88 protein-coding genes, 1 tRNA gene and 1 pseudogene are annotated in these 89,854 nt (G+C 65.5%); 55 read left to right on the forward strand and 35 right to left on the reverse strand.

What is annotated here, in order from left to right:
* Window positions 1-81 precede the first annotated feature (81 nt).
* Window positions 82-1,662: an MFS transporter gene (locus AB4118_RS14720; RefSeq protein WP_441490416.1), complete on the forward strand. Its 1,581-nt coding sequence runs from the start codon at window positions 82-84 to the stop codon at window positions 1,660-1,662.
* A 349-nt stretch (window positions 1,663-2,011) separates the two neighbouring features.
* On the opposite strand, the gene AB4118_RS14725 is transcribed toward AB4118_RS14720, so the two are convergent.
* Window positions 2,012-2,101: transfer RNA gene (locus AB4118_RS14725), tRNA-Ser, on the reverse strand.
* A gap of 150 nt (window positions 2,102-2,251) precedes the next feature.
* Here AB4118_RS14725 and AB4118_RS14730 point away from each other — a divergent pair.
* The 8 genes from AB4118_RS14730 (at window position 2,252) to olsB (ending at window position 12,339) form a co-directional block, all read left to right on the forward strand.
* A complete protein-coding gene (locus AB4118_RS14730; protein WP_441490417.1) occupies window positions 2,252-2,575 on the forward strand; it encodes a hypothetical protein in 324 nt (107 codons plus the stop codon).
* Window positions 2,576-2,656: 81 nt separating this feature from the next.
* On the forward strand, window positions 2,657-3,313 hold the full coding sequence (gene msrA / locus AB4118_RS14735) for a peptide-methionine (S)-S-oxide reductase MsrA (protein ID WP_441490418.1): 657 nt from the start codon (window positions 2,657-2,659) through the stop codon (window positions 3,311-3,313).
* A gap of 103 nt (window positions 3,314-3,416) precedes the next feature.
* The gene (locus AB4118_RS14740; protein ID WP_441490419.1) at window positions 3,417-3,992 is read left to right on the forward strand and encodes a TIGR00645 family protein; all 576 of its coding nucleotides are present in this window, start codon (window positions 3,417-3,419) and stop codon (window positions 3,990-3,992) included.
* Between the two features lie 165 nt (window positions 3,993-4,157).
* Window positions 4,158-5,135, forward strand: a complete 978-nt coding sequence (locus AB4118_RS14745) for a TAXI family TRAP transporter solute-binding subunit (RefSeq protein WP_441490502.1) — start codon at window positions 4,158-4,160, stop codon at window positions 5,133-5,135.
* 162 nt (window positions 5,136-5,297) lie between these two features.
* Window positions 5,298-7,463, forward strand: coding sequence for a TRAP transporter permease (locus AB4118_RS14750; protein WP_441490420.1), 2,166 nt, complete (start codon window positions 5,298-5,300; stop codon window positions 7,461-7,463).
* Between the two features lie 69 nt (window positions 7,464-7,532).
* Window positions 7,533-9,071, forward strand: coding sequence for a YifB family Mg chelatase-like AAA ATPase (locus AB4118_RS14755; RefSeq protein WP_441490421.1), 1,539 nt, complete (start codon window positions 7,533-7,535; stop codon window positions 9,069-9,071).
* A gap of 113 nt (window positions 9,072-9,184) precedes the next feature.
* Window positions 9,185-11,287 (forward strand): ATP-binding protein, encoded by a 2,103-nt coding sequence (locus AB4118_RS14760; RefSeq protein WP_441490422.1) that lies wholly within the window; start codon window positions 9,185-9,187, stop codon window positions 11,285-11,287.
* 188 nt (window positions 11,288-11,475) lie between these two features.
* Complete coding sequence (olsB, locus tag AB4118_RS14765; protein ID WP_441490503.1) at window positions 11,476-12,339, forward strand: l-ornithine N(alpha)-acyltransferase; 864 nt, start codon at window positions 11,476-11,478, stop codon at window positions 12,337-12,339.
* Between the two features lie 7 nt (window positions 12,340-12,346).
* On the opposite strand, the gene AB4118_RS14770 is transcribed toward olsB, so the two are convergent.
* Genes AB4118_RS14770 through AB4118_RS14780 form a run of 3 tightly spaced genes read right to left on the reverse strand, consistent with a single transcriptional unit; the run spans window position 12,347 to window position 15,038 of the window.
* Window positions 12,347-13,213, reverse strand: coding sequence for an SDR family oxidoreductase (locus AB4118_RS14770; protein WP_441490423.1), 867 nt, complete (start codon window positions 13,211-13,213; stop codon window positions 12,347-12,349).
* Entirely contained in the window at window positions 13,210-14,322 is a 1,113-nt protein-coding gene (gene queG / locus AB4118_RS14775; protein WP_441490424.1) for a tRNA epoxyqueuosine(34) reductase QueG, read from the reverse strand. Before queG ends, AB4118_RS14770 begins: the two co-directional genes overlap by 4 nt.
* A gap of 23 nt (window positions 14,323-14,345) precedes the next feature.
* Window positions 14,346-15,038 carry a glutathione S-transferase family protein gene (locus AB4118_RS14780; protein WP_441490425.1) on the reverse strand — a complete coding sequence of 231 codons (693 nt, stop codon included), beginning with the start codon at window positions 15,036-15,038 and terminating at the stop codon, window positions 14,346-14,348.
* Window positions 15,039-15,283: 245 nt separating this feature from the next.
* On the opposite strand from AB4118_RS14780, the gene AB4118_RS14785 reads away from it, so the two are divergent.
* Together AB4118_RS14785 and corA are read left to right on the forward strand one after the other, a co-directional pair.
* Complete coding sequence (locus tag AB4118_RS14785) at window positions 15,284-16,081, forward strand: undecaprenyl-diphosphate phosphatase (protein ID WP_113518344.1); 798 nt, start codon at window positions 15,284-15,286, stop codon at window positions 16,079-16,081.
* A 175-nt stretch (window positions 16,082-16,256) separates the two neighbouring features.
* Window positions 16,257-17,225 (forward strand): magnesium/cobalt transporter CorA, encoded by a 969-nt coding sequence (gene corA, locus AB4118_RS14790; protein ID WP_441490426.1) that lies wholly within the window; start codon window positions 16,257-16,259, stop codon window positions 17,223-17,225.
* A gap of 78 nt (window positions 17,226-17,303) precedes the next feature.
* Here corA and AB4118_RS14795 read toward each other — a convergent pair whose 3' ends face one another.
* Complete coding sequence (locus AB4118_RS14795; protein WP_441490427.1) at window positions 17,304-19,034, reverse strand: MFS transporter; 1,731 nt, start codon at window positions 19,032-19,034, stop codon at window positions 17,304-17,306.
* Window positions 19,035-19,093: 59 nt separating this feature from the next.
* Complete coding sequence (locus tag AB4118_RS14800) at window positions 19,094-19,990, reverse strand: protein-methionine-sulfoxide reductase heme-binding subunit MsrQ (RefSeq protein WP_441490428.1); 897 nt, start codon at window positions 19,988-19,990, stop codon at window positions 19,094-19,096.
* A gap of 117 nt (window positions 19,991-20,107) precedes the next feature.
* Here AB4118_RS14800 and AB4118_RS14805 point away from each other — a divergent pair, with 117 nt between their 5' ends.
* Together AB4118_RS14805 and AB4118_RS14810 are read left to right on the forward strand one after the other, a co-directional pair.
* A complete protein-coding gene (locus AB4118_RS14805; protein WP_441490429.1) occupies window positions 20,108-20,722 on the forward strand; it encodes an HAD family hydrolase in 615 nt (204 codons plus the stop codon).
* Window positions 20,723-20,800: 78 nt separating this feature from the next.
* Window positions 20,801-22,111, forward strand: a complete 1,311-nt coding sequence (locus AB4118_RS14810) for an MFS transporter (RefSeq protein ID WP_441490430.1) — start codon at window positions 20,801-20,803, stop codon at window positions 22,109-22,111.
* A gap of 87 nt (window positions 22,112-22,198) precedes the next feature.
* Here the strand turns inward: AB4118_RS14810 and lepA are convergent, their stop codons facing one another.
* On the reverse strand, window positions 22,199-24,004 hold the full coding sequence (lepA, locus tag AB4118_RS14815) for a translation elongation factor 4 (protein ID WP_441490431.1): 1,806 nt from the start codon (window positions 24,002-24,004) through the stop codon (window positions 22,199-22,201).
* A gap of 114 nt (window positions 24,005-24,118) precedes the next feature.
* Between lepA and AB4118_RS14820 the strand changes: the two genes are divergently transcribed.
* Complete coding sequence (locus AB4118_RS14820; protein ID WP_441490432.1) at window positions 24,119-24,718, forward strand: helix-turn-helix domain-containing protein; 600 nt, start codon at window positions 24,119-24,121, stop codon at window positions 24,716-24,718.
* Window positions 24,715-25,254: a GNAT family N-acetyltransferase gene (locus AB4118_RS14825; protein WP_441490433.1), complete on the forward strand. Its 540-nt coding sequence runs from the start codon at window positions 24,715-24,717 to the stop codon at window positions 25,252-25,254. Before AB4118_RS14820 ends, AB4118_RS14825 begins: the two co-directional genes overlap by 4 nt.
* Here the strand turns inward: AB4118_RS14825 and AB4118_RS14830 are convergent.
* Window positions 25,251-25,724 (reverse strand): MarR family winged helix-turn-helix transcriptional regulator, encoded by a 474-nt coding sequence (locus AB4118_RS14830; RefSeq protein WP_441490434.1) that lies wholly within the window; start codon window positions 25,722-25,724, stop codon window positions 25,251-25,253. The genes AB4118_RS14825 and AB4118_RS14830 overlap by 4 nt on opposite strands.
* Before the next feature lie 89 nt (window positions 25,725-25,813).
* Between AB4118_RS14830 and AB4118_RS14835 the strand changes: the two genes are divergently transcribed.
* Complete coding sequence (locus AB4118_RS14835; protein ID WP_441490435.1) at window positions 25,814-26,293, forward strand: anthrone oxygenase family protein; 480 nt, start codon at window positions 25,814-25,816, stop codon at window positions 26,291-26,293.
* Between the two features lie 11 nt (window positions 26,294-26,304).
* Here the strand turns inward: AB4118_RS14835 and AB4118_RS14840 are convergent, their stop codons facing one another.
* From AB4118_RS14840 to hrcA, 3 genes are all read right to left on the reverse strand, one after another.
* Complete coding sequence (locus AB4118_RS14840; protein ID WP_069877953.1) at window positions 26,305-26,547, reverse strand: DUF3297 family protein; 243 nt, start codon at window positions 26,545-26,547, stop codon at window positions 26,305-26,307.
* Window positions 26,548-26,796: 249 nt separating this feature from the next.
* Window positions 26,797-27,459 (reverse strand): ankyrin repeat domain-containing protein, encoded by a 663-nt coding sequence (locus AB4118_RS14845; RefSeq protein ID WP_441490436.1) that lies wholly within the window; start codon window positions 27,457-27,459, stop codon window positions 26,797-26,799.
* Entirely contained in the window at window positions 27,456-28,538 is a 1,083-nt protein-coding gene (gene hrcA, locus AB4118_RS14850) for a heat-inducible transcriptional repressor HrcA (RefSeq protein WP_441490437.1), read from the reverse strand. Before hrcA ends, AB4118_RS14845 begins: the two co-directional genes overlap by 4 nt.
* A 142-nt stretch (window positions 28,539-28,680) precedes the next feature.
* Here hrcA and rph point away from each other — a divergent pair, with 142 nt between their 5' ends.
* Genes rph through hemW form a run of 3 tightly spaced genes read left to right on the forward strand, consistent with a single transcriptional unit; the run spans window position 28,681 to window position 31,246 of the window.
* The gene (gene rph, locus AB4118_RS14855; RefSeq protein ID WP_069877955.1) at window positions 28,681-29,397 is read left to right on the forward strand and encodes a ribonuclease PH; all 717 of its coding nucleotides are present in this window, start codon (window positions 28,681-28,683) and stop codon (window positions 29,395-29,397) included.
* A gap of 2 nt (window positions 29,398-29,399) precedes the next feature.
* Entirely contained in the window at window positions 29,400-30,047 is a 648-nt protein-coding gene (rdgB, locus tag AB4118_RS14860) for an RdgB/HAM1 family non-canonical purine NTP pyrophosphatase (RefSeq protein WP_441490438.1), read from the forward strand.
* Window positions 30,044-31,246, forward strand: coding sequence for a radical SAM family heme chaperone HemW (hemW, locus tag AB4118_RS14865; protein WP_441490439.1), 1,203 nt, complete (start codon window positions 30,044-30,046; stop codon window positions 31,244-31,246). Before rdgB ends, hemW begins: the two co-directional genes overlap by 4 nt.
* Window positions 31,247-31,347: 101 nt before the next feature.
* Here hemW and AB4118_RS14870 read toward each other — a convergent pair whose 3' ends face one another.
* Window positions 31,348-32,559 carry a penicillin-binding protein activator gene (locus AB4118_RS14870; protein ID WP_441490440.1) on the reverse strand — a complete coding sequence of 404 codons (1,212 nt, stop codon included), beginning with the start codon at window positions 32,557-32,559 and terminating at the stop codon, window positions 31,348-31,350.
* Between the two features lie 194 nt (window positions 32,560-32,753).
* Between AB4118_RS14870 and rsmI the strand changes: the two genes are divergently transcribed.
* From rsmI to gshB, 3 genes are all read left to right on the forward strand, one after another.
* Entirely contained in the window at window positions 32,754-33,689 is a 936-nt protein-coding gene (gene rsmI / locus AB4118_RS14875) for a 16S rRNA (cytidine(1402)-2'-O)-methyltransferase (protein ID WP_441490441.1), read from the forward strand.
* Complete coding sequence (locus AB4118_RS14880; protein WP_069877958.1) at window positions 33,686-34,066, forward strand: YraN family protein; 381 nt, start codon at window positions 33,686-33,688, stop codon at window positions 34,064-34,066. The genes rsmI and AB4118_RS14880 overlap by 4 nt, the downstream gene beginning before the upstream one ends.
* A 70-nt stretch (window positions 34,067-34,136) precedes the next feature.
* Window positions 34,137-35,087, forward strand: coding sequence for a glutathione synthase (gshB, locus tag AB4118_RS14885; RefSeq protein WP_441490442.1), 951 nt, complete (start codon window positions 34,137-34,139; stop codon window positions 35,085-35,087).
* Between the two features lie 65 nt (window positions 35,088-35,152).
* Here gshB and AB4118_RS14890 read toward each other — a convergent pair whose 3' ends face one another.
* A complete protein-coding gene (locus tag AB4118_RS14890; RefSeq protein WP_441490443.1) occupies window positions 35,153-35,941 on the reverse strand; it encodes a HesA/MoeB/ThiF family protein in 789 nt (262 codons plus the stop codon).
* 160 nt (window positions 35,942-36,101) lie between these two features.
* Between AB4118_RS14890 and AB4118_RS14895 the strand changes: the two genes are divergently transcribed.
* The 12 genes from AB4118_RS14895 to AB4118_RS14950 all read left to right on the forward strand — a co-directional run bounded on the left by AB4118_RS14895 (window position 36,102) and on the right by AB4118_RS14950 (window position 47,853).
* Window positions 36,102-37,103 (forward strand): BMP family lipoprotein, encoded by a 1,002-nt coding sequence (locus AB4118_RS14895; protein WP_113518360.1) that lies wholly within the window; start codon window positions 36,102-36,104, stop codon window positions 37,101-37,103.
* A 61-nt stretch (window positions 37,104-37,164) separates the two neighbouring features.
* Window positions 37,165-37,902, forward strand: a complete 738-nt coding sequence (locus AB4118_RS14900; protein ID WP_441490444.1) for an MBL fold metallo-hydrolase — start codon at window positions 37,165-37,167, stop codon at window positions 37,900-37,902.
* Window positions 37,899-39,425: an ABC transporter ATP-binding protein gene (locus AB4118_RS14905; RefSeq protein ID WP_441490445.1), complete on the forward strand. Its 1,527-nt coding sequence runs from the start codon at window positions 37,899-37,901 to the stop codon at window positions 39,423-39,425. Before AB4118_RS14900 ends, AB4118_RS14905 begins: the two co-directional genes overlap by 4 nt.
* Window positions 39,422-40,522 carry an ABC transporter permease gene (locus AB4118_RS14910; RefSeq protein ID WP_441490446.1) on the forward strand — a complete coding sequence of 367 codons (1,101 nt, stop codon included), beginning with the start codon at window positions 39,422-39,424 and terminating at the stop codon, window positions 40,520-40,522. The genes AB4118_RS14905 and AB4118_RS14910 overlap by 4 nt, the downstream gene beginning before the upstream one ends.
* Window positions 40,523-40,524: 2 nt before the next feature.
* Complete coding sequence (locus tag AB4118_RS14915) at window positions 40,525-41,499, forward strand: ABC transporter permease (protein WP_441480867.1); 975 nt, start codon at window positions 40,525-40,527, stop codon at window positions 41,497-41,499.
* Window positions 41,499-41,912, forward strand: a complete 414-nt coding sequence (locus tag AB4118_RS14920; RefSeq protein ID WP_441490447.1) for a cytidine deaminase — start codon at window positions 41,499-41,501, stop codon at window positions 41,910-41,912. The genes AB4118_RS14915 and AB4118_RS14920 overlap by 1 nt, the downstream gene beginning before the upstream one ends.
* Window positions 41,913-41,969: 57 nt before the next feature.
* Window positions 41,970-42,782: a purine-nucleoside phosphorylase gene (locus AB4118_RS14925; RefSeq protein ID WP_441490448.1), complete on the forward strand. Its 813-nt coding sequence runs from the start codon at window positions 41,970-41,972 to the stop codon at window positions 42,780-42,782.
* A 2-nt stretch (window positions 42,783-42,784) separates the two neighbouring features.
* Entirely contained in the window at window positions 42,785-43,546 is a 762-nt protein-coding gene (gene deoC, locus AB4118_RS14930; RefSeq protein WP_441490449.1) for a deoxyribose-phosphate aldolase, read from the forward strand.
* Entirely contained in the window at window positions 43,546-44,874 is a 1,329-nt protein-coding gene (gene deoA / locus AB4118_RS14935) for a thymidine phosphorylase (RefSeq protein ID WP_441490450.1), read from the forward strand. Before deoC ends, deoA begins: the two co-directional genes overlap by 1 nt.
* Window positions 44,871-45,815: a 2-hydroxyacid dehydrogenase gene (locus tag AB4118_RS14940; RefSeq protein WP_441490451.1), complete on the forward strand. Its 945-nt coding sequence runs from the start codon at window positions 44,871-44,873 to the stop codon at window positions 45,813-45,815. The genes deoA and AB4118_RS14940 overlap by 4 nt, the downstream gene beginning before the upstream one ends.
* Before the next feature lie 102 nt (window positions 45,816-45,917).
* Window positions 45,918-47,276, forward strand: coding sequence for an esterase-like activity of phytase family protein (locus AB4118_RS14945; RefSeq protein WP_441490452.1), 1,359 nt, complete (start codon window positions 45,918-45,920; stop codon window positions 47,274-47,276).
* Between the two features lie 214 nt (window positions 47,277-47,490).
* A complete protein-coding gene (locus AB4118_RS14950; RefSeq protein WP_441490453.1) occupies window positions 47,491-47,853 on the forward strand; it encodes an SPW repeat protein in 363 nt (120 codons plus the stop codon).
* A gap of 74 nt (window positions 47,854-47,927) precedes the next feature.
* Here AB4118_RS14950 and AB4118_RS14955 read toward each other — a convergent pair whose 3' ends face one another.
* The 4 genes from AB4118_RS14955 to nth all read right to left on the reverse strand — a co-directional run bounded on the left by AB4118_RS14955 (window position 47,928) and on the right by nth (window position 51,911).
* On the reverse strand, window positions 47,928-48,734 hold the full coding sequence (locus tag AB4118_RS14955) for an ATP-binding cassette domain-containing protein (RefSeq protein ID WP_441490454.1): 807 nt from the start codon (window positions 48,732-48,734) through the stop codon (window positions 47,928-47,930).
* Between the two features lie 15 nt (window positions 48,735-48,749).
* Complete coding sequence (locus AB4118_RS14960; RefSeq protein ID WP_441490504.1) at window positions 48,750-49,991, reverse strand: sugar ABC transporter permease; 1,242 nt, start codon at window positions 49,989-49,991, stop codon at window positions 48,750-48,752.
* Window positions 49,992-50,055: 64 nt separating this feature from the next.
* Window positions 50,056-51,105, reverse strand: a complete 1,050-nt coding sequence (gene xylF / locus AB4118_RS14965; RefSeq protein ID WP_441490455.1) for a D-xylose ABC transporter substrate-binding protein — start codon at window positions 51,103-51,105, stop codon at window positions 50,056-50,058.
* A 104-nt stretch (window positions 51,106-51,209) separates the two neighbouring features.
* The gene (gene nth, locus AB4118_RS14970) at window positions 51,210-51,911 is read right to left on the reverse strand and encodes an endonuclease III (protein WP_441490456.1); all 702 of its coding nucleotides are present in this window, start codon (window positions 51,909-51,911) and stop codon (window positions 51,210-51,212) included.
* A 20-nt stretch (window positions 51,912-51,931) separates the two neighbouring features.
* Between nth and AB4118_RS14975 the strand changes: the two genes are divergently transcribed.
* Entirely contained in the window at window positions 51,932-52,474 is a 543-nt protein-coding gene (locus AB4118_RS14975) for a DUF2244 domain-containing protein (protein WP_441490457.1), read from the forward strand.
* A gap of 69 nt (window positions 52,475-52,543) precedes the next feature.
* On the forward strand, window positions 52,544-52,930 hold the full coding sequence (locus AB4118_RS14980) for a YybH family protein (RefSeq protein ID WP_441490458.1): 387 nt from the start codon (window positions 52,544-52,546) through the stop codon (window positions 52,928-52,930).
* A 90-nt stretch (window positions 52,931-53,020) separates the two neighbouring features.
* Here the strand turns inward: AB4118_RS14980 and AB4118_RS14985 are convergent, their stop codons facing one another.
* Together AB4118_RS14985 and AB4118_RS14990 are read right to left on the reverse strand one after the other, a co-directional pair.
* Window positions 53,021-54,232, reverse strand: a complete 1,212-nt coding sequence (locus tag AB4118_RS14985; protein ID WP_441490459.1) for an HD-GYP domain-containing protein — start codon at window positions 54,230-54,232, stop codon at window positions 53,021-53,023.
* 160 nt (window positions 54,233-54,392) lie between these two features.
* Complete coding sequence (locus AB4118_RS14990) at window positions 54,393-54,995, reverse strand: class I SAM-dependent DNA methyltransferase (protein ID WP_441490460.1); 603 nt, start codon at window positions 54,993-54,995, stop codon at window positions 54,393-54,395.
* A gap of 199 nt (window positions 54,996-55,194) precedes the next feature.
* Here AB4118_RS14990 and AB4118_RS14995 point away from each other — a divergent pair, with 199 nt between their 5' ends.
* Entirely contained in the window at window positions 55,195-56,097 is a 903-nt protein-coding gene (locus AB4118_RS14995; protein WP_441490505.1) for a methylated-DNA--[protein]-cysteine S-methyltransferase, read from the forward strand.
* Between the two features lie 12 nt (window positions 56,098-56,109).
* On the opposite strand, the gene AB4118_RS15000 is transcribed toward AB4118_RS14995, so the two are convergent.
* From AB4118_RS15000 to AB4118_RS15015, 4 genes are all read right to left on the reverse strand, one after another.
* Window positions 56,110-57,735 carry a hypothetical protein gene (locus AB4118_RS15000; protein WP_441490461.1) on the reverse strand — a complete coding sequence of 542 codons (1,626 nt, stop codon included), beginning with the start codon at window positions 57,733-57,735 and terminating at the stop codon, window positions 56,110-56,112.
* A gap of 295 nt (window positions 57,736-58,030) precedes the next feature.
* The gene (locus AB4118_RS15005; protein WP_441490462.1) at window positions 58,031-59,059 is read right to left on the reverse strand and encodes a proline racemase family protein; all 1,029 of its coding nucleotides are present in this window, start codon (window positions 59,057-59,059) and stop codon (window positions 58,031-58,033) included.
* 13 nt (window positions 59,060-59,072) lie between these two features.
* Window positions 59,073-60,008 (reverse strand): PfkB family carbohydrate kinase, encoded by a 936-nt coding sequence (locus AB4118_RS15010; protein ID WP_441490463.1) that lies wholly within the window; start codon window positions 60,006-60,008, stop codon window positions 59,073-59,075.
* On the reverse strand, window positions 60,005-61,183 hold the full coding sequence (locus AB4118_RS15015; RefSeq protein ID WP_441490464.1) for a fumarylacetoacetate hydrolase family protein: 1,179 nt from the start codon (window positions 61,181-61,183) through the stop codon (window positions 60,005-60,007). Before AB4118_RS15015 ends, AB4118_RS15010 begins: the two co-directional genes overlap by 4 nt.
* 228 nt (window positions 61,184-61,411) lie before the next feature.
* On the opposite strand from AB4118_RS15015, the gene ugpB reads away from it, so the two are divergent.
* The 5 genes from ugpB to AB4118_RS15040 all read left to right on the forward strand — a co-directional run bounded on the left by ugpB (window position 61,412) and on the right by AB4118_RS15040 (window position 66,413).
* Entirely contained in the window at window positions 61,412-62,713 is a 1,302-nt protein-coding gene (gene ugpB, locus AB4118_RS15020; protein ID WP_441490506.1) for a sn-glycerol-3-phosphate ABC transporter substrate-binding protein UgpB, read from the forward strand.
* Between the two features lie 61 nt (window positions 62,714-62,774).
* Entirely contained in the window at window positions 62,775-63,656 is an 882-nt protein-coding gene (ugpA, locus tag AB4118_RS15025; RefSeq protein WP_441490465.1) for a sn-glycerol-3-phosphate ABC transporter permease UgpA, read from the forward strand.
* On the forward strand, window positions 63,656-64,414 hold the full coding sequence (locus AB4118_RS15030) for a creatininase family protein (protein WP_069877983.1): 759 nt from the start codon (window positions 63,656-63,658) through the stop codon (window positions 64,412-64,414). The genes ugpA and AB4118_RS15030 overlap by 1 nt, the downstream gene beginning before the upstream one ends.
* The gene (ugpE, locus tag AB4118_RS15035) at window positions 64,414-65,262 is read left to right on the forward strand and encodes a sn-glycerol-3-phosphate ABC transporter permease UgpE (protein WP_441490466.1); all 849 of its coding nucleotides are present in this window, start codon (window positions 64,414-64,416) and stop codon (window positions 65,260-65,262) included. The genes AB4118_RS15030 and ugpE overlap by 1 nt, the downstream gene beginning before the upstream one ends.
* 71 nt (window positions 65,263-65,333) lie before the next feature.
* Window positions 65,334-66,413: a sn-glycerol-3-phosphate import ATP-binding protein UgpC gene (locus tag AB4118_RS15040; protein ID WP_441490467.1), complete on the forward strand. Its 1,080-nt coding sequence runs from the start codon at window positions 65,334-65,336 to the stop codon at window positions 66,411-66,413.
* Between the two features lie 56 nt (window positions 66,414-66,469).
* Here the strand turns inward: AB4118_RS15040 and AB4118_RS15045 are convergent, their stop codons facing one another.
* Together AB4118_RS15045 and AB4118_RS15050 are read right to left on the reverse strand one after the other, a co-directional pair.
* Entirely contained in the window at window positions 66,470-67,735 is a 1,266-nt protein-coding gene (locus AB4118_RS15045) for an alkyl sulfatase dimerization domain-containing protein (protein WP_441490468.1), read from the reverse strand.
* 146 nt (window positions 67,736-67,881) lie between these two features.
* Complete coding sequence (locus AB4118_RS15050) at window positions 67,882-68,268, reverse strand: SpoIIAA family protein (protein ID WP_441490469.1); 387 nt, start codon at window positions 68,266-68,268, stop codon at window positions 67,882-67,884.
* Between the two features lie 112 nt (window positions 68,269-68,380).
* Between AB4118_RS15050 and AB4118_RS15055 the strand changes: the two genes are divergently transcribed.
* Together AB4118_RS15055 and AB4118_RS15060 are read left to right on the forward strand one after the other, a co-directional pair.
* A complete protein-coding gene (locus AB4118_RS15055) occupies window positions 68,381-69,019 on the forward strand; it encodes a glutathione S-transferase family protein (RefSeq protein ID WP_441490470.1) in 639 nt (212 codons plus the stop codon).
* Window positions 69,020-69,176: 157 nt separating this feature from the next.
* A complete protein-coding gene (locus tag AB4118_RS15060) occupies window positions 69,177-70,415 on the forward strand; it encodes a multidrug effflux MFS transporter (protein WP_441490471.1) in 1,239 nt (412 codons plus the stop codon).
* A gap of 68 nt (window positions 70,416-70,483) precedes the next feature.
* Here AB4118_RS15060 and AB4118_RS15065 read toward each other — a convergent pair whose 3' ends face one another.
* From AB4118_RS15065 to aspT, 4 genes are all read right to left on the reverse strand, one after another.
* Complete coding sequence (locus AB4118_RS15065) at window positions 70,484-70,738, reverse strand: hypothetical protein (protein WP_052513594.1); 255 nt, start codon at window positions 70,736-70,738, stop codon at window positions 70,484-70,486.
* Between the two features lie 134 nt (window positions 70,739-70,872).
* Window positions 70,873-71,139: a 30S ribosomal protein S21 gene (gene rpsU, locus AB4118_RS15070; RefSeq protein WP_441490472.1), complete on the reverse strand. Its 267-nt coding sequence runs from the start codon at window positions 71,137-71,139 to the stop codon at window positions 70,873-70,875.
* A 145-nt stretch (window positions 71,140-71,284) separates the two neighbouring features.
* Complete coding sequence (locus tag AB4118_RS15075) at window positions 71,285-71,494, reverse strand: cold-shock protein (RefSeq protein ID WP_043234255.1); 210 nt, start codon at window positions 71,492-71,494, stop codon at window positions 71,285-71,287.
* Window positions 71,495-71,795: 301 nt separating this feature from the next.
* On the reverse strand, window positions 71,796-73,463 hold the full coding sequence (gene aspT / locus AB4118_RS15080) for an aspartate-alanine antiporter (RefSeq protein WP_441490473.1): 1,668 nt from the start codon (window positions 73,461-73,463) through the stop codon (window positions 71,796-71,798).
* A gap of 223 nt (window positions 73,464-73,686) precedes the next feature.
* On the opposite strand from aspT, the gene AB4118_RS15085 reads away from it, so the two are divergent.
* From AB4118_RS15085 to AB4118_RS15105, 5 genes are read left to right on the forward strand one after another with little or no spacing between them, the layout of a single operon-like run.
* Window positions 73,687-74,346 carry a GntR family transcriptional regulator gene (locus tag AB4118_RS15085; RefSeq protein ID WP_441490474.1) on the forward strand — a complete coding sequence of 220 codons (660 nt, stop codon included), beginning with the start codon at window positions 73,687-73,689 and terminating at the stop codon, window positions 74,344-74,346.
* A gap of 54 nt (window positions 74,347-74,400) precedes the next feature.
* Entirely contained in the window at window positions 74,401-75,399 is a 999-nt protein-coding gene (locus tag AB4118_RS15090; protein ID WP_441490475.1) for a TRAP transporter substrate-binding protein, read from the forward strand.
* A 5-nt stretch (window positions 75,400-75,404) separates the two neighbouring features.
* Window positions 75,405-75,917: a TRAP transporter small permease gene (locus AB4118_RS15095; protein WP_441490476.1), complete on the forward strand. Its 513-nt coding sequence runs from the start codon at window positions 75,405-75,407 to the stop codon at window positions 75,915-75,917.
* Between the two features lie 4 nt (window positions 75,918-75,921).
* Window positions 75,922-77,196: a TRAP transporter large permease gene (locus AB4118_RS15100; protein ID WP_441490477.1), complete on the forward strand. Its 1,275-nt coding sequence runs from the start codon at window positions 75,922-75,924 to the stop codon at window positions 77,194-77,196.
* A gap of 10 nt (window positions 77,197-77,206) precedes the next feature.
* A complete protein-coding gene (locus tag AB4118_RS15105) occupies window positions 77,207-78,388 on the forward strand; it encodes an enolase C-terminal domain-like protein (RefSeq protein WP_441490478.1) in 1,182 nt (393 codons plus the stop codon).
* Between the two features lie 167 nt (window positions 78,389-78,555).
* Here AB4118_RS15105 and AB4118_RS15110 read toward each other — a convergent pair whose 3' ends face one another.
* The 6 genes from AB4118_RS15110 to AB4118_RS15135 form a co-directional block, all read right to left on the reverse strand.
* Window positions 78,556-78,765, reverse strand: coding sequence for a cold-shock protein (locus AB4118_RS15110; protein ID WP_043234173.1), 210 nt, complete (start codon window positions 78,763-78,765; stop codon window positions 78,556-78,558).
* 127 nt (window positions 78,766-78,892) lie between these two features.
* Complete coding sequence (locus AB4118_RS15115; protein WP_441490479.1) at window positions 78,893-79,648, reverse strand: SDR family NAD(P)-dependent oxidoreductase; 756 nt, start codon at window positions 79,646-79,648, stop codon at window positions 78,893-78,895.
* A complete protein-coding gene (locus AB4118_RS15120; RefSeq protein ID WP_441490480.1) occupies window positions 79,621-80,664 on the reverse strand; it encodes a ketopantoate reductase family protein in 1,044 nt (347 codons plus the stop codon). Before AB4118_RS15120 ends, AB4118_RS15115 begins: the two co-directional genes overlap by 28 nt.
* Window positions 80,661-81,623, reverse strand: a complete 963-nt coding sequence (locus tag AB4118_RS15125; protein ID WP_441490507.1) for an isoaspartyl peptidase/L-asparaginase family protein — start codon at window positions 81,621-81,623, stop codon at window positions 80,661-80,663. The genes AB4118_RS15120 and AB4118_RS15125 overlap by 4 nt, the downstream gene beginning before the upstream one ends.
* Window positions 81,624-81,832: 209 nt before the next feature.
* Entirely contained in the window at window positions 81,833-83,425 is a 1,593-nt protein-coding gene (locus tag AB4118_RS15130) for an ABC transporter substrate-binding protein (protein ID WP_441490481.1), read from the reverse strand.
* A 222-nt stretch (window positions 83,426-83,647) separates the two neighbouring features.
* Window positions 83,648-84,190, reverse strand: a complete 543-nt coding sequence (locus AB4118_RS15135; RefSeq protein WP_441490482.1) for a MarR family winged helix-turn-helix transcriptional regulator — start codon at window positions 84,188-84,190, stop codon at window positions 83,648-83,650.
* Between the two features lie 93 nt (window positions 84,191-84,283).
* On the opposite strand from AB4118_RS15135, the gene AB4118_RS15140 reads away from it, so the two are divergent.
* The 6 genes and pseudogenes from AB4118_RS15140 to AB4118_RS15165 all read left to right on the forward strand — a co-directional run.
* Entirely contained in the window at window positions 84,284-84,985 is a 702-nt protein-coding gene (locus AB4118_RS15140; RefSeq protein ID WP_441490483.1) for a creatininase family protein, read from the forward strand.
* 25 nt (window positions 84,986-85,010) lie between these two features.
* A complete protein-coding gene (locus AB4118_RS15145; protein WP_069878004.1) occupies window positions 85,011-85,982 on the forward strand; it encodes an ABC transporter permease in 972 nt (323 codons plus the stop codon).
* The gene (locus AB4118_RS15150) at window positions 85,982-86,860 is read left to right on the forward strand and encodes an ABC transporter permease (RefSeq protein WP_441490484.1); all 879 of its coding nucleotides are present in this window, start codon (window positions 85,982-85,984) and stop codon (window positions 86,858-86,860) included. Before AB4118_RS15145 ends, AB4118_RS15150 begins: the two co-directional genes overlap by 1 nt.
* A complete protein-coding gene (locus AB4118_RS15155) occupies window positions 86,857-88,584 on the forward strand; it encodes a dipeptide ABC transporter ATP-binding protein (RefSeq protein WP_441490485.1) in 1,728 nt (575 codons plus the stop codon). Before AB4118_RS15150 ends, AB4118_RS15155 begins: the two co-directional genes overlap by 4 nt.
* Window positions 88,585-88,596: 12 nt before the next feature.
* Window positions 88,597-89,496 (forward strand): polysaccharide deacetylase family protein, encoded by a 900-nt coding sequence (locus tag AB4118_RS15160; RefSeq protein WP_441490486.1) that lies wholly within the window; start codon window positions 88,597-88,599, stop codon window positions 89,494-89,496.
* Between the two features lie 120 nt (window positions 89,497-89,616).
* A pseudogene (locus AB4118_RS15165) lies at window positions 89,617-89,854 on the forward strand (hypothetical protein); the annotation flags it as partial.

Here is an 89,854-nt window from a genome sequence, read left to right on the forward strand (position 1 = left end):
TTACCTCTAGTAACAGGATAATTTCTTATATTGTAACAGGATGACCGTGCCTCGAAAGTCCCGCCGCGACAAGGAGGCAGCATGACTTCTCAGGACGAACCCGATCTTCCCCTTTCCAGAACGACGACAGAAGGCACCGCCTCACCGCCTGGAACAGCTGGGGCACGCGAATGGCTCGGGCTGGCGCTGTTGGCCTTGCCGACGATCCTGCCCGGTCTGGACCTGACGCTGCTTCACCTGGCGCTTCCGGCGCTTGCCGCCGATCTGCAACCGAGCAGCGTGCAAGCGCTCTGGATCATGGATGCCTACGGCTTCATGATCGCGGGTTTCCTGATCACCATGGGGACGCTCGGCGATCGTATCGGCCGCCGCAAGCTTCTGATGATGGGGGCGGCTGCCTTCGCCGTCGCCTCGGCGCTCGCCGCCTTCTCCACAAGTGCCGTGATGCTGATCGCGGCCCGGGCGGTGCTCGGAGTAGCCGCCGCAACGCTGATGCCGTCGACGCTGGCGCTCATCACGAACATGTTCGCCGATCCAAGGCAGCGCGCTCTTGGCTTTGGAATTTGGGCGACCATGTTCGCGCTCGGCATGGCGCTTGGACCGGTCGTGGGCGGCGTACTGCTGGAGCATTTCTGGTGGGGTGCAGCCTTTCTCATAGCCGTGCCCGTTGTCGGCCTGCTGCTTTTGCTGGCGCCTGTCCTTCTGCCCGAGTATCGCGCATCACATGTCGGCAGGCTGGACCTTGCGAGCGTCGGCCTTTCGCTCGCCGCCATGCTGCCTTCGGTCTATGGCATCAAGCAGGTCGCCAAGGATGGCTTCGGACTTCATCCGGTCGGCGCCATTGCGATGGGACTTGCCTTCGCCACGCTGTTCGTGCGCCGGCAGCAGCGCCTCGCCGACCCGCTGCTCGACATGTCGCTGTTTGCCAACAGAGCTTTCAGCGTGGCGTTGATCGTGCTCCTCTTTGGCCTCGTCGCGGTCGGCGGCACGATGCTGCTGGTCACGCAATATCTGCAGCTCGTGGCCGGATTTTCTCCACTGGTCGCGGGTCTCTGGATGGGGCCGCCCGCGCTTGCCATGGTCGCGGCCGGCGTCACGGCACCGCTGATTGCCCGGCGCGTTCGCCCCGGCTTCGTGGTGGCCGGAGCGCTGGGGTTGTCGGTTGCGGGCTATCTGCTGCTGACCCAACTGGATAACAGCGCGTCCGGCGTGGCCATTGTCGTCGCCGGCTTCTCGTTGGCCTATCTCGGGCTTGGCACGATCGCTGCGCTGGGTACGGACCTCGTGGTTGGATCGGCCCCCGCCGACAAGGCAGGCTCGGCATCGGCGATGTCCGAGACGGTGCAGGACCTCGGCGTATCGCTCGGCATTGCGGTGCTTGGCAGCCTCGCCACCGCCATCTATCGCCGAGTCATGCTCGACCGCATGCCTGATCATCTCGGTCATGAAGCGCAAGAGGCCGTTGGAGACAGCTTGTGGGCGGCATCCTCGGTTGCGTCGCAGCTGCCTGTCGGCCTGATGGAAGAGGCGCAGGCTGCGTTCACAGCAGGGTTCAGCACCGCGGCCATGTTCAGTGCCGTGAGCGTTTCACTCCTCGCCATCCTCGCTGCCGTTTCGCTGCGGCATATTGGCGTCATTCACGGTAGCGAGCCGCCCCGGTGAAGCGGGTGGAGCTTTTCGGGACTGGCCGGTGCTGAAAGAGCCCCATCACCGGCCCGAGGTGATCCTGGATCAGGTGAGAGCCGCCGACTGCGTGCGGACCCCGCTGGAACGCTCAGGGCAGAAGGCCATCACGCCTCGCTGGTTCGCATATTCGCAAAAACCGGCCAGAGCGCGAATACAGCCCGCAGCGGCGATTATCCCGCGGTCACCTCGGGGCGCCGAGCCAACGCGTCCAGGTCAGGGGAAGCCAGATGCGTATCACGGCATCGAAGGGAGCCTGCTCAGCCCCCTTGCCGTAGGATCCGGCGCAAAATCGACCACGCTCGACGTGGCCGGTTCTGTTTTGAAATGGCGGACAGGGCGGGATTCGAACCCGCGATACGGTTTCCCGTATACACACTTTCCAGGCGTGCGCCTTCAACCACTCGGCCACCTGTCCGGCGGGCTGCTTATGACCGCCGAGCCGGCTTCTTTCAAGGCCTGAAACGCGCTTTTCGTATTCTTGCGTGGAGAGCGCCGGACAAGGTTGCAAAGCCGTGCCCGAATGGGCACATCGGATGCGAAGGGCGCGTGCGGGGAATGGGGCGGGATGCTGCGTTTTTTCATCCGTTTGCTGGGCTATCTTGCTGTCGCCAGCGGATTCGTGGCGCTGGTCATCGACGGCGCGCGTTCGATCGCCAATTCCTCGCTTCAGTTCACGTCGCTCGGCGAAATCCTCCTCATTCTGCTGCCGACGCGCTATCCGCTGCTGCAGCCAGCCATCGAGCGCAATCTCCATCCGCTGCTCTGGGACCCGATGCTGCTCTCGCTGATGCGGTCGCCCGTCGCGCTGGTCGCGCTGGTGCTCGGTTTCCTCCTGCTCTGGCTCGGCGCGAGGCCCGAGCCGCAGGTCGGTATCGTCACGCGACGGTGAAGGGCCATGCAGGGCGAGCGCCTGTCGGAACGGCGGCGCCATGCTTATCTCGGGAGCAACTGTTGGAGGATGGAGCCGATCATGTTCTCCCTGCGCAAGAAGACGACCCTGCCCAGCCCGGCCGAGGCCCTGCCCGGCCGGTCCGAACCGATCCCGACAGCCGAGCGCCATTTCCTGAACGACCGCCCGCTGCAGGGCTCGTATCCCGCCGAGACGCAGAAGGCCCTGTTCGGCCTCGGTTGTTTCTGGGGGGCTGAACGCAAGTTCTGGCAGATCGAGCACGGCATCTGGGTCACCGCGGTCGGCTATGCCGGAGGCATCACACCCAATCCGAGCTATGAGGAGGTGTGCAGCGGGCTGACCGGGCATAACGAAGTCGTGCTCGTGGTCTTCGACCCGGCCAGGCTCTCCTACGAGGCCCTGCTCAAGACCTTCTGGGAGAATCACGACCCGACGCAGGGCATGCGGCAGGGCAATGATGTCGGCACCCAGTACCGCTCCGGCATCTATGTCTTCGACGAGGCACAGAAGCTGGCTGCCGAACGCAGCAAGGCAGATTACCAGAGCGCCCTCGCCTCGCGCGGCTACGGACCGATCAGCACGGAAATCCTCGACGCGCCCGCCWTCTATTTCGCCGAGGACTACCACCAGCAATATCTCGCCAAGAATCCGGCAGGCTATTGCGGCCTCGGCGGCACCGGCGTCGCCTGCCAGATCGGCGTCGGCGTCGACGCCTGATCACGCCCAGCCCCAAACCGATAAGGAGGCCCCGCAGGCTCGCTTGCGGGGCTTCTTCGCATCATGGCAAGAAGCGTCGAGACGATCACGCAGGGGCAGGACGATGGGCGAGCGCGAGATGGAAGCCGGGAACGGGCCCGTTCACCGGCCCTCCGCAGCGACCCGAATTCTGGAATCCATCCTCTTCGCCAGCCGCTGGCTGCTCGCCCCGTTCTACATCCTGCTCGTGCTGGCCCTCGCCGGGCTGCTGATCAAGGCGTTGCAGGAGGCGTTCCACGTCCTGAGCCATGTCTTCACCGCCAGCGAAGCGGACGTGATCCTCGGCGTGCTGGCGCTGGTCGACCTGACCTTCACCGGCTCCCTGATCGTGATCGTGATCTTTTCGGGTTACGAGAATTTCGTCTCGAAGATCGATACCAATGCGCATCGCGACTGGCCGGACTGGATGTCGAAGATCGATTTCTCCGGGCTGAAGCTGAAGCTGATCTCCTCGATCGTCGCCATCTCCGCCATCCAGGTGCTGAAGGCCTTCATGAACGTGAAGGGCACCAGCGACCGCGACCTGATGTGGTATGTCGCGATCCATCTCGTCTTCGTCAGCTCGGGCCTGTTGATGGCCCTCAGCGACCGGATTTCCGGCGATGCACAGGGCAAGGCCGGCGGCGCAAACGGACACTGAGACGGGCCGCGGTGCACCGGGGGCCGCGACCCGCTCTGCCCCGAATTAGCCACACTGTTGCGCGCCCTGCGTGCAAAACGCGCCGGCCTTGCCAGTCGCGCACTTGATCAGCCGGCAAAAGCTGCGAACACTCCCGGGTTCATAGGGAGCTTCCGTGACATGACCATGACTTTCAGATCGAAACTTGCGGCCGCAGGTCTCGCGCTCGGCGGCGTTGCGCTTGCAGCGGGCCTCGCCTTCGCCCAGGCGCCAGCCTTCTTCCGCATCGGAACGGGCGGCACGGCCGGCACCTACTACCCGATCGGTGGCCTGATCGCGAATGCGATCTCGGCGCCGCCGCAGCTCGTCGCAACCGCCGCCGTCGCCAGCAACGGCTCAGTCGCCAATGTCAATGCGATCGTCGGCGGCGCAGCCGAATCCGGCTTCGTCCAGGCTGATGTCGCCTATTGGGCTTATTCCGGCACCGGCGTCTATGAGGGCAAGCCGAAGGTCGCTGATCTGCGCTCGATCGCCAACCTCTATCCCGAGTCGGTCCATCTCGTCGTCCGCAAGGCCTCGAATGTGAAGAGCGTCGCCGATCTCAAGGGCAAGAAGGTCTCGCTGGACGAGCCGGGCTCCGGCACGCTGCTCAACGCCAAGGCGATCCTCAACGCCTATGGCATTACCGAGAAGGACATCTCGGCCGAATTCCTCAAGCCGAACCAGGCAGCCGAGAAGATGAAGGACGGCTCGGTCGACGCCTTCTTCTTCACCGGCGGCTTTCCCGCGGCCGCGATTTCGGAGCTGGCCTCGACCGGCTCGGGCATCGACATCCTGCCGATCTCCGGACCGCAGGCCGAGAAGCTCTCCAAGGAGTTCCCCTTCTTCGCCGCCGACGAAATCCCGGCCGGCACGTACAAGGATGTCGGCGCGATCAAGACCGTCGCCGTCGGCGCGCATTGGGTGACCTCCGCCAAGGTTTCGGCCGACACCGTCTATGCCGTGACCAAGGCCCTGTGGAGCGACAAGACCCGCGCCGCGCTCGATGCCGGCCATGCCAAAGGCAAGGCGATCCGCAAGGAGACCGCGCTGTCGGGCCTGCAGGGCGTGCCGCTGCATCCCGGCGCCGAGAAGTTCTACAAGGAAGCCGGGCTACTGAAGTAAGCCGCCGCGACCTCCCCTTTCCCGCATGGGAAAGGGGCCAAGGGAGACGGCGCGAGGCCTCACGCAAGAGGCCTCCGGCAAATCCTCCCCGTTCAGACCTCGCTTTCCCTCACCCCTGCCCCTCTCCCCATCCGGGAGAGGGGTTTGCCGTTGAGTTTTGACATGACAACCCAGCCCTCCGCCGCCGAACTCGCCAAGCTCGAGGAAGAACTCGATCCGGAAATGCAGTTCCGCAAGGTGCCGCATGGCACCTCACTGATCATCGGCGGATTGCTGCTCGCGCTCTCGGCTTTCCACTACTACACGGCCGGCTTCGGGCTGCTGCGCGAGACGACGCATCGCGGCATCCATCTCGCCTTCGTGCTCAGCCTGATCTTCCTGGTGTTCTCGGCCCGCAAGAGCGATGCCCAGACGGTGCACGCCTCGACACTGCTGCGGCCGGGGGGCGTGCCGCTCTACGATTGGATCTGCGCCGTCGCGGTGGCGATCTCGAGCCTTTACGTGCCCTGGATCTTCGAGGACATGGTCTTCCGCGTCGGCAATCCCTCTACGCTCGACGTCGTCATGGGCACGATCACCATCGTGCTGATGATCGAGGCGACGCGGCGCGCGATCGGCTGGGGGCTGCCGATGATCGCGCTCTTCGCCATTGTCTACGCGATCTTCGGCAACTGGTTTCCCGGCATCTTCCTGCACCCGGGCGCGACCTGGTCGACCCTCGTCAACCATCTCTATCTGACCAGCCAGGGCGTCTATGGCGTCGCGCTTGGCGTGGTCGCAACCTATGTCTTCCATTTCGTGCTTTTTGGCGTGCTCGCCACGCGGATCGGGCTCGGCCGGCTCTTCCTCGGCGTAGCGGCTGCGCTCGCCGGACGCTTCGCCGGCGGACCGGCAAAGATCTCGATCTTCGGCTCGGCCCTGTTCGGCATGATCTCGGGCTCCTCCGTCGCCAATACCGTGACGGTCGGCTCGCTGACGATCCCGATGATGATCCGGCTCGGCTACCAGCGCCATTTTGCAGCAGCCGTCGAATCGACGGCCGCGACCGGGGGGCAGATCACCCCGCCGATCATGGGCGCCGCCGCTTTCCTAATGGTCGAATTCCTGAACCTGCCCTACGCGACGATCGTCATCGCCGCGATCATCCCCGCCTTCATGCATTTCTTCGGCGTGCTGATGCAGGTGCATTTCGAGGCGAAGCGCTCCGGCATGCGCGGCCTGACCGATGCCGAGATTCCGAATCTCCGTGAAGTCTTTGCCCGCGACTGGCCGACGATCGCGCCCCTCTTTGCGCTGATCCTGGTGCTGTTCACCGGCTATACGCCCTATCTCGCTGCGTTCTGGGGCATCACCGGCTGCATGCTGGTTGGCCTCGCGCAGTATCGCGCCGCCTCCGCCCTCGCCTTCGCGCTCGCCATCGGCCTTGCCGCGCCAACCGAGTTCCTGCGCGTGCCCGGCGTCAACGCGACCTTCACGCTGGCCTGTTTCGCGGTGATGGCGCATGGCGTGCTGATGCGCTCGGACAAGGGGCGCCGGCGCATGAACGACATGGTCGATGCCTTCATCCTCGGCGCCAAATACGCCATTGGCGTCGGCGCGGCGGCGGCGACCGTCGGCATCATCGTCGGCGTGGTGACGCTGACCGGCGTCGGCTTCAAGATCTCCTGGATCGTGACCTCGCTCGCCGATCAATGGGCCAAGGGCGTGCTCGATCTCGTGCCGTTCCTGCCCTTCGACATCAAGTCGGCGACGCTGTTCTTCACGCTGCTGCTCACCGGCATCGTCTGCATCCTGCTCGGCTGCGGCGTGCCCACCACGGCGAACTACATCATCATGGTGACGGTGGCCGCGCCGGCGCTCGGCCTGCTCGGCGTCAACCCGCTGGTGGCGCATTTCTTCGTGTTCTATTACGGGGTCCTCGCCGATGTGACCCCACCAGTCGCGATCGCAGCCTATGCCGGAGCGAGCATGGCCGGCGCCGATCCGTTCAAGACCGGCAACACCGCCTTCCGGCTGGCGCTCGGCAAGGTGCTGGTACCCTTCGTCTTCGTGTTTTCTCCCTCGATGCTGATCATGGCGCCGGGCTTCACCTGGACCGAGCTGATCGGCTCGACCGCGGCCTGCATCGCCAGCATCACCTTCCTCTCTGCCGCTTTCGCCGGCTGGTTCCTGGCCCCGCTGGCAATGTGGGAACGCTTTGTCGTCGGCATCGCCGCCCTGCCGATGATCCTGGCGACCCCGGCCAGTGTCCTGGCGGGGCTCGTCATCGCAGCCCCCGTCCTGCTGCGTCAGGTGGGGGCGCGGCGGGCCAGCGTGGCGCCGGCCTGAGTTCCCGATATGTTCTTGCCAGTGAGCTGAGCATTCGCTAGCCTCCCCCAAGGGAACAGGGAGGCGCGGATGGTCACGCGGGTCGCGACGGTTGCGTTCGAGGGCATCGAGGCGCGCGCCGTCGACGTGCAGGTCCAGGTCACAGCGGGCGGCGTCGCCTTCCTTCTGGTCGGCTTGCCGGACAAGGCGGTGGCGGAAAGCCGCGAGCGAGTGCGTGCCGCGCTGATCGCATCGGGACTGGCGCTGCCGGCCAAGCGCATCACGGTCAATCTGGCGCCGGCCGATCTGCCAAAGGAGGGCAGCCATTACGATCTCCCGATCGCACTAGCGGTCATGGCCGCCATCGGCGCGATCCCTGCCGATGCGCTCGCCGGCTATACAGTCCTCGGCGAACTTGCGCTCGACGGCTCCATCACCTCCGTCGCGGGCGTCCTGCCAGCAGCGATGGCCGCCTATGCCCGCGGACAAGGGCTTATCTGCCCCGCCGCCTGCGGCCCGGAGGCCGCCTGGGCTGCCGCCGATGTCGATATCCTCAATCCGCGCTCGCTGATCCAGCTCGCGAACCATTTCAAGGGTACGCAGGTGATGGCCCGGCCAGTGCCGTCCGTGGCCCGGCAATCCGGGCCCCTGCCCGATCTCGCCGATATTCGCGGCCAGGAAAGCGCGCGCCGCGTGCTGGAGATCGCCGCCGCCGGCGGCCATAATCTCCTGATGAACGGGCCTCCCGGTGCCGGCAAATCGATGCTGGCGAGCCGCCTGCCCTCGATCCTGCCGCCGCTTTCGCCGCGCGAACTGCTCGAGGTCTCGATGGTGCATTCCGTCGCCGGGCATCTCGCCGAGGGAGCGCTGACCGATCGCCGCCCCTTTCGCGCGCCGCATCACTCGGCCTCGATGGCGGCACTCGTCGGTGGCGGCCTGCAGGCCAAGCCCGGCGAGGTTTCGCTCGCCCATCACGGCGTGCTTTTCCTCGATGAATTGCCGGAGTTCCAGGCTCAGGCCCTCGACGCGCTGCGCCAGCCGATGGAGACCGGCGAGGTGCTGATCTCGCGGGCCAACCACCGCGCCATCTACCCCGCGCGATTCCAGCTTGTCGCCGCAATGAACCCGTGCCGATGCGGCAAGGCAACCGAACCGGGCTATGCCTGCCGGCGGCAGCCGAACGAGCGTTGCATGGCCCAGTATCAGACCCGGATCTCAGGTCCGATGCTCGACCGCATCGACATCGTCATCGATGTGCCGGCCGTAACCGCAACCGACCTGTTTCTGCCGGCCAACAGCGAAGGCTCGGCGGAGGTCGCGGCCCGGGTCGCCGTGGCGCGCCAGGTGCAGACGACGCGCTTCGAGGCGCTCGGCCTCTCCGAGATCGCGACCAACGCCGCCTGCCCCGCGCCCGTGCTCGACCAGATCGCCCGGCCGGACAATGCCGGCATTTCGCTCCTGCGCGACGCCGCCGAGGCCCTGAAGCTGACAGCGCGCGGCTACCATCGTGTTCTGAAAGTCGCGCGCACACTTGCCGATCTCGACGGCGAGATGAAGATCGGCCGGGTCCATCTCGCGGAGGCGCTATCCTACCGTTCACGCATCGATCAGGTGGCGCAGGCCGCATGACGTCGGAGAGTGCCGCATCCGTGCCGCCAGGTTAACGAACTCATTCAAACGATCGCGAAAGCAGCGTTCGCGCGCGAACGCTTTCTCAAGGGGACGAATACTAGACTGGCATCATGGAACTTCCATCTTTCCCAGTGGTCTGGGCTGTTCTCGCCAGCCTGCTGACCGTTCTGGCCGGCGTCGCCGCCGTGATGCAGCTACGCGCACGCAACCGCGTCGTGGAGCAAGCGCTGGACATGACCCAGGATCTGGAGAAGCTGACCGATCGTCTCTGGGCGTTGGCAGACAGCGAAGAGCGCTATCGCAGCCTGATCGAGGCCCAGGGCGATCTGATCGTCCGCCGGAACGAAAGCAGCATCGTCTACGCCAATGCGGCCTATGCCGCCCTTCTCGGAGCGAACGAGGCCGAGATCATCGGCAGCCGCACGGCACCACGCGTCATCGAGAGCCGACCTGCGCAGGCGCTGACCGACGGCACGCGGATCTTCGACGAATGCATTGCTTCGCCCGAGGGAGGCGAGCGCTGGATCTCCTGGGTCGAGACCATTGTGCCGGTCGCACTCGGCAAGACCGTGCTGCAGCGTGTCGGCCGCGATATCTCCGCCCGGATCGCCGGCGAGCAGGCGCTGGAGGAGGCGCGCAGCCGCGCCGAGAGCGCCAACGAGGCAAAGTCGCGGTTCCTTGCAACCGTCAGTCACGAGTTCCGGACGCCGCTCAACGGAATTCTCGGCATGGCCGACCTCCTGAACGACACCAGGCTCGACCCTGAGCAGACCACCTATGTCCGGGCACTCAGGACGTCGGGCGAAGCCCTGCTCGGCCTCGTCGACGACATCCTCGACTTCGCCAAGGTCGAAGCGGGCAGGCTGGAACTCGCCGAGGAGCGCTTCGATCTCGGCCAATTGGTCGAGACGGTCAGCGAATTGATGGCGCCACGAGCCCAAGCCAAGGGGCTCGAGATTGCGACCTTCCTCGCACCGGATCTCGCCTCGCACTGGATCGGAGACCGCGACCGGCTGCGCCAGATCCTGCTCAACCTCGTCGGCAACGCGATCAAGTTCACCGAAAGCGGCGGTGTCGGCATTCGCGTCGCCCGCGCGGGCGACGCCATCGCCATCAGCGTCTCCGATACCGGTCCTGGCGTTCCGCCAGGGCGATTGCAGGCGATCTTCGAGGAATTCGAACAGGCCGACAGCTCTGCGGCCCGTCGTCATGACGGCACCGGTCTCGGGCTCGCGATCGTGCGCCGGCTCGTGACCCTGATGGGTGGCTCGGTCACGGCTGAAAATGCGCCGGGATCGGGCGCGATCTTCCGCGTTACATTGCCGCTTCCGGAGGGCGGTGCAGGGGTGCGGGTTACAGTACTGCCGGAGTGGCGCGGCAAGCTGATCATGATCGCATCCGCCGCGCCGTTCGGCCCGGACTATCTCGCTGAAACCATGGAGATCGCCGGCGCATCGATCATGCGCGCCCGGAATGTGACAGAAGCGCTCGCGCTGCTCGCGGGCGCACGGCGCTTCGATGCCGCCCTGATCGACCAGGCCATCGGGGTCGATGAAGCGCGCGCCGTCGCTGCTGCCGCCCGGCAGGCCGGTGTCGGCGAGTGCCTGATCCTGATGTCTCCCTTTGAGCGCCGCCAATTCGGTTCACCGCTCGCTGGCGGGTTCACCGGCTTTCTCGTCAAGCCGGTCCGCGCCCGCTCGCTCTATGAGCGGCTTGCACCGCCCGCTCGGCCACGGCAGGAGACTCTGCCGCCCCGGGGGGTGACCCCGATCCAGACCAAGGACCCCGGTCCGCCTCAACTGACGGTGTTGATCGCCGAGGATAACGATATCAACGGTCTGCTCGTGACACGGACCCTTGAACGCCTCGGCTGCACGGCCGTCTGGGCTCGGGACGGGCGTGAAGCGGTCGCTCTCATCGAGGCCGGGCTCACGGGCAAGCGCGCGCCCTTCGATCTCATTCTGCTCGACATCCGGATGCCGGAGCTTGACGGATTGGAAGCCGCTCGTCGGATTCGCGCCCTGGAGGCCTCGCTCGGGCGGCCAAATTTGCTACCCATTGTCGCGGTCACCGCCAATGTCGCCGAGGAGGATCGGCAAGCCGCGCTGGCCGCCGGAATGAATGATTGCCTGGCTAAACCACTGGCCCGAGAGGCGCTTCGCGCCTGGATCGCGCGTGTCACCGGGGCGAGGCGCGTCACACTCCGCGCTTGACGGACAGTCACAGCTCTGACGCAGTTCTGTCGCGATCCCGTAGGAACATCGGTACTAGCCTAGCGAACTGCAGATTCGACGGCACAGGGACGAGACGGACAATGGCCTTCGACATGTTGCGCGGCCTACGACAGCCGGCAAATCAGCTGCCAGCGGGCCACCCTCTCTTGTCGCGCTTCTCCCCACTCATGCTGATCACCGGCGACACCGTACGCCGCCTCAGTCGGAAGCAGGATTACCTGGGCGAAACGCTCGGCCGCTCCGGCTCGCTGGAAGTGCGGCTGGCGCGCGGCCCGCGCGAGATCTGGCGCGCGCAGCGACTGCGCTATCGGGTGTTCTACCAGGAGATGTCCGCAAAGCCGGATGTCGTCGCCCGCATGTTCCGCCGCGATGCGGATCGCTATGACGCGGCGTGCGACCATCTCCTCGTCATCGACCATTCGGCGCGCGGCCGGTTCGGCGGTCTGAAACCGAAGGTCGTCGGCACCTATCGCTTGATGCGCGAAGGGTCGGCTCTGCGGCTTGGCGGCTTCTACTCCCAATCGGAATTCGATCTTTCTGGAATGATCGAACGCCACCGCGGCCTGCGCTTCCTCGAACTCGGCCGCTCCTGCGTGCTCAAGCCCTATCGCACCAAGAAGACGGTGGAACTGCTCTGGCACGGCATCTGGGCCTATGTCCGGCACCATCGCATCGATGCGATGTTCGGCTGCGCGAGTTTTGACGGCACCGACCCGGATGCGCTGGCGCTGCCATTGAGCTTCCTGCATCACCACGCCCGCGCCGAGGGCGAGTGGTCCGCCACGGCGCGCCCGGAGCGTCATATTGCGATGGACCGGCTGCCGATCGAAGAGGTCGATGCCAAGGCGGCGCTGAAGCTGCTGCCGCCGCTGATCAAGGGCTACCTCCGGCTCGGCGCCCGCTTCGGCTCCGGTGCGGTCGTCGACAAGCAGTTCGGCACCACCGATGTGCTGGTCATCGTGCCGGTCTCGGCGATCGACCGGCGCTATCTCGACTATCTCGGCGACGAAGGGCAGCGCTACGCGGCTTGAGCAACGCTCACTCGCCTGCTGACGCCAGCGCCCGCAGCGCCTCCCTGTAAGTGGGGTAGCGCAGCTCATAGCGCAGTTCGCGCGTCACCAGGGCGTTCGAGACCCGCTTGTTCTCCCCGTAGAAGCTCGCAGCCATGGGCGAGAGCTTTGCCGGATCGAACGGCACTTCGGGGGGCGGAGTCAGACCCGTCAGTTCGGCGGCAAGCGTGATCACGTCCTGTGGCGGGGCCGGCTCGTTGTCGGTGACGTTGTAGACCGCGCCCGCTCGCGGCCTGGCCAGCGAAGCCAGCAGGATGCCGGCGATATCGTCGACATGGATGCGATTGAAGACCTGGCCAGGCTTGATCAGGCGGTTGGCGGTGCCGGCGCGGAGCTTGGTGATGGCATTGCGCCCGGGACCGTAAATGCCGGAGAGCCGGAATACCTGCACCGGCTTGCCACTGCGCTCGCCCAGGGCAAGCCAGGCTTCGTCGATTTCGAGGCGCTGCTTCGAGCGTCGGCTCGTCGGCCGGCATTCGGCGCCTTCATCGATCCAGGCACCGCCGTGGTCGCCGTAGACTCCAATGGTGGAGAGATAGCCGATCCAGCGCAGGTTCGGCGCAGCAGCCAGCGCCTCGCCGAGTCCGTTCAGAACCGGATCGCCCTCGTCATCGGGCTGGACCGAGACGAGGACCGCGTCAGCCTCGGCGACGGCCTGGGCCAAGGGGCGGGATACCGCAAAACCGTCATAGACCAGCGTATGCAAGCCCTCGCGACTAAGACGCCCCGCCTTCTCGGCCGATCGGACCGTACCGGTGACCTCCCAGCCCTCGGCTTGCGCCGCACGCGCGAAGAACCCGGCGGAGTAGCCGAGACCAAGAATGACAAGCTTCATGCGACGGGTTCCGGAGCGGAGAGAAAGGCAAGCCATTCCTGGCGGACGTCAGGATCTGCTTCGCCAGACAGCGCGGCTTCGGCAAGGCCGCGCGCACGCTCGGGCGCGAGCCGGATCAAGGCCCAGGCGGCCATGGCGCGCACCAGCGGCGAAGCGTCCGCAATCAGCCGCTCGGCGCTCGCGGCAAGATCCGGCCGGCCGCTATTGCCGATGGCGATCAGCACATTGCGGATGAAGCGATCGCGGCCGGTGCGCTTGACCGGCGTGCCGGCAAAGAGCTGGCGGAAGGATGGGTCGTCGAGCGCTGCGAGATCGGCCAGGGGCAATGCCTCAAGCTCCTCCTTCAGCGCAAGCCGGGTCTCGTGCGCCGCCTCGGCGAACTTGTTCCAGGGACATACGGCCAGGCAATCATCGCAACCGAAGACGCGGTTGCCGATGCCGGGCCGCAAGGCCGCGTCGATATGGCCCTGATGCTCGATGGTGAGATAGGCGATGCAGCGGCGCGCATCGAGCTGATAGGGCGCGGGGAAGGCGTCGGTCGGACAGATATCGAGACAACGCCGGCAGGAACCGCAATGGTCGCGCTCCGGCCCATCGACCGGCAGTTCGGCCGTGGTGTAGATCGCGCCGAGAAAGAGCCAGGAGCCGTGTTCGCGCGAGACCAGTACGGTATGCTTGCCCTGCCAACCAAGCCCCGCGGCCTGCGCCAGCGGCTTTTCCATCACCGGCGCGGTATCGACGAAGACCTTCACATCTGCGCCGCCGCGAGCCGCCAGCAACCCGGCGACGCTCTTCAGCCGGCCCTTGATGACATCGTGATAGTCGCGCCTGCGGGCATAGAGCGAAATCGCAGCCTTGTCGGGTTGACCGAGGATGGCGAGCGGATCGCCCTCGCCCGCATAGCTCACACCGAGCATCACGACGCTGCGCACCTCGCTCCAGAGCCGGCGCGGATCAGCGCGTTCGTCCCTGCGCTCGGTCAGCCAATCCATATCGCCATGGTGTCCGGCCGCCAGCCAGGCGCTTAGCCGTTCGGGCGCCTCGGGGATCGCACTGGCGGAGGCGATGCGAGCGACCACGAAGCCTTCGGCGCTCGCGCGCTCCAGCACCGCGCGCTTGAGCTTCTCGCCGTTCAGAAGTCCAGATTGTCGTAATGAGCGCTCGGCGCCATGCCCGGCACCCGGTCGCTCAACAGCGGCCGGAAGCTCGGCCGGGATTTGATCCTCGCATACCATGCGCGCGCGGCCTCGTCCTCTTCCCAGGGCACATCGCCGAGATAGTCGACGCAAGAGAGATGCGCGGCCGCGGCGAGATCGGCATAGCTCAGCGCACTGCCTGCGAGCCAGTTCCGTTTGGCCGTCAGCCAGGCGATATAGCGCAAATGATAGCGCACATTGGCGCGTGCGGCGCGGATGGCGCTCATTTCCGGCGGGCCACCGCCCTCATCCCGGCTCATGAAGCGCTTCATGACCTTCTCGAGCACCAGCGGGTTGGTGATCTCGCTATCGAATTTGAGGTTGAACCAGTCGAGCAGGCGACGAACCTCGACGCGCTCTGCCATCCCCTCGGGCAACAGGCGCCGCGGGCCCAGCGCCAGCCCGCGGGTCTCGTCGAGATATTCCGAGATCGGTCCGGCGCCCGGGACGGCAAAGCCGTTCTCCTCGCGAAAAACCGGTGTCGTACCAGCTGTGTTGAGTTCCAGAAACTCGCGCCGGCGCTCCCAGACACGTTCCTCGATCAGCTCCGCCTCCTGCCCGAACTCGCTAAGGACGAGCCGGATGAAGCGCGAATGCGGGCATAACGGATAATGATGAAGGGACGCCATTGCACTCTTGAAACAGATGGATGCGGCCGAAGCAGGGCTGTCGAAGGGGGGAGGCATCGGGCTATGCGCCGCACATTTGCTATAGTCTCGGCTACGCCCCCTCACAACCCGCTGCCCATGGGAAGCCACGAATCCACGGCATTGGCTTGGCGAAGTGGTAACCAATTGGCAAAGAGCTTGGTTCCATAGAGGGGTACGGTTTACCTCTGCCGCGGCGGCGATCTGAGGCTTCCTGGGAAACAGCCATGCAAAACCTGTTCGAAGCGATCGTGCTCGGCATCGTCGAGGGTCTGACCGAGTTCCTGCCGGTCTCCTCCACTGGCCATCTCCTGCTGCTCGGTCACTTTCTCGGCTTTGAATCGAACGGCAAGACCTTCGAGGTCCTGATCCAGCTCGGCGCGATCCTTGCCATCCTGCTGGTCTATTTCCGGCGGCTACTCGACATCGCGCTGCGGCTGCGGACCGATCCGGCGGCACGGCGCTTCGTGATCGGCGTGCTCGTCGCCTTCCTGCCGGCAGCGGTGATCGGCGCCTTGCTGCATGGCTTCATCAAGGGCGTGCTGTTCAACCCGTTCCTGGTCTGCTGCGCCCTGATAGCGGGCGGGCTCGTGCTGCTCGTCGTCGACGAACTCGAGCTCGAGGTGAAGCACACCGACGCCACCACCTTCCCGCTGCCGATGTATCTCAAGATCGGCTTCATCCAGTGCCTGGCGATGATTCCGGGCGTCTCCCGTTCGGGTTCGACGATTGTCGGCGCCATGCTGCTCGGCGCGAGCAAACGCGCGGCGGCGGAGTTCTCGTTCTTCCTCGCCATGCCGACCATGGCGGGCGCCTTCGCCTATGACCTCCTTAAGAATTACAAGACCCTGACCTTCGACGACACGATGCTGATCGTGGTCGGCTTTGTCGCGGCCTTCTTCGCGGCGCTCCTCGTGGTCAAGACCTTCCTCGACTACGTCTCGCGCCGTGGCTTCGCGCTCTTCGCCTGGTGGCGCATCATCGTCGGCGCAGCGGGTTTGGCGGGTCTGTGGGTGTTCGGCTGATCGGAAGGCCCGTCGAGAACTGGGATCCCAGCAGTTCCGACTGAAGGCGCTGTCCATCGCGGCCTGCCATGTGGCGCCGCGGCTTTTCCGGCGCTGCCGTGCTAGCCTGCAAGCGCCGCTATGGGGTGACCGGACGTTTTCGACCGGGCCCCGAGATGCCAGGAGCGAGCCTGCCGTGAGTGTCATTGCCGCCTGTCATTATGTCGATGGGAAGCGTGTCGGGACCGTTGCGCTCGACCAGCCTTCGACCTGTGCCCAGGACCAATCCGATTTCGTCTGGATCGGCCTGCTGGAACCCTCCGAAGAGGAGTTGCGCACGCTCCAGAGCAGCTACGGCCTGCATCCACTTGCGGTCGAGGATGCGCTCAAGGCGCATCAGATGCCCAAGGTCGACATCTATGGCGACCAGCTCTTCATCGTGGCGCGCACGGCGCATCTCGAGGATGACCAGATCGCCTATGGCGAGACGGCGATCTTCGTCGGCAAGCACCACATCATCACGGTTCGCCACGGCTCCGCACGGGCCCATACCGAGCTGCGCAGCCAACTCGAGGCCGCGACCGCCCAGATGCGCTACGGCGTCGATTATGTCCTGCACGGCGTGCTGGACTTCATCGTCGACGGCTATTTCCCGATTGTGGAGACGATCGAGGAGGACGTCCTGGAGATGGAGCGGGAGATGCTCGCCAGCGAGTTCGGCCGGGTCGACGTGCCGCGCATCTTCGGACTGCGCCGCCAGCTCATCCGCTTCCAGCGGGTGCTCGGTCCGATGTCCGAACTTTGCCGCAAACTGGTGCATCTCGATCTTCCCTGCATCGATGCCGAAGCGAAGCCCTATTTCAATGACGTCTGGGACCATGCGCGGCGTGCCGAAGCCATGGTCGGGAGCCTCCGCGACATTCTGACCTCCGTCTTCGAGGCGAGTCATCTGCTGGAACAGCAGCGCCAGGGCGTCATCACCAGGCAACTCGCGGCCTGGGCGGCCATCCTCGCGGTCCCGACCGCGGTTGCCGGGATCTATGGCATGAACTTCGAGCATATGCCGGAGCTCAAGACCCAGTACGGCTATTTCGTCGTGCTCGGGCTCATCGCGGCGTTCTGCACCGCGCTCTACATGCGCTTCAAGCGTTTCGGCTGGCTGTAAGGGGAAGCCTCCCCGGCTTCGCCAGAGGGCCGCCTGCACATCTCCGCAACCCCGAAGGCCATCGTCGAACTCCCCGCCCTAGCCGATCCTGGGATCGGTCGCGGGGGTCGCCGCATCCGGCACGGGCTGCTGCTGGGCGAAGGGCAGCGAGCCGGTCTGTCGTTCGATGACACGGTGCACCACGGGCGGGTTGGGCCCCTGATGCAGGGCCCTTACCCTGTCACCGATCATGGCATCTGCCTGGGTGACGCGCTGGTTCTGGCGGATATATTCGACCCAGGTCGGACTGTCATAGCGCTCGATCCAGAGCTGCGGATCGGTCAGGTCACGCAGCAAGGCCCAGTGTCTGGCACCGTCGCGGCGACGGATGCGGCGGCGCTCGGCCATCACATTCAGGAAGGGGACGATGTCCTCCTCGCGAATGATATACTCGATGGTGACGATGATCGGGCCGCTGCGTGGCTCGATGTCGACGGCCACTTTCGGAACCTGCCAGCGGCTGAGCGGGTCAAGATTGAGCTGCTCGAGCGGCGGCAGCGCATAGCGCAGCCCAAGTGCTGCTCCCACAAGCAGAACGGCGCCTGCACAGTACAGGGCACGGTCGGTGCCGAAATGCAGGGCGATATAGCCCCAGACCCAGCTGCCGAGCGCCATCCCACCGAAGGTCGCCATCTGATAGAGCGCCAGTGCCCGGCCGACGACCCAGCGCGGCGCCGAAAGCTGCACGGTCGCGTTGAAGGTCGAGAGTGCAAGGACCCAGCTCGCTCCGGCGATGAGCAGGGCCGCCATGGTCGTCACGGTATAGACACTCAGCCCCGCCAGGATGACCGCAGCCGAGAAGGCGGCAAATGAGGCGCGCACCAGCGTCTCTGTCGTGAGCGCGCGACGTACCCGCGCGCTCAGAAGGGCCCCCCCGACCGCTCCCGCACCGAAAGCACCGAGCAGCAAGCCGAAGGTCAAAGGCCCGCCCTTGACGAGATCGCGCGCCACCAGCGGCAGCAGCGCCTGAACCGCAATGGCGCCGAATCCGAAGGCCGCACCGCGCAGCAGCACCGAGCGGATGTTTGGCGACATCGCGACATAGCGGATGCCGGCGCTCATCGCGATGCCGAGCGTCTCGCGTGGCAGCACGCGCTCGATCTTTGGAGGGTTCCAGCGTGCCAGTACGGTGACGAGCCCGATATAGCTCAGTGCATTCACCGTGAAGGAGGCGACGACGCCCGCTGCCGCAACGATGAAGCCGCCCAGCGCCGGCCCGACGCTGCGGGCAATGTTGAAACCGACGCTGTTCAGTGTGATCGCGGCCGGCAGATCGCGACGCGGCACCATCTCGCCGACCGAGGATTGCCAGGCGGGCCCGTTCAAGGCCGTGCCGCAGCCGATCAGGAAAGTTAGGCCGAGCAGCAGCCACGGGGTGATCACGCCGAACCAGGCCGAGACGGCGAGAGCCACGGAGACCGTGAACATGAAGCCCTGCGCCGTCAGCATGATCTTGCGCCGGTCGAAATTGTCGGAGATCGCACCCGCCGCCAGCGAGAACATCATGATCGGCAAGGTCGTCGAGGCCTGCACCAGCGCAACCATGTCGGCAGAACTGGCGATCGAAGTCATCAGCCAGGCTGCGCCGACCGACTGGATCATCCCGCCGAAATTGGAGGCAAGGCTCGCGAACCACACAGCCCGGAAGATCGGCTGGCGCAGAGGCACGAATGGCGAAGACAGCCCCTCATCGACCGCCCCATCCCCCGTCGCGGCAACATCGGCTGCGGCTACGTCGGCGGTGGGTTGGGCGTTCGGATCGTCAGGCATGCCATAGGGTTAGAGCCTCGCCCGCGGGCTGCCAACCATCAGTTTGGAATGATTTGCTCTTAGGCCCCCGTTTGCGCGGAAAGCCCTTCCCTGCGACGCGCACGCCGCTCGACCTGCCGCGCCGCAGGCGCACGCCAGTAATGGGCGAAGGCGACGAGAAGCCCCGCCAGCGCGACCCAATGCCCGGGCCTGAGGGCCTCGAGATCACCATAGACGACGACATCGGCATTGGCCTGGAACACCAACCAGGCCGAGGCACCGGTCGCCAACGCATACCAGGCCGTCTCGCAGAGCGCAGTCAGAAGACCGGCCGCAAGCGCCGTCAGGACCAGCCGGGGCGTATCGAGCATCACGCCGAATCGCGGCAGCAGCCGGTAAAGCATCAGAAGGCCGAAGAGCCCGGTCATCAGCGCCGGCTGGGTGACGTCGATCTTCGACTGCAGGGCAAAGTGCAGCAGCCCCAGCGCAGCGATGGCATAGACGACGTTATGCAGCTGTTGCCAGCGGGCGGAACCCAGCCTGCGGATCATGCCGTCGGTCGAGGTTGCACCGAGTGCGACCAGCCCGGTCAGCCCCGTGATGCCGACGACGAGATAGAACCGTTTGACGATTTCGGAAACGATCAGCCCGGCGTCGAAACCGAGATCGATGCAGTAAAGCGCGAGATGGGCGAGCGCATAAGCCAGCACGGAGAGGCCCAGCATGCGGCGGATGCCGATGAGCTTGCTCCAGTCGAGAAGCCGGCGCAGCGGCGAGACGGCAAGGGTAACCAGCAGCAGCCTGAGCGCCCAGGTGCCGGTATCATGCACCGCCCGCGTCCAGGGCTTCGAACCGAGCTGGCCGGTCCAGGCGTCGAAGGCGAGCCAGAGCGCCGGCACCAGTACGAGCGCGAATGTCGCAGCGCGCAGCCCCGAGAAACGCCCCTGTCGGTCCAGCCATGGCAACCATGCCTTCATGCCGATCTCCACCATCGCATGTCCCGAATACGCGAGAGGCCTTGCCTCTGTCTCGCACGTCTGCACACAAGGACGTGAGCCTTCTGCGACCTGCCCCGTATTCAGAATGGACCGGCCATGCCTTCGACTAGCCCCACCGTTGTTTTCGATGTCGGCAACGTCCTGATCCGTTGGGATCCGCGCCATCTCTACCGCCAGTTGATCCCCGACGAAGCGCGCATGGACTGGTTCATGCAGAACGTCTGCACCCCAGCCTGGAACATCGAGCAGGATCGCGGCCGATCCTGGGCGGAAGCCGTCGCCGAACTGGTCTCCGTTCATCCCGAATGGGAGCGCGAGATCAAGGCCTTCGACGAACGCTGGCACGAGACGGTATCCGGCGAGATCGCCGAAAGCGTCGCGGTCCTCTCGGACCTGAAGGCCAAGGGTGAGAAAGTCTATGCGATTACCAATTTCTCGCGCGAGAAATGGGACGAGAGCGTCGCCCGCTTTCCCTTCCTCGGGTCTTTCGACGGCGTCGTGGTCTCGGCACATGAACGGCTGATCAAGCCGGATCCTGCGATCTATCACGTGCTGCTGGAGCGCTACGGCCTCGCCGCAGGTTCCTGCGTCTTCATCGACGACAGCGCCAAGAATATCGAGAGCGCGCGTCATGTCGGCATGCAAGCCGTGCATTTCGTCGAGCCGATCGACCTGCGGGCGACACTGCGTGGTCTCGGCGTCCAGATCTAGCGCCGAGCCCGTCCCGCACGTACCACGCTACGAAGACCAGAACGGCCCGAAGGCGCCTCGAAGAAAGTTCGCCACGCCATGAGCATTCCTGTCGAGAGCGTTCTGTCCACCGCCGGCACCGGCCCGTTCCAACGTCGGCTGCTCGGAATCTTTGGCCTCGTCTGGGCGGCTGATGCCATGCAGGTGCTGGCGGTCGGTTTCACCGCCGCCTCCATCGCTGCGACCTTCGGGCTCAGCGTGCCACAGGCCCTGCAGACCGGAACGCTGTTCTTCCTCGGCATGTTGATCGGCGCCGCGTTGTTTGGGCGCCTCGCCGATCGCTACGGCCGCCGTCGCGTGCTCCTGATCACGGTTGCCTGCGATGCGGTATTCGGGCTGCTCTCGGTCTTCGCCCCGTCCTTCGCAGCCCTTCTCGCGCTACGCTTCCTGACCGGCATCGCAGTCGGCGGCACGTTGCCCGTCGATTACGCGATGATGGCGGAATTCCTGCCGCCGAAGAACCGCGGGCGTTGGCTGGTCATGCTGGAGGGTTTCTGGGCGGTCGGCACGATCGCAGTCGCCCTGGCCGCCTGGGCCGCAAGCATCGCCGGGATCGCTGACGCGTGGCGCTGGATTTTTGCTGCGACGGCGCTGCCCGCGCTGATCGGCATCTGGCTGCGCTTCTGGGTGCCGGAATCACCCCTGTACCTGCTGAAGGAAGGGCGAGCGGACGATGCCAAGCGCGTGCTCAACCAGATGCTGCGCACCAACGGGAAAGCGGAACTCTCGTCCGCTTCGGCGATCACCCTGCCGCCGGCCGCGACGTCTTCCGGATTGCTCGCGCCCGATCTGCGCCGGCGCACCCTGCTGATCCTCGGAATCTGGTTCCTTGTCTCGGTGTCCTATTACGGCGTCTTCACCTGGATGCCGGCCAAGCTCGCCGGCGAGGGGTTCGGCTTCGTCCGTGGCTATGGCTTCCTCGTCATCGTCGCGCTGGCCCAGCTGCCTGGCTATGCGCTGGCCGCCTATGGCGTCGAGACATGGGGCCGGCGACCGACCCTGATCGGCTTCCTGCTGCTCAGCGCGGCAGGCTGCGCCCTGTTTGTCGGCGCTGGCAGCGCAACAGTGATCGGCGCGTCGATCCTGCTGATGAGCTTTGCGCTGCTCGGCACCTGGGGTGCACTCTACGCCTTTACGCCCGAGCTCTATCCGACGGAACTCCGCGGCACGGGCATGGGGGTTGCCGGCGCCATGGCGCGGCTCGGCGGCCTGCTCGCGCCATCGGCGGTGGCGCTCGTGATTGCGCAGAGTTTTGCCACTGCGATCGCCCTGTTCGCAGCCCTGCTGCTGGTTGCAGCGGTTGCAGCCTTCCTGATCGACGCCGAGACGCGTCAGGCCGTTCTGGCGTAGTCGGACCGGCTGGGCTCGCGTCATCCCGGGCGCACGAAGCCAGCCCCGGGATGACCTTAGCGAGGGAGAGCGGAACCTGAGCTCCGCTCAGGAATCCATCTTCAGCGCAGCGATGAAGGCTTCCTGCGGGATCTCGACCTTGCCGAACTGCCGCATCTTCTTCTTGCCTTCCTTCTGCTTCTCCAGAAGCTTGCGCTTGCGGGTGGCGTCGCCGCCATAGCACTTGGCGGTCACGTCCTTGCGCAGCGCCCGGATGGTCTCGCGAGCAATGATCTTGCCGCCGATCGCGGCCTGGACCGGAATCTGGAACATGTGCGGCGGGATCAGCTCCTTGAGCTTCTCGCACATGGCGCGACCGCGAGCCTCGGCGCGGGTCCGGTGGACCAGCATCGAGAGCGCGTCGACCGGCTCGGCATTGACCAGGATCGACATGCGCACGAGGTCGCCCTCGCGATAGTCGGTGATGGCGTAGTCGAAGGAGGCGTAGCCCTTCGAGATCGACTTCAAACGGTCGTAGAAATCGAACACCACCTCGTTCAGCGGCAGGTCATAGACGACCTTGGCCCGCGAGCCGACATAGCTCAGGTCGATCTGCAGGCCGCGCCGATCCTGGCAGAGCTTCAGCACCGAGCCGAGATATTCGTCCGGCGTGAAGATGGTAGCGCGGATCCAGGGTTCCTCGATCGCCTCGATCTTCATCACATCCGGCATGTCCGCCGGATTGTGGAGCTCGAGCGTCGTCCCGTCCCGCAGCCTGAGATGATAGACCACGGACGGCGCGGTCGAGATCAGGTTGAGGTTGAACTCGCGCTCGAGCCGCTCCTGGATGATCTCGAGATGCAGCAGTCCGAGGAAGCCGCAGCGGAAGCCGAAGCCGAGCGCTGCCGAGGTCTCCATCTCGTAGGAGAACGAGGCGTCGTTCAGGCGCAGCTTCGACATCGCCGAGCGGAGCACCTCGAAATCGGCCGCATCGACCGGGAAAATGCCGCAGAACACCACCGGCTGCACCGGCTTGAAGCCCGGCAGCGGCTCGGCGACCGGCTTGCGGTCGTCGGTGATGGTGTCGCCGACGGCGGTATCGGCGACTTCCTTGATCGAGGCGGTGAAGAATCCGACCTCGCCGGGGCCGAGTTCCTTCACTTCCAGCATCTTCGGCTTGAACACGCCGACACGGTCGACGCCATAGGCGGCATTGGCCCGCATCATGCGGATGGTCATGCCCTTCTTGAGCACGCCGTCGATGATGCGCACGAGCACGACGACGCCGAGATAGGCATCGTACCAGGAATCGACCAGAAGTGCCTTCAGCGGCGCTTCGAGATCGCCCTTCGGCGCCGGCAGTTTCTGGACGATCGCTTCCAGCACGCCTTCGATGTTGAGACCGGTCTTGGCCGAGATCGGCACGGCTTCCGAGGCATCAAGGCCGATCACATCCTCGATCTGCTGCTTGATGCGCTCGGGCTCGGCTGCCGGCAGGTCGATCTTGTTGAGGACCGTGACGATCTCGTGGCCCGCATCAAGCGCCTGATAGACGTTGGCGAGTGTCTGCGCCTCGACGCCCTGAGAGGCGTCGACAACCAGCAGCGAGCCTTCGCAGGCGGCCAGCGAGCGCGAGACCTCATAGGCGAAGTCGACGTGGCCGGGCGTGTCCATCAGGTTGAGGATGTAATCCTTGCCGTCCTGGGCGCGATAATCGAGCCGGACGGTCTGCGCCTTGATGGTGATGCCGCGCTCCTTCTCGATATCCATCGAGTCGAGGATCTGCTCGCTCATGTCGCGGGCCGCGACCGTGCCGGTCTGCTGGATCAGCCGGTCGGCAAGGGTCGACTTGCCGTGGTCGATATGGGCCACAATCGAGAAATTGCGGATGTTGTCGAAACTGCGCGTGCTCATGGGCGCGCAATAGCAGTGAAGCTGCACGGGGCCAAGGGTTTGTGGCAGGCGCCTTGCTTCTCTGCAGCATGGCAGGCGCTTGACATTCCAGTATATTAGATTTTCTCTACTAAAATGGAGAATCCTCCCGAGAGAGACATCGACAGGCGCCTCGCGACGCGCCTGAAGTCAGCGCGCCAACGGCGCGATCTGACGCTCGACGTGCTTGCCGAGCGCACCGGCGTCAGCCGCGCGATGATCTCGCGAATCGAGCGGGGCGAATCGAGCCCGACCGCGGCGTTGCTCGATCGACTGACCGCTGGACTCGGCGTGACCTTGTCGTCGCTGTTCCACGAGGAGCGCCATGCCGGCCCGGTCGCGCGCCTGGCCGACCAGCCGGTCTGGCTCGACCCTGGCAGCGGCTATGTGCGGCGCAACGTCTCGCCGCCAGGCATCGGCTCACCGGTCGAGATCGTCGACGTGACGCTGCCCCCCGGAGCGCGCGTCCTGCTCGACGGACCGCGCATGCTGCACCGCCTCGACCAGCAGGTCTGGCTGCTCGCCGGAGAGATCGAGCTCAGCTTTGGCGGCGCCAGCCATCGACTGCGGAGCGGCGACTGCATCCACATGCTGCTCGATGGGCCGATCACCTATCACAATCCCGGCCCGGAGCCGGCCCGTTATGCCGTCGTGCTGATGACGGCAGACGGCCTATCCCAGGAAAGACCACGATGACGACGCAGCTCGTTGATACGGCTTCGATCACGCGTCTCGATGCCGCTGGTGCGCGCAACGCCATCCCTGCGCTTACCGGTATCCTTCGGGATTCCGTTGCGAACGGCGCCTCTGTCGGCTTCATGGCGGAGAATACCGAGGCCGATTTCAAGGCCTATTGGACAGGTGTCGTAGCCGGCGTCGAAGCAGGACAGATACTGCTTCTGGTCGCGCGGCAGGGCGACGAGATCGTCGGCACCGCGCAGCTCCACCCCGCCGGCAAGCCGAACCAGCCGCACCGCGCCGATATTGCCAAGGTGCTGGTGCATTCCTCCGCGCGCCGGCAGGGTATCGGCGAAGCGCTGATGCTGGCAGCGGAGGCCGAGGCGTTGGCGGCCGGACGGACGCTGCTCTGCCTCGACACGGACGAGGCCGGCCCGGCGCGGCGGCTCTATAACCGGCTGGGCTGGACCGAGATCGGCACCATCCCGCGCTATGCGCTGATGCCCGATGGCAGCGATTGCGGCTCGACCTTCTTCTTCAAGTCACTCGCCTAATCCAGCGGATTGGGGCTGACCGGCAGATCGGGCTTGGCCGGCTTGTCGGAGAGTGAGGAAATGATGCGGCGCATGCCGGCGAGCAGCTGCTCCGCCTCCTCCTCCGGGAAGCCGGCCAGCGCCCGCCGGTTGACCTGCCGCGCCTCCGCAAGCGCAGTATGCTCCAGTTCCCGGGCCCGCCCTGTCAGATGAATGATACGGGCGCGGGCATCGGCAGCGTCGGGCCTGCGCTCGATCAGACCGTCGCGCTCCATGCGCGCAAGCGTGCTGGCCATCGTCGCCTGTTCGACATCGAGCCGTTCGACCAGGTGTTTCTGCGTGACACCGTCTTCACGCCAGAGTTCGAGCAGGACCATGAACTGCGCTGGCGCAAGCCCCAGCGGTCGGATGGATTCAGCCAGGGCCTTGGCGAAAAGCCGCGCCATGTGGTTGGCGAGATAGCCGGCCGAATGAGTCTTGAAGGTCGTCACGATCGCATCCCCCCGCCGGGTCGGGATACCAGTTGAACAGCATGCTATGCAATGATATATAGCATACTATTCAAAATCGGGAGGTGACGATGCCCCAAGGGACCGACCTCATTCTGCAATCCACGCTCGCCCGGAGCATGGGACCGATCACATTGGCACTGGCGGCGCTGTTCAGTGGCGCAGCGATCTACATCCTCGCGGCCGAGCAGCCGGCGCGGCTGTCGCTCGACGACGGGGCGCTTCTGCGGCAATGGCAAGCCGCCATCGGCCCGGCGACGCGGATGCAGGCGACGCTGGTCGTCATCACGACGCTCTGCGCCGGTCTCTCCTGGCGCTCCACCCGTAACCCCGCCTGGCTGGTCGGCATGTTTGCGATCCTGGCCAATCTGCCGTTCACGCTACTGGTCATCGCACCGATCAACACGGAACTGCAGGCCATGGCCGCGGCGCAAGCCAGCGCCGCGAGCCGCCATCTGATTCAGCGCTGGGGTGAGCTTCACGCTGTCCGCGCCGGGCTCGGGCTATTCGCCGTCCTCAGCTTCAGCTGGGCGCTGTCGCGGCGTCCGTGACGCCCTGAACCTTACTCCGCCTTGCGATAGTAAGGCTCGACCGGCCCCTTGAGCGTGATCGTCATCGGCCGGCCAAAGCGGTCCTTGGCGGCGCCGGCCGCCACCTTGATCCATCCCTCGCTGACGCAATACTCCTCGACATTGGTCTTCTCGGTGCCCTTGAAGCGGATGCCGATATCCTTCGCCAGGACCTCGGCGTCGTAAAAGGGGCTGTCCGGGTTGACGGAGAGACGGTCGGGGAGCGTGTCGGTCATGTCTTTGGCCTTGTGGTCTGGAGCGCACCTGGGTCGCTTTGGCGGCAGAGGTAACGCCAGAATGCGTCGATGCCAAATCGGGATGCTTGAGCGGCCTCCCGGCCACTGCGAAATTCGGGGCCGGCGACGTCATGGAGCGCGGGCTGGCGGTCCACCTGATCGAGCGACAGAGCAGTCTCGGTCCGGGGCAACGCGAAGCGAGCGACTTTCACGCCAGCGAGCAGGTCATGACTCGCTGGCTGGAATCGGTCAGCGGCCGCCGGCCTTCTCGATCAACGCCGCGACGGCCCGCTGCCCGCGCTGGCGGGCATGGGCCAGCGGCGAGACACCATCCTTGTCGGCCAGACTCGGATCGGCGCCGGCCTCGAGCACAAGCTTTGCAACCTCCTGATGCCGTGGCCCGCCATCGCCCAGGATGACGATCTCGAGCAGGCAGGTCCAACCGAGATCATTGACGTGGTCCAGGTCGATGCCGCTACCCAGGAGCAGCTTGACCGTCTCGACATGGGCGCGCTCGCAGGCCGGGATCAGGGCATTGCCGCCATAGCGGTTGCGGATCGTCAGGTCGGGCTTCAGCGGGATCATCGCAGCGACGATCTCGGCACGCCCGGCGGCACCGGCGAGCAACCAGGGCGTGTCGCGATTGGCGGCCTGCGCATTGATGTTGGCGCCCGCCGCGAGCAGCGCCTTGGCGATCGCGACATGATTGCCGGCCACGGCGAGCAACAACGGCGAGCGCCCCTGCGCATCGCGAGCCTCGAGATCGGCTCCGGCCGCGATCAGCCGGGAGACCTCGGCAGTCCTGCCGGTGGCGGCCGCATCGAGGAGGCTCGCCTGTCCGTTCTGCCCCATCGCCGCCATCGCAAAAACTCCCAGCACCAGAATCAGTCCGGCTCGCAAGATGCGCTTCACCGCGCACCATCCAGGAGCCGCCCGACGACCTTGGCGGTATAGTCCACCATCGGCACGATGCGGGCATAGTTCAGCCGCGTCGGGCCGATGATGCCGACGACGCCGACGATACGCTGTTCGGCATCATGGAAGGGGGCCGCGATCATCGAGGAACCGGACATCGAGAACAGCTTGTTCTCGGAGCCGATGAAGATGCGCACGCCGTCGCCGGCCTCGGCACGGGACAGGAGGTCGATCACGTCGGTCTGCGTCTCCAGATCCCCGAAGAGCAGGCGGATACGCTCGAGATCCTCCTGTGCCTTGAGATCCTCCAGCAGATTGGCCTGGCCGCGCACGATCAGATGGCGATCGCTGCTTGGACCTGACGAGGTGGCGATGCCGCTTTCGACAAGCTTCGCCGTCAGCGCATCGAGTTCGCGCTCCATGGTGGCGCGATCGTCGGCGATCTCGCGCTGCAGTTCGCTCAGGGTCTTGCCGAGGACACGGGCATTGAGAAAATTCGCAGCCTCCGTCAGGGCCGAGGCGGGCAGACCCGGCGGAAGGGCGAGCAACCGATTCTCGACCGTACCGTCCTCCGCCACGAGCACCACAAGCGCGCGCACCGGCTCCAGCCGGACAAATTCGATATGCTTCAGCCGGGAATTGGCCTTGGTGGTGACCACAACGCCGGCACCACGCGACAGCCCAGACAGCAGTGCAGACGCCTCGGTCAGCGCGCCGTCCAGCGTCCGGGTCGAGGCCGCTGCCCGCATCTGCGCCTCGATGCGGGCGCGCTCGTCGGAGGTCAGGTTGCCGACTTCCATCATGGCGTCGACGAAGAAACGCAATCCGCGCTCCGTCGGCAACCGACCGGCCGAGGTATGCGGGGCGTAGATCAGCCCGGCCATTTCGAGGTCGGTCATGACATTGCGCACAGTTGCCGGCGACAGGGCCACCGGCAGCAGCCGCGCGATATTGCGCGAGCCGACGGGCTCGCCCGTCGCGAGATAGCCATCGACGATCTGCCGGAAAATCTCACGGGAGCGTTGGTCGGTCTCGACCAGCCCGCCAGGGCTGTCCTGCCGCGTGGGCGCGCTCATGGCGAGGCGAGTATCTGGTTGCACATAGGCTATTGTCCCTTCGGCGCGGCGGCGGATCAAGAGGCAAGCGCTGGCTGCTTGCCTTGCCGCGCCCGGCCCAAACGCCTACAAGCCGCCGAACTCACGAAATCGGGATGTGAACATGCGACCCTCCAAACGCGCGGCCGACGAGATGCGCAAGGTCACGCTGGAACGCGGCGTGGTGCGCTATGCGGAAGGTTCCTGCATGGTCAGCTTCGGCGAGACCAAGGTGCTCTGCGCCGCGACGGTCGAGGAAAAGGGTCCACCATGGCTGCGTGGCACCGGCAAGGGCTGGGTCACGGCCGAGTACTCGATGCTGCCGCGTGCCACGCATGAACGTACACGCCGCGAGGTCACCTCCGGCAAGCCATCCGGCCGCACGCAGGAAATCCAGCGCCTGGTCGGGCGCTCGCTTCGCGCGGTCGTCGACCTGACCGCCATTGGCGAGCGCCAGATCGTGGTCGATTGCGACGTCCTCCAGGCCGATGGCGGCACGCGCACGGCCTCGATCACCGGCGCCTGGGTCGCGCTGCACGACGCGCTGAAATGGATGGAGGGGCGCGGCATGCTCAAGGCATCGAACCCGCTCAAGGATCATGTCGCCGCGATTTCCTGCGGCATCGTCGCCGGCAACCCGGTCATCGATCTCGACTATGTCGAGGATTCCGGCGCGCAGACCGACGCGAACTTCGTCATCACCGGAACAGGCGGCCTGGTCGAAGTGCAAGGCACTGCCGAAGGCGCTCCCTTCTCGGAGGATGAGCTGATGGCCCTGCTCCGCCTCGCCAAGGGCGGTGTCAGCAAGCTGGTCGCGCTGCAAAAGGCGGCGGTGGCCTGACCATGAGCGGACATCGGCTTCTCCAAGGCAAAGTCGTGATTGCGACCCATAATCAGGGCAAGCTGCGCGAAATGCGCGAGCTGATGGCGCCCTATGGCGTCGATCTGGTCTCGGCCGGCGAGCTCGGCCTGCCCGAGCCGGAGGAGAATGGCCACATGTTCTCGGAGAATGCCGCGATCAAGGCGGTGGCCTCCGCGCAAGCGAGCGGCCTGCCGGCGATTGCCGATGATTCCGGCCTGTGCATCGATGCGCTCGACGGCGCCCCTGGCCTGTTCTCCGCCAACTGGGCCGGGCCGGGCAAGAACTTTGTCCCGGCGCTCGCCCGCGTGCAGGCCGAGCTCGCCAAGCGCGGCGCAACGACCTCCGACAAGCGTCGGGGCCATTTCGTCTCCGCGCTGGTCATCGCTTGGCCGGACGGACACCAGGAGCTCTTCGAAGGCCGCGTCTACGGCGAGATCATCCATGAGCCGCGCGGCCCTTCAGGCTTCGGCTATGATCCGATTTTCAAGCCGGACGGCCGCGCCAAGACCTTTGGCGAAATGTCTTCCGATGAAAAGCACGGCGTGCCGGATGATGGTTCGGAGGCGCTGTCGCATCGCGCCCGCGCCTTCCAGCTTCTCGCCGCAGCCTGCTTGAGGCTGCCCCAGTGAACGCGCCGGCCGCCATCGCCGAGCGCCAGGCGGTCCCGCCGCATCCGACCGCGGATGCCGGTTTCGCGGTCTATGTGCATTGGCCATTCTGCCTGGCCAAATGCCCCTATTGCGACTTCAACTCGCATGTGCGGCACACGCCGCCCGACCAGCAGCGCTTCATCGAAGCCTTCAGGCGCGAAATCGCGCACCGCGCCCAGCTGGCGCCCGGACGCACCGTCTCCTCGATCTTCTTCGGCGGTGGCACGCCCTCGCTGATGGAGGGCCGCACGGTCGGCGCAATCCTCGACGCGATCGGCGGCGCCTGGGCGGTCGACCCGAATTGCGAGGTCTCGCTGGAAGCAAACCCGACCAGCGTCGAGGCAGGACGCTTCCAGGATTTCCGCGCCGCCGGCGTCAACCGCGTCTCGCTCGGTGTGCAGGCGTTGAACGACGCCGACCTCAAGGCGCTGGGCCGGATGCACTCGACACAGGAAGCGCTCGATGCGGTGGCGATCGCGCGGCGCTATTTCGAGCGCTATTCCTTCGACCTGATCTACGCCCGCTCCGTCGAGCAGACCCCCGCGCTCTGGCGCGAGGAACTCGAACTCGCGATCGGCCATGCTGCCGAGCATCTCTCGCTCTACCAGCTCACCATCGAGCCCGACACCGCCTTCGCGGCCCTGTACAAGGCTGGCAAGTTGAAGGTGCCGGATTATGAGGTCGGCGCCGCACTCTACGAAACGACGCAGGAGATCACGGCAAAGCACGGCCTGCCGGTCTACGAGATCTCGAACCATGCCAGGCCGGGCGCCGAATGCCGGCACAATCTCGTTTACTGGCGCTATGGCGAATATGCCGGCATTGGCCCCGGTGCGCATGGAAGGCTGGTCACGGCGGACGGCCGGATGGCGCAATCGACCGAGAAGCGGCCGGAAGTCTGGCTTGAGCGCGTCGAGGCCGAAGGGCATGCGCTGGTCGAGAACGAGTGCCTGAACGCCGAGGCGCAAGGCGACGAATATCTGCTGATGGGCCTGCGACTGGTCGAGGGCATCGATCCGGTCACGTTCAGGGCGCTTTCAGGGCGCGAGCTGAAGTCTTCCCGCGTCGACAGCTTGATGAAGGAGGGGCTGTTGACGCGCAAACCCGGCGGCAAGCTCGCCGCGACACCGGACGGGGCCCTGGTCCTGGACGCGTTGGTGGCGGATCTGGCGGCCTAGACCTGCCGCCCCCATGCCCGGCCTCGCGCCGGGCATCATTCTGTTTCTGGAACCGAGGATCTGCGCGTCGCAGCGCCCGGAAACCGCGCGCGGGGGCCCTGTTACGTCCTCGGCCCAAGGTCTCGCGGCGCGGCATTGACCGTCACGATCTGGCCGTTGCGCAGTTCGAGAACCGCAAGCCCGCGCTCAATCTGCCCATCCGGGCGGAAACGGAAGACGCCGTCCGCACCGGCAAAGCCCTGCGGGTTGGTCAGAACCGACTCGGAGAAACGCTGGCTTCCCTGCGTCCGCGCCAACGCCGCTGCCAGCGAGACCGCATCATAGGCCAGAGTCGCGGTGCGGGTCGGCGCGCCGTTGAAGCGCTGCTGATAACGGCCCGCAAAGGCATTGAAACCGGCTGTGTCGGGCGATGCGAACCAGCCTCCCTGGATCGCCGGAACGCGCGCGACGCTGGCATCGTTCCAGACACCGGTGCCGAGAGGCTTCACCTTGGCCGGATCGAACCCGGCTTGCTGAAGTGCCAGTCCCAGCGCCGGCATGGTGTCGGCTGCGGCCGGGACGAAGAGCGCGTCCGCCTGCTGCAAGGCCGGCACGAGGCGCTGGACAGCGGTGCGCATGCTGTTCTGGTCGGAGCCGAAACGCTCGATGATGACCGCCCGCGCCCCGCGATTGGCGACGGCCTGCTGGAACGCGGCCTCGACGACCCGGCCATAGGCGGTATCCGGAACCAGCGCGGCAAAGGACTTGCGCCCCTGCGAAGAGGCGTAGGCGATCACGCGATTGACGTCGTTCTCGGGCGGGAAGGAGAGCAGATAGACGCCGCGCGAAGCGACATTGCTATCGCTGGAGAAAGCCATGATCGGGCGGTTGGCGCCGCGCGCCACTTGAGCGGCAGCCTGCACCGAGGGTGCAAAGAGCGGCCCGATGATCAGTTCAGCACCTTCACGCAGCGCTTCCTGGGCCGCGGCCTGAGCGCCTTCCGGCGACCCGCGATCATCCTTGACCAGCAGCGTGAGGTCGGCGCCCGGGAATTCGGCGAGCGCCATCTCGGCAGCGTTCTTCAGGGAGTTGCCGACGACCGCGCCCTGCCCTTCCGCAGTCAGGGGAAGCACGAGGCCGACCTTGACCTGGCCGGTACCGATGGTCTGGCCGGTGGGCGCCTGAGCCTCGCCGCCCGGGGCCGCGGAACCGCCGTCAAAACCTGGCAGACCGGACGTGCCGCCGCTGCAGGCCGCGAGCCCAAGCGAAACACCGAGGGCCAGAGCCGCCAGACGGAACCTCGAGACCGGAAGGGGGAGCCGTTGGAGCAGCACGGGATCATCTCCAGTCGAGAACGGGGAACGCGGTCATTGCGACCGTATCCAGCTTGCAGTCCCCCGACCGTGGAGAACTCCTGCCAGTGCGACATGGTATTTTCAAGTTGTTAACTCTGTCTTGCCGCATTTGAAACGAGGCGCAGCTGCATGCGGCCGTGGCATAAGGACCGCGGCTGTGGCAGCTTGCGGACATGTCCGCTCCGTCCTCCGCCCCGCCTGCCTCTGCCCCGCGTGCATCGCAGCGCGCCCCCAGCTACACGGCCTTCGGGCTCCGCGCCGAAGCGGAGACGCTGGCGCCCGGCCTGCACATCGTCGCAACCCCGATCGGCAATCTGCGCGACATCTCGTTTCGCGCCCTGGCGACGCTTGCCGCCGCCGATGCCGTGCTCGCCGAGGACACGCGCACCAGCAAGACGCTGCTGGCACATTACGGAATCTCGACACCGCTCCTGCCCTATCACGAGCACAATGCCGCGCAGATGCGGCCGAAGATCCTGGCCAAGCTGCGGGAGGGCGGGCGGCTTGCCCTGATCTCCGACGCGGGCACGCCGCTGGTGTCGGACCCCGGCTACAAGCTGGTCGCCGATGTCGTCGCCGAAGGCCTGCCGGTCACCGGCATTCCGGGCCCCTCGGCCGTTCTGGCGGCGCTGGTGCTTGCCGGCCTGCCGACAGACCGGTTCTTCTTCGAAGGTTTCCTGCCGCCGAAATCGGCCGCGCGGCGCGGGCGGCTGACCGAGCTGGCGGTCATTCCAGGCACCCTCGTCTTCTTCGAATCACCGCGCCGCCTCGCCGAGATGCTCGCCGATGCCGGCGCAGTGCTGGGCGCAAGGCCGGCAGCGGTCGCCCGCGAACTGACCAAGTACCACGAAACCGTACAACGCGGGACGCTTGCTGAACTCGCCGCCCATTATGGCGAGGAGGAAGAAGCACGCGGCGAGATCGTCGTGATCATCGGTCCACCCGGAGCCGAGGCTCTGCTTCCAGCGGGAGATGTCATCGATGAGCGCCTGCGCGAGGCCATGGCGCGGCTCTCGCTCAAGGAGGCGGTCGCGCAGGTCGCCGCCGAGACGGGGCAGCCGCGCCGCAAGATTTATGCGCGCGCCCTCGAACTGACCCGCGAGCCTTGAGAGCCAGGGCTCGCAGCCAGAAGGCCAGACGAGCCGGAACGACCGGCCAGCGCGGCGAGTTGCTGGCGATCCTCTGGCTTGCCGCGAAGGGTTACCGGCCCCTCGCCCGGCGCTTCGGCGGCAAGGGCGGCGAGATCGACCTCATCGTGAAGCGCGGACGCACCATCGCCTTCGTCGAGGTCAAGGCCCGGGGCCTGCTCGACGATGCGCTGACCGCGATCACTCCGGAGAAACGCCGGCTGATCGAGGCCCGCATCCGGCAATGGCTCTCGCGCAATGCCTGGGCGATGGACCATCATTTGCGAGCCGATGCCGTCTTCGTCGCGCCCTGGCGTCGGCCGCGCCATGTGCCCGGCGCCTTCGAGCTGATCCTGTGACGCGCAGCCTGCCCCTTGCACAGGCATGGGGCCTGGGCCGATATGAGGCCGCGCAACAGGAACCTTGCCCATGACCCTTGCCGTCGCCATCCAGATGGACCCCATCGAACGCGTCAGGATCGCCGGCGATACCGGCTTCGCCCTGATGCTGGAGGCGCAGCGGCGCGGACACAGCCTCTACACCTACACGCCCGACAAGCTCTCTCTGCGGGACGGCAAGGTCACCGCGCCGATCCGGCCGGTCGAGGTCCGCGATATCGATGGCGATCATTTCACCCTCGGCGCCGAGGAGCGCACCGATCTCTCGACGCTCGATGTCGTGCTGCTCCGGCAGGATCCGCCCTTCGACATGGCCTATATCACCTCCACGCACATGCTGGAGCGCATCCATCCGAAGACACTGGTCGTCAACGATCCCGCGCAAGTGCGCAACGCGCCCGAGAAAATCCTGGTCACACATTTCCCCGAACTGATGCCGCCGACCCTGATCACCCGCGACAGGGCCGAGATCGAGGCCTTTCGCGAGGAGTTCGGCGAGATCGTGATGAAGCCGCTTTACGGCCATGGCGGCGCGACGGTGTTCAAGACCGGGAAGGGCGACCCCAATTTCGGCTCGCTGTTCGATCTCTTCTCCGGGATCTTCAAGGAGGCCTGGGTGGTCCAGCGCTTCATGAAGGAGGTCAGCGCCGGCGACAAACGCATCCTGCTGGTGGACGGCAAGGCGGCAGGCGCGGTCAACCGGGTGCCGGCCGACGGTGACCTGCGCGCCAACATGGTGCGCGGCGGCGCCGCCGCACCGACCGACCTCTCCAAGCGCGAGCTCGAGATCTGCGAGGCGATTGGCCCGACGCTGCGCGAGCGAGGCCTGATCCTGGTGGGCATCGACGTGATCGGCGGCAATCTCACCGAGATCAACGTCACGGCGCCGACGGGCGTGCGCGCCGTCAAGAAGCTGGGCGGGCCGGATATCGCCGCCCAGGTCTGGGACGCGATCGAGGCGAAGGTGAGCAGCCGAGGCTAGGGCCCCCACCGCACCGTCAGGCTCCGGCCTGTCCCGGCCGACAGCGCAGCATCGGGGCTGAAGGCTCAGGCGCACCTGGCGACCGCCGTCCCGTTCAACGGATTGGCGGCATCCCAGTCGTAGCGCATCGTATCGAAGCGCATCGTCATCGCGTCGACGAGCAGGAGCTTGCCGACCAGCGGCTCCCCGAAGCCGGTGATTGCGCGAATCACCTCCAGCGCCATCAGCGAGCCCATCACGCCGGCGAGCGCGCCAAGCACACCGGCTTCGGCACAGGGTGCGACCGTGCCAGGCGGCGGCGGATTGGGAAAGAGGCAGCGATAAGTCGGGTTCGGCCGCCCGTCCGGCCGCTTCTCATGCGGGCGCAGCGTGGTCAGCGACCCATCGAAGCGGCCAAGGGCCGCGGTGACCAGCGGCTTCTTCTCGTAGAAGCAGGCATCGGCGACGGCGTAACGCGTCTCGAAATTGTCGGTGCCGTCGGCGATCACGTCGTAGAAGGCAACCATGGCGCGGGCGTTGTGCGGGTCGATGCGGGTGACATGCTCCTCGACCGCGACATGCGGGTTGAGCCGCTTGATGAAGCCGGCAGCCGCAACCGCCTTGTTCGCGCCGAGGTCGGCAGTGCTGAAGATGGTCTGGCGCTGCAGGTTGGAAAGCGAGACATGATCGGCGTCGACGATACCGATCATGCCGACACCCGCGGCGGCAAGATACTGGATCAGCGGCGCGCCAAGCCCGCCCGCGCCGATCACGAGTACGCTGGTGGATTTGAGTTTGGCCTGCCCCGGACCGCCGATCTCCGGCAGCACCAGATGGCGCGCATAGCGTTCGATCTCGTCACCGTGCAGGCTCATGCATCAGAGTTAAGCCGAACCGCTGGATTGGGCAATCGTGGCGTTGGCGGGGCCAAGGGAAATGGCCTGCAGCCCGGCTTGGCCGGGCGAGGAAGCCGTGCCATCGTGCGCACAGGCAGGGGCGGAGAAACCGCGCCGCGCGTTCACAGGGGAAGCACATATGCGGGTCAGATCTCTTGCGCTGGCGCTAGCGGGCGTCGCCTTTTCGGCTCTCGCCGCCATGGCGCAAACCGCAATCAAGCCGGCGGTCGTTTATGACAAGGGCGGCAAATTCGACAAATCCTTCAACGAAGCCGCCTTCATCGGCGCCGAGAAATTCAAGAAGGAAACCGGTGTCGAGTTCCGCGATTTCGAGCCGACCAACGAGGCGCAGATCGAGCAGGCCCTGCGGCGCTTCGCACGCGACGGCCATTCCCCGATCATCGCGGTCGGCTTCAGCCAGGCGACCGCCCTGCAAAAGGTGGCAGCCGAATTCCCCGACCTGAAATTCACGATCATCGACATGGTTGTCGACCTGCCGAACGTACAGTCGGTCGTGTTCAAGGAGCATGAGGGCTCCTATCTCGTCGGCCTGCTCGCCGGGATGGCATCCAAGAGCGGCAAGGTCGGGTTCGTCGGCGGCATGGATATCCCGCTGATCCGGAAATTCGCCTGCGGCTATGTCCAGGGCGTCAAGGCGGCGAAGAAGGATGGCGAGGTCTTCCAGAACATGACGGGCTCGACGCCCTCCGCCTGGAACGACCCGGTGAAGGGCGGCGAGCTTGCCAAGTCGCAGATCGACCGCGGCGCCGACGTGATCTACCACGCAGCCGGCGGCACCGGCATCGGCGTGCTGCGCGCGGCGGCGGATGCCGGCAAGCTCGGCATCGGCGTCGATTCCAACCAGAACGCCCTGCAGCCGGGCAAGGTGCTGACCTCGATGCTGAAGCGCGTCGATGTCGCGACCTACGCCTCCTTCAAGGCGGCCCGCGAAGGCAGCTGGAAGCCGGGCATCTCCGTGCTCGGGCTGAAGGAGGACGGCGTCGCCTGGGCGCTCGACGATGCCAACCGGGCCTTGATCACGCCCGAGATGAAAGCCGCCGCCGACAAGGCGCGCGATGACATCATCGCCGGCACGGTGAAGGTGCACGACTATATGTCGGACTCTAAGTGCACGATGTGAGGAACGGGCGCATGCCGCCCTCTCCTTCTCGGGGAGGGCGGCGCTTCGGGGCCGCATCCGGATGAAGATCACCATTCTTGGCTCCGGCGACGCCTTCGGATCGGGCGGGCGTTTCAACACCTGCCTGCTCGTCGAGGCCGTCGGCGAGCGCATGTTGCTCGACTGCGGCTCGTCGAGCATGGTCGCGCTGAACAAGGCGGACGTCGCCCGCAATCCGATCTCGAGCCTGCTGTTCACGCATTTCCACGGCGACCATTTCGGCGCGCTGCCGGCCTTTCTGCTCGATGCGCAATTCGTCTCGCGCCGGAACGAGCCCCTGACCATCGCAGGGCCGGCCGGAATCGAACACCGAGCGTGGCATGCGCTGGAGGCCGATTTCCCCGGCGCCTCGGCCAATCCCTGGCGCTTCCCGATCCGTTTCGTCGAGGTGACGCCGGAAGCACCGGCGATGTTGGCCGGGCTCGCGATCACCGCCTTCCCGATGGTGCATGACGAGCGCGCCGGCCCTTGCCAGGGCTATCGACTGGCACGCGACGGCAAGGTCTTTGCCTTTTCCGGCGATACGGCCTGGAGCGATGAGCTGATCTCCTTGGCCGCCGGAGCCGATGTGCTGCTTGTCGAGTGCTACAATTACGACCGGCCGCTGGCCAACCATCTCGACTACAAGACACTCGCGGCACGGCGCGGCGATCTCGCGACCCCGCGCATCGTGCTGACCCATATGGGGCCGGGCATGCTCGCCCATGACGGCCCGTTGCCGGAAGAGCGGGCCCATGACGGCATGGTGATCGTGCCATGAGCGTTCCCGCCATCGAACTGATCGCGATCAGCAAGCGCTTCGGCCCGGTCCTGGCCAACAAGGACGTCTCGCTTTCCATCGCCGCCGGCTCAATCCACGGCATCGTCGGCGAAAACGGAGCCGGCAAATCGACGCTGATGTCGATCCTCTACGGTTTCTATGAGGCCGATTCCGGCGAGATCAGGGTCGCAGGCCAGCCCTTGCGTATTCGCAGACCGGCGGACGCGATCACGGCCGGCATCGGCATGGTCCATCAGCATTTCATGCTGGTCGAACCACTCAGCGTCGTCGAGAACGTCGTGCTCGGCGCGGAGGGCGGCAAGCTGCTCAAGGGCGGCATCGCCAGGGCACGGGCCGAGCTTGCGCGCCTCTCCCGGGATTATGGCCTCGCCATCGACCCGGACGCCATCGTCGGCGATCTCTCCGTCGGCTTTCAGCAGCGCGTCGAAATCCTGAAGGCGCTCTATCGCGGCGCCGAGATCCTGATCCTCGACGAACCCACCGCCGTGCTGACCCCATCGGAAGCCGACCAGCTCTTTGCGCTGCTGCGATCACTGAAGGCGCAGGGCAAGACGGTGATCCTGATCACCCACAAACTGCGCGAGGTCATGGATGTGACCGACACCGTCTCGGTGATGCGTCGGGGTGAGATGATCGCGCATGTCGAAACCGCCCGGACCTCGCCTCCCGAGCTTGCCGAAGCGATGGTCGGACGGCGCGTGCTGCTGCGGGTGGAGAAGACGGAGCATCCGCGCGGGGCCCCCGTTCTGGAGGCTGCCGGCCTCGGTTTCTATGACGAGCGTGGTTGCGAGAAGCTCAGCGATGTCAGCCTGACGCTGCATGCCGGCGAGATCGTCGGCATCGCCGGCGTCGCCGGCAATGGCCAGAGCGAATTGCTCGAGGTGCTTGCCGGCCTGCTCCAGCCCTCGCGCGGCGTCATCCGGCTCGACGGCGAGATCCTCAACGCCGGCGACCGCACGCCCGCCAATCTGCGCGAACTCGGGGTGATGCATATTCCCGAGGACCGCCACAGGATGGGACTGGTCACCGCCTTTCCCGCGGCCGAGAACAGCATCCTCGGCTACCAGGACGACCCGGCCTTCGGACCAGGCCCCTTCCTCTCGCCGACCAGGATTGCAGCGCACGCGTTTGCCGGCATGACGGCCTATGATGTGCGCCCGGCAGACCCGTCCCTGAAGGCCGCGAAATTCTCGGGCGGCAATCAGCAGAAGATCGTGCTGGCCCGCGAGATCGAGCGCGCACCAAAGGTCCTGCTCGTCGGCCAGCCGACACGCGGCGTCGATATCGGTGCGATCGAGTTCATCCATCGCCGCCTGATTGCGCTGCGCGATGCCGGAGTGGCGATCCTGCTTGTTTCGGTCGAGCTCGAGGAGGTGATGGCGTTGTCCGACAGGATCCTGGCCATGTGCGGCGGCCGGGTCACCGGCGAGCGAGCGGCCGAGGCCACCAATGAGCGCGATCTCGGCCTGCTGATGGCCGGTGTGAACCAGGAAGCCGCATGAGCGCCACGCCGATCGACCTGCCCCGCTGGGCCGATGCCGGGCTGGTTCCGCTGGTCAGCGTCACTGCGGCGCTCCTTGTCGCCGGACTGGTGGTGCTCGGCATCGGCGAGAGCCCCTTGGAAGCCACGGCCCTGCTTCTCAAGGGTGCCCTCGGCAGCATCGAGGGCTTGGGTTTCACGCTCTACTACACCACGAATTTCATCTTCACGGGCCTCGCCGTCGCCGTCGCCTTCCATGCCGGGCTGTTCAACATCGGCGGCGAGGGCCAGGCGACCGTCGCCGGCATCTTCCTCGCGCTGGCTTGCCTCTGGCTCGCGCCGCTGCCCGGCATCCTGCTCGTGCCGCTCGCCATCCTGGCGGGAGCGGCAGGAGGCGCGCTCTATGGTTTCATCCCCGGCTGGCTGCAGGCGACGCGCGGCAGCCACGTCGTCATCACCACGATCATGTTCAATTTCCTGGCGGCGACGCTGAGCGTCTATCTGCTCGTCAACGTGATGGGGAAACCTGGTTCGATGCAGGCCGAAACCCCGGAATTCGCCGGGCACGCCGTGTTGACGCCGATGCACCAGTTGCTCGCGCCGCTCGGGATCAAGCTGCCGGCGACCCCGCTCAACACCGCTTTCCTGCTCGCGCTCGCCGCGCTCGTCGCAATCTGGGCACTGATCTATCGCTCGCGCCTCGGTTACGCGATCCGCACCGTGGGCGCCAATCCACGCGCTGCCGCCTATGCCGGCATTTCGCCCGCCCGGATGACCATGGTCGCGATGGCGCTCTCCGGCGCCCTGGCTGGCGGGCTCGCGGTCAACGAGGCGATGGGCGTGCAGCACCGCCTCCTGATCGATTTCACGGCCGGCTACGGTTTCGTCGGCATCGCCGTCGGGTTGATGGGGCGCGGCCACCCGATCGGCGTCGCGCTCTCAGCCTTCCTGTTCGGCGTGCTCTATCAGGGCGGAGCGGAACTCTCCTTCGACAAGCCGACCATTACGCGGGACATGGTCGTCGTGATCGGCGGCGTGGTCATTCTCTTTGCCGGGGCGCTCGACGGGCTCTTTCGCAAGCTCGTCGCCAACGCCCTCCGACTCGGCCGGGTGGCCTAGCCATGGACTGGCTCACGACCATCGCCGTCATCCTCGATTCCACGATCCGACTGTCGATTCCGCTGCTCTGCGCGGCACTCGCCGGGCTATGGTCCGAACGCTCCGGCGTCGTCGATATCGGGCTGGAAGGGAAGATGCTGGTCGCGGCCTTCGCTTCGGCCGTCGCAGCCTTCGTGACCGGCTCCGCCTGGGCGGGGCTCGGCGCCGGCATCCTGGCCTCGGTCCTGCTCTCGCTCGTCCACGGCTTCGCAGCGATCACCTGGCGCGGCAACCAGATCGTCTCCGGCGTCGCCATCAACATGCTGGCGGCGGGCGTCACCGTGGTGCTCGGCAATGCCTGGTATGGACAGGGAGGACGGACCCCGCCGCTCGAAGGGGCAGCGCGCTTCGGCGATCTCACCCTTCCCTTCGCCAGGGCCATGCGCGAACACGTCCCCGTCCTCGGCCTTCTCTACGACGAGGTTATTTCCGGCCATGGGGCACCGGTCTATCTCGCCATCCTCGCGGTTCCGATCACCGCCTTCGTGCTGAAGCGCACACGCTTCGGCCTGCGGCTGCGCGCCGTCGGCGAGAACCCGGCAGCCGTCGATACCGCCGGCATCTCGGTCGCCGGGCTGCGCTATGGCGCGGTGGTGATCTGCGGCGTGCTTTGTGGGCTGGGCGGCACCTATCTCGCCGTTTCGCAATCGGCCGGTTTCCTGCCGCAAATGACGGCGGGAAAGGGCTTCATCGCGCTCGCCGCCGTGATCTTTGCGAATTGGCGTCCCTGGCCGGCGCTGGGGGCCTGCCTGCTCTTCGGGCTGCTCGATGCCATCGCGATCCGGCTGCAGGGCGTGCTGCTTCCTGGTATCGGACAGGTTCCCGTCCAGGCGATCCAGGCCCTGCCCTATCTTCTCACCGTCATCCTGCTTGCTGGTTTCATCGGCAAGGCCGTGCCACCGAAGGCCTCCGGCCTGCCCTATGTGAAGGAGCGTTGATGAGCGAGTCTGCGCCCAATTTCGACGCCCTCTTCGCCACGGCCAGGCGCGCGCAGATCCGGGCCTATGCGCCCTATTCCGCATTCCGGGTCGGCGCCGCCATCCTCGATGACAACGGCGCGATCCATTCCGGCTGCAATGTCGAGAACGCCTCCTATCCCGTCGGGCTCTGCGCCGAGGCCGGCGCCATCTCCGCGATGATCGCGGCGGGCGGACGGGCGATCCATGCCGTTCTGGTCCTTGGCGACGGCGAGGAGCTGGTCACCCCGTGCGGTGCCTGCCGTCAGCGCATTCGCGAGTTCGCTGCCCCGGAAACACCCATCGCGATTGCGGGCCCCGATGGCGTGCGTGCCCGGTTTTCGCTCGCGGAGCTGTTGCCAGCCTCGTTCGGACCGGCCAATTTGCGCACCTGATTTGCGCAGGCCCGCGCGCATCCGTGCGCAGGCCGACCCCGATACCGAGGCATTGGAATGGCGGCTGACCCGAGTTTCGACAAGGCAGCGGCAACGCTGATCGACCGCGGCGTCGACGGTGGGATCGACTGCGCCTTCGTACTCGGCACCGGGCTCGGCCGCATCGTCGACGATGTGGTCGACCCGGTCGTCATTCCGTTCGCGGAGATCCCGGGATTCCCGCAGGGCCATGTCTCGGGCCATGCCCGCGCCGTCTGCTATGGCACGCTGCACGGCAAGCGCGTCCTGATCTTCCAGGGGCGGGCGCATTTCTACGAAACCGGAGATCCTGCGGTGATGCGCGTGCCGATCGGCATGCTGACAGCCTTCGGCTCGCCGCCACTGGTCCTGACCAATGCATCGGGCTCGCTGAAGCCGGACCTGCGGCCCGGCGGCCTCGCCCTGATTACCGACCACATCAATCTCAACGCGCCGAACCCGCTGATCGGCGATACCGGCGATGGGCGTTTCGTGCCGATGGTCGATGCCTATGATCCGCATCTGCGGGCACGCCTGAAGAAGGCGGCGGCCGCTTCAGGGGTCAATATGGGCGAAGGCGTCTATATGTGGTTCTCGGGGCCGAGCTTCGAGACGCCAGCCGAGATCAGGATGGCGAAGATGCTCGGCGCCGATCTCGTCGGCATGTCGACCGTGCCGGAGGTCATCATCGCGCGCCGGCATGGCGTTCGCGTCGCCGGTATCTCGGTGATCACCAATATGGGCGCGGGTATTCTTGGCGGCGCGCCGAGCCACGGGGAGACCCGTGACGTTGCGGCGGCCGCGTCGACGGGCCTGCGCCGCCTGTTCCGCTCTTTCCTGGCGGAGCTCTAGAGATGGCCGATCTTGAAGCCGCGGCCCGTGCACTGAGTCTCCTCGACCTGACCGATCTCTCGGACCAGGCGAGCGAGGCCGGCACCCTGCAACTTTGCGCGCGCGCCGTCGCTGCGCCTGGCCCCGTTGCCGCCGTCTGCATCTGGCCGCGCTTCGTCGAGATTGCGCGCAAGGCGCTGCGCCATTCGACCGTGAAGATCGCGACCGTGGTCAATTTCCCGGCCGGGGGCAGCAACTGCACGCTGGTTGCCGGAGATGTCGCGGAAGCACTGGGGGACGGCGCCGATGAGATCGACCTCGTCCTGCCCTGGCGCGCCTTCCTCGATGGCGACAGCGACATTGCCCGCGAGATGGTTGCGAGCGCCAAGGACCAGTGTGGCGACAGGCTGCTGAAGGTCATCCTTGAAACCGGCGAATACCCTGATCTCGACGCGGTGAAGCGAGCCTCAATGCTCGCGATTTCGGCCGGGGCCGACTTCATCAAGACCTCGACCGGCAAGACCGCCCATTCCGCCAGCCTGCCGGCGGTCGAGACCATGCTGGCCGTCATCAAGGCAGCCGGACGACCGGTCGGCATCAAGCCCTCAGGCGGCATCAAGACGCTTCCCGACGCAAACGCCTATCTTGCGCTGGCCGACAAGGCGATGGGACCAGATTGGGCGAAGCCCTCCACCTTCCGCATCGGCGCCAGCGGCCTGCACCAGGTCCTCGTCGACATCATCGAGGGCAAGACCGCCGGCGAACGGATCGACGGGGCCTATTGATGCGACTGCCTCAGGAGATCATTGCCGCCAAGCGCGATGGCGGCACGCTTCCCGGCGAGGATATCCGCCAGATCGTCGCCGGGCTGACCGACGGTTCCGTCAGCGAGGGCCAGGCCGCCGCATTTGCCATGGCCGTATTCTTCCGCGACATGAACGCCGAGGAACGCGTTGCCCTGACGCTCGCCATGCGCGATTCCGGCACGGTCCTGAACTGGGACGACCTGCCCGGCCCCGCACTCGACAAACACTCGACCGGCGGCGTCGGCGACACGGTCAGCCTGCCTCTGGCCGCGGTCGTCGCGGCCTGCGGTGGCTATGTGCCGATGATTTCGGGACGTGGCCTCGGCCATACCGGCGGCACGCTCGACAAGCTCGATGCCGTGCCGGGATATGTGACGCAACCGGATATCGCGCTGTTCCGCAAGGTGGTGCGCGAAACCGGCTGCGCCATCATCGGCCAGACCGCCGATCTCGCCCCCGCCGACAAGCGCCTCTATGCCATCCGCGACGTGACCGCGACGGTCGAGACGATCCCGCTGCTGGTGTCCTCGATCCTGTCGAAGAAGCTCGCCGCAGGCCTGCACGGCCTGGCCATGGACGTGAAATTCGGCTCCGGCGCCTTCCTGCCCGACTTCAACAAGGCGCATGACCTCGCAGAGGCGCTCGTCGGCGTCGCCAATGGCGCCGGCCTGCCGACAACCGCGCTGATGACCGACATGGCCGAGCCGCTCGCGTCGGCGGCCGGCAACACGCTCGAAGTCGCCTATGCTCTCGACCACCTGACGGGACGCCGGCGCGAACCGCGCTTCCACGAAGTGACCGTGGCACTGGCCGCCGAGATGCTGCTGCTCGGCAAGCTTGCGCATAACCTCGACGAAGCCCGGGCGAAGATCGAGGCAGCTTTCAGCAGCGGCGCCGCCGCGGAGCGCTTCGCCGAAATGGTCGTCGCGCTTGGTGGCCCGGCCGACCTGCTGGAGAAGCCGACAAAGCATCTCGCGCCCGCCGCGGTCATCCGGGCGGCCTATCCGGCCTCGAGCGGAGCCGTGCGCACCGTCGACACGCGCGGCGTCGGGCTTGCCGTGGTGGCGCTCGGCGGTGGGAGGACGCGGCCGCAGGACGCGATCGACCATGCTGTCGGCCTCGTCGAACTGGCAGGGCTTGGCCAGGATGTCGGGCCGGAACGGCCGCTCGCAATCATCCATGCCCGCGACGAGGCCAGCTTCACCGCGGCCGAGGCCCGGCTGCGGCGAGCCTATACACTCGGCGAGGACGCGGCCGGACACGGTCCGCTGATCGCGCAACGCATCACGGAGACTTCAGGATCATGAGTCTGCTTCTGGCAATGACCGGCTGGCATATCGAGGATTGGCGGGGGCGTTTTGCCGCCCTGCTGCCGGAACTCCCGGTCGTCACGCTCGGCGAGCCCTTCGACCGCCGCGCCGTGCATTACGTCGCGAGCTGGAAGCATCCCGAGGGAAGCCTCGCGGGCCTGCCCAATCTCGCAGCGATCTTCTCGCTCGGCGCCGGCGTTGACCACATCTTCGCCGATAGCCGCCTGCCGCCGGTGCCGATCGCCCGCGTGGTCGATCCTGATCTGACGACGCGCATGAGCGAATACATCGTACTGCACTGCCTGATGCATCTGCGCCAGCAGCGCCGCTATGACCGTCAGCAACTCGCCAAATCCTGGGAAGACGATCGCAACCAGCCGGCGGCCCGCTCGGTGCGTGTCGGCGTCATGGGGCTCGGCGAGCTTGGGCTCGACGCGGTGCGAAAACTGCAGGTCCTCGGCTTCGACGTCGCCGGCTGGAGCCGTTCGCCGAAGAGCGTCGACGGGCTTGTCACCTTCGCCGGGGAAGACGGCATGGCAGCGTTCCTCGCTCGCACCGACATCCTGGTCAGTCTGCTGCCGCTGACACCGGATACGCGCGGGGTCATCAATGCAAAGCTGCTCGGCGGTCTCGCGCAGGGCGGGCGGCTCGGCGGGCCATTCCTGATCAATGCCGGTCGCGGCGGCCTGCAGGTCGAGACCGATATCCTGTCCGCGCTCGAAACCGGCACACTGAGGGGGGCGATACTGGACGTGTTCCAGACTGAGCCATTGCCGGCCGATTCCCCGCTCTGGAGCCATCCGGCCGTGACCGTGACACCGCATAATGCCGCGATGTCAGACCCGGAGGCGATCGCGACCCTGATCGCGGCGCAAATCCGGCGGCTGCAGGCCGGCGAAGCGCTCGAGCATGTCGTCGATCCCGCCCGAGGTTACTGAGCGGCCTGCCGCTCCGTCACGCAAGCGTCACGGCACCGTCGTTGTGCTGAGATGCTGCACGGCCAAGCCGGCGCGGTCTTCTTCCCCGCGCCGGAGTGACCCATGCGCCTTGCCCTCGCCGCAGCCCTGCTGCTGTCCTCGACCATGCTCGCCGGTGCGCAGGACGCGCCGAAGGAATTCCCCGCCAAGCTTGTCGGCCATGCGCTCCTGCCGGCCAACACCATCATCCCGGCCCCGGCCGATGCGCCGGCTGACCTCAAGGTCTCCGGCAAGTTCGTCCAGCCCGGCAAACGCGTCGAGGCCGTCGGCACCGTGATGGGTACGTCGGGCGGCCGCCCGACCGGGCTGTCCACGCCATTTGCCGGTCAGCCGGTGCAGGGCTTCTCCGGCATCCGCTCGCTCGGCAATGGCGAGTTCCTGGTGCTGACCGATAACGGCTTCGGCTCCAAGGTGAACTCGCCCGACGCGATGTTGTTCTTCCATCGTCTCAAGACCGATTTCAACGGCGGCAAGATCGAACGTCTCGCGACCACCTTCCTGCATGATCCCGACAAGAAGGTGCCGTTCCGCATCGTCCACGAGGGCACCGAGAAGCGCTATCTGACCGGCGCCGATTTCGACCCCGAATCCATCCAGCCGATCGGCGGCAAGTTCTGGATCGGTGAGGAATTCGGACCCTACCTGATCCGCGTCGACACCAACGGCAAGGTCGAGGCGGTGTTCGAGACCACGGTCAACGGCAAGCCGGCGCGCTCGCCCGACCATTACGCCGTGACGACGCCCGGCGCGCCGAACCTGCCCGTCGAGTTCAATGTACGCCGCTCCAAGGGCTATGAGGGCATGGCGGCCTCGCCGGACGGGCGCTTCCTCTACCCGCTGCTCGAAGGCCCGCTCTGGAACGCCGAGACCAAGGGCAATGAGGAAGTCGACGGCAAGGAAGTGCTGCGCATCCTCGAATTCGACGTGCAGAACGAGAAGTGGACCGGCCGCTCCTGGCTCTTCCCGCTCGAGCAGAAGGGGCTCGCCATCGGCGATTTCAACATGATCGACGCCACCACCGCCTTGATCATCGAGCGCGACAATGGCGAAGGCACTGCCGACAAGGGCTGCGCGGCCGGCCAGAAGGGCCCGGACTGCTTCCATGACCTCGCCAAGTTCAAGCGGATCGTGAAGATCGAGATGACCGACGCCAATGTCGGCAAGTCGGTGCGCAAGATCGGCTTCATCGACCTGATGAAGATCGCCGACCCGGACAAGAAGGCGAAGCAGGGTGCCATCGACGGCGTGCTGCCTTTCCCATTCTTCACCATCGAGAACGTCGATGTCGTCGACCGCGCCAATGGCATCATCGTCGTCGGCAACGACAACAACCTGCCCTTCTCCTCGTCGCGCGACCCGAAGAAGGCCGATGACAACGAACTCGTGCTGCTCTCGGTCAAGGACCTGCTCGACGCCAAGTGAGCGAGGCAGCCGGGCTTGCAACGATCAAGTCGTTGCCAAGTAAGCCTCTCGCGGTGTGCAGCACTCGCAACGTCATGGCCGGCCTCGCGCCGGCCATTCTCGTTTCGATCCGGCGAGCTTGAACAGCTCTTCCGCCAACACCACATTTTCCTTACCAAGCGCCTTCGGGCGCTAGGCATGGTGGTTTGGATGATCGTCACTAATGGAGGTGATCATGTTGACCGCGAATACGGAAGGCAAACGGCCGCAGGACTTGTGCAATCTTCTCCTCGCCGCGTGCCTGTTCATCTCTCCCTGGATCATGCGTTTTACGGGCGACATGATGGCCGCCCGCAACGCCTGGATCATCGGCATCGTGCTCGCCCTTGTGGCGGTCGCGGCGCTCTCGATGTTCAAGGAATGGGAGGAATGGGTGAACCTGGTGCTCGGCGTCTGGCTGATGGCAGCTCCCTGGGTGCTCGGCTTTACCGGCAACTTCAACGCGTTCTGGACCCACACGGTCCTCGGCGTGCTGACGGCTGCGATCTCGGCCTGGGCTGTCTGGGACTACCGGCACGAGCCGCACGCGACGGCCTGAACGGGTCGCGACACCGCGCGATCTCCTGACCCGCCGCTGCGAGGCGGCGGGTTCTTATGGTCCGACGACCCACACTACGCCTGGCCGCGCAGCGCGCCCGGCCCCGGAATGGCGCCCGCGGGACATTTCCCTGAGATGATCATCGCCAGCACCTCGTCCTGCGTCACATCGCTGGTGCGCGCAGTACCGACAACCCGGCCGTTCTTCATCACGCTGACCCGGTCGGCGAGATCGAAGACGTCATGCAGGTCATGACTGATCAGGAAGATGCCGATCCCCTGACGCTTCAGTTCAAGGATGAGATCGGCAACCTGTTTCGTCTCCGCAGGCCCGAGCGCTGCCGTCGGCTCGTCCATGATCAGAACCCGGGCGTTGAAGTAAATCGCGCGCGCGATCGCAACCGACTGGCGCTGACCGCCCGAGAGCGCTTTGACCGGCTCCTTGAAGCGCCGGAAATGCGGATTGAGCCGTCCCATCACCTTGCGCGTTTCGGATTCCATCGCGGAATCATCCAGCGTGTGCCAGGGCGTCAGCAGCTCCCGTCCGAGGAAGATATTGGCTGCGGCATCGACATTGTCGGCCAAAGCCAGGGTCTGGTAGATCGTCTCGATGCCGTAGCGCTTGGCGTCGCGCGGATTGGCAATCGCAGCCGGCTCGCCGCTGATGCGGATCTCGCCGGCATCGGCCTGGTAGGCTCCCGACAGGATCTTGATCAACGTCGATTTGCCGGCACCGTTATGACCGAGCAGGCCGACAACCTCGCCGGCCTTGAGGTCGACACTGACAGTGTCGACCGCCTTGATGCCACCGAAGGCGATCGAGATGTCGCGCATCTCGACGAGCGGTGGGGTCTCGATGTCCCGGGCCGTGGCGAGGCTCATGACGTCCCTCCTCCCTCAGCTCAGCTTGCGACGATAGAGCCCGTCGAGCCAGACGGCCACGACCAGCACCACGCCGACGACGATGTTCTGCAGCGGCGTATCGACGCCGATCAGCACCATGCCCGATTGCAACGACTGCATCACCAGCGCGCCCAGCATCGCACCCGCGATCGTGCCGACGCCACCCGCAAGCGATGTGCCGCCGATCACCGCCGCCGCAATGACATAGAGCTCGTCGAGGGCTCCGGCCGAATTCGTCGCGGCATTGAGGCGGGCCGTGGAGATGCAGGCGGATATGCCGACAAGCACCCCCATCAACCCGAAGACCAGGGTCAGCACCTTGCGGGTGTTGACGCCGGAAAGCTGCGCTGCCTCGGGATTACCGCCGATCGCGAAGACATAGCGGCCGAACCGCAGCCGCTTGGTCAGGAAGCTCATCACGATGCCGACCGCCAGCGCCAACAGCACGGGAACCGCTAGGCCATGGCCGATGGTCAGCCCGCCCTCCGGCCAGACGAGGCCTCTGGCCTCGACCAGGCGGCGCGCAACGCCGGCCGGCAGAGGATAGGCATTGGCGACCATCACGGTGCCGAGCACCGCGCCGCAGCCAAGCGCGGCAATGGCGCCTTCAGCCCAGACCGGCCGCAGGCCGAAACCGAAGCGCCGCCGCCGGCGGCGGGCAAGCACGATCCCGGCAAGGATCAAGGCGCAGATCACCAGACCGATCGCCCAGGATGCACCCGTGCCGATCGCGCCTTCGATGCCGCCCCCAAGGGGGCGGAAACGCGTGTCCATCGGCGCGATGGTCTGGCCCTGCGTCACCCACCAGGCTGCGCCACGCCAGACCAGAAGGCCACCGAGCGTGACGATGAAGGAGGGGATGGCGAGATAGGCTAGCAACGCCCCCTGGAACAGGCCGAGGACGCCGCCGAGCGCAACGGAAACCAGGATGCTGATGAACCATGTGGCGGGATGCTCGAAGCCAAGCAGCTCCGGCAGCAGTCGCGCCTGGACCAGCCCGACCACCATGCCGACGAAGCCGAGCATCGAACCGACCGAGAGGTCGATATTGCGCGTCACGATGACAAGCACCATGCCGCAGGCCATGACGGCGATCGATGCCGTCTGGACCAGCAGATTCCAGAGATTTCGCGGAGTCAGGAAGGCTCCGTCGGAAAGCCAGTTGAAGCCGAGCCAGATCACCCCAAGCGCGGCGACCATGCCGATCATGCGCGGATCGAACTCGATCTCGCGCATGTGGTCGGCCACGCTCCTTGCGCCTGGCCCCGGCACCTTCTCAGAAACCGGGGCTGGAGCGACCTCAGTCACAAGCCTTGACCTTGCCGGCTGCGACGCCCTGGCAGACAGCGGCCTTTGGAGCCCAGCCCGCCTCGATCACCACACCGAGATTGTCCTTCGTCACCGGTACGGGCTTGAGGAAGAGCGCCGTCATCGCCTGCTTGCTCGGGCCCTGGTTCCAGCTTGCCGCACCCGCGATCTCGGTCAGCTTGGCGCCGCCGGCAAGCTTGATCGCGATCTCGGCCGCATTACGCCCGAGCTCGCGTGCATCCTTCCAGATCGTCACCGTCTGCGTCCCGAGCGCGACGCGGTTCAATGCCGCGCGATCGGCATCCTGGCCGGAAACCGGTACCGAGCCGGCGAGCCCCTGCGCGGCCATTGCCGCAATGGCGCCGCCCGCCGTGCCGTCATTGGCCGCGATCACCGCGTCGACCTTGTTGGCATTGCGGGTCAGGAACTGCTCCATGTTGCGTTGGGCGTTCGCAGGGAGCCAGCCGTCGGTAAAAGCCTCGCCGACATTCTTGATCTTGCCGGAATCGATTGCCGGCTTCAGAATCTCGACGGAGCCCTGATAGAGGAAGCCCGCATTCGGATCGGAGCTCGATCCCTTGATGAAGACGAAGTTTCCTTCTGGCTTCGCCTTCTGGACCTCGCGCGCCATCATGCGACCGACCTCGACATTGTCGAAGGTCAGGTAGAAGGCCTGCGGAATCTCGATCAGCCGGTCATAGCCGACGACCGCAATGCCTTCATTGACCGCCTTCTCGACGGCGGGCCGGATGGCCTGCGCATCCTGGGCCAGGACGATCAGGGCCTTGGCACCACGGGCGATCAGGCTTTCGACATCGGTGAGTTGCTTGGCGGGAGAGGATTGGGCATCGGCCGAGAGATAGGTGCCGCCGACCTTCTCGATCGCCGCCTTGATCGCGGCCTCGTCGGTCTTCCAGCGTTCTTCCTGGAAATTCGACCAGCTGACCCCGACGACCGGGCCCTTCGTCTGGGCAAAGGCAGGCGAGAATCCGCCCGCCGCCGCCAGGGTAACACCGGCGGCAAGCATCATATGTCTGAGCATGGCAATCTCCCGCGATTCCTCTGGCCGTGCGCTCTCTTGGGGGATCGCCTGGTCAGCGTCCGGAGCGCCTCACATTCAGAGGACAGCCTATCGCGAGAAAGGCGTCAAGCCACCCGCTTGTCGGGGGAGTCGCAGAGATCGTTGAGCAGGCAGCGGCCGCATTCGGGGCGCAGCGCCTTGCAGATGTAGCGACCGTGCAGGATCAGCCAATGATGGGCATGGCGGCCGAATTCCGGCGGCACCGCCTTCTCCAATCCCATCTCGACTGCGAGCACGGTCTTGCCCGGCGCGATGCGCAGGCGATTGGCGATGCGGAAGACATGGGTGTCGACGGCGTGGGTGATCTCGCCGAAGGCGATGTTGAGCACGACATTGGCGGTCTTGCGCCCGACGCCAGGCAGGCTTTCGAGCGCGGCACGGTCGGCAGGGACCTCGCCACCGAATTCCGCAATCAGCTTCTCGCTGAGCAGGATCACATTCTTCGCCTTGGTGCGGAAGAGGCCGATCGTCCTGACAAGCTCGCGCACATTGTCCTCGCCGAGCGCCACCATCTTCTGCGGCGTGTCGGCAAGCTCGAAGAGCTTGCGCGTCGCCTTGTTGACGCCCGCATCGGTTGCCTGCGCCGACAGCACGACGGCGACCAGCAACGTGAAAGCGTTGGTCGCCTCGAGTTCGCCCTTGGGCTCGGGATTGGCGGCCTGGAAGCGCAGAAAGATCTCACGGATGCCCGCCGCGCTGCGCGGTCTCGGTGTCGTGATCTTTGCCAGGCCCTGGGCGCGGCCCGCGGGCCTGTTCCGTTCGCTCATGTGGGCGTTATAATTACGCGATGAGCATCGGCAAGCACGATCGCGATGGATATGCCGGAGAGCGGATGCAGGTGGCCTCGGAGCGGCCGGTCTTCGACGCGACCATTACTCCGCATCGCTCGCTCGGCCGGAACGGCTTTCGCATCGTGATGACGCTCGTCTGCCTCGCCAGCGTCGTCTCCTCGATTCCCTTCGTCGTGCTGGGCGCCTGGCCCGTCGCCGGCTTCTTCGGCCTCGACATCCTCGCACTCTTCATCGCCTTCAAGGTCAATTTCAACGCGGCGCGCGCCTTCGAGCGCCTCGTGGTGACCCCGCTCGAGGTGCTGCTGCGCAAGGTTTCGCATCACGGCACGGAGGCAATCTGGCGCTCCAATCCAGCCTGGACCAAACTCGAGAAGGAGCGAGACGAGGATTACGGGCTGATGGGGCTCTCGCTGGTCTCGCGTGGCCGCAGCGTATCGGTGGCTGCCGCGCTCTCTCCGCAGGAGCGGGAGGGATTTGCGGACGCACTCGGCGCCGCGCTCGCCAGCGCAAGGCGAGGGACGGATTTCAGCGCGGCGTGAAGGCCGGCAACCTGCCGCACCCAGCAACCATGGCCCCTGCGCTGGTCATCAACCCTTGAAGGAGGCGGCATGAGTGATGACGAGAGGGAGATTCGCGCGCTCATCGAGAAATGGCTCACCGCGAGCAAGGCTGGCGATGTGGCATCGGTGCTGGAGCTGATGACGGAGGATGCCATTTTCATGGTCCCGGGGCAGGCCCCGTTCGGCAAGGCGACGTTCGCCGCGATGTCCGACACCATGAGCGACCTCAAAATCGAAGGGAGCAGCACGATCGACGAGCTGAAGGTCCTCGGCGACTGGGCCTTCGTGCGCAGTCATCTCGACATGACCGCAACATCTCTCGCCACAGGCTCATCGCGGCACAGGGCCGGCTACACGCTGACCCTGTTCAAGAAGGAGCCTGACGGGCGCTGGAAGCTCGCACGGGATGCCAATCTGCTGACCGAGATGGGCTGATCCGAGTGTGGCGGAAGCGGCAGGCGATCCACTCCAGACTTGAAGGGCTGTGGCCGGGATGCGAGCCGAACAGGCCGTCAGAGTCGCGACCTAAGGGCCGTCCGAGAACGTCCGGTGGATCGTCTCGAAGCTGGCGGCGATCTCCATGAAGACATCGGTCAGCGCGGGATCGAAATGGCGCCCTCGGTCGCCGGCGATGATCTCAACCGCCTGGGCGTGCGGGAGCGCCGACTTGTAGGCCCGCTCGGTGACGAGGGCGTCATAGACATCGGCGATCGCCATCAACCGCCCCGAGAGAGGGATCTCTTCTCCCTTCAACCCTCGTGGATAGCCGCTGCCATCCCATTTCTCGTGATGGCTATGGGCAATCTCCATGGCCAGGCTGAGGAACGAGCTCACTCCGCCGAGATGCCGCTCGGCCTCGGCAATGGCCTGCCGGCCCAACTCGGCATGCGTCTTCATCACGGCGAACTCGTCCGCGTCGAGCTTGCCTGGCTTGAGCAGGATGCTGTCGGGAATGCCGACCTTGCCGATATCGTGCAGCGGCGCGGATTTGTAGATCAGATCGACCATATCCGTGTCGAGCACCTGCATGTACAAGCCCCGATCGCGCGAAGCCCTGGCGAGGGCACGAACATAATGCTGGGTGCGGCGGATGTGGTTTCCCGTCTCGCTGTCCCGGGTCTCCGCCAGCGATGCCATTGCCAGGATGACTGCCTCTTTCGCCCGCACAGCCTCTTCCTTGGCTGCCCGGAGCGAGTTGAGGAGGGCGACATTGGTCATCGCGACGGCAGCGCTGTTGGCGATGCGCTTGAGCACGATGACGCTGGCTTCGGACGGCGGCTGCTTGCTTGCCCAATAGGCTCCGATTGCAGCGACGGGGTCCTCCGGTCGAACCGGAACCATGACGAGGCTGCGTACGAATGTCGGACGATAGGCCGCGTGCGGGATACGGCTGTCGGCATAGATATCGTCGATGACGACGACTTCGCGATGCCCCATCGCCCAGCCGGAAATGCAGGATTCGAAGGGAAAGCGCTGGCCCTTCCAGAGCGGCGCGATCGCATCCTCGTCGGCATAGTAGCATTGGTCGCCTTCGCGCAGGACGAAGGTGATTCCGTCTGCCCCGACAAGCCTTCGCGCGCTGCCCCGCACGATCGCCATGATCTCGTCGAGGCCCCGCGCCATCGACAGGCTCAGGGATAGCTCCTCGAGGTCAGTCAGCGGGACGTCGTAAGGGACGTCCTTGGGCGGAGCCCGCATGTCGCTGCCGAGGTTAAGCAGATGAGGCGGCTCGCTCATGGAACAGCTCGATGATTCGCGACATGACGCTAGGGAACCAAGGCCTACCACAAGATGGAGTACACGCCTTCACGTCGTCTTCGACATATGCAGGAATGTCATTAACAAGCAGTACAATACTGCCCCGACAGGAGCGCAGGTTTCAATTGCGGACCGGTGGCTATCTCAATCTTGCGAGCCAGATCGTGTGCCCGCCGCAGTCCGGGTCCTCGGCGACATGGGACAGGACGTCGAAGCCGTTCTCGTCGAGCAGGGCCCCGTACTCCGCCGGGGCCAGGCTGCCGTGATAGAGCCGCTCGCCCTCGAAGGAGCCGATTGCCTCGCCATGCCGGGGCCCGCTGGTGAACATCAGCGCCGCGCCCGGCGCAGCATGCTCTCTGAAGATCGGGAACATCGGCCGCTGGTCTTCGGGGGTGAGATGAAAGAAACTGTCCCAGGCGATCAGCCCGTCGAAGCGGCGCTTCAGTGAAAGCTTGCGCATGTCGCCGATCTGCCAGTCATTGGCCGGGAAGCGTTGCCTGCAGAGATCGATCAGAGGGGCCGAGGCATCGATGCCGGTCACGCGATAGTCACTCTCGATGAAATAGCGCGCAATCGGCTCCGCGGCGCCGCAGCCGATATCGAGAATCGATGCCCCGGCCGGAAGGAGCTGCAGTAAGCGATCAAGCCAGGCCTTTTCGACAAGCATCCTCGATCGTAGCTCGTCGAAGGCCCGGGCATGGCGCTGGTAGAGGCCGATGATGTCCTGGTCGGGACGGGACATGGTGGCAGACGGCTCGAATCGCGTGGCAAGGCCGCAGAGCTTGCCAGCTTTCGGGTGGAGGCGGCATCCTCCCGGCCCTAGATTCCCGGTCATGATCCATGACACGAGGCTCACGACCATGAACGCTCAGGTCCCGATGAAAACGGCAATGACACCCACCCGCTTCTCCAATGCCGTGCTCGCCCGCGCCGCGCAGGCCATGCCGGCGGAGGCGGATTTTCCCGCCGCTGCGCCCGGGTCCGACTACGATACCGTCCGGCGCATCCTGGCCTACATCACGGAGAACTGGCGCGAGCAGCCGACGATCGAGGCGATCGCGGACGCTGCCGGCGCGACCCCGACCGACGTGCACCATCTCTTCCGGCGCTGGTGCGGGCTGACCCCCAAAGCCTTTCTGCAGGCGATCACGCTCGACCATGCCAAGGGCCTGCTCGGATCATCGGCCAGCGTGCTCGACACGGCGCTGGAGGTTGGGCTCTCCGGCCCCGGCCGACTGCATGACCTCTTCGTCACGCATGAGGCGATGTCGCCCGGCGAGTGGAAGAGCGGCGGCGAGGGCCTGCGCCTCTCCTACGGCTTCCATGAATCCCCCTTCGGCGAAGCACTGATCGTCGTGACGGAACGCGGGCTCGCGGGGCTCGGCTGGGTCTCGACCAGCGTCGATGGCGGCAAGGTCGTTGGCGGCCGGGCGGAGGCCCTAGCCGACATGATGCGGCGCTGGCCGCATGCCGATTATCGCTTCGACCCCGCCTCGACCCGGCCCTATGCAGGCCGGATCTTCGACCCGAAGGCCTGGGCCGCCGAGACGCCATTGCGCGTCGTGCTGATCGGCACCGATTTCGAGGTGCGCGTCTGGGAGACCCTGTTGAAGATCCCGGTCGGCAGGGCGACGACCTATGGCGATGTCGCCTGCCATCTCGGTCGGCCAACGGCGGCGCGGGCGGTCGGCATGGCGGTCGGCAAGAACCCGATCTCCTTCGTCGTGCCCTGCCATCGCGTCATCGGAAAGTCCGGGGCCCTGACCGGCTATCACTGGGGCCTGACGCGCAAGCGCGCCATCCTCGGCTGGGAGGCAGGGCAGACCGGCGGGGTGACGGCCTGAGAGGCAGTTCCCTTACGCCTTCAGATACATGTCCCAGCAGGGCGCCAGCGCGACCAGCCGGCGCCCTTTCAGGGCCTCTGAGAAATGCGCGGCGATGGTTTCGCGCGCCGTCGTCAGTGGGCATTTCGGAACCAGGACGGCATCGACCTGTTTCAGGCTTTCCAGCGTTGGCGGATCGATCTCCGGCGTGGTCCGGCCGGGATCGACACCGATCGGCACGCCTCGCGGCGGCCTGCGGTCGAGCAGCTGGTTGAACGGATCGGTGAAATCGAGCGTGAAGAGGCTGTCGAGCCGGCGCCCATTGGCCGCTTCCCAGGCGCGAATCGCAGTGATGCCCTGCTGCACTTCGAGCAGCCAGGTCGCCTGATAGTCGATCTCCGAATAGAGGATGTAGGAGGGCAGCTCGCCGCGCTCGGCAAGATCGCGATAGCCCGCCTGCTGCGCCGCGTAATGTGCGAGCATGATCACCGCTCGTTCGGCGATGTCGGGCTTGACGCTGACCCGACCGAGCGGGCCGAGATCGGGCACGGCAAGCGCCTTGTAGTTCACCGCACCAAGGACCGCGCGCGCGCTGCGCTCGACGAAGATCAAGGCCGACGGCAGGGCAACCACCAGGGCCAGCACCGTCACGATCCTGCCGAGCCGGTCGGTGCGACCGCTCCATTCCGCCAGGATCACCAGAAGGACGGGCCAGAGCCCGATGAATTCGAGCGAGCCCGTGTTTTGGGTCTCGAACAGGGTCAGCGCCAGCAGAACCGCGGCGAACCATCCCAACGGCGAGGCCAGGAGCCCGTGCAATCGGGCCCGGGAAAGCTTGCCGCCCTCCAGCCAGGCAGCATAGGCCAGCGCGACAAGCAGCAGCAGGCTCGGCCCGACGACATTGAACTTCACCGAAGCGACGGTGAGAAAGCGCGGCAGCAAGGCGCCGGTGTTCAGGCCGAGCAGGGTCAGGATGTCATCGACATAGGCGCGCACGATGCCGGTCACGAAATCGAGCGGCGCGAGCACGGCAATGACCAGCGCTGCGGCGACGGACGCGTCGCGCAGGCGCATCCGTCCGGACAGAACCGCATAGCCGACGAGGAACGTCCCCGACACCGCTCCCGTGACCTTGACCAGGAAGAGGGTGAGCATCAGCAGGACGACAAGCCCCACTTGCAGGCGGCGCGCCTCGACGAAGAGGAGTGTCGACACGAGCAGGTAAAGCAGGAGGCTGATATGGCGGTTATAGTGCCCGAAGCCATCGAAGCCTGGCATCGGATACAGGCTGTGCAGGTTGATCGGCAGCGACGCGAACAACAGGAAAGGGAGCAGCAGGGCCAGAGCCTGGCCACGCGAGCGCTGCCCGACATGGGCAGCAATCAGCGCCATCATTGGCAAGGCGACCGGCAAGATGCCCCAGTTCGCCAGCAGCATCGGCTGCGCCTGCGGAAACAGGGCGTGGAGCCAGGTCACAAGATAGTAGCCGAGAGGGCCGACAGGAGCGAAAAAGTCGATATTGGGCAATTGCCCAACCTCGATGCGTTGCGCAGCATCGAGATAGATGTTCGTGTCCCAGTAGTTGGGCCCCAGCGGCAGGCGCAGGGGCAGCATCAGGCCAATGACAACCGCTGCTGCGAACGCGACCAGCCAGATCATCGGTGCTCCAGCGAGCCGACTTAACATCTGCACGACGCCAAGCGCGGAGCCGGGCCTTCTGCCCTCTCTCATGTCCCCAACCGTCATGCCCAGATCCTTGGCCTCACAGCCAACATGACAGAGAAACCTTACTCGTATCCTGCACAAGCCAAGGCCAATGCACTCTGCGGTCGAGTGAAGGGGCCCGCGCCCGGCGATCTCGCGGCGGCCATGTGCAGCGCCGAGCGGGGCTCAGCCAACGAAGACGGTCCGAAGCATGGCGCCGCCGACGACAGCGGCCGGCCGCAGATCGTTATCATCCGTCGCGGAGAGGACTGATCTCCGCGAAGCGGGCAGGCAAAGCGAAACCCAGTCCGAGCGGATCGTCGGCCTCGATAATGAAGGCGCCCTCGCCTGCGAGGTAGCTGAGGCCGCCGACCTCGACGGTGACCGCTCCCTCGGCGGGATAGGCAGCAGGCCCGAGGACACGCCCCGAGAAACGCCCGCCTGTGATACTGCGGAAACTCCGTGTCCGCCCCAACCCGACCAGCCCCTTGGCGTGGTCGAGCGCCATGCGGGCGGTCACGCCCGAGCCGGTCGGTGAGCGGTCGATCTGCTGCTCGGCGAAGATGCAGAGGTTGAAACTGGTCTCGCCCGGTCCGGCCTCGTCGGTCACGATCGTCCCGTAGAGAAAGCCGAGATCGGGCTCGGTGGGATGCGTGATCGGCGCGCCGGCCCGCACAATGTCGGTGAGGGCAGCAGCAGCCTCGGTCAACTGCTCGACCGGGGTTTCGAAGAGATCGAGCCCGAAGCGTGAAGCCGGAAGGATGCAGTAGAAGGCTCCGCCATAGGCGATGTCGGTCGTGACGCTTCCGAAGCCGGGCACCTCGACCACACGGTCGCGGGCATGGACGAAGGCCGGCACACTCTCGAAGCGCACCTCCCCGACCTTCCCGTCGGCGACGTCGCAGGCGAGCCGCAGCAGGCCGCAGGGCGCCTCGATGGCAAAGTGCGTGACGGGCTCGACCGCTGGCACCAGGCCGCGCTCGATCGCATAGCGGCCGAGCGCGATGGTGGCGTGGCCACACATCGTCGAGTAGCCCTCGTTATGAGTGAAGAGCACGCCGAAGGCAGCCTCGGGATGGCTCGCCTCGACCGGAATGACACCGTACATTCCGGCATGGCCGCGCGGTTCCAGCATCATCGCACGGCGCAGCTGATCGTGGCTGTCGCGCGCCTGTCGACGCTTGTCGAGAATCGTCGCGCCGGTCAGCTCGGGATAGCCACCCGTAACGATGCGCACCGGCTCGCCGCAGGTGTGGTAGTCGAGATAGCTCAGGCGCATTGGCGCGTTCCCCTCACTCATAGGGTGGTTTGGGTGTGAGACGCGGCGGATCGCAGCCGCGCCGGCCGCAGGTCTCGGCTGCGACCTCTGCCGCGAAACCCATTGCGGATGCGGCAACGCTGTCTGACAATCCGCGCAGTCCTGCTCCGAGCTCGCCCGCCTGCGCGAGCGAAGCGAGAAATGCGCCGATGAAGCTGTCGCCGGCGCCGATCGTGTCGACCAGCTCTGTAACCGGAACGAAGCCGCGGACAGTCTTTTTCCCTGGCCGTTCGAGCGCCGCTCCGCGATCGCCCTCGGTCAGCAGGATCGCTGAAACGCCCCGGTCGAACCAACGGCGCAGCGGCGCAACGTAGCCGCCGGGATAGAGCCAGTCGGCATCGTCCGTACTGAGCCGGATGAGGTCTGACAGAGCCATGCGCTGCTCGATGGCGGCAAGCGCCGCCTCCCGATCCGGCAGCGCCGGCGGCCTGATATTGACGTCATAGCTGGTGCTCAGGCCGGCGGAGCGCGCCTGGCGCAGCAGCGTCAACGCCGCGTCCCCGGATGGGCCGATCGTCGCTCCGAACGAGGTGACATGCAGATGGCCAAAACCCGTGAGGTCGGGCAATGGCGGAGGCTCGGCCAGTGCCGTACCGGCGAGGTGGAAGTGATATCGCGCCCCGCCATCGACCCCAAGCGGGGCAACGACCGCCAACGGTGTGGGAGCATCGCTCTCAGCAACGAAGCGCCGATCGATCGCCTCTGCCACAAGCCGGGCCTGGAAGCGCCGCCCCGTGACGTCGCGCGAGAGCGTCGCGCAATAAGCCACGGAGGTGCCGCAGCGGGCGAGCGCCAGCGCCGTGTTGAAACCGGATCCGCCCAGCACGCACTGATAGCGCTCGCCGCACCCATCCTCCGGCACCAGATCGGCGAGCGCTTCGCCGAAGACGAGGACCGCCCCCTGGTTCACAGAAGCCCGCGCTTCGCCAGATTGCGCATCAGATGCGAGGCGCCGAAGGTCCAGGGTTCGCATTCATCGGTGCGGCGCATGCAATTGACGAGCGCTCCCAGTTCCGGCGCGGCAATCGTGACGATGTCCCCATATTTGTGGGTGAAGCCGCCGCCCGGCGTGTCGCGATCCTTGATCGGAGCAAACATGGTGCCGAGATAGAGCGCCGCGCCATCGGGATACTGATGGTTGCGATTGAGCATCTGCGCAGCAAGATCAGCCGGGTCGCGGCTGATCTTTGCGATCGAGGACGAGCCTTCGAGCCTGAAGCCGTCCTCGCCCTCGACCGTCAGCGTCACGGTTGTCCTGCGGACATGGTCGAGCGAGAAGCCGGCGTCGAAGAAGCGGATGAAGGGACCGACCGCTGCCGCTGCATTGTTGTCCTTGGCCTTGCCGAGCAGCAGCGCCGAACGGCCCTCGACGTCGCGCAGATTGACGTCATTGCCGAGCGTTGCTCCGACGATGGCGCCGGTCGAGGCGACGATCAGCACGATCTCCGGCTCGGGATTGTTCCAGGTCGAGGCCGGGTGCAGGCCGGCATCGACACCGGTGCCGACGGCCGACATCGGCGGCGCCTTGGTGAAGATCTCGGCATCCGGCCCGATACCGACCTCGAGATACTGGCTCCAGGCTCCCTGCTTGATCAGCACGTCCTTGAGATGCATCGCCTCGGGCGAGCCGGGCTTCAGCTTCGAGAGATCGTCACCGATGAGCTTGCCGATCTCCTCGCGGATCGTGGCGGCGGCGGCCGGGTTGCCCCGCGCCTTCTCCTCGATCACGCGCTCCAGCATCGAAACCGCGAAGGTCACTCCGGCGGCCTTGACCGCCTGCAGGTCGAGCGGTGCGAGCAGCCAGGGCTTCGTCGCATCGCGACGCGAAGGCGGCGTGTTTGCAAGGATGTCGGCGAGCGTCCCGATGGGCTGGCCCTTGGCGGCGCGCAGGGCGGCTGCGGGATCGGCCGTCTCGCAGAGATCGCGCATCGTGGCGAAGGCAGCGGTGATATCCACAAGTTCATCACCGCGCAGAACAACGACCGCGGGACCGGCGACGTCCGGGCGCCAGACCCGGCCAGCGAGCGCGGCGGCTGCGGCGTCCGCCGGCAAAGTGTTCCGTGGCGTCAGGGCAAGCTCGGGCATGATCGATCGTCCGTTGGTGGAATTGTCACGTTGAAAGTCGCAGGCGAGAACAGCCGCTTCGCAGCCAATGTGCAAGAGTGCAGGGACGCGGATCAGACATGGCGCACATGTCGTGCGATTGTCATTGAAACGTCACCTGTTCTTCATGCTAGCTTGCGCACCAACGACAAGAGCCGCCCGCACGAGCGGGGCATAAGGGAGAGATAGATGACATCCAGATCGCGCTTGATGATTTCGGCCGCGGTGTTGACGCTGGCCGGTGCGGCTCCGGCCGTCGCGCAGACAGAGATCCAGTGGTGGCATGCGCTGACCGGCGCCAATAACGACGTTGTCGTAAAGCTGGCCGAGGAATTCAACGCCTCCCAGAAGGAATACAAGGTCGTTCCGGCCTATAAGGGCTCCTATCCCGACACGCTGAATGCCGGCGTCGCCGCCTTCCGCGCCGGAACCGCGCCGCACATCCTGCAGGTCTTCGAAGTCGGCACCGGCACGATGATGTCGGCCAAGGGCGCGGTGAAGCCCGTGCACGAACTGATGAAGGAAGCCGGCGAGCCTTTCGATCCCAAGGCTTATTTGCCGGCGATCACCGGCTACTACTCGACCGCCAAGGGCGACATGCTCTCCATGCCGTTCAACTCGTCGAGCATGGTGATGTGGTACAACAAGGACGCCTTCAAGAAGGCGGGCCTGAACCCGGACGCCCCGCCGAAGACCTGGCCAGAAGTCTTCGAGGCCGGGAAGAAGCTGAAGGCCGCCGGATATGACAAGTGCGGCTTCACCAATGCCTGGGCGACCTGGGCCAATATCGAGCAGTTCGGTGCCTGGCACAACATCCCGATCGCGACCAAGGCGAATGGTCTCGATGGTTTCGACACCGTCCTCAACTTCAACAGCCCGCTCTTCCTGAAGCACTGGACCAACCTGGTCGAGCTGCAGAAGGACAAGACCTACGATTACTCCGGCCGCACCAATAACGGTGAAGGCCGCTTCACCTCGGGCGAATGCCCGATCATGCTGACCTCGTCGGGCTTCTTCGGCAACGTCAAGGCCAATGCCAAGTTCGACTGGGCCAACGCCGCGATGCCGTACTATCCGGAAGCGGCCGGGGCACCGCAGAACTCGATCATCGGCGGCGCTTCGCTGTGGGTGATGGGCGGCAAGAAGGCTGACGAATACAAGGGCGTCGCCAAGTTCTTCACCTTCCTGTCCGATGTCGACCGCCAGGTGAAGCTGCACACCGAGTCCGGTTATCTGCCGATCACCAAGGCCGCCTATGCCAAGGTCAAGGACTCGGGCTTCTACAAGGACAAGCCCTATCTCGAGACGCCGCTGCTGGAACTCAACAACAAGGAGCCGACCGAGAATTCGCGCGGCCTGCGCTTCGGCGGCCTGGTCCAGATCCGCGACATCTGGTCGGAAGAGCTCGAAGCGGCGCTGAACGGCCAGAAGACACCGAAGGCTGCGCTTGACGCCGCCGTCGAGCGTGGCAATCAGGCACTGCGTCAGTTCGAACGGACCGCCTCGCGCTGAACCGGCTACGATCCAGAGCCGGGGCATTCCGCCCCGGCTTTTCTCTTGCTTCACGGGCTGCATGCAGAAGAACGCCTATTTCCGGAGCCTGACGATCCCGCTCCTGCTGCTCCTGCCGCAGCTCGCGATCACGGTCGTGTTCTTCTATTGGCCCGCAAGCCAGGCGGTCTGGCAGTCCTTCCTGCTGGAAGACGCCTTCGGGACGTCGACCCAGTTCGTCTGGTTCGAAAACTACCAGAGCCTCTTTTCCGATCCGGGTTACTTCAAGGCGCTGCGCAACACCGCGATCTTCTCGACCTTTGTCTGCGTGTTCTCGCTCTCGATCGCGCTGCTCTTTGCCGTCATGGCCGACCGCCAGATCCGCGGCGCGGAGATCTACAAGACCCTGCTGATCTGGCCCTATGCCGTGGCTCCCGCCATTGCCGGCGTGCTCTGGATCTTCATGTTCGATCCCTCGCTCGGCATGCTCGCGCGTGGACTGCAGAACCTCGGCATCGCCTGGAATCCCCGGCTCAACGGCAATGACGCCATGACGCTGGTCATCCTCGCCGCGACCTGGAAGCAGATCAGCTATAATTTCCTGTTCTTCCTCGCCGGGCTGCAATCGATCCCCAAGAGCGTGATCGAGGCGGCGGTGATCGACGGCGCGCGGCCGATGCGCCGCTTCTGGACCATCATCTTCCCGCTGCTCTCGCCGACGACGTTCTTCCTGCTCGTCGTCAACATCGTCTATGTCTTCTTCGACACCTTCGGCATCATCGACACGGTCACTGGCGGCGGGCCTGCGGGCGCGACCGAGACGCTGGTCTACAAGGTCTATTCCGACGGCAAGGGCGGCTCCAATCTTGGTGGCTCGGCGGCACAATCGGTCATCCTGCTCGTGATGGTCATCGCCATGACGGCGGTGCAGTTCCGCTTCATCGAGCGCAAGGTGAATTACTGATGGCCTCGGTGCTCTGGAAGGAACTGACGGCCGAGGATCTGCGTCACAAGGCGGCGAAGGATGCGATCGTCGTCCTGCCCGTGGCCTCGATGGAACAGCACGGGCCGCACCTGCCGGTCGGCGTCGACACCATCCTGTGCGAGGGCGTCTGCAAGGCCGCGGCCGAGCGCCTGGACGAGGCCGATGTCGTGGTCGCCCCGACGCTCTGGTGCGGCATGGCCGAGCATCACATGGCCTTCGGCGGCACCTTCACCTTCGACATCCCGACCTATCGGTCCGTGCTGCTTTCGCTGCTCAGGAGCATCGAGCGGCATGGCTTCCGCCGGGTCGTGATCGTCAATGGCCATGGCGGCAATATCGCCGCGCTCGGTGCATTCCTGCCGGATTTCGCCCGCGAGACCGGCCTGCGCATCATCGCGACCACCTATTTCGAGCTGGCGCAGACTGCGATGCTGCCCTTCATGCAGGATCAGACCAGCGTGATGCATGCCTGCGAGATCGAGACCTCGATGATGATGGTGCTGGCGCCGGAAACGGTGAAGCAGGAGCGGCTGGGGCAGGCCTTCGGCATGCTCGGCGCGGATCCGCGTGGCCTGATGCGCCCGACCGTCGCGCGCTACCGCCCCTTCCGTGAGATGACGGAGACCGGCGTGATCGGCGATGCGCGGCGCGCGACGCCGAAGAAGGGCGAGGAATTCCTCAACGCCTGCGCCGAGGCGCTCGCGGCCTTGCTGCGCGACGGGGAGGCCTGGCACTGATGGTCGAGAACCGCCGCTTCGGCGACATCGTCGCCTATATCATCCTGACGATCGGCGTGCTGATCGTCGCCTTTCCGGTTTGGCTGACCTTCGTCGCCTCGACCTGGGATGCTGCGACCATCATCAACGGCCAGCTCCCGCTCTATCCTGGCCCGCATTTCTTCGAGAACTACTACCGCATCCTCTTCGTCGGGACCTCGGGCTCGACCCGCGAGCCGGTGGCCGTGATGATGTTCAACTCCTTCGTGATGGCGCTGGCCATCGCGTTCGGCAAGATCTTCATCTCCGTGCTCTCTGCCTACGCAGTCGTCTATTATCGCTTCCCGTTTCGGATGGCGGCATTCTGGATCATCTTCGTCACCCTGATGCTGCCGGTCGAAGTCCGCATCTTCCCGACCTTCAAGGTCGTCTCCGATCTCGGCATGCTCGATACCTACCAGGGCCTCGCCGTGCCGCTGATCGCCTCGGCGACCGGCACATTGCTGTTCCGGCAGTTCTTCATGACGATCCCCGACGAACTGCTCGAGGCCTCGAAGATCGATGGCGCCGGTCCGTTCAAGTTCTTCAAGGATACGGTGGTCCCGCTCTCGCTCACCACGATCGCGGCGCTCTTCGTCATCCAGTTCATCTATGGCTGGAACCAGTATCTCTGGCCGCTGCTGGTCACCACCAAGGATTCGATGCAGACCATCGTCATCGGCATCCGCAAGATGATCACCACGGCCGATGCGCTCACCGAATGGCAGCTCGCCATGGCAACCGCGATGCTGGCGATGCTGCCGCCCGTCTTCGTCGTCATCGCCATGCAGCGGCTCTTCGTGAAGGGCCTGGTGGAAACCGAGAAGTGACATTGCGTACCGGCAGCCCGGCCCGCTGAGCCGATCGCCGATTATCCGTTACCGACTGACCAAGGAACCCAATGGCCCAGGTTACTCTTTCCAGCGTCAAGAAGGTCTATGCCGGCGGCGTCGAGGCCGTGAAGGGCGTCTCTTTCGACATTCCCGATGGCGGCTTCTGCGTGCTGGTCGGCCCCTCCGGCTGCGGCAAGTCCACTTTGCTGCGGATGGTGGCAGGCCTGGAGACGATCTCGTCCGGCGAAGTCTCGATCAGCGGCAGGGTTGTCAACCAGATCGAACCGGCGGACCGGGACATCGCCATGGTGTTCCAGAATTATGCGCTCTATCCGCATATGAGCGTCTACGACAACATGGCCTATGGCCTGCGCAACCGCGGGACGCCGAAGGACGAGATCGAGAAGCGGGTCAAGGAAGCAGCCCGCATCCTCGCGATCGAAGGCCTGCTGGAGCGCCGGCCGCGCCAGCTCTCGGGCGGCCAGCGCCAGCGCGTCGCCATGGGCCGCGCCATCGTGCGCAAGCCCCAGGTCTTCCTGTTCGACGAGCCGCTCTCCAATCTCGACGCGAAACTGCGCGTGCAAATGCGCGTCGAGATCAAGAAGCTGCAGCGGGCGCTCGGCGTCACCGCGATCTATGTCACGCACGATCAGGTCGAGGCGATGACGCTCTCCGACAAGCTCGTTGTGATGAATGGCGGCCAAGTCGAGCAGATCGGCGTCCCGGCCGAGGTCTATCGCAAACCGGCAAGCCGCTTCGTCGCGACCTTCATCGGCTCGCCGCCGATGAACCTGCTGCCGGCAGCCATCGACGGACCCGGCATCGTTGCGCTCGGCGACGCGCTCCTCGAAGCGCGTGACCTCAAGCAGAACCTTGCATCGGGAACGAAGGTCGAGGTGGGCCTGAGGCCGGAGGATATCGAGATCGCGTCCGAGGGCCAGGCCGGGGCCCTGCCCTTCGATGTCGAGTTCATCGAGGAGCTGGGCGCGACCCAGCTCTTCCACGGCAAGCTTGCCGGACAGCCCTTCGTGATGCAGGCCGCAACCGGCGATGTCGCCGCCGAGGCCAAGCGCCTGTGGATTTCGGTCGACCCCGACCGAGTCCACGTCTTCGATGCGCAATCGGGCGTCCGACTCGGGCGCGAATAAGAGGGATAGACCGCGGACGATCTCCAGCGGCCGGAAACAGCCGCTGGATGCGCTGCTCAGCCCGCCGACCGTTCTTTTGCATCGCGCTCGTAGACGGCGAGGAATGCCTTGCCCATCAACGAGCTTTCGCCATCGATGGCTTTCCGGAGCACCGCGCCCCGGATTGCCTGGATCCCTCGATCCTCGGGCGCTGCTGAACTCGCGAACTCGGCAAGATGAACGGCGAGGCGCGTCTGGCCGTCCTCGGCCAGCGCCGCGGCTCGCTCAGCCAGTTTCTCGGCACCACCCGCAAGCCGAGCCAGTTCGGACGCAAGATCAGCGTTCTTCGCCGGCTTCAGGTTTGCGGGGTTTCCGTCAAACCAACCCGCATAGAAATGGTAGATCCCCCGGACCAGAAATTCGGGGTCATCATATTTCGGCACGAGATAGGGCTTCGCCAGATAGGCGGCCGGTACCTTGACCGCGCGCAGCACCTCGTCGAGCGTCGCACTCTTGTTCATCAGCGCCAGGGTATCGCGAACCAGATGCTCAAGCGCTTCGGCCCCGTCGCGCAACACCTGCGCTGCCCGGCCCTCCCCAACAATGACCGGGCCATGTCCGGGGATCAGGATGTCCGGCTTCAGGCGCTCCATCCGGCGCAGGGCGACAGCCCACTCGGCTGCATAGCGCTGGACCTTGCGCGGATTGCCTGCATTCGGGAAAACCCAGATTACGAAGTCCCCGCTCGCCAGCACGCGCCGCCGCGGCAGCCAGACGAATGTGGCATCGTCGGTCTCGCCGCGCCCGTGGATGAGTTCGAGCTGTTCGCCACCGATCGCAAGCGATAGCGTGTCGTCATAGACGTCATCGGGACGCCGCTGGCCTATCGGATAGACATAGTCCGGCTTGTTGAACTGCTGCCCCTGCACGATGCTGTTGAAGCCATGGGAGGCTTCGTATCGCTCCATCCGGCGCGCGACGTTGCGATGAGCCACGATTCTCGGCCGCGGCCTCGCTCTCGCATCGGCCTCCTCGTCGATGACCTTGATGCCGCTGGTGTGGTCGATATGGCCGTGGGTATAGATCACGGTGTGGATGGGGCTGTCGTCCCAGCTGCGGATCGTCGCGAGCGTCTGGGCGGCGGTGTCTGGCTTGGCCGTATCGATCAGGACAAGGCCTTCACTCGTCCGAATGGCCGTGACGCTGCCGCAGAAATAGGTGGTGTGGACGGTGATGATGTTCTCTGCCACCGCAGTGATGGCGCCGGCAGAGACCGCCTCGGTCCATTCTTCCATCTGCGCTGCGCCACTCCAAAGGCGCTCGAACAATGCGTCCTGCCGCATCTGAATTCCTCCGTCGACCAGAGCATGTCGATAGCACCGCTGGGGAGGAATGACAGGCCACGCACGCGCAGTCCTGACGCGCGATGTCAGCTATGGGTGAGGCGCGCGGTTCGCTGTCGCGGCAACGCGCTCCGGGCACGTGCAACCTAAGCCTCGGGCCCGCCCTCGATCTCGCTGGCCCAGGCCAGCGCCGCCTCGTACTCGATCGGTTTGAAGCAGCGGATCTCGACGAAGGGGATGACCGGATTGGCGATCGCCACCAACGTCTCGATCCAGCCCTTGTCGCTGATCAGGGCCTCACGCGGAAAGCGCCTGAGTTCCGACAGCTTGCTGAACCCATAGCGCAGATCCCTGGCACCCGCCCGGAGCGTGATATCGTGAAAGCCGGTCAGATCGACCAGAACGCCGATCTTCTCGTGCCGGGTCAGCCGTGCGTCGATATCGGCGATCACACTGTCATAATCCTCCACGGTCAGCGTGCCGGAGAGGCGGTAGGCCGCGACATGATCGGGCCCAGCGAGGATTTCGAACATGGACGTCATCCTTTCGCTTCAGACAACGCAGCAGGCCCGCCGCGGTTTCGATTGCTGCCATTGCGCGGTCATGCGTCGTGGTTAGTCTCGCCCTCCACAGGAGGAACGCAGCATGAGCGATGAACTCGTCTTCTACACCCACCCGATGTCACGCGGCCGGATCGTGCGCTGGATGCTGGAGGAAGTCGGCCAGCCCTATCGCACCGAGCTGGTCGGCTTCGGCCCGCCGATGAAGGCGGCCGCGTACAAGGCGCTCAATCCGATGGGCAAGGTGCCGGCCCTGAAGCATGGCGACATGATCGTCACCGAATGCGCCGCGATCTGCGCCTATCTCGCGGACGCCTTTCCCCAGGCCGGGCTGGCGCCGGCACCGGGCAGCAAGGAGCGCGGCCCCTATTATCGCTGGCTCTTCTTTGGCGCCGGCCCGACCGAAGCTGCGGTGACCAACAAGATGCTTGGCGTCGAGGTGCCACCGGAGAAGACCGGCTCGGTCGGCTATGGCTGCTTCGCCGATGTCATGGACACATTGGAAAAAGCGGTATCGCAGGGCGAGTATCTGGTCGGCGACAGGTTCAGCGCGGCCGATGTCTATCTCGGCGCACAGATCGGCTGGGGCCTGCAATTCGGCACGATGGAGCGGCGGCCGGCCTTCGAGGCCTATGCCAAACGACTGCAGGCCCGCCCGGCAGCGATCCGCGCCAATGAGATCGACAATGCGCTGATGCCGCAGCAGCAGCCGGCGGCGGAATAGGCGTCGTTCCACGCTGAGTGCATGCCAAACCCGGCCTCTGGCCGGGTTGTTGCGCAGCGGCGCATCGCCTAATCCTGCGAGAATCGGCCGGCTATCTTGCTGGCCTCTCCCATCTGCGAGACGGGACGTTCCGGGCTGTGCCCGGCAGCAGGCAGAAATGACCGACACATTCGACATTGCCCGGCCGCGCCACGGCATGGGTTTCTATCCCTTCGTGGCGATGATGGCCGCACTGATGGCGACAAACGCGCTTGCGATCGACGCCATGCTGCCGGCCCTGCCCCAAATGGGCGAGACACTCGGCATTGCCGAGCCGAACGACCGGCAGTGGATCGTCACCAGCTATCTGCTCGGCTTTGGTGTGGCCCAGATCATCTACGGCACGCTTTCCGACCGCTTCGGCCGACGGCCCGTGCTGCTGACCGGGCTCAGCATCTATGTCGTCGCCAGTGTGTTCGCTGCCTTCTCCGGCTCCTTCGAGATCATGATGGCGGCGCGCGTGCTGCAGGGCGTCGGAGCAGCCGCGACGCGGGTGCTCGCGGTCTCGATCGTACGGGACTGCTATTCCGGCCGCGACATGGCCCGCGTCATGTCGCTGGCCCTGATCGTCTTCCTGGCCGTGCCGATTCTGGCGCCCTCGATCGGCCAGGCGATCCTCTGGGTCGCACCCTGGCGCTGGATCTTCGGCGTTCTGACCGCCTTCGGCGCCATCGTGATGCTCTGGACCGCAATGCGCCTGCCCGAGACGCTGCATGAGGAGGACCGTACGCCGATCAAGTTCGCCAGCATCGTCTCCGCCTTCCGCACGGTGCTGACCTCGCGCATCGGCGTCGGCTACATGCTGGCGATGACCTTCGTTCTCGGCGGCTTGTTCGGCTTCATCAACTCGGCACAGCAGGTCTTTGTCGATGTCTTCCGGGCGCCGGAATGGTTCACCACCATCTTCGCCCTGATCGCCGCATGCATGGCGGTCGCGTCACTGCTGAATTCGCGCATCGTCGGCCGACTCGGCATGCGCCGGGTCTCGCATGGTGCATTGCTCGGCTATATCACGCTGACCAGCCTGCATGCGGTGCTGGCCCTTGCCGGCAAGGAAACGCTCTGGCTCTTCGCCATCATGCAGGGTGGGACGATGTTCTGCTTTGGCCTGCTGGCGCCGAATTTTGGGGCGATGGCGATGGATCCGCTTGGCCATGTCGCGGGTACGGCCTCGTCCGTCCAGGGTTTCATCACCACGGTCGGCGGAGCACTGCTCGGCTTCTATGTCGGCCAGCATTTCAACGGCACGGTCGTGCCGCTGACACTCGGCTTCTCACTCTGCGGGCTCATGGCGCTCGCGGTGGTTCTGGTGGTCGAGAAGGGGCGGCTCTTTCACCCGGCGCCGGGGCGCAGCTAGCGGCCTGCCCTCTGGGCGCGGAACGTCGTTCCAGGCCGGGCACGCGCGGGTCGCAAGCCGCCGGTCCGTCAGGCCCGCTTCGTGCGCTTGGACGCTACGGTCTTGGGCCGTGCAGCCTCGGCGATCGCGGCGGCCTCTGCGTCTGCGGCTTCCTTCGCCAGCCGCAGCGCGCGCAAGCGCGCGGTCTTCTCCGTGACGGCAACCTGGGCGGCGCGCTGCGCATCCAGCCCACGCTGGGCTTCCTGCCGCTTTTGCTCGGCCTTCTCCAAATTCGCCTGGGCCCGGCGCTTGGCTTCGTCGGCCGAGAGTCCTTTGGTCGACATGGCAGTCCACTCCTTCACGATTGCCGCCCGGTTGGCGGCACTCACAGCGACGCGCCCTATCGGTAGCGCGCATCCAGGCGCACTGGACTGCGTCGAGCAGACCCTTGCGCCGGCATCGTCAGGCTGGCCTGAGCTCAGGCTGCCGCCGGTGCAAGACGCGGCGGACGAACAGGCTTGGCCTTGGGCTTCGGCGCTGCGATCAGTCCTTCGCGCTGAGCCTGCTTGCGCGCCAGCTTGCGTGCACGCCGAATGGCGTCAGCCTTCTCGCGAACCCGCTTCTCGGACGGCTTCTCATACGCCGCACGCCGCTTCATCTCGCGGAAGACGCCTTCGCGCTGCATCTTCTTCTTCAGGACGCGCAGCGCCTGGTCGACATTGTTGTCGCGAACGAGAACCTGCATCTCGGGCTCCTTTCAGAAAAGAAAAAAGGGCCGGGTAATCCCGACCCTTCGTCCAACCGTGCTGCGTATCGTCCTGAAAGGGGGGCGCCAGTACATCCGTGGTCGCCACTCGATTCGGAATGCTACGTTTGCACGGTCATGCAGATCACTCGGCGCGAAGATTGTCCGCGGACATCTTGCCAGAGCGCTTGTCCTGGACGAGCTCGAAGGTGATCTTCTGACCTTCGCGGAGCTCGCGCAGACCAGCACGCTCGACAGCGCTGATGTGGACGAAAGCATCCTGACCGCCATCATCGGGCTGAATGAAGCCGAAACCCTTAGTCGAATTGAACCATTTAACAGTGCCGGTGGCCATGACGAATTCCTTCTCGCAAGGCATTAATTCGCGTGAGACGACGCCTCACACGGTGTTCGATTTTGAGCGGGAAGTTCGTCAGCTAGCGCGCCATTAGCGCGGGGGCCAATTCATTCGGCCTAAGATCGATGCCCCTATATGGGTGATTGTGACCAATTTGTCAATGCAACCTGTCGTCGAAGCAGGACCGCAGCCTTGCGTGCCCCTGTGCGGCCATCGACCCCACCCAGACACAGCGCGAGCTCACGACGCCTCTTCGAGCCCTTCGGGCTGCCGCTGAAGCAGCCGCAGCGGACGCCCTTCACCCGATCAGCCCGACCATGCCAACCACGACCGGCCCCATCAGCGGCAGCAGGACGTTCGAGATCGCATAGGTCACGGTGTAGCCGATCACCGGCGTCGAATTGCCAGCGAGGGAGACCAATGCGCTGATCGACGGGGTGCTGCAGTGCTGGCCAGCGATGGCTCCGAGCAGGATCGGAGCCTCGATCTTCAGCAGGTAATGCCCGATATAGAGAGAAGCCAGGGCCGGCAGTGCGGAGACGAGAATCGCCAGGACCGGCAGCACCAGCCCGTACTGCTTGAGCAGCGCGAAGGCATCGGGCCCCACCGACAGACCGATTGCGGCGATGAAGGTCGCCAGGCCGAAGTCCTTCATGAACTCCGCAGCATGCAGCGGTATCGCGCCATAATGCGGGCGATGCATGTGGAGCCAGCCGAAGACCAGGCCGGAGACGAGCGCACCACCGCCGGTCCCCAGCGTCAGGTTCAGGGCGCCGACCCTGAAGCTCAGTTCTCCCAGCAGGAGACCCGCGACCACTCCCAGCCCGAGCATCACGAAGTCGGTACTCGAAGTCGCCGGGAGCAAGTGGCCGAGCTCCGGGGCCGCCCGCGTGATCGCGTCCTCGGAGCCGTAGAGCGTCAGGACGTCGCCCTGCTCGAGAACGGTGCCCGGCAAAGCCGGAACGATATGCCCGAGCCGCCTGATGCGCGAAATGAAGACACCGCGCCGCTGTTCCGCGCTCGCCAGCCGACGAAGATCCCGAATCCGGCGCCCCATCACCTCGCTACGGACGAGCACGACCTCGCGCTCGACGAGTGGCACGTTGTCGCCTGCCGGCATCGGCACCTCGGCGCCCAATCTCTCGCTGATCGCGATGACGGCGCGGCGGCGGCCGAGCACGAGGACAACATCGTCGGCCTCCAGCACCATGTCCGTGGTTGCCTTGGTAAAACCTTCGCCGCGGCCGACCTGTTCGATGGTCACAACGCCATTGACGCTGTTTTCGAAGGCGCCGACGCTGCTTCCCGCAATCGGCCCGGCATGGAAGCAGCGGGAGACGATCTCGGGCACGCCGTTCTCCTTGCCCGCGTCGTCCTCGGCTCCCAGTTGTTTTGCAAGCGCGGCGGATTCCTCGCGCACGTCGATCCGCAGCAGCAGGGGACCGATCTGCGTCGTGAAGACGACGATCGCCACGAGGCCGAAGAGGTAGGTGACGCTATAGGCCGTCGCCATGTTGGATTGCAGCCGCGCCACTTCGGCTGCCGGCAGGGCCAACCGGGCGATCGCATCCGAAGCCGTCCCGAGCACAGCCGATTCCGTGGCCGAGCCGGCGAAGAGCCCCGACGTGGTGCCGGGATCCAGGCGGAACAAGATGATGGCCGCTGTGAGCAGCAGCAGGACCGTCCCGACCTCGACGAAGGACAGGATTCCGTAGCGCCAGCCACCACGGATATTGTTGAAGAACTGCGGTCCGGCCGTAAACCCGAGAGCGAAGATGAACAGCGCAAACGCCGTGTTCTTCAGGTCCGCGCTGATGGTGACACCAAGCTGCCCAAGGGCCAATGCGACGAAGAGCGTGCCGCAGACACCGCCGATCTGAACGGGGCCAATTCTGATCTTTCCGATCAAATGGCCAAGAGCCAGCGAAATGAACAGTGCAACAACCGGCTGTTCAACAAATGCCACGATGGCCCCCAGTTCCAGAGCAGTGGTCGACGGCGACTATTCGCTGCCCGCTCCTACTCTGCAAGAGCCGCGATCGCCGGTGCGGCACTCGTCTGCGGCACATCGAGGTCGTCCACTCATTGGCCAGTGCCAAGTGAAGTCGCGGCACGTCGACGATTTGGATTGACTCCAAAGCAAGTTCATCCCTAAATCGTGCACGATCCAAGATGCAGGATAATAGGCATTGAACGGGGCGCGAAAGATCGAACGGGTCGTCCTTGGCGACCAGGTCTATGAGGCGATCAAGGAACGCATCCTCGATCAGGCCTATGCGCCGGGCGAAAAGATCAATGTCGATGGGCTGGTGCGCGAACTGGCCGTCAGCTCGACGCCGATCCGCGAGGCGCTGACGCGGCTCGTCGCGGAAGGGCTCGTGTCGGCCGTCCCCTTCGTCGGCTTCGCGACCGCGGCGCTGCCCGATCGCAACTATTACGAGGACGTCTACAGCTTTCGCAGCGTGCTCGAGCCTTGGGCCGCGGCAGAGGCCGCCAGGCGGCGCCCGGGCGCCGATGTCATCACGGCGCTGCGCGACGCCGTCGCGGTCATGATGGCCGATCCGCCGTCCCGCGAGTATCGCAGCCACCGCGCGTTCACCGAAGCCGATGACCGCTTCCACCGCCTCATCCTGACAGCGGCGGGCAATCAGGTCGCGCTGAAGAGCTATGACGACCTGCGCTTCCATCTGCACATTTCACGGCTCTACCTCAGCCGCGAGCAGGATGTCGGGATCACCCATGCCGAGCATTTCCGCATCATCGATGCGCTCGAGACCGGCGATCCCGAAGCTGCCGCCGAGGCGATGCGACGGCATCTCGAGGGCTCCCATGAGAGGCTGATCAAATAGGCCGCCCGTCAGAGGCAGCTGTGCAAGAACCACCATAACATCCGGGAGGATATGATGTTTCTACGACGCCTTGCCGCTGCGAGCCTGATCGCAGGCAGCTTCCTCGCGACAGCCGCCCAGGCACAGACCCTGCGCTTTGGCCATGCGAACACCACCACCGAGATCGCCGGCGAACTGTTCCAGGAATTCGCCGATCGCGTGAACAAATCGACCGGCGGCGCCGTCACCATCAAGGTCTTCCCGGCCGAGCAGCTCGGCAAGGAAATCGACCTGTTCAAGCAGGTCAAGGAAGGCGCTCTCGACATCTCAGCGCCCTCGATGGCGGCCGCCTCCGCGCTCGTACCCGCCCTCGAGATTCCGAGTGCGCCCTTCCTCTGGAAGGACTGGAGCGAGGCCGAGGCGATCATTCGCTCTGCTGCCTTCGACCCGATCTTCGACGAGCTCCGCGACAAGCATAGCATCGTCCCGGTCAGCCGCATCTGGTACTGGGGCTGGCGCAACATGACGACGCTCGACCGCGCGGTGAAGAAGCCGGAGGACCTGCAGGGCCTCAAGATCCGCGTGCCGGAAAGCCCGGTCTGGGTCGAGATGATCAAGGCCTATGGCGCCTCTCCGACGCCGGTCCCCTTTGGCGAGGTCTACACCGCGCTCCAGCAGAAGACGGTCGACGGCCAGGAAAACCCGATCCCGACGATCTTCTCGCGCAAGTTCTATGAGGTGCAGGGCTATGTCGCGATGACGAAGCACATGCTCCAGAACAACATGATCGTCATCAACAAGGACAGCCTCGCCCGGTTGAAGCCCGAGCATCGCGAGGTCCTGTTCGCCGAAGCCGCCCGCGCCTCGGCCCTGAACACCTATCTCCAGCAGAAGCGCGAGGCCTCGATGCTCGAGGACATCCGCAAGTCCGGCCGCTCCAAGATCGTCGAGGATGTCGATCGCGACGCCTTCGCCGCCAGGTCCAAGGTCGTGGCAACCGCGATGGAAGGCCGCTGGGGCAAGGCCCATCTCGACAGCGTGCTCGCCGCCATCGGCGCTCAGCGCAAGCGCTGACCGGCATGACCGGGCTCGACCTGATCCGGCGGCTCGACGACTGGTCGAGCCGCCTGGAGAACGCCTTCCTTGCCGCGCTGCACGGCGCGATCGCGACGCTGGTCTGCGCCGCCGTCGTCTTCCGCTACGCGCTGAACGATCCGCTGACCTGGTCCGAGGAACTGATCCTGCTGCTGTTCGGCTGGATGATCTTCCTCGGCATCGCCAACGCCTTCCATGCCCGGACCCACATCATCATCGATGTCGTGGTGCTGTTCGCCCCGCGCTGGCTCTGCACCCTCTTCGGCGTCGTGGCGCTGCTCGCGACAGCGGCGGTTCTCGGCACGCTGACCTGGTTTTCCTGGCGCTATCTCCAGCGCGAACTGCCGAACCTGACGCCGATGCTCGGCATTTCGGCCGGCTGGACGGTGGCGCCGCTCTTCGTCGGGAGCCTGCTGTCGCTGCTGCATCTCCTGCGCAACCTGATCGACGAAGGCGTCACCGGCGCACTCTGGTCCGACATCACGACGCGGGACTAGCGGCATGGTCTCCATCCTTCTCCTGACCTTCGCGGTCCTGCTCGTAGTCGGCACGCCGATCTGGGTCGCGATGGCGGGCTCGGCCCTGCTGACGATCTTCATCGAAGGCGTGCCGCTCACCGTCGCCGCCCAGCGCATCGTGGCCGGCGTGCAGTCCTTCCCCCTGCTGGCGATCCCGCTCTTCACGCTCGCCGGCTCCCTGATGAACGCGTCGGGCATCTCCGAGCGGCTCTTCAGCTTCACCAAGGCACTGGTCGGCCATATCCGCGGCGGGCCGGCCCATACGCTGGTCGTCGGCGAGGTCTTTCTCTCCGGCATCTCCGGATCATCCGTCGCCGATACGGCCGCAGCCGCACGGGTCTTCGTGCCGCAGCTCGAACGCATGGGTTATCCACGTGCGTTTGGAGCGGCGCTGTCAGCGGTTGCCGGCACGCTTGGCCCGATCATCCCGCCGTCGATCCTGATGGTGGTCTATGCCTGGCAGGCCAATGTCTCGCTCGGCAGCCTCTTCGTCGCCGGCATCATTCCTGGCCTGGTCATGGCCGGCTGCATCATGGCGACCATCGCCATCCTGGCGCTGCGGCGCGACTTCAAGCCGGCCGGCTCCTTCTCGTTCCCGAATCTCTGGAAGGAGTTCAAATACGCTTCGCTGGCGCTGCTGATGCCGGTGCTGATCATCGTCGGCTTCCGGGCGGGGTTATTCACCGCAACCGAGATCGCCGGCGTCGCCGCCGCCTATTCCCTGGTTGTCGGCATGTTCATCTACCGTTCGATCAAGCTTGCCGACCTCCCGGCGATCCTGATCGGCACGGCGCGCGAGACGGCGGTGGTCATCGCCATCGTCGCCGCGGCCTCGCCCTTCAGCTGGATTCTGGCCATCGAGCAGGCGCCGCAGCTGGTCACCAGCTTCATGACCTCGATCTCGACGGATCCGCTGGTCGTTCTGCTGATCCTGAACATCGCCCTGCTGATTGCCGGCATGATCATGGAGACGATCGCCATCATGATCATCCTGGTGCCGATCCTGCTGCCGCTGCTGGCCGCGTTGCAGATCGACCTCGTGCATTTCGGGATCGTGCTGCTGGTCAACCTCGTCATCGGCCAGGTGACACCGCCCGTGGGCGTGCTCTGTTTCGTCGCCATGGCGATCACGCGCGTCAAGCTCGGGGCCCTGCTGCGGGAGCTCTGGCCCTTCCTGATCGCGCTCGTCGTGGCGCTCGCCATCATCACCTATGTGCCGGCCCTGAGCCTCTGGCTCCCCCGGATCGCCGGTTTCTGAGAGGATCATCATGACCAGGATTGCAGAGGTTGAGGTCGTCGAATTCTCGTTCAAGAGCAGAAATCTCGGCCGCTCGGCCGAGAATGCCCGGGCGGTCTACAATGTCGGATACAAGCCGAATTCAGAGCTCGAGCTGACCAAGTTTGCGATCGTCATTCGCAGCGATGACGGCGCCGAGGGCGAATATGTCATGCACTGGGGCGGAACCCGGGCCACGATGGCGCAGACACTCTCGCTTGCGCCCAACCTGCTCGGCCGCAATCCGGACCACCGCGAGGAAATCTGGAACGACATGAAGCGGGAGCTCCGCCAGCATGACGGGATGGGGATCGGACCGATCGACATCGCGCTCTGGGACCTGGCGGGAAAGCGCTTCGGCGCCTCTGTGTCGCAATTGCTCGGCGGCTTCCGCACGCGGCTCAAGACCTATGCCTCGACCTATCACGGCGACCGCAATGGCGGGCTCGACAGCAAGGAGGCCTTCTCCGACTTCGCCGAGGCCTGTTACGCACTGGGCTACCGCGCCTTCAAGCTCCATGGCTGGCATGAGGGCGACGCGCGCGAGGAGGCGGCAAACGTCCTGCATGTCGCCAGGACGGTCGGTGATCGCATGACTTTGATGCTCGACCCGGCCAATGAGCTCAGAACCTTCGCCGACGCACTCTATGTCGGGCGGGCCTGCGACGAGGGGGGCTATTTCTGGTACGAGGACCCGATGCGTGACTGTGGCGTCTCCGCGTTCGCCCACAAGAAGCTGCGCGAGATGCTGAAAACGCCGATCCTGCAGACCGAGTATCTGCGCGGCTTCGAGCCCAAGGCCGATTTCCTGATCAATGGCGGCACCGACATGCTGCGCTCCGATCCGGAATACGATCTCGGCATCACCGGCGCGATGAAGATCGCCCATCTCGCCGAGGCCTTTGGCGTCGACGTCGAGATCCATGCCTGCGGGCCTGCGCATCGCCACTGCATGGCCGCGACTCGTAACACCAATTTCTATGAGCTTGCGCTGGTCGGCCCGGATTGCCCCAACGCCGTGCCACCGGTCTACACCTGCGGGTACAGCGACCAGCTCGACGGTGTCGACAAGGATGGCTGTTTTCCCGTGCCCACGGGGCCAGGCCTCGGCGTGAGCTATGACTGGGATTACATCCGTGCCCATCAGACGGGGCGGGAGCTGTTCAAGCTCTAGATGCGTATTGGGAGGGCCGGCCTTTTTCGGGCTGGCCCTGGTCCTTTCTACCGCCGCCTTGGGGCGACGGGCATGCCGGGAATCGTCTTCAGTCCGGATAGAGAGATAGAGATTCGCATTGGCTCGGGAGGTGACGCCGCCGATCGCCCTCCCGCAGAAGGCGGAGATCAAGCCGTCTTGAGGTTCACCGCCGAGGACTTGCCGGTCTTGCGATCGGCCTCGAGATCGTAGCTGATCTTCTGGCCTTCGTTCAGGCCGCGCAGGCCCGAGCGCTCGACAGCGCTGATATGGACGAAAATATCGCTTCCGCCCGCGTCAGGGGTGATGAAACCATAGCCCTTGGTCTCGTTGAACCATTTCACGGTACCCGTGCTCACGTGCTATCCCTTCAGTCACTATTCAGGTTGGCTCATGCCAGCCCGGGGACCACTGTAGGGTCGAAAATACGCATGTGGCAATGATGCCGTTAAAAACCGCGTCGGCGCCCGCAAAACGCCCCAATGCTCAGGAGCGTCCGCCGTCGACGGAAAGCACCTGGCCGCTGATCCAGCCGGCCTGTTCGCTCAAGAAAAACAGCGTGGCATTGGCGATGTCCTCGGGCGTACCGAGGCGTCGGGTGTGGATGCTCTCGACCAGTTTCTTCTGGCCGGCCTCGCCATAGCTTTGCCATTGCCGTTCCGTTGCCGGATTGGAGCGCACGAAGCCGGGCGCGACGGAGTTCACCGTAATGCCATGCGGGCCGAGCTCCCAGGCGAGCTGCTTCGTCAGCCCGACCAGCGCGTGCTTGGCACTGGCATAGGCCTGGATGCCGGTGAGGCTCGGGCGCAATCCCGCACCGGACGAGATGGTGACGATGCGTCCATAGCCGGCCTGCTTCATCACCGGTGCTGCGGCTTGCGCCAGGAAGAAGGCGGCATCGACATTGGCGGCGAAAATGCTGCGCCAGTCCGCCTCGGGAATCTCCTCGATCGGCCGCCCGACCTGGCCGCGCACCCCGCCCGCCGCATGGACGAGCAGGTCGAGCGAGTCGTTTTCGGCCGAGATCGTGCCAAGCAGATCGCGCGCTGCGTCCGGCGTCGCGAGATCGACGGCATGAAACCTGGCCCCGATCTCGGCTGCGGTCTTCGCGACCCCCTCGGCATCGATATCGGCGAGATGCACCCTAGCCCCGGACCGAGCCAGGGCGGTTGCGATGGCTCGGCCGATGCCCTGGGCAGCGCCTGTGACGAGGGCTACGCGATTGTCGAAGCGGAGTTGCATTGGTCGATCAGCACCTTCAGCATATCGAACGAGAGTGGGCGCTCGCCGTCCTCGACCTCGTGGATCAGTCTCACCAGCGTCTCGATCGTCGGGGTCGGAATGCCGGCCTCGCGCCCGAGGCGCGCGATGATGCCGATCTGGGGATCGACCTCGGTCTTGCGCTTGCGCACGGCAAGGTCGCGCCAGATCCCGGAATGCGTCTTGGCCGTCTTCGAGGTGTAGTCGGCGAGCCAGGCGATCGCGGCGATCTGCGGATATTCCGGCCGGCCCGGCGCGAAGACCATCGGATCGAACTCGCCGAAGCCGAGCGAGGAGACGCCACGCGCCGCCGCGACCGCACCGACCTCCCGCCCGAGTTCGAGCCAGACGGCGAGCCGCTTCGGATCGGCGAAATTCGCCGACATCGAATCATCCGTCAGCGCCGTGGCAAACAGCATCGCCCCGTAGGCGAGCTTGCCCCACAGATAACCCCAGATATTGCTGGTCAAAATCGAGTCGGGCTCGAAGAGCAGCATCAGCTTGTGCATTTCGAGGGCGCGCGGCGTCATCGCGCCATCGATCTCGCCCACGACGACAGCACCGCGGTTGCCGTAGAGAATCTCGCCCGGCCCGTGCCAGTCCGCGCCGAAATTGACGAAGCAGCCCATGGTCCGGGCCTCGCCGACGTGCCTGGCAATGGCCAGTTCGTTGAGGCCGTTCTGGGCAGAGAGCACGAAACCGTCCTCGGCCAGATGCGGGGCGAGCGCGTCGAGTGCCGTTTGCGTGGCGCCCGCCTTCACCGCGAGCACGATGCGCTTGTAGGTTCCTGTCAGCTCCGCCGGCGTCACCGCGGGCACGACCTGGCGAAATTCCTCGATCGGCCCGCTGATCGCGAGGCCCGTCGTCCGGCAGGCTTCGACATGTTCGGGGACGACATCGACGAGCAGGACAGGAATGCCCGCGCGCGCCCAATAGGCTCCAAGCGTGCCGCCGATCGCGCCCGCACCCCAGATGACGATCGGCTCAGGCGTGCTCACGCAGCCGCCTCGAGCTGACCGGCGACTTCGACATCGCGATGGGTCGCGACATGGATGAAGCCATCGGGCGTCACCCAGCCACGATACATGCCCGCGGAATTATAGGGCGCGACGATGCTGCCATCGGCACCAATCGCGACCAGGCCAGCCCCGATCCTGTGCTCGGTGAGCTCGGCTATCGCCCGGGCGGTCGCCTCCTCGAGGCTCAGGCCGGCATAGGCCATCAGCGAGGCGATCTCGTGCCCGACGCAGTAGCGGATGAAATATTCGCCCTTGCCCGTACCCGAGACCGCGCAACGCCCGTCGCGCGCATAGGTACCGGCACCGATGATCGGCGAGTCGCCGACACGGCCGGCCGGCTTGTTGGTGTAGCCGCCCGTGGAGGTCGCAGCAGCGAGATGGCCCTGGGCATCCAGCGCGACCGCACCGACCGTGCCGTGCTTCTCGGCCTCGCTTGCTTCGGACATGGTGCCGACAAGCTCGCGGATCTTCATCGAGGACAGATTCTTGCGGCGCCGCTCGGTCGAGAAATACTCGTTTTCGACCATGTCGAGCCCCTCCGACTCGGCGAAGCTGTCCGCGGCCGTGCCGGCCAGGAAAAGCGGATCGCCGCGGCGCATCAGCACCTTGGCGGCGCCGATCGGGTTCCGGATGCGCTTGACGCCGCAAAGGGCGCCGGCGGCCAGCGTCTCGCCATCCATGATGGAGGCGTCGAGCTCATGCTCGCCATCCGCGTTGAACGCGGCCCCGTGGCCGGCATTGAAATGCGGCGAATTCTCCATCACCAGCACCGCGGCCTCGACCGCATCGACGGCCGAGCCGCCCTTGCTGAGAACGGCCCAGCCGGCGCGGAGCGAGGCGGCGAGATCCGCCTTGGCCTCGGTCCACTCCGTTTCGGTCATCTCGGCCTTGGGCAAGGTGCCACAACCGCCATGAATGGCCAGGGCAATAGGTGAGATTGTCATGGGTAATCCTGGTGCGTTTCCCTCTCTCCCGCAGTGGGAGAGGTCGAACCGTGTAGTCGGGAAAGGGGAGAGCAGGCGGCGGGGCACATACCCCACCTACTGGCCTTGCGGCTAGTCTCTCCACGCATGCCCGATACTCGTTCGGCGCGTTTTTATACCGGTTCCTGCATATTTGCAGGAACCGGGCGAGCGAGGCCGAAGCCTCATTTCTTGGCGGGCTTGATGTCCATGGCGAGCGTGTCTTCATCCACGCGCGGCTTGATCACGACCTTGTCCTTCTGCATGGCCCAGGCCGAGCCGACGGCGACGATCGGCAGACGTGGCCGGTCCTGTGCGACGATGGCGTTGGCATCGGAGAGGAACTTGTTGCGCTTGGCCTCATCCATCTCCACCGCCGCATCCTCGATCAGCTTGTCGAGCGCGGCGTTCTTGTAGCCCAGCACGTTGAAGGCGCCGAGCTTCTTGGCCGGATCGTTCGAGTGCACCACCGAGGAAAGCGTGTAGTTTGACTCACCGGTCAGCGTGCCCCAGCCGGACATCGACATCGAGAAATCACCGCGCAGGCGGGCCGGGAAGAAGACCGCGCCCGGCTGGGCATTGGCATTCACGTCGATGCCGATCCGCGCCAGCATCTGGGCGATGGACGTGCCGACCTGACGGTCGCCGGGAAGGCGGTCATTGGTGAACGAGAAGGCGACCTTGAAGCCGTTGGCGTAACCGGCCTCCTCCATCAGCTTCTTGGCCTTGGCGAGGTCAGGCTTCAGCGCCGGCAGCGACTTATTGTAGCCCGCGATATCCGGCGTCACGAGCTGGTTCACCGGCGAGCCGAGACCTTCCATCGCAATCTCCGCCAGGGACGGGCGATCGATGGCGAGATCGATCGCCTCGCGCACCTTGACGTCCTGGAGCGGGTTCTTCGGCAGCGGTGAGCCATCCTTGGCGCTGACCTGCGGGGACTTGTCCCGCATGTCGAGCTCCATGTTGAAGACATAGACCGTGTCGACCGTCGTGACCGCGAGCTTGGAGTCGCGTTTCAGGGTCGGCACGTCGGATGCCGGCGCCCGCACGATGATATCGACCTGCCCGGCCTTGAGCTGGGCGACGCGGGCGGCGTCGTTCGGCAGCTCCTTGCGCAGCACGCGGGCCCAAGGCTCCTTCTCGCCCCAATAGCCGTCGAAGCGCTCCAGCACGAGCTGGTCCTTCGGCGTCCAGGACACGAACTTGTAGGGGCCGGTACCGACCGCTGCCTTACCGGTATTGAAGGCCTCGTTGGCGTTGTCCTTGGTCAGTCCGGCCGCCGCCTTGTGGGAGACGATGAAGAGGCGGATGAAGTCGTTCGGCAGGTTCGGGGCCGGCCCGTCGGTGACGATATGGACCGTCAGCGGATCGATGATCTTCACCTCCTTGACGCGGCGCACATAGATCGTGGTCGGGTTCGGCCCGGCGACCACGGGGATGCGCTCGATCGAGAATTTCACATCCTCGGCGGTGAAGTCGGAACCGTCATGGAACTTGACGCCCGGGCGCAGCTTGAACTCCCAGACCGAAGGCTCGATCGCCTTCCAGCTCGTCGCAAGCCGCGGCTCGATCTGCAGCTTGTCGCCCGACCAGGTCAGCGTGTCGAAGACATGCTTCAGCGCTTCGGCATGGGTGCCGGTCGCGGTGAAGTGCGGATCGATCGATTCCGGGCCGGCGCGAACGCCGATTGTAAGCGTCTGCGCTAGGGCGACCCCGGAGACGGAGGCGCTGAGTGCGGCCGCGAGTCCGAAGATGCGGACGGTAGTGGCAAGCTTCATGACGAATTCCCCTGTTTTGTTTCGGTAAAGGCCGACATGTCGGCCCTCCCGCTGGTTTATTATGTGGCCTCGGCGGTGGCAGTCGGCCCACGCAACGAGGCGCCCTGGTGTCACTTGATTAGGCGATCCTGACTCGACTGTTGTTCTCAATTGGCGCGGTACGGCAGTGAAGACCCACCACCATCCCGCAATTCTTTGGAAGAACGCTTCGCCCGACCCGGTCTATGACTGGGGCTCGAGATCCGCCGGCCACACCGGAGAGGCAATGACGAGCTTGTCCATCAATTCGCAAAGCTGGCGCTGCTCGGCCTCGGTCAAGGCCGAGAGCATGGCGCTCTGCTGCTTCACCATCAGCGGCATGGTCTCCTCGAAAATGGCGCGTCCTGCAGGCGTCAGGCGCAGCACGAAGCTGCGCAGGTCGTCCCGGTCCGTCTCGCGCTTGAGCAGGCGCCGGGTCAGCAGCTTCTGGATGGCGCGGCTGAGCGTGTTCTTCGGCAAACCGGACGAGGCCACGATGTTCTTTGCAGCCACACCCTCCTTCAGGCCGACCGCGTAGAGGGCGACGAATTCCGGGCGGACCAGGCCGTAGCGGGTCTCTATCCAGCGATAGACCGGATCGTTGAAGCGGAAGGCGACGAAGTTCAACCGGAACGACAGCCAGCAGGGATTGTCCCAGAGCTTGGTGACGGTGAGCGGGTCGAGATCGCGCAACGCCGCTTCGCGCTCATGGTCGAGACGCGAGAGTGATGTGGGGGCGCGGCGCATGATGAGCTCCCGTTTAGTTCCAAATGGAACTTGACGACGTTCTGACTGGGAGTCAAGGATGGCGCACTGCCAGAGAAAAGCAAGGAACGGGCCGTGCGTGTCGCCGAGATGAATTGGATGCAGATCGAAGCGCAGGCCCAGCGGGATGACCGCTGTGTGCTGCCGCTCGGCTGTGTCGAGCAGCACGCCTATCTGAGCCTCGCCACCGACGCGATCCTGGCAGAGAAAGTGGCAGGCGATGCGGCCGAGCCGCTGAACGTACCCGTCTTCCCGGTGCTGGCCTATGGCATGACGCCAGGCTTCGTCGCCTTCCCCGGCACCGTCTCGCTGCGGATGAGCACCTATGTCGCGCTGATCGAGGATATGCTGGAGGCCTTCTACCGCTCCGGCTTCCGCCGCATCGTGCTGGTCAACGGCCATGGCGGCAATGCACCCGTGATGACCTTCTGCACGGAATGGATGGGCCGCCGCCCCGATGCCAGCGTCAAGCTGCATGATTGGTGGGCAGGGCCGCGCTTCCAGGCGGCGGTGAAGGCGGTCGATCCCGCTGCCTCGCATGCCTCCTGGATGGAGAACTTCCCCTGGACCCGGCTCGACGGCGTCGCCATGCCGGATGCAGTGAAGCCGCCCTTCGATCGCGCGCTCTACCAGGCCTCGAACCCGGCGAAGAAGCGCGAGATCCTGGGCGACGGAAATTTCCACGGGCGCTACCAGCGCTCCGACAACGAGATGCTCAGCCTCTGGCAGGTCGGCGTCGAGGAGACGCGGGCGGTGATCGCGGAGAACTGGCCGTGACCGCAGGCGCCAGGCGCTTCGTCAGATGCTAGGGCACATCCTCGGGCGCATCGTCCAGGCTCTGCTGGTGATGCTCGTCATGTCGGCGCTGGTTTTCGTCGGCGTCTACGCCATCGGCAACCCGATCGACGTGTTGATCGGGCCCGATGTCAGCCAGGAGATGAGACTCGAGACGATTGCCCGCTACGGGCTCGATCGACCGCTCTGGGAACAGTATTTCACCTTCCTTGGTCGTGTGCTCCACGGCGATTTCGGCCGTTCCTTCGTCTTCGGCATGCCGGTGCTGGAACTTATCCTGTCGCGCCTGCCCGCGACGCTGGAGCTGACGCTGGCTGCCGTATTCGGAGCGGCCCTGATCGGCGTGCCGGCCGGCATCTATGCCGGCTACAAGCCCGACAGCCTGCTCGCCAAGATCATCATGGCGATCTCGATCCTCGGCTTCTCCGTACCGACCTTCTGGATCGGCCTGGTTCTGATCATCACCTTCGCAGTCGAGCTGCAATGGCTGCCTGCCGGTGGCCGCGGCGAGACCGCTTCGCTTTTCGGCGTCGAGTGGAGTTTTCTGACGTTGAACGGGCTCAGCCATCTGCTGCTGCCGGCCCTTAACCTCGCCTTCTTCAAGCTCGCCCTGATGACGCGGCTGGCCCGGGCCGGGACGCGCGAGGTGATGCTGACCGATACGGTGAAATTTGCCCGAGCCGCCGGACTTTCGGAATGGACCGTCCTGCGCCGGCATGTGCTGCGCCTGATCGCGATCCCGATCGTCACCGTCTTCGGGCTCGAATTCGCCTCGACGCTGGCCTTCGCGGTCGTCACCGAGACGATCTTTTCCTGGCCCGGTATCGGCAAGCTGATCATCGACTCCATCACGTCGCTCGACCGGCCGGTCATGGTCGCCTATCTGATGCTCGTCGCCTTCGTCTTCATCACCATCAATTTCCTGGTCGATCTGACCTATGTCGCGCTCGATCCGCGCCTGAGAAAGGCGCGCGCGTAATGAAGCAGGCTTCGCCCCTCGCCCGATTCTGGAACGAGTTCCGCGAGAGCAAGGTGGCGCTCGCAGCCCTCGTCGTCGTCGTGCTGATGATCGGCGTGGCGCTCCTAGCGCCCTGGATCGCGCCGCAGGATCCCTATGATCTCGCCAATCTCACCCTGTCAGATGCGCGCCGGCCGCCGGGCTATGTCGGCTCCGGCGGCTTCACCCATCTGCTCGGCACCGACGCGCAGGGCCGCGACCTGTTCTCGGCCATCCTCTACGGCCTGCGCATCTCGCTGCAGATGGGGTTGATCGCCGGTTCGCTCGCCTTCACGGTCGGCGTCACGCTCGGCATCACCGCCGCCTATCTCGGCGGCCGCTGGGAAGCGTTCATCATGCGCATCATCGATCTCCAGCTCGCCTTCCCGGCGATCCTGCTCGCGCTGGTGATTTCGGCCGTGCTCGGCCAGGGCAAATTCCAGCTCATCGCGGCGCTGGCAGCCGCGCAATATGCCTATTTTGCCCGCACGGCCCATGGCGCAGCCGCGGCCGAGCGCGGCAAGGACTATGTCGAGGCCGCCTTCTCGACGCCGCTGCCGGCCCGCCGGGTGGTCTGGCGCCATATCCTGCCGAACTGCCTGCCGCCCCTGATCGTGGTCGCGACGGTGCAGGTGGCGAGCGCCATCGCGCTCGAAGCGACGCTTTCCTTTCTCGGCGTCGGCCTGCCGGTGACAGAGCCCTCGCTCGGCATGCTGATCTCCAACGGCTTCCAGTACATGATGTCGGGCCGCTACTGGATCTCGATCTATCCCGGCGTCGCGCTGATCATCCTGATCGTCGCAATCAACCTCGTCGGCGACCAGATTCGCGACCAGGTCAACCCGAGGCTCAGGCGATGAGTGGCTCGGCCGAGGCAGTGCCGCTGCTCGAGGTCCGTGACCTCGCGACGCATTTCCACACCCGTGCCGGCGTCGTGAAGGCCGTCGACGGCGTCTCCTTCTCACTGAAGCGCGGCGAGGTCATGGGCCTCGTCGGCGAATCCGGCTCCGGCAAGAGTATCACGGGCTTCTCGATCATCGGCCTGATCGACCCGCCTGGAAAAATCGAGAGCGGCTCGATCCGCCTCGAAGGGCGCGAATTGATCGGATTGCCGTCCCGCGACCTGCGCGCAATTCGCGGCAAGATCATCTCGATGGTCTTCCAGGACCCGCTGATGACGCTGAACCCGGTCCTGACGATCGGCGCCCAGATCCTGCTGGCGCTGGAGGCGCATGAGAAGGTTTCGGCAGAAGAAGGGCGCAGGCGCGCCATCGCGGCGCTTGCCCAGGTCCGGATTCCGGAGCCCGAGGCGAAGGTCGATTTCTACCCGCATCAGTTCTCCGGCGGCATGCGCCAGCGCGTCGCCATCGCCATCGCTCTGCTGCACCGGCCAAAGCTGATCATCTGCGACGAACCGACCACGGCGCTCGATGTCTCGATCCAGGCCGAGATCCTGGCCGAAATGAAGGAGCTGGTGGCGGAGCTCGGCACGGCACTGATCTGGATCAGCCATGATCTGGCGACGGTCTCCTCGATCGCCAGCCGCGTCTGCGTGATGCGTTACGGCAGGATCGTCGAGACCGGGCCTGTGCTCGACGTGCTGACCAGACCGCAGCACCCCTACACCCAGTCGCTGCTCGATTCGCTGCCGTCCCGCGCCAAGCCGGGCACTTTCCTCGCCCGGGGCGGCGGTGTCCCCGATGCATCGCCGCCGGCACGCACCTCCGGTGCCTCACCGTCGCGTGGATCGAAGGCGGACGCCTCCTATTTCGTCATTCAGGACGTCAGCAAGCTGTTCCAGACCCCGCCCGGCATCCTGCGCCTGCTCGGCCAGAAGCTTGGACTGTCGCAACCGGGCCGTGGGGTCCAGGCTGTCGCTTCCGTCAGCCTGACCGTCCCGCGGGGGGAGGCGCTCGGCCTCGTCGGCGAATCGGGCTCGGGCAAATCGACGCTCGGGCGTATGGCGGCCGGCATCTATGCGCCGAACTCCGGCACGGTGCGGCTGGAGGGCGAGCCGGTGATGGGCGGCGGCGCGCGGCCGCACAAGAACACTACCCGGATCCAGACCATCTTCCAGGACCCCTTCGCCTCGCTGAATCCGCGTATGAGCATCGGCGACAGTATTGCCGAGGGGCCGATCACGCATGGCATCGTCACCAGGGCGGGGGCGGCCGAATATGTCCGGCAATGGCTCGCCGCCGTCGGGCTCGATCCCGCCTTCGCCGGCCGCTATCCGCATCAATTCTCCGGCGGCCAGCGCCAGCGCGTCGCGATCGCGCGTGCGCTCGCCATGCAGCCTGATGTCGTGGTCTGCGACGAGCCGGTCGCCTCGCTCGACGTCTCGATCCAGGCACAGATCATCAACCTGCTGATGCGGTTGCGGACCGAGTTGAACCTGACCCTGATCTTCATCTCGCACGACCTCTCGGTGGTGCGCCATCTCTGCGACCGGGTCGCGATCATGTATCGCGGCAAGATCGTCGAGGAGGGGCCAGCGGGCCAGATCTACGACAATCCGCGCCACGACTACACACGCAGGCTCCTGGCCGCCGTGCCGGTCCTGCCGACCGCCCCGCCAGCCTGAAGGACATCCGCCATGACCGAACCTGCTCTCGAACCCTGGCAATGGCCCGAGGAGGTCTGGCGCGACAAGGTCGAGCGCGTGCGCGCAGGCCGCAACCTGAAGCCCACGAAATGGAAGAACGGCGCGCGCTGCGCCGTCGCCCTCTCCTTCGACGTCGATCATGAGACGAACGAATTGCGCGATGGCGGCAAATCGGTCGGCCGCCTCTCCTGGGGCCAGTATGGCAACCGCGTCGGCATGCCGCGCATCCTCAGCCTGATGGCGAAGGAACAGATCCAGGCGACCTTCTTCGTGCCGGCGGTAACCGCCCTGCTCTATCCCGACGAGCAACGCCGCGTCATAGCGGAAGGCCACGAGATCGGCCTGCATGGCTGGATCCATGAGGTCAACACCGCCGTGCCGCCCGCGGCCGAACGCGAACTGCATCTGCGCTCAGCCGATACGCTGGAGAAGATCACCGGCGTCAGGCCGGTCGGCATGCGCACGCCGTCCTGGGATTTTTCGGAAGTGACCCTGAGCATCGAGCGCGAACTCGGCCTGCTCTACGATTCCTCGCTCTTTGCAGATGACGACCCCTACGAGATCATCGAGAAGGGCGAGCCGACGGGCATGGTCGAGCTTCCGGTCGAATGGATCCGCGACGATGCGGTCTATTTCAACATGAACCGCTTCCAGGCGCTGCGGCCCTACACGGCGCCGGAAGCCGTATTCGACATCTTCCGCCGCGAATTCGACCGCGCCCATGAGGAAGGCGGGCTCTTCCTGCTGACCATGCATCCCCATGTCATCACCTACCGCTCGCGCATCTGGATCCTCGAGGAGCTGATCCGGCATGCCAAGGCGAAGGGCGATTGCTGGTTTGCCAGCCACGCCGAGATCGCGCGCTATGTAAAGGCCGAGGCCGGGCTTTAGCCCGCACAGCTCGGGTCGGGCGGGGAGGAACCCTGCCCGATTTCGGCCGTTTTCGGTTCATGGCGGGTTCAGTGCGCACGCGCGCTGATAGCCCGAGCCACTGAAACGGAAACGGAACTCATGACGCGCACGAAAAACTGGCTTCTGATCGGTACTGTCCTTCCCGGCCTGACCCTGTCGCATGGCGGCTTCGCGGTCGAACCGGCGCAGGCACCGATGAGATTAGCGCAGGCTCCTGCGCCGTCGGACGAAGAGCCCGGACAGCCGCGCCGGCCTCGCCCCCCGGGAGCCCCAGCCGCGCCCGGCGAGGCGCGCCCGCCTGGGGCCGAACGCCCGCGGCCCGCTCCCGGAGCACCCG

Origin of the sequence: Allobosea sp. 2RAB26 (assembly GCF_052115465.1) — a bacterium.
In the GTDB taxonomy this organism is placed as follows: domain Bacteria; phylum Pseudomonadota; class Alphaproteobacteria; order Rhizobiales; family Beijerinckiaceae; genus Allobosea.

Coding starts and splice junctions, on each gene's coding strand:
- AB4118_RS14720 (WP_441490416.1), top strand. CDS start 82: ATGACTTCTCAGGACGAACCCGATCTTCCCCTTTCCAGAACGACGACA.
- AB4118_RS14730 (WP_441490417.1), top strand. CDS start 2,252: ATGCTGCGTTTTTTCATCCGTTTGCTGGGCTATCTTGCTGTCGCCAGC.
- AB4118_RS14740 (WP_441490419.1), top strand. CDS start 3,417: ATGGGCGAGCGCGAGATGGAAGCCGGGAACGGGCCCGTTCACCGGCCC.
- AB4118_RS14745 (WP_441490502.1), top strand. CDS start 4,158: ATGACTTTCAGATCGAAACTTGCGGCCGCAGGTCTCGCGCTCGGCGGC.
- AB4118_RS14750 (WP_441490420.1), top strand. CDS start 5,298: ATGACAACCCAGCCCTCCGCCGCCGAACTCGCCAAGCTCGAGGAAGAA.
- AB4118_RS14755 (WP_441490421.1), top strand. CDS start 7,533: ATGGTCACGCGGGTCGCGACGGTTGCGTTCGAGGGCATCGAGGCGCGC.
- AB4118_RS14760 (WP_441490422.1), top strand. CDS start 9,185: ATGGAACTTCCATCTTTCCCAGTGGTCTGGGCTGTTCTCGCCAGCCTG.
- olsB (WP_441490503.1), top strand. CDS start 11,476: ATGCTGATCACCGGCGACACCGTACGCCGCCTCAGTCGGAAGCAGGAT.
- AB4118_RS14770 (WP_441490423.1), bottom strand. CDS start 13,213: ATGAAGCTTGTCATTCTTGGTCTCGGCTACTCCGCCGGGTTCTTCGCG.
- AB4118_RS14780 (WP_441490425.1), bottom strand. CDS start 15,038: ATGGCGTCCCTTCATCATTATCCGTTATGCCCGCATTCGCGCTTCATC.
- AB4118_RS14785 (WP_113518344.1), top strand. CDS start 15,284: ATGCAAAACCTGTTCGAAGCGATCGTGCTCGGCATCGTCGAGGGTCTG.
- AB4118_RS14795 (WP_441490427.1), bottom strand. CDS start 19,034: ATGCCTGACGATCCGAACGCCCAACCCACCGCCGACGTAGCCGCAGCC.
- AB4118_RS14800 (WP_441490428.1), bottom strand. CDS start 19,990: ATGAAGGCATGGTTGCCATGGCTGGACCGACAGGGGCGTTTCTCGGGG.
- AB4118_RS14805 (WP_441490429.1), top strand. CDS start 20,108: ATGCCTTCGACTAGCCCCACCGTTGTTTTCGATGTCGGCAACGTCCTG.
- AB4118_RS14810 (WP_441490430.1), top strand. CDS start 20,801: ATGAGCATTCCTGTCGAGAGCGTTCTGTCCACCGCCGGCACCGGCCCG.
- lepA (WP_441490431.1), bottom strand. CDS start 24,004: ATGAGCACGCGCAGTTTCGACAACATCCGCAATTTCTCGATTGTGGCC.
- AB4118_RS14820 (WP_441490432.1), top strand. CDS start 24,119: ATGGAGAATCCTCCCGAGAGAGACATCGACAGGCGCCTCGCGACGCGC.
- AB4118_RS14825 (WP_441490433.1), top strand. CDS start 24,715: ATGACGACGCAGCTCGTTGATACGGCTTCGATCACGCGTCTCGATGCC.
- AB4118_RS14835 (WP_441490435.1), top strand. CDS start 25,814: ATGCCCCAAGGGACCGACCTCATTCTGCAATCCACGCTCGCCCGGAGC.
- AB4118_RS14840 (WP_069877953.1), bottom strand. CDS start 26,547: ATGACCGACACGCTCCCCGACCGTCTCTCCGTCAACCCGGACAGCCCC.
- hrcA (WP_441490437.1), bottom strand. CDS start 28,538: ATGAGCGCGCCCACGCGGCAGGACAGCCCTGGCGGGCTGGTCGAGACC.
- rph (WP_069877955.1), top strand. CDS start 28,681: ATGCGACCCTCCAAACGCGCGGCCGACGAGATGCGCAAGGTCACGCTG.
- rdgB (WP_441490438.1), top strand. CDS start 29,400: ATGAGCGGACATCGGCTTCTCCAAGGCAAAGTCGTGATTGCGACCCAT.
- rsmI (WP_441490441.1), top strand. CDS start 32,754: ATGTCCGCTCCGTCCTCCGCCCCGCCTGCCTCTGCCCCGCGTGCATCG.
- gshB (WP_441490442.1), top strand. CDS start 34,137: ATGACCCTTGCCGTCGCCATCCAGATGGACCCCATCGAACGCGTCAGG.
- AB4118_RS14890 (WP_441490443.1), bottom strand. CDS start 35,941: ATGAGCCTGCACGGTGACGAGATCGAACGCTATGCGCGCCATCTGGTG.
- AB4118_RS14895 (WP_113518360.1), top strand. CDS start 36,102: ATGCGGGTCAGATCTCTTGCGCTGGCGCTAGCGGGCGTCGCCTTTTCG.
- AB4118_RS14900 (WP_441490444.1), top strand. CDS start 37,165: ATGAAGATCACCATTCTTGGCTCCGGCGACGCCTTCGGATCGGGCGGG.
- AB4118_RS14905 (WP_441490445.1), top strand. CDS start 37,899: ATGAGCGTTCCCGCCATCGAACTGATCGCGATCAGCAAGCGCTTCGGC.
- AB4118_RS14910 (WP_441490446.1), top strand. CDS start 39,422: ATGAGCGCCACGCCGATCGACCTGCCCCGCTGGGCCGATGCCGGGCTG.
- AB4118_RS14915 (WP_441480867.1), top strand. CDS start 40,525: ATGGACTGGCTCACGACCATCGCCGTCATCCTCGATTCCACGATCCGA.
- AB4118_RS14920 (WP_441490447.1), top strand. CDS start 41,499: ATGAGCGAGTCTGCGCCCAATTTCGACGCCCTCTTCGCCACGGCCAGG.
- AB4118_RS14925 (WP_441490448.1), top strand. CDS start 41,970: ATGGCGGCTGACCCGAGTTTCGACAAGGCAGCGGCAACGCTGATCGAC.
- deoC (WP_441490449.1), top strand. CDS start 42,785: ATGGCCGATCTTGAAGCCGCGGCCCGTGCACTGAGTCTCCTCGACCTG.
- deoA (WP_441490450.1), top strand. CDS start 43,546: ATGCGACTGCCTCAGGAGATCATTGCCGCCAAGCGCGATGGCGGCACG.
- AB4118_RS14940 (WP_441490451.1), top strand. CDS start 44,871: ATGAGTCTGCTTCTGGCAATGACCGGCTGGCATATCGAGGATTGGCGG.
- AB4118_RS14945 (WP_441490452.1), top strand. CDS start 45,918: ATGCGCCTTGCCCTCGCCGCAGCCCTGCTGCTGTCCTCGACCATGCTC.
- AB4118_RS14950 (WP_441490453.1), top strand. CDS start 47,491: ATGTTGACCGCGAATACGGAAGGCAAACGGCCGCAGGACTTGTGCAAT.
- AB4118_RS14955 (WP_441490454.1), bottom strand. CDS start 48,734: ATGAGCCTCGCCACGGCCCGGGACATCGAGACCCCACCGCTCGTCGAG.
- AB4118_RS14960 (WP_441490504.1), bottom strand. CDS start 49,991: ATGCGCGAGATCGAGTTCGATCCGCGCATGATCGGCATGGTCGCCGCG.
- xylF (WP_441490455.1), bottom strand. CDS start 51,105: ATGCTCAGACATATGATGCTTGCCGCCGGTGTTACCCTGGCGGCGGCG.
- nth (WP_441490456.1), bottom strand. CDS start 51,911: ATGAGCGAACGGAACAGGCCCGCGGGCCGCGCCCAGGGCCTGGCAAAG.
- AB4118_RS14975 (WP_441490457.1), top strand. CDS start 51,932: ATGAGCATCGGCAAGCACGATCGCGATGGATATGCCGGAGAGCGGATG.
- AB4118_RS14980 (WP_441490458.1), top strand. CDS start 52,544: ATGAGTGATGACGAGAGGGAGATTCGCGCGCTCATCGAGAAATGGCTC.
- AB4118_RS14985 (WP_441490459.1), bottom strand. CDS start 54,232: ATGAGCGAGCCGCCTCATCTGCTTAACCTCGGCAGCGACATGCGGGCT.
- AB4118_RS14990 (WP_441490460.1), bottom strand. CDS start 54,995: ATGTCCCGTCCCGACCAGGACATCATCGGCCTCTACCAGCGCCATGCC.
- AB4118_RS14995 (WP_441490505.1), top strand. CDS start 55,195: ATGCCGGCGGAGGCGGATTTTCCCGCCGCTGCGCCCGGGTCCGACTAC.
- AB4118_RS15000 (WP_441490461.1), bottom strand. CDS start 57,735: ATGATCTGGCTGGTCGCGTTCGCAGCAGCGGTTGTCATTGGCCTGATG.
- AB4118_RS15005 (WP_441490462.1), bottom strand. CDS start 59,059: ATGCGCCTGAGCTATCTCGACTACCACACCTGCGGCGAGCCGGTGCGC.
- AB4118_RS15015 (WP_441490464.1), bottom strand. CDS start 61,183: ATGCCCGAGCTTGCCCTGACGCCACGGAACACTTTGCCGGCGGACGCC.
- ugpB (WP_441490506.1), top strand. CDS start 61,412: ATGATTTCGGCCGCGGTGTTGACGCTGGCCGGTGCGGCTCCGGCCGTC.
- ugpA (WP_441490465.1), top strand. CDS start 62,775: ATGCAGAAGAACGCCTATTTCCGGAGCCTGACGATCCCGCTCCTGCTG.
- AB4118_RS15030 (WP_069877983.1), top strand. CDS start 63,656: ATGGCCTCGGTGCTCTGGAAGGAACTGACGGCCGAGGATCTGCGTCAC.
- ugpE (WP_441490466.1), top strand. CDS start 64,414: ATGGTCGAGAACCGCCGCTTCGGCGACATCGTCGCCTATATCATCCTG.
- AB4118_RS15040 (WP_441490467.1), top strand. CDS start 65,334: ATGGCCCAGGTTACTCTTTCCAGCGTCAAGAAGGTCTATGCCGGCGGC.
- AB4118_RS15045 (WP_441490468.1), bottom strand. CDS start 67,735: ATGCGGCAGGACGCATTGTTCGAGCGCCTTTGGAGTGGCGCAGCGCAG.
- AB4118_RS15050 (WP_441490469.1), bottom strand. CDS start 68,268: ATGTTCGAAATCCTCGCTGGGCCCGATCATGTCGCGGCCTACCGCCTC.
- AB4118_RS15055 (WP_441490470.1), top strand. CDS start 68,381: ATGAGCGATGAACTCGTCTTCTACACCCACCCGATGTCACGCGGCCGG.
- AB4118_RS15060 (WP_441490471.1), top strand. CDS start 69,177: ATGACCGACACATTCGACATTGCCCGGCCGCGCCACGGCATGGGTTTC.
- AB4118_RS15065 (WP_052513594.1), bottom strand. CDS start 70,738: ATGTCGACCAAAGGACTCTCGGCCGACGAAGCCAAGCGCCGGGCCCAG.
- rpsU (WP_441490472.1), bottom strand. CDS start 71,139: ATGCAGGTTCTCGTTCGCGACAACAATGTCGACCAGGCGCTGCGCGTC.
- AB4118_RS15075 (WP_043234255.1), bottom strand. CDS start 71,494: ATGGCCACCGGCACTGTTAAATGGTTCAATTCGACTAAGGGTTTCGGC.
- AB4118_RS15090 (WP_441490475.1), top strand. CDS start 74,401: ATGTTTCTACGACGCCTTGCCGCTGCGAGCCTGATCGCAGGCAGCTTC.
- AB4118_RS15095 (WP_441490476.1), top strand. CDS start 75,405: ATGACCGGGCTCGACCTGATCCGGCGGCTCGACGACTGGTCGAGCCGC.
- AB4118_RS15100 (WP_441490477.1), top strand. CDS start 75,922: ATGGTCTCCATCCTTCTCCTGACCTTCGCGGTCCTGCTCGTAGTCGGC.
- AB4118_RS15105 (WP_441490478.1), top strand. CDS start 77,207: ATGACCAGGATTGCAGAGGTTGAGGTCGTCGAATTCTCGTTCAAGAGC.
- AB4118_RS15115 (WP_441490479.1), bottom strand. CDS start 79,648: ATGCAACTCCGCTTCGACAATCGCGTAGCCCTCGTCACAGGCGCTGCC.
- AB4118_RS15130 (WP_441490481.1), bottom strand. CDS start 83,425: ATGAAGCTTGCCACTACCGTCCGCATCTTCGGACTCGCGGCCGCACTC.
- AB4118_RS15135 (WP_441490482.1), bottom strand. CDS start 84,190: ATGCGCCGCGCCCCCACATCACTCTCGCGTCTCGACCATGAGCGCGAA.
- AB4118_RS15145 (WP_069878004.1), top strand. CDS start 85,011: ATGCTAGGGCACATCCTCGGGCGCATCGTCCAGGCTCTGCTGGTGATG.
- AB4118_RS15150 (WP_441490484.1), top strand. CDS start 85,982: ATGAAGCAGGCTTCGCCCCTCGCCCGATTCTGGAACGAGTTCCGCGAG.
- AB4118_RS15155 (WP_441490485.1), top strand. CDS start 86,857: ATGAGTGGCTCGGCCGAGGCAGTGCCGCTGCTCGAGGTCCGTGACCTC.
- AB4118_RS15160 (WP_441490486.1), top strand. CDS start 88,597: ATGACCGAACCTGCTCTCGAACCCTGGCAATGGCCCGAGGAGGTCTGG.